Genomic DNA, 113,455 nt, shown 5'->3' with positions numbered 1-113,455 from the left:
GGGGTACTTGCCGCTGCCGTCACTGCCCTTGTAGCCGTCCCACTCGCCGCAGTAGCTGCGGCCGTCCGCGAGCGACAGGATGAGCTTCTGGTTGTACTTCTCCGCTGCGGCGACCACCTTCTGGATACGCGCCAGCCCCGACGGCTGGAAGCCCCACGTGCGCACCAGGCTGTTGGGGCGCAGGCCCGCGAAGAAGGCGTCCAGTTGCGCGTCGGTGGGCGCGGCGCCACAGCCCGTCAGCGTGAACGCATCCACGCCGACCATCTGGTACGGCGCGCCGTTCAGGTAGAGCTGCGCCCCCTGGCGGTAGAGGAAGTTGGCGGGGACCGCCAGCTCGGAGGTGTTGGTGGTGAGGCCCTCGTCGCCCTCCTCCGGCAACCCGTTGCAGGCGGCCAGGAGGGACAGCGAGAAGAGCCCGAGGAGACGGCGGGCGGAAGAATGCTTTCGCATGGATTGGATTCCTGGAAGCAGGGGGCTTGCTCAGAAGAGCTGCTGGTACTTCGCGGCCGAGTTGGGCATGCGGGTGTTCGGATTGAGGATCCAGCGGCGGTTGTCCCGGTCCACGTTGAAGAGGGACTCGTAGAGGACCTTGCCGGCGCCGGTGCCGCCGTTCGCCTTGAAGAAGTTGAACATCTGCTCGATGAACACGGGCGAGTCGCCGTTGTCCGCGTTGCCGCTCCACTCGGAGATGGCGAGCGGCAGGCCCACGCTCTTCGCGAACTCCAGGTGCTTCGCCAGGCCCTTGGGCGCGCCGTAGCCGTCCGTCTGCTGGATGGCGTTGTTCCAGTCCGTCACCGTCGCGACGTAGGGGTACTGGTTGTAGTAGTCCACGCTCATCACGTCGACGTAGGCGGCGCCGGGGAAGGTCTTGCGCCAGTCGATGCCGGAGCTCACGGACTCGCGGTTGACGCTGAACACCAGCTTCGCGGCGGGGAAGATCTCCTTCTGCAGCGCGCGGTAGCGCTTCCACGCCGAGATGAAGGCCGTGGCGTTGCTGGAGGTGACCTTCCAGGAGTACCAGTTGCCATTCATCTCATGGGCGAAGCGGATGTACACGGTGCCCGGGCGGCTGCCCCACTTCGTCTTCAGGGCGGTGAGGGACTGGCGCCAGCGCGCGTCGTACGCGCCCGTCGCCGCGGAGGCCCAGGACTCGGTGTCGCTGATGGCTCCCACCGCGATGTCGATGCTGCCCTGCCACGTGCCGAACTCGCCGCCCGGGTCCAGCTGCCACAGCCCGACGGAGGCGCTGTTGTTGTCCGACCAGGTGGCCGCGAGCGTCACCGGCGTGCCGCGCCAGGTGCCGAAGGCGCCCGTCGCCACGCCGACGCCGGAGGCGCCCGAAATCCAGGGGCCGGACGTGCCCGTGCCACCACCGCCCGTGCCCACCGTGAACGCCAGCCCCGAGCCGTCACGCCAGACGCTGGAGGCGTCCTCCCACGTCGGGTAGGCCTCCCAGGTGCCCAGCGGATCCGCGGAGGCGATGACTCGCGTCGCGGTGAGCGTCACGCTCTCGCCCGGCTGGAGGGTGCGGTTGGTGATGCGCGGCGTGAGGTCGTAGTACGGACCGCCCGCGTGCGTGCCGCCAGGGGCTCGCGACGTGAGGACGATGTTCTTCGCGGTGACGGCGGTGGTGCCGTTGTTCTTGTAGGTGACGCTGGCGCTCAGCGTCTGGCCTCGCTCCAGCGAGGTGTCCACCACGGAGATGGACGTGGTGATGGTGAGCGCTCCGGAGGTCTCCACCGCGGCGGACGCGGTCTCGAGCGAGGGCGCGGAGTCATCCAGGGGCGTGGCCTCGTCCAGGGGGCCGCCACAGGCGGTGGACAGGGCGAGCAGGGCCGCGGTCACGAGGCCCGTGAGGCCGGCGCGTGAGAAGGAGGTGGAACGACGTGCGATGGGGGACACGAGATGCCTTTCAGGACAGGAGGGGAGACGTGCTGCCGCCGCCGCCCTGAGCAATGGCTGTGCCGGACCTGCTTCCGTGGAAATCCCGGGACTTCCGGACGTGGCAGGCGCGGCCACTCCGGGGCGGCTGACCTCTGGAGAGGACAGGACCTGTCCTCTCGACAGGACAGGTGGGGCGTGTCGCGGTTGCCTGCGTGGCCTGCGTTCCAGCGGTCTCCGGACGACAGGAAGCGTGCGCGCGCCCCACGTGTGCCTTGCAGCGCGGCTGTGGGTGCACTAGCCATCGGGGGACGAGGGCCGACGGCGCCGACCGCTCGGGTCCTCCGAGGATGACTTTATGGCCCAGCGCCGCCCGACCCGACCTTCCGCCTCCCCTGATTCGTCCAAGTCCCGCAGTGCCGCTGGCAAGGCCGCCACGAAGCCCGGGGGCCGTCCCGCCGGGGGCAAGGCTCCTGCCCCGGCGAAGAAGGCCGGGGTCGCGAAGCCGGTGGCGCAGGCGCTGAAGACCGCGGCCTCGAAGCTGAAGCAGGCCGCGAAGGCGGTGAAGAACGCCGCGGCGAAGGCTCCGGCCCCCAAGGCAAAGCCTGGCGCGAAGCCCGCCGCAAAGGCATCCACCGCGAAGGCCGCGCCGGCACCGAAGGCTCCCGCGGCGAAGTCCGCCGCGCAGGCTCCGAAGTCCTCCACCGCGAAGTCCGGTGCACCGGCTCCGAAGGCTCCCTCTGCGAAGTCCGGTGCATCGGCTCCGACGGGTTCCGCCGCGCAAGCGCTGAAGGCCCCTGCAGCCAAGGCCGCTGGCAAGGCTCCGACGTCTTCCGCCACGAAGTCGGGTGCACCTTCTCCGAAGGCTCCTGCCGCGAAGTCCACCGACAAGGCCTCAAAGGTGGCTGCCGCGCAGGCGCCGAAGGCTCCTGTGGTGAAGTCGGGCGCACCAGGGTCGAAGGCTCCTGCGGCAAAGGCCGCCGATAAGGCTCCGAAGACGACTGTCACGCAGCCCGCTGCGCAGGCGTCGAAGGCTCCCATTCCGGAGGCTCCGAAGGCTTCCGCCTCAAAGGCATCCAGCTCGAAGTCATCCTCGCAGTCCTCGCTCCCGCTTGAGGCAACGGCAGCGCCGACAGGATCGGCATCGAAGGCTTCCGCGTCGAAGTCCGCTGGACGGGCCCCCAAGACTTCCTCGGTGGAGCCCACGTCGCCGGGTGAGCGTCCCGAGGCTTCCACTGCGGGAGCTGACTCGACCGTAGAGAGTCCCAAGGCATCCGCGTCGAAGGCTTCCGGACGGTCCTCCAAGGCATCAGCGGCGGAGCCCTCCTCGACGGGGGAGAACCCGAATGCATCCGCGCCGAATACCTCTGGACCGTTACCCAAGGGCTCGGCGGCGGAGCCCGCGCCGACGGAGAACCTGAAGGCTTCCGCGTCAAAGACTTCCGGACGGTCCTCCAAGGCTGCGGCGGGAGAGCCCACGTCGACAGAGGTGAACCCGCAGACATCCGAGTCGAAGGCTGCCGGACGGCCTTCCAAGGCTTCGTCAGCGGAGCCCGTGCCGACGGAGGTGAACCCGAACGCCTCCGCGTCGAAGGACGCCGGACGGTCCTCCAAGGCTACGGCGGAGCCCGCGACGACGGACTCCGGACTGTCGTCCGAGGCGGAGGAGAGTTCGAAGGCTTCTGCGTCGAAGTCCTCCGGACGGTCGTCCAAGGCTGCGACCTCGGCAGAGGAGAACCTGAACGCTTCCGAACCAAAGCCCGCTGAGCAAGCCCCTGCGGCGGAGCCCTCTTCGGCTGGGGAGCCGCTGAAGACCTCCTCACCTGAGCCTTCCTCCCAGTCCGCTCAAACCGCGGAGCCGACGGCGGGTGCTGGCGAAGCCCCTTCGAAGCGTGCGGGGAAGACGCCCAAGGGGGCTTCCTCGAAGAAGTCCTCCGCCGATGCAACTCCCGCCCCGGCTTCTTCACCTTCGGAAGGCACCTCTCCCGCGACACAGGCGGAGGCGGGATCCTCCGACGCTGCTGCTTCCAGCGCCGTGGAAGAACCGTCTCCCAAGGCCTCGGGTCGCGGCGCGAAGCGGAAGACCTCCGAAGCCGAAGCGGCTCCGTCGGAAGCCTCGGCCGCGCCGGAAGAGCCGTCCGCCCCTCCGGCCTCCAGCGAGGAGCCTTCCTCGAAGTCGAAGCGCGCGGCCAAGGGCGCGGCTCGCCCCCCCGAGGAGCCCGCCCCCGCTGCGCCCTCCGCACCGGCGAAGCCCGCCCGCACCGTCGAGCCCCAGTACCTCATCCTCACCGGCGGCTCGCCCTTCCTGCGCGCCATTGGCTCCGTACGCCGCCCGGAGGGTGAACCCCTGCCCGGCTTCGGCAACCTCGCCGTCACCAAGATGTCCGCGGCCCCGCTGCCCATCGAACCCGGCCAGTACGAGTTCCGCTTCCAGGCCAGCAACGGCACCGGCGACTTCAAGCTCGCCCAGCGCAGCGAGAACGGCGCCCCTCGCAACGTGCGCGACTTCGAGATGGCGTCCTCGGGCGGCTTCCAGGTCTACCGCTTCAGCATCCCCTGAGCTCAACGCCTCAGGGCAGGAACCGCGACATCAGCGCGAGCCCCGGCGCCTCCAGGGGCACGCGCCCCCGGAGCGCGGCGAACAGCGACCAGCCGTGGTCCGACAGCAGCACCACGGCCGCGTCCGCCGCGACGCTCAGCCCCATGAAGCCCACGTAGCCGCCCATCACCGACGAGCGCCACACCACGTCCTTGCCTCGCACCTGGGACACGTTCCACCCCAGGCCGCGCTGGAAGGGCCCGGCCTTCACCCGGGGCGCCTGCATCCGGAACAGGGCCTTCGTGAAGGACGTCTCGCCCCGCCCCAGACCCGTCTCCAGGAAACGCATCACGTCCCCCACCGTGGAGTGCAGCGCCCCGCCGCCCGGGAGCGCCGGGAAGGTCCAGGGCGACACGGGCTTGCCTCGCGCGGTGTGTCCCTGCAACAAGCGCGGGGCCAGCTCCTCCGTGACCCGCGCTGCGGTGTCCGTCAGCCCCATGGGCTTGCAGAGCGCGTCCCGCATCAGGTGCCCGTAGTTCAACGCCATGCGCCGGGACAGCGCGTGGCCGAGCACCCCCATGCCCAGGAAGGACTCGGAGGACGGGTGCGGCGGCGGCCGCCGGGGGTGGTAGTTGCGCAGGAACTCGCCGAAGAGGGCCGCCGAGTAGTGGCCGAACGGGTCGTCCGGATTCTGCGGGGCCGCGTCCAGGTTCGGCGGCAGGTGCGGCAGCCCGGAGGTGTGCGTCGCCAGTTGCTCCAGCGTGATGCTCCGAGCGACCTCGTCGTTCAGCAGGGACTGGGGAATCAGGTTCCCCAGCGGCTCGTCGAGCCGCACGTCGCCGCGCTCCGCCATCACCGACAGCAGCGCCGCCGTGAAGACCTCCGTGAGCGAGCCCAGCGAGAAGAGGGCGTCCGTGGCCGGAGGCGTCCCTTTGCCTCGCAGGCCTTCGACGTGCAGCGCGCCCCGCCACGTCATCGCCGCGCACACGGAGGCCGTCGGGTAGCCGCGCAGGTAGGGGCGCAGCTCCGCGCGGAGGAGGTCGGAAGGGTTCGACATGGGGTGGCGCTTTATGGGCCCGCCGCCCGCGGAGGCAAGCCTTCCCGCAGCGCTTCTGTCAGGCATCACCGTGCGGGAGCGTCCGCCCCCTGGAAGGCCCTTTCGTCCAGACATGCCGCCCGCGGTCACGCCCATGGGCGCCCGCCGAGGCCGTGTCAGGTCCCGCGTGTGCCCGCGTCAGCGTGGGCCCGCCGTTCCCACAGCGCATCCACGACGAAAGGCCCCCTGCATGCCCATTCCTCCCGCCGCGAAGGCCCTCCTGTTCGGGCGCAACCCCCACCAGCCGGATCCGTTCGACGTGGAGGCCGACGCGGCCGAAGCGCTGGGCGTGGACACGTATCAGGCGGACCTCTCCGCCCTGCTGTCCGGCGACGCGGCGCGGGCGCTCACCGGGGTGCCGGAGCGGGGCCACCTCCGGCTGCTGTACCGGGGCTGGATGCTCACGGAGGAGGAGTACGGCGAGCTGGATGAAGCGGTGCGCGCGCTGGGCCACCGGCTGATGACGACGCCCGAGCAGTACGCCGCCGCGCACTACCTGCCCCGCTGGTACCCCCGGCTGGCCGGCTACACCGCGCGCTCGGTCTGGACGGAGGAGCCGGACGCGGCGGAAGCCTGGCGGGCGGCGCGCAAGCTGGGACCGCCGCCGTGGATTCTGAAGGACCACGTGAAGTCCGCGAAGGAGCGCTGGGCGGAGGCGTGCTTCGTGCCGTCGGACGCCACGCGCGAGGACTTCGAGCGCATCTGCCAGAACCTGCTCGACGAGCGCGGCGACCGCTTCGAGCGGGGCTTCGTGGTGCGCCGCTACCTGCCGCTCAAGGTCTACGGCCGCACGCCCGCGGGGCCCGCGCACCTGGAGTTCCGCCTGTTCTTCGGGCGGGGCCGGCTGATGGCCGCGGAGCCGTACCACGAGTTCGACGTGGAGGTTCCGGACTTCAGCGCCTTCGAGCCGCTGGGCCAGCGCATCCCCTCCCCGTTCTTCACGCTGGACGTGGCGATGCTGGAGGACGGCGGCTGGGCGGTGGTGGAGGTGAACGACGGCGGCGTGTCCGGCCTGCCCCCCGGGTTGGACCCGCGCGACCTCTTCGCCGCGCTGCTCGACCTGCGCTAGCCCGTACGGTGGGGAGACAGGCTCCGGCCGGTGCTAGCGTGCGCGGGCATGAAGGACTCCGCCCGTGCACGCGCAGGGTTTCGCCACCGCCTCGCCGCCCTCCTCCTCGTGGGACTCACCGCGTGCGGCGGCTGCCAGAAGACCGACGCCGAGCGCGCCGCGAAGGAGCGCGCGGAGATAGACCAGCGGCTGCGCGACTCGGTGGCGCTCGTGCCCTACCGCGCGCTCAAGCTCACCCTGCGCGCGGAGGACGACCCTCGGGCTCCGCAGGAGGTGGCGCTGCTCTGGGAGGCCCTGGCCCGGACGCGCGCGCTGCCCGACACGGACGTCAACGACGAGGTGACGCGCGCGACGGCTCGCGCGTACTTGGACCTGGGCATCGCGTTCTACAAGGCGCGCAAGACGCTCCAGACGCGCGACGAGGACGAGTTCCCCCTCCTGTGGACCCGGTGGGCCGCCAACGCGTCCACGCCCCTGCCCTCCTATGACGCGGGCCAGGAGCACGCCTTCCTCGCCGCGGTCCTGCTGGCGCTGGACGCCGCGGAGAAGTCCGACCGCCTCCCCGCCACGGAGCTCGTCTTCTATGAGCTGTCGCGCGCCACGCCCGCCTCCACCTGGCCCGCGCCCCTGCGCGCCGCGGTGCAGGCCAGCCGGGGCGCCGCCTTCTGCCAGGCGGGCTACCACTACGCCGCCGAGGAGGAGCTGACCGGCTTCCTCACCGAGACGGAGCGCCTTCCGCCGGAGGCCTTCCCCGCCATCCAGCAGGGCACGCCCGCGCAGTCACGCGAGGCGGTGCTCGCGGCCGGGCACTTCCTGCGCGCGTGGAACCGCATGGGCCTCAAGCGCGAGCGCGCCGCCGAGGACGACATCGAGCAGGGGCTGCGCTCGCTCGAGACGCTGGGCGTGGAGAACGAGCTGACGTGGTGGGGCTGGGCGTTCATCCACACCCGGCGCGGACGCTACCCGGAGGCCGCGGCGTCGCTCGACAAGCTCGCGGCCAGCCCCTACCTGGAGGACGCGGAGCGGCGCGAGGTGCACGACAGCGCGGAGGCCCTGCGCAAGCACGGCGACAGCCTGCCCCTGTTCCTGCAGACCCGCGCGACGGTGCTCCTGGGGCGCACGCTGCTGGCGCGGGCCGGAGGCCTGGAGCACGTGCTCACCGTGCTGCTGGGCTCCGAGCAGGCGAAGCGCATCTACGCCCCGCTGGTGTGGATGGACCGGGTGCGCCAGCGCACGGCGGCGCTCTCCCCGGAGCAGGTGGCCCAGGGCGCGGGCGAGACGCTCGACCGCGCCCGCGAGGTGGGCAACCGCGGCTGGAAGGCCCTCCAGGAGCGCCTGGACCAGGGCACCGCCCAGGACAGCCCTCCATGACGTCACGGAGACGTCACGGCGCCGCCGCTTCTCCCAGCGCCTTCACCGGGTAGTGCCCCGGCGTGGCGCGGAAGCGGCGCTCCAGCCCGCCGGGCTCGAGGACGCCCTGCTCGAACAGGTTCAGCAGGAAGGCTTCGTACGTCCCTCCGCGTGACGGGCCCGCGCGCTTCAGCTCCGCGTAGAGCACGAAGGCCAGGACGTGGATGCCGTCGTCGTGGTCCCGGAAGAACTCCGCGCCCGTGAGCGGGCTGCCGTCGCGCTTCTGCAGCAGCCCCTCCCGCTCGCTGACGTAGACGTCGATGGCCTCCGCGCAGTCCTCCTCCGTCAGGCCGTGCGCGGTCGTGTAGCCGAACGCCGGGTCATGCTCGCGCACGAGCCGCTGGAAGTAGGGGTCCGCCTCCAGCGCCTTCAGCTTCGCGTCCAGCTCGCCTTCCCGGGCGAAGGGCGGATGCAGCAGCTCATGCACCGCCGTCTTCACCGTGACGTTCACCGGATACGTCGCGTCCGTGAGGAAGTTCCACCCCGTCACCCGGATGCCGTGCGGCTTCGCGAACTTCAGGACGTGCGCGTTCATCGCCGCCACCTGGAGGTCCCGGCCCAACAGCGCCTCATCCCAGCCCACGACGTCATACGGCGACACCTTCTGCGCCAGCCCCGCGATGGCCTGCGCCACCGTGGGCAGGTACTCCGTCCGCCAGATGCGAGGGAACTCCACGCGCTTCAGGTACGCCAGCAGGACGCCCAGGTCCTTCCGCACGGCCTCCACCTGCGCGAAGCCGTCCTCCTTCCCGTAGGACGTGGCCAGGAAGTCCGCGCGCATCCGCCCCCACGCCGCGTCGTCCGCCACCGTCGCCGCCAGGTCCTCCACCGTGGTGGCTCCCGTGACGGAGAAGACCAGCGTCAGGAACGGGCCCACCATCTTCCCGCCCTGCTTCGCCATCCGCTCGGTGAGGTTCGCGAGCGCGGCCTGCTCCGGCGCCTCCAGCAGCGCGGAGAAGCGCTGGAACTCCCCTGGGTAGAAGCGCGTGTAGAACGCGTCCCCGCGCAGCAGGTTGAGCAGGCACAGCGCGTCGTAGGCCTCGGACGGACGCAGCACCCAGTGCGTGCGCCCGGCGTCCACGCGGCGCGTCGCCGACTCCAGGGCCTCCGAAGGCTCCGGTGCATGGGGCACGGGCCGGGAGCCCGCGCAGGCGGTCCACAGCAGCGCCGCGCCCAGGGCCACGGCGCGGCGGAAGCAAGGCGATTCCAGGGTCATGCCCCGGACATAGGGGCGCCCACCCTCCGCCGTCTTGGACGGAACCTACGTCTTGGAACCGGATGCACGTCCCGCCAGCCGCCGGTACTCCGCGGGGGTGAGGTGCAGGTGGCGGCGGAACTCGCGCGTCAGGTGGCTCTGGTCGCAGTAGCCCGCGTCGAGCGCGATGTCGCCCAGCGGCCGCGCCGTCTCCCGCAGCGCCCGGCCCGCCCGCTCCAGCCGGGAGCGGCGCAGGTACTCCGCCGGGCTGCACCGGTACGCCTGACGGAAGGCCCGCCCCAGCCGCAGCGGGCTCACCCCCGCCTCCCGCGCCAGCGCCGCGAGCGTGGGCGGTGGCCCCCGCACCGCGTCCAGCAGCTCCCGGACGCGCACCAGCCACGGAGCAGGCGCGGAGCCCTTCACGGGCGCGGACGCGCGCACCGCCTCCGCCAGCAGCTCCAGCGACAGCCCTTCGATGGCCAGCGCCGCCACGTCATCCGCGCGCCGGAACTCCTGGTACACGCGCGCCCCCAGCGCGGCCACCCGCACCGACGCCAGGTCCACGCGCGGATCCAACCCCGCAGCGAGCGCCCCGCGCGACCGCCACGACGCCTCCGAGAAGTCGATGTTGAAGGTGCGCGTGCGCACGTCCCGCATGTGCTGCGCGTGCTCCAGCCCGGGCGCCTGGAAGGCGACCGACCGTGCGGCGCACTCCCGCGCGCGGCCCTCCACCACGTCCGTGAACCCGCCTTCCAACGTGAGCCGGAAGCCCGCGTGCAGGTGCCGGTGGGACGACAGCAGGACGCCGGGGGCGTACGTGCTTTCCGTGAGGACGAGCCCCGCCACCTCCACGCGATGGAGCGGCGTGCCCAGATAACGGCCGAAGTCGAGGACGGGTGCGGGGGCCACACCCCCTTTTGCATCGTCCCGGGGTCCCATTGCATCCCCGGACGTGGATTGCGCCCCGCTTCCTCCTCTTCCGAGCGCCAGACGGGCAGGCGGCGGCAGCCCGGGAACGTTGGCCATGCGCGTTGCAAGTCCCCAGCTTTGCACAAACGCCTTTCAACGAACCCAGGAGCCCCACCCGATGAAAGCCATCTGCTGGCATGGCCACGGCGACGTCCGTTACGAGTCCGCCCCGGACCCGAAGATTGAAGACCCCCGCGACGCCATCATCCGCGTCACCCGCACGGCCATCTGTGGCTCCGACCTGCACCTCTTGGACGGCTACATGCCGACCATGAAGAGCGGCGACGTGCTGGGCCACGAGTTCATGGGCGAGGTGGTGGAGACCGGCGCCAGCGTCACCAAGCTCAAGAAGGGCGACCGGGTCATCGTCCCCTTCAACATCGCGTGCGGCGAGTGCTTCTTCTGCCAGAAGACCCTCTTCTCCCTGTGTGACCGCTCCAACCGCAACGCGGAGATCGCCGCGAAGGTGATGGGCTACTCGCCCTCCGGCCTCTTCGGCTACTCGCACATGCTGGGCGGCTTCTCCGGTGGCCAGGCCGAGTACGTGCGCGTGCCGTACGCGGACGTCGGTCCCCTCAAGATTCCGGACGGCCTCACCGAGGACCAGGTCCTCTTCCTCACCGACATCTTCCCCACCGGCTACATGGCGGCGGAGAACTGCCAGATGGAGAAGGGCGACACCGTGGCGGTGTGGGGCTGCGGCCCCGTGGGCCAGTTCGCCATCCAGAGCGCGTGGATGTTCGGCGCGGGCCGCGTCATCGCCATCGACCACGTGCCGGAGCGCCTGGCGCTCGCGAAGTCCTGGGGCAAGGCGGAGACCATCGACTTCACGAAGCAGGACGTCTTCGACACCCTCAATGAGATGACGAAGGGCATGGGGCCGGACCGCTGCATCGACGCCGTGGGCGCGGAGGCGCACGGCACCGGCAGCCTGGACGCCGTCATCGACAAGGCGAAGGCCGCGGTGAAGCTGGCCACGGACCGGCCGCACGCGCTGCGCCAGGCCATCCACTGCTGCCGCAAGGGCGGCACCGTGTCCGTGCCCGGCGTCTACGTGGGCTTCCTGGACAAGGTCCCCATGGGAACCTTCGTCAACAAGGGCCTGACCATGAAGACGGGCCAGACGCACACGCACCGCTACACGCGGCCCTTGCTGGAGAAGATTCAAGCCGGCGCCATCGACCCGACGCGGCTCATCACCCACCGCGCCCGGCTGGCGGACGCCCCGACCCTCTACAAGAAGTTCCGCGACAAGGAAGACGGCTGCATCAAGGTCGTGATGACGCCGTAGTCCCCTTTCAGGCCTGGCCCGTCAGCCGGTAGTACGCGTGCGGGCGGCGCCAGCGGATGAAGGCCCGTGCCAGTGGGTTCATCCCCCACTGGATGGGCACCGGATCCACCACGAAGCCCAGCTCGTCCTTGAACTGCTCCAGCTGCGCCACCTCGCGGGCGTGCAGTCCGCCCACCAGCGTGCGGGCGCCCAGCCTGCGGCAGACCTGCGCGAACTCGTAGATGAGACCGGTGGAGATGTTCGTCGGCAGGGCCCACGTCGCGTAGTAGGCGCTGAAGCCATACGCGACGCCGTCCACGATGTAGCCGTCCAGGTAGCCGCCCAGCTTGTCGTCCACCAGCCCCGCCAGCACGCACCAGTGGTCCGACGTGAAGTACTGCCGCAGGCCCTTGAGGTACTCGTCCAGCGTCGGAATCTTCTTGTGCTGCGTGCGCGTCAGGGCATCCCGCACGACGCCATAGCCCTGCTCCAGGAGCAGCGAGGGCCCCGTGAGCTGGACGATGCGCACCGTGCGCTGGCACTTGCGCAGCTTGCTGCGCCGGTTCGAGTTCAGGCGGCTGGTGTCATACGTGTCCAGGTCCCTCAGCCGCACCACGGGGACCTTGCCCGTGGCCGCGCTCGCCGTCTCCGGCGTCAGCGCCGCGCGGTAGCCCCAGGCCAGCGGCGTGGGCGGCGTGGCCTCATCCGGCGTCAGCCGCGCCAGCAGGTGCACCGGCTGGAAGAAGCCGGGTGCCCCCGACTGCTCCCAGTAGTGCCCCCGGTGGGAGATGACGCGAACGCCCTCTTCGCGCCGGCGCTCGGCGAGCTCCCGCTCCGTCAGACACGTGAAGCGGGCGTCCGCGACCTCGCGGAGCTGGGGAAGTGACAGGACCATGGGAACCCCTCCACCAACGGCACGGGAACGTCAGGAACGGGGCGCGCGGTAGGCGGGGAAGAAGCCCCCTTCCGCGTGCCCCTGGGACAGCCGCGCGTACGCCTCTGGATCGCAGATGAGGTCGTGCGTGTAGAACCGGGACGCCGCGTTGGCGAAGCCGCGCTTGGACTGCTCGAGCGCATCCCCCGGCCGGACGCCGCCGCCCAGGTGGACGGACGCCTCCAGCTTCTCCGCCAGCTCCACCATCACCGGGACCTCGTTCTTCTCCGGCGCGTGCGCCAGGTACGCGTCCGCGGTGCCGCCGATGAAGTGATGCAGCAGCCCGTCGCTCAGCACCACCAGCGCGGCGGAGGCCACCGTGCCGTCCGGCGCGCGCGTCGTCACCAGCCACGCGAAGGGACAGGTGAAGACCTCCTCGAACCACGCCTCCGAGGCGCAGTACTCCGCCCCGCCGTGGTCGCGGACCAGGGCCCGCCGGTGGAGCGCCTTGAGCGCTTCGCGCTCCTCCCGCGTGGCGTCCTTCACCGGCACGGCCGCGCTGACGTAGCCGAGCCGCGCGTTGCGGCGGATGTCCTCGCCGTGGTCGCTCCGGAACCTCACCGGCAGCCTCGGGTCGATGAGGCACACCTCCCGGCGCGGCTGTCCTCCCGCGAAGCAGTACGGCCCGCCAATGCGGTCGCGCAGGAAGAGGCTGACCAGCTCCGTGCCCCGCCAGTCGATGGCGTCCACGGGCACCTCGGACAGCCCGTTCAGCTCCGCGCCGGGAAAGCCATACGGCGACACCGCGTCCCGGTAGCCCGTCCCTTCAATGGGCCGCACGACGAGCGGCACCCGCAGGGCCCGCCCCGCCCCGTCCTCCACGATGAGGCTGTGCGTCACCCCTTCGGCGCGCAGGTGCTGCTCGGAGCGGAAATAGTCGGACGACACGGCGCGCTGGCCAGCGTCAGGGACGAGGACGGCTCTCCACGGTGTCACTCGGTTCATGATGTCTCCCCCGGGGGCGGTAGCACGCGGGCGGGCAGCCGCTTGAAACAGCCAGAGGGTATGGGCATGCGCCCCGGGTCCGTCATCGCCCCCGGAGGTGCAGGGCGATGTCCTGATTCCGGCGCTTCACCCCGCCTTGGCCCTCCAGGGCAGGGCATGTGTCACCTCGCCAGCGAGGCCTAACGGCTTCCAGACATTTGGCATTGTCCAGGGCTTACGCTTGCACGGTTTGTCCGGAAGATTCCCCGCCCTATGAAACACGCCCTGCTATTGGCCGCGGTGTTTTGCATGAGCGCATGCGCCTGGGGCCCGGGAATGCAGATGGACGAAGACGCCTTCCGGGAGCGCCATGCCGGAAAGGCAGACGCCGGCGCGGACGGCGCCTATGACATCGTCCCCATCGACGCGGCCCTCATCAGCCGGCAGCAGGAGGCCCGCAGGCAGCTGCGGCCCACGCCGCGGGTGGATCCGCTGGCTCGGGTGGCCACGGACTATGACTACCGGGTGACGGCGCACGACGTGCTGAGCGTCATCGTCTGGGACCACCCGGAGCTCACCATCCCCGCCGGCGAGTTCCGCTCCGCGGAGGCCACCGGCCACCCGGTGGCGGCGGACGGGACCATGTTCTACCCCCACGTGGGGAACATCCCCGTGGCGGGCAAGACGCTGCGGGAGATCCGCGAGCTGCTCACGCAGCGGCTGGCGAGCGTCATCGAGAAGCCCCAACTGGACGTGCGGGTGGTGGGCTTCCGGGGACAGAAGGTCCAGGTGACGGGGGAGGTGGTGGCCCCCAGCACCCTGCCCATCACCGACGTGCCCCTGCGCGTGCAGGACGCCATCGCCCAGGCGAAGGGCTTCTCCACGGAGGCGGACCTGCGCACCGTCACGCTCAGCCGGGGCGGCGCCACCTTCACGCTGGATTTGCAGGCCCTCTACGAACAGGGAGACGTGAGCCAGAACTGGCTCCTCCAGGACGGCGACATCGTCAACGTGGCGGACCGCAGCCGCAACAAGGTCTTCGTGCTGGGAGAGGTCCGCAAGCCGTCCTCCCGCGTGATGGTGAAGGGACGGATGACGCTGGCGGAGGCCATTGGCGACACCGAGGGCTTCGACCCGCTCACGTCCAACCCGGGCCGCGTGTATGTCATTCGCGGCAACTTCGACCACCCCTCCATCTTCAAGCTGGACGCGTCGTCGGCGGACGCGCTGCTGCTCGCGACGCAGTTCCAATTACAACCACATGACGTGGTGTTCGTCTCCGCGCACGACTTGACACGGTGGAACCGGATCATCCAGCAAATCCAGCCAACAGTTCAGCTGCTCTGGCAGGCAGTGGATATCGGAGACAGAACCATCATCATCGACAACCCATGACGAGCACCTCCCAACGCGTGGCGCCCCCCCGCCCCGGCCCTGGCGCGCAGGATGATGAGCTGGGATTGGGCAGATACCTGGCCATCCTGGGAGAGCGTCGCGGCACCATCGCGGCGTCCGTCGCCCTGGCCCTGGCCGTGGGGGGGCTGTACCTGCTCACCACGGCGCCGGTGTACCGGGCCAATGCCCTCCTGCAAATCGAGCAGAAGGGCAGCAGCCTGGGCCAACTGGACGACCTGATTCCAGACGCGCCTGGCATGGCGGCCACGGAGATGGAGGTCCTGGGCTCCCGGGCCCTGCTGGGGCGCGTGGCGGACACGCTGCACCTGGGCGTGAGCGTGGAGCCCCACCACTTCCCGGGGGTGGGCGCGGCGTACGCCCGCGCGCACCCGGGGCCGGAGCTGGCGCCCGTGCCGTGGTGGGGCCGGGCCACGTACGCCTGGGGCGGGGAAGAGCTCCAGGTGGAGCGGCTGAACGTGCCCGAGGAGTGGGAGGACGTGCCGCTCACGCTCGTGGCGGAAGCCGACGGCGCGTACACGCTGTGGGGCCCCGACGGGCGCGCCGTCCTCCACGGCGTCGCGGGCACCGGCGCCCAGACGGAAGGGGACACGGCGCACGAGGTGGAGCTGTACGTCACCCGGCTGCGCGCCCGGCCGGGGACGCACTTCCAGGTGATGCGGCGCTCGAAGCTCGCGGTGGTGGAGGAGCTGCAGCGCGCGCTGCGCATGGGTGAGAAGGGCACCGGCACGGGCATCCTCAACCTGACCCTGGAGGGGCCGGACCCCGTGCAGGCCACCACCACGCTGCGGACCATCGCGGACGCGTACGTGCGCGCCAACGTGGAGCGCCGCAGCGACGACGCGGGCCGCACGCTGTCGTTCCTGGACAGCCAGCTGCCCGGGCTGCGCCAGGGCCTGGAGCAGGCGGAGGCCGCGCTGCGCGACTACCGCGCCAAGAAGGGCGGCGTGGACCTGGCGCTGGAGGTGCAGGCCGTCCTCAACCGCGGCGCGGACCTGGACAAGGACATCTCCTCGCTCTCGCTGGAGCGCTCGGAGCTGCGGCAGCGCTTCACCGAACACCACCCGCTGCTCATGGCCACGGAGCGCAAGCTGGCGCGCCTGCGCACGGAGCGCACCGCGCTGGAGACCCGGCTCAAGGGCATCCCGGACGCGGAGCGGGTGTCCGCCCAGCTCACGCGCGACGTGAAGGTGGCCAACGAGCTGTACCTCCAGCTGAACAACAAGGCCCAGGAGTACCGGGTGCTCAAGTCGAGCACCATCACCAACGCGCGCCTCATCGACGCGCCCGTGGTGACGCGCCTGCCCGTGCGCCCCACGAAGCCGGACGTGTTCGCGGTCAGCCTGGTGCTGGGGCTGACGTTCGGCGTCGCGCTGGCCTTCGCGCGGCGGTCGCTGAACCCGGGCGTCACCGACCCCGCGGCCCTGGAGTCGGCGCTCGCGGTGCCCGTGCTCGCCAGCGTCCCCATGGGCCCCCGCCGCACGGCGTCCCCGCCCGGGCCGTCCCTCATCCTGGCGCGCAGCGTCCCCCGGGACGTCACCATTGAATCCGTGCGAGGCCTGAGGACGCGGCTCCAGTTGGCCATGAAGGGCGCGGGCCGCAACGTCGTCACCCTCACCGGGTCCAGCCCCGGCGCGGGGACGTCCTTCGTCGCGCTCAACCTGGCGTGGGTGCTGGCGGAGACGGGCCAGCGCGTGCTGCTGGTGGACGCGAACCTGCGCGGCGGCTGGCTGCACCGGTGCTTCCGCGACGCGCGCGTCCCCGGCCTGCATGAGGTGCTGCGGGGCACCGCCACGCTGGAGGAGGCGCTGCTGGAGGGGACCGTGCCGCCCGGCCTGTCGTTCCTGGGCGCGGGCAGCCTTCCGCCGGACCCCACGGAGCTGCTGGCGGGCGCGTCATTCGACACGTTCGTGGCGCGCGTGTCGGCCGAGTACGACGCCGTCCTCTTCGACACGCCGTGCATCCTCGCGGTGACGGACGCGGCGCTCGTGGGCCGGCACGCGGGCGTGCGGCTGGCCGTGGTGCGCGCGCAGACCCAGTCCCTGCGCGAGGTGGCCACCGCGCTGCACCAACTGGAGCAGAGCGGCGTCCCGGCGAACGGCGTGGTCCTCAACGGCGTGCCGCGCTCCCGTACGGGCCGCGCGGTGAGCGGCGTCTACCAATACGAATACCCGTCCGCGAGCTGAAGACCCGCCGGGAGAGCGCACCGTGAGCTGGATGTGCTGCACAGGACTGGGCCTCATCGCGGCGCTCTACGTGCTCGCGGGCCGCTGGGGCTTCCACCGGCTGGGGCTCGGGGTCAACGAAGAGGTGGACACGAACCTGGTCCAGGAGCTGCGTCTGTGGATCGTCCTGTGCGGGGTGCTGCTCGCCAGCGTGGGGCTGCTGCACCGCGCCCGGCGCGAGCCCCGGCCCGGGGAAGCCCGCTTCGACCCGCCGCTCATCGCGGCCCTGCTGGGCTTCCTGGGCTACATGGCCGCCAGCATCGCCTGGACGCCCGACCCGCGCTTCTCCCTGACCAAGGTCGCCGACCTCGTGCTGGTGGGGCTGATGTGCGTGGGCTTCGCGCTGGCCGCGCTCCGCCAGCCCGCGCCCCGGGTGCTGGACGCGTTCTGGGCCGCCGTCGTCATGGCCACGGGGCTGCTCGCGCTCACCGCCGTCAAGCAACTGCTGGGGGGCGGCGGGAGCGCGCGGCTGGCGGTGATGGGCGGCGGGCCCAACATCCTCGCGCGGCTCATGGGGCTGCTCGCGATAGGAGCGCTCTACTTCTGGTACTGGAGGGGCCAGGCGTGGCTGTGGATTCCGGTGGCCGCCACCGGCGTCGTGCTCGCGCTGCTCACGGGCTCGCGCGGCGGCTCCGCCGCCATCGTCGCGGGCATCACCACCTGCCTCGTGGTGGGGCGCGTGCCGCTGCGCCGGCTGCTGCTGCTGCTGCTGCTGGCGACCGCCGCCATCACCGTGGTGACCCTGTTCTCCCCGCTGGGGGAGGCCCTCAGCCACTCCGTGCAGGAGCGCTTCCTGCGCCTCACCCTCAACTACGAGACGGGCGCGGGCGGCTCGGTCCACAACGAAGGCAAGGTGTACCTGTCCGGGCGCGAAATCCTCTACGCGAGGGCCCTCCAACTGGGCAAGGACCACCCGGTGGCGGGCGCGGGGCTCGCGGCGTTCCCCGCGCTGCGCCTGGGCGTCTATCCGCACAACCTCTTCCTGGAGGTGTTCTGCGAGGGCGGCATCGTCGGGCTGCTCCTGCTCGCGGGCGTGCTCGTCACCTTCGTGCGCTCGGCGTTCCTGCGGCGCCGGGGGCTGGACGGCGCCACCGTGGGCGCGGCGGTGCTGGTGCTGCTGGGCGCCCAGGCCAGCGGCGACCTCTACGACAGCCGCGCCCTCTTCCTCTTGATGGTGATGGCCTCCGTGACCGCGGCCCCCGGGCGGCGGTCCGCGCAGTCCGGCCCTCCCCTCCCCCACGCCCTTCCCCAGCCTTCATTCACAGGAGCCGTCTGACATGCGCATCGTCTACCTGCACCAGTACTTCAACACCCCCACCATGCACGGGGGCACGCGCTCCTATGAACTGGCGCGGCGCCTGGTCTCCATGGGCCACGAGGTCCACATGGTGACGTCCGACACGCGCACGGACAGCGGCACGGGCAGGGGCTGGCGCGAGTCCAACGAGAGCGGCATCCAGGTGCACTGGCTGCCGGTGCCCTACAGCAACGCCATGAGCTACCCGGACCGCATCCGGGCCTTCAGCCACTTCGCGGTCAACTCCACGCGCCGCGCCGCGCAGCTCCCCGCGGACGTCTTCTTCGCCACCAGCACGCCGCTCACCATCGCGGTGCCGGGCATCGCCGCGTCCAGGTGGAACAAGCGCCCCATGGTCTTCGAGGTGCGCGACCTGTGGCCCGCCATCCCCATCGCGGTGGGCGCGCTCAAGAGCCGCTCCGCCATCATGGCCGCGCAGCTGTTGGAGAAGGCCGCCTACGCGGGCGCGGCGCACATCGTCGCGCTGTCGCCGGGCATGAAGGCGGGCGTGGAGGCGGCGGGCGTGCCGCCGGAGAAGATCACCATCATCCCCAACCTCTGCGACCCGGAGCGCTTCGGGGTGCCGGCGTCCGCGGGCCAGGAGTTCCGCCAGAAGTACGCGTGGCTGGGAGACCGGCCCATGGTGCTGTACGCGGGCACGCTGGGGCTGGTGAACGGCGTGGAGTACCTGGTGCGGGTGGCCGCGGAGATGCGCAGGCTGGACCCCGAGGTCCGCTTCGTCGTCATGGGCCAGGGCCGCGAGGAGGCCATGCTGCACGCGCTGGCGGAGCGGCTGGGCGTGAAGGGCGTGAACCTCTTCTTCCTGCCCAGCGTGCCCAAGGCGCAGGTGCCCGCGGTGCTGAGCGCGGCCACCATCGCCACGTCGCTCTTCACGGACGTGCCGGGCATGCAGGACAACTCCGCCAACAAGTTCTTCGACGCGCTCGCCGCCGGCCGGCCCCTGGCGCTCAACTACGGCGGCTGGCAGGCGGAGCTGCTGGACAAGGAGCCCTTCGGCCTGCGGCTGCCGCCCAAGGACGCCCCCGCCGCGGCGGCCATGCTGGCGAAGCGGCTGCGGGACCCCAGGTGGCTCGCGGAGGCCGGGGCGCTGGCGGGGAAGCTGGGCCGGGAGCGCTACTCCGCGGACATCGCGGCGAAGCGCCTGTCGGAAGTGCTGGAGCGCGCGGCGGCGGCCCGGTCATGAGCGGGCGCTCGGTGGGGGGCAACTTCGTCTGGTCACTCTCCGCCGGGCTCGTCTACGCGCTCGCGCAGTGGGGCGTGCTGGTGGCCTTCGCGCGGCTGGCCACCATGGAGGAGGTGGGCCAGTTCGCGCTCGCGCTGGCCATCACCGCCCCGGTGCTCCTGATGGCGCGCATGCAGCTGCGCACGCTCCAGGCCACCGACGCGAAGGGCGCCTTCGGCTTCCAGCATTACCTGGGACTGATGGTGCTCAACGTCGCCGCGGGCGTGGTGGCGTGCTGCGCCATCGCCACGGTGATGGCGGACACGCTCCACGCGGGCTGGGTCATCGCGCTGGTGGCGCTGGCCAAGGGCTTCGAGGCGGTGAGCGAGGTCTTCTACGGCGCGCTCCAGAAGGCGGAGCGGCTGGGGCTCATCGCCCGGTCCACCATCGCCAAGAGCGTGCTGTCCGCGGTGCTGGTGCCGCTGGCGCTGTGGCTCACGCACAGCCCCATCGCCGGCGCGGCGGCCATGGCGTTCGCGTGGGCCATCGTCCTCTTCGTCTTCGACGCGCGGGCGCTGCGGCGCGAGTTCCCCGGCGTGCGTCCCTGGAGCACCCTCTGGCGCACGCCGTGGCGGACGGAAGCGGGGCAGCTCAAAGCGCTGTTCCTCTTGTGCTGGGTGCTGGGCCTCACCGCGCTTTTGGGCGCGCTGCGGCCCAACATCCCCCGCTACATCCTGGAGGCCCACTCGGGCCAGGCGGAGCTGGGCATGTACGCCGCGCTCGCGTACTTCGCCGCGCTGGGCGGCCGGGTGGTGCACTCGCTGGGGCAGGCGGTGAGCCCCCGGCTGGGGCGCTACCACGCGGCGGGAGACGCGCGCCGCTACGGCCGGGCGCTGGCGGGCTTCACGGCGGCGTCAGCGGGCGTGGGCCTGTGCGCCATCGCCGGTTCGGCGTTGCTGGGCCGGTGGGCGCTGACGCTCTTCTACGGCGCCGCGTACGCGGGGAACCTCAAACTGTTCGTCTGGCTGATGGGGGCCGCGGCGCTGGAGTACGTCTGCCTGAGCCTCGCGGTGGGGCTCACCGCGGCGCGCGAGCTGAAGGGCCAGGTGGTGCTGCTCGTCGTCTCCGTGGCCGTGGTGGCGCTGGGCAGCGCGTTCTGGGTGCCGCGCGTGGGGCCCGTGGGCGCCGCCTGGGCCCTGGGGCTGGGCTGGGTGTCGGAATTGGGATGCAGCGTCTGGCTGACCTGGCGCGTCTGGCGGCGGCTGACGGCGCCGGAGCCCGCGCGGGAGCTGCCCTCCCTACCCCAGGCCCCGGTGGATGCACGGGAACGGACAACGGGCCGGGCCCCCGGGGCCGTAGTGGGGGGCCGCACGCGTCTCTAGCCTTGCCCGCTCAAGGAGCGACGTCCCCATGCAAAGACAGACAGGAACCGGGCTGTTCCTCAAGCGGTGCATCGACGTGATGGCGGCGGGCGCGGGCTTGCTATGCCTTGCCCCGGTGATGGCCGCCACGGGCCTGTTCGTCCGCGCGACGATGGGCAGCCCCGTCCTCTTCCGGCAGCCGCGCCCGGGCAGGAAGGGCCGGCTGTTCACCGTCCTCAAGTTCCGCACGATGCTGGAGGCCACGGACGCCAACGGCCAGGCGCTGCCGGACGAGCAGCGCCTCACCTGGGCCGGGCGGCTTTTGCGCTCCACCAGCCTGGATGAGCTGCCGCAGCTGTGGAACGTGCTCCGGGGCGACATGAGCCTCGTGGGCCCGCGCCCGCTGCTGGTGGAATACCTGCCGCGCTACAGCGAGGAGCAGGCGCGCCGCCACGACGTGCTGCCCGGCGTCACCGGCTGGGCCCAGGTGAACGGCCGCAACGCGCTCAGCTGGGACGAGCGCTTCCGGATGGACGTCTGGTACGTGGACCACTGGAGCCTGGCGCTGGACGCGAAGGTGCTGGCGCTGACGGTGGTGCGCGTGCTCCAGCGCCAGGGCATCTCCTTCGCGAGCGAGGCCACGATGCACAAGTTCATGGGCAACCCGCCGCCGGAGTCCAACGTCGTGCCGCTCCGGCAGCAGGGGGCCGGCACCGTCAGCCCGCCGTCCGCAGCCCCTGGTTCCGGGGAACGGCGCGGACCACCTCCACCACCCGCTCGAGTTCCTGGCGTGTGAGGTTGGAGCCGGACGGCAGGCACAGGCCGTGGTGGAACAGGTCCTCCGCCACGGCGCCGCGCCGCCGCTCGAAGGCCGAGAAGACGGGCTGCAGGTGCATGGGCTTCCACACCGGCCGCGCCTCGATGTTCTCCCGCTCCAGCGCCACCCGCACCGCCTCGCGGTCCGCGCCGAAGGCCTCCGGGTCGATGGTCAGGGTGGTGAGCCAGCGCGTGTGCCGGCCCCACGGCGCCTCGGGCATGAACGCCAGGCCCGGCAGGTCCCGGAAGGCCTCCGCGTAGAAGGCGTGGTTCGCGCGGCGCGCGGCCACCCGGTCCTCCAGCACGTGCAGCTGCCCCCGCCCGATGGCGGCCAGCACGTTGCTGAGCCGGTAGTTGTAGCCAACCTCCGAGTGCTGGTAGTGCGGCGCCATGTCGCGCGCCTGCGTGGCCAGCTTGAGGGCGTGCTGCACCAGCTCGCCGTCCGCGGACACCAGCATCCCGCCGCCGGACGTGGTGAGGATTTTATTGCCGTTGAACGAATAGATGCCCACGCGGCCCACGGTGCCGGGGGCCCGCCCCTTGTACGTGCTGCCCAGGGCCTCCGCGGCGTCCTCCACCACGGGCACGCCGTAGCGGTCGCACGCCGCCATGAGGGGGTCCAGGTCCGCGCTCTGGCCGTACAGGTGCACCACCACCACCGCGCGCGGCAGCCGGCCCACGCGGGCGCGCATGGACAGCTCCTCCTCCAGCAGCGCGGGGTCCATGTTCCAGGACGTGCGCTCGCTGTCGATGAAGACGGGAGACGCGCCCAGGTAGCGGATGGGGTTCACCGACGCGGAGAAGGTGAGCGTGCTCACCAGCACGTCGTCGCCGGGGCCCACGCCCACCAGTTGCAGCGCAAGGTGGAGCGCGGCCGTGCCGGAGCTCAGCGCCAGCGCGTGCCGGGCGCCCACGCACCGGGCGAACTCCTCCTGGAAGGCATCGACGTGGGGCCCCAGCGGGGCAATCCAGTTGCTCTGGAACGCATCGTCGACGTAGCGGCGCTCGAGCGTGCCCATGTGGGGCGAGGACAGGTAGATGCGGGAGGACATGCGAAAGCTCCAGGCAGGACCGGGCATGCAACCCCGGTATTGCCTGGAGCGTTCGCACACTCCCTCCCCCCGCGCGCTCGGGCGGGAGGAGGGGGTGTCTGTCCGTATGTGGAACCCGGCCTACAGCGCCGAGCCCGCGCTCAGCAGCTTCGCGTTGAGCGCGGCGTTGCCGTAGAACTGGGTGTTCTGGCCCACGGAGTGGGTCTCCAGGCGCTGCTGGAGGGTGGCGTTGTAGCGGCCCAGCTTCATCAGGCCGTCGTTGAACCAGCCCGTGCCCGTGCCCGTGCCGTCCACGTACATGCCGTAGCGCTTGGCGGACGGCCAGATGACGTTGTTCAGCGTCACGACGAACTTGCGCATGTCCGCGTCCGTCCACTCCATGCCCGCGTCGTGGGCTTCCACGAGGTAGGCCATCACGCCGTTGCCGTGCGCCACGTCCTGGCCGGGACGCTTCTTGGAGCCCCACTCGGCGGCCCAGAAGTACGCGTTGGCGTTCACCGGGCTGGTCATCAACTGACCGCGCAGCGACGAGGTGTTGTTGGGCATGTCACGGTTGATGTTGTTGAAGACGGTCAGGTACTGCGCCTTCTTCGTGGCGTCCGTCGTCATCTTCGACAGGTCCATGGCGATGTATGCCCAATGCGACGCCATGTGCGTGTTGACGCGGTAGATGTAGCTGTTCGCGCCGCGCTTGAGCCACTTCTCGAACATGTTGCGCTCGGTGAACGCCAGCAGGCGGTCGTACTGCGCCTTGTACGTGGCGTTGCCGTAGAGCGCGGGCGTCTCACGGATGGTGCGCAGCATGCGCGTCACATAACGCCAGCAGTAGCTCTCAAAGAGAGGGACTTCCTGGCCCAGCGTGTCCGAGCGCGCCGACGCCCAGCCCAGGTAGCTGTCCTTGAACTGGCTCCGGGGCAGCGAAGAGGAGACCTTCGCGTGGTTGACCATGTTGTTCACATACAGCAGCGCCCGGTCCATGTACTGCGTCTTGCCGGTGGCGCGATACATCGCGGTGTTGCCGTCGATGCCGTAGGACAGGTCGTAGAACTGCCAGCTGTCCAGCGAGTTGCTCTTGGGGAGGAAGCTGGAGGTGTGCTCCGAGTTCCAGCGGTTCAGGAAGAGCGTCTCCCAGCCAGCGACCGTGCGCAGGCTGACCGCGGCCTGGGCCGTCGTGCCCAGGCCTTCCTCGGTGGAGGCAGGCACTTCCGCGGTCGCGGGGGCGTCCGCTTCCGGAGTGGCCGGGGACTCCTCGGCCTCCGGCTCACCGGGGACCGCGGCGATCTCTTCGGGGGAAGAGGGAGCGAGCGAGTCCGAGTCCGGGCGGGCGACTTCGGTGCTGCCCGGGGTGTTGTCTCCGTTGTCACCGGCCGTGCTGGCGTTGTCCTGCTCGGGGTTGGGGCCACACGCACCACCCACCAGCAGGGCAAGCGACAGCAGGGACGACAGGGCGCGACCAGACGTGTTGCGACGACGAGGTTCCAACATCAGGGGGGTCCTGTGGGGTAGCTCCCGTCGACGGCCCGGTAGGCTACCCTGTTGTGGGAACGCCGGAGTGCGTTCACAGGTCGCCAGAAGCATTTGGCGACCTCTGTAATTCCTTTGTGATTAGACAAATAATAAATCACGACTGCCTGTGAGTGTTCAGTCCAGGTCCCCATGGGCCTGTCCGCCTGAGCCGGTTGGGGGATGGATGACGAGGACAGGGCAGGCGAGCGCCATGCTGGTTCCCGACGCGGGAGCCTCGGCGCTGTCAGAGGAGTACTTCCGCTCCGGGCATCACCTCCGCGCCGAGCAGGTCACCCATACGCTGGTCATCAAGACCGACACAGACAGGACGCTGCGCGTGCCACTCATCGTGCGAGCGATTGAGGGAACGGCGTATCGCGACGCCATTTCTCCGTATGGCTTTCCGGGCGGTGAATTGGACGGATGGAGCGAGGTGCCAGCACCTGCGGTGGATTGGCGGGCCACGGAGCTGGTCAGCATCTTCGTGAGGGAGCGGGTCCAGGGACCGCACTGCTTCTCGCAAGGGACAGCGCGCAACGAGGTCTTCTTCGTGGATCCGCGCCGCCCGCTCACACTGCGGGAGATGCACCGCCGGCACCAGCGGCGGAACGTCCGGCTGGGCTTCGTCAGCACCGTGCGGGCGTGCCGGGACGCACCGCCCGAGGAGCGCGCGGGGTTCCAGGACGTGTACCGGCAGACCATGGTCCGGGACCAGGCGTGCCACCGGTACTTCTTCCCGGACGCGTACTTCGAGGAGCTCTTCGCGTCCCCGGCCGCCTGGCTCGCGACGACGCGTGCGCCGGACGGCGCCGTCGCCTCCGCGGCGCTGGTCGTCCGGAGCGACGGCCTCTTGCACTACTACCTGGGCGGAACGGCGGATGCGCACCTGGCGCGCTCACCCGCGAAGAACGTCTTCGGCGAGATGATCGACCTGAGCGCCCGGCTGGGGCTCCCGCTCCACCTGGGAGGCGGGCTTAAGCCGGGGGACGGGCTGGAGGACTTCAAGCGCGGCTTCGCCAACGACAGCGGGCGCATCCACACGCATGAAGTCATCTGCGACGCGGCCGCGTACGCCGCGCTGGCGGAGGGCCGTCACGCGGGCGGCTTCTTCCCGGCCTACCGCGCGCTGCCCCCGCCATGACGAAGCCCCGGCCTCCCGCACCAGGCACGGGAGACCGGGGCCATGTGACGGACCGTCAGGGTCCGCGTGGGGTCAGGCGCTGACGTTCTGCTCCGCGGTGGCCGCCTTCGCCGCCGGGAAGGCGGGCAGCACCTTCGCCGGGGTGCCCGGCATCTTCGACGGGGTGTACGCGGGGATGAGGTCCTGGAGGGCGCGCTTCACGTCGTGGACGTCGCCGGTCCGGGCCGCGCGGTCCAGCCGCTTGAGCTGGAGCTGGAAGTCCGCGGGAGGCGCCGGGCTGCGGGCCACCTTGATGCGGTTGCGCACCTGCTGGGTGAGCTCCTCCTCCTCGGACATGAGCACCTCCTCCAGCTTCTCCCCCGGACGCAGCCCCGTGTAGACGATGCGGATGTCCTTGTCCGGCACCAGGCCCGTCATGGTGATCATGTTCGCGGCCAGCTCCGCGATGCGGACCGGCTCCCCCATGTCCAGGATGCACAGCTCGCCGTAGCCGCCCAGGCCGGCCAGCACCACCAGGCCCACCGCCTCCGGGATGATCATGAAGTAGCGGGTGCAGTCCGGGTGCGTGACGGTGACGGGGCCGCCCGCCTGGATCTGCTGCTTGAAGAGGGGCACCACGCTGCCAGCGGACCCCAGCACGTTGCCGAAGCGGACGGCGCAGAAGGTGGTGCGCGACGTCGCGGCGATGTCGCGGATGACCATCTCCGCCAGCCGCTTGGAGGCGCCCATCACCGACGAAGGCTTCACGGCCTTGTCGGTGGAGATGAGGATGAAGCGCTCGGCGCCGCAGGCGTCCGCCATGCGCGCCACGTTCTGCGTGCCGAAGACGTTGTTCTTGATGGCCTCTTCCGGCGAGTCCTCCATCAGGGGCACGTGCTTGTGCGCGGCCGCGTGGAAGACGTACTGCGGCGCGAACTCCACGCCAATGCGCATCATGCGGTCCAGGTCCCGGATGTCCGCCACCACGGAGTGCACCGGCACGTTCGGGTAGCGCGACTGCAGCTGGCGCACCAGCAGGTAGAGCTCGTTCTCGTTGATGTCCACCACCACCAGCGACGCGGGCGAGTGCCCCGCCACCTGCCGGACGATTTCACTGCCGATGGAGCCCGCGCCGCCGGTGACGAGGATGCGGCGGCCCGTCACCAGCCGGTGCACCTCCTCGTGGTCGAAGGCGATGGCGTCGCGGGGCAGCAGGTGCTCCGGGGACAGGTCGTGCAGCATGGCCGCGGTGATCTTCTGGTCCAGGTAGGCGAACGAGGCCGGGATGATCTTGAAGCTGACGCTCTGGTGGCGGCACAGGCTCAACAGGTGCCGCGTGCGCTCCGGGGACAGCCGGGGGATGGCGATGAGCACCTGCGTCACCCGGTGCTTCCTCATCAGCTCCGGCAGCGCGTCCAGGACGCCCAGCACCGGCTTGCCGTTGAGGAAGGTGCCCTGCTTGCCCGGGTCGTCATCCACCAGACCGATGACGTGCCACGGGCTCGTCCGGTCCCGCAGCAGGTCGCGCAGCAGCAGGTCCCCGGCGCTGCCCGCGCCCACGATGAGCGTGCGCTGGGAGCCCTGCGCCCGCGCGCGCCGCTGGTCCAGGTACCACTGCCGCGCCATCCGCGGGGCGAAGCGGTGGAAGCCCAGGAGCGTGGTGGTGACGAAGAACTCCAGCGCCACCACCTGCCCCGGCAGCGCCTCCACGAAGAAGACGTTGCGCAACAGCTCGAAGACGATGGTGGCCGCCAGGCTCGCCAGCTCCAGGCGGACCGCCTCGTGGATGCCGGAGCGGTGGAACGACCAGCGGTGCAGCCCCACCCACACCAGCGTCACCAGGCGCACCGCGACCAGCAGCGCCATGGCGCGGGGCAGCACCTCCCGGCACGCCTCGGACAGGCCGTCAGCGAAGTGCAGCTTCGTGGCGAAGAGCAGCGAACAGGCGATGAGGACCGCGTCCACGCCCAGCATCCGCAGCCAGCCGAAGCGGTGAGCCCTCCTCGGAGCCTCCTCCGAAACCTCCAGGGGCTCCACGTCCATGCTCAGCGCGTCCAGCTTCTGACCGTGTTCCATCGATGTCTCCCCCCTTCCGGCCGGGCGTCCACGGAAGATCCGCCGTCCCCCCCAAACGCGTAATCAGGAAGACACGCCCTAACTCGGAATCGCGGACAAGTTGGACGCGTGTGCAGTGAGTAAAAAGTTGTCCAGGAGTGCTGTCAGACCCGCTGGCCAGGGGGGTGCGAGGCATCGAGCAGGAGCCCCTCCCCCAAGGGTGAAAACACAGACATGCGCGGGGACCTCCGGACACCGGATGTTCATGGCCACCGGACCCGCCAGGGCTGTGTTTCACCCACGCGACACGCCCCCTGCTGGAAGGGACGGGCCCCCCGTGGCGCGATGGCCGCGGCACCTGACGGACACTCCACGAGCCTTGCCCCGCTGGAGCCCGCCCGCCACGCTGGCGCCATGACGACCGAATTCATCCTGCTCCGGCACGGGGAGACGGAGTGGAACGCCCTGGGGCGTTTGCAGGGACACCTGAACAGCTCGCTGAGCCGCGAAGGGCTGCGGCAGGCGGACGCGCTCGCGGCGCGCCTCACCACCCTCCCCTTCCAGGCCCTCTACAGCAGCGACCTGGACCGCGCGGTGCAGACGGCGTCCCGCATCGCGGCGAGGACGGGCCACGACGTCCAGCCGGACGCGCGGCTGCGGGAGCGGGGGCTGGGCATCCTCGAAGGGCTGACGCGCGCGGAGGCCGGCGAGCGCCATCCAGCGGTCTTCTCCGCGTACGCGGAGGGCCACGCGGACTACGTCGTGCCCGAAGGGGAGAGCGCGTCGCAGCGCCTGCGGCTGGCGCTGCACTGTCTCCAGGAGCTGGGCACGCGCCATCCGGAGGCCCGCGTCGTCGTGGTGACCCACGGGGGCGTGCTCAGCGCCCTGCTGCGCCACTGCCTGGGCATCCCGACCGAGGCGCCGCGCGCCTTCTCCGTCCTCAACGCGGGCTGGAACCAGTTCGACCTCCACAAGGGGGCCCTGCGGCTGGTGACCTGGGGGGACGTGAGCCACCTGCGCGCGCTCAGCCTGGACGACACCTGAGCCGGGGGGCCATACAATGCGTGCGCCATGCGCACACCATCCGCTCCGGGGCTGGGACCGCCCGCTGTCTTCGTGGGCCGCGCCCAGGAGGTACGGCGGCTGGGAGACGTGCTGAAGCGCGTGCACACGGGGGTCGTCTACGGGCTGCCCGGCGCGGGCAAGTCCGCGCTGGTGGCGGCGGTGGCCGCGAAGCACCGGGGCCCCGTGGTGCACCGGCGCGTGCGTCCCGGGGACACGCTGGACACGGTGGTGGACGACGTGCGCCGGCTGCTGAGTGACGCGCCCGTGGCCCAGGCCCTGTCGGACGCGTCGCGGCTGGAGGCGCTGGCGGGGGAGCTGGAGGCACGCCGCGCCCTGTGCGTGCTGGACGACCTGCACGTGCTCGGGCCGCCGGAGCGCGCGGCGCTGGTGGAGGACCTGGGAGGTCGGCTGCGGCAGGGCACGCTGCTGGCGACCTCGCGCGAGTCCGTGCCCCGGCACGCGGCCAGCCCGGACCGGGTGGAGCTGCGGCTGGAGGGGCTGACGGAGGAGGCCGCGAGGGAGCTGTGGCGGGAGCTGGACGCGCTCTACGGGGAGCGGGACGGCTTCGACGCGGCGTGGGAGCGCTCCCGGGGCCTGCCCTTCCTCCTGCGCCGGGCCCACGCGGGCGACACGGGCGGAGACGAGCCGGTGCGCGCGGCGCTGGCGGCGCTGCCCGGTGACGAGCGGCGGCTGGCCGCGATGCTCGCCCTGAGCCAGCTGCCGCTCACCGCCGGCACGCTGGAGCAGGTGCTGGCGGGCACGCGGGAGCAGGTGTCCACGGGCGAGGCGCTGCGCCAGCTGGGCGCGAAGCTGCTGGTGGAGACGGACTCGCGCGGCCGCTACGGCGTCCACGACCTCGTGCGCGAGGCGATGGTGTCCCTGCTGTCCCCGGACGAAGCGCGTGCCGCGCACGAAGCGCTGCTGGAGGTCCTCCAGCGCGAGCCCCTGCCCGCCGTGGTCCGGGTGCGCGGCGTGTGCCGCCACCTCCAGGCGCTCGGCCAGCACGAGGCGCGCGCGGCCTTCATCGTCGCGCAGGCGGAGCCGCTGGTGCGCCACGGCGCCGCGGACGAGCTGCTGGGGCTCTTGGACTCGCTGCCCGCCGGACTGCGCACGCCCCAGGTGCGGCTGGCCCACGCCCGCGCGCGGGTGCGGCTGCTGGACCTGCGCCGCGCCTACCCGGAGCTCTTGGCCCTGCGCGCCTCGCTGGAGGCCTCCGCCAGCGGGCCGGAGCCGGAGTCCAACGAGGCCCTGCGCGAGGGCGTGGGCGCCGTGCTGGTGCGGGTGGCCCTCTTCGCGCTGGAGCCGGAGGCCTGTGAGCGCACGCTGGAGGCCATGCCCGTGCCGAGCAGCGCGGAGGTCTTCCTCCAGCAACTGCTGGCCTGGACCGCGCTGCGCTTCTTCCAGGGGCGGCTGGACGAGTCCCTGGCCATGCTGGACAACGCCGCCGCAGCGACCGGGGACCGGCGCGTGCTGGGGTGGTGCGCCTACGCCCGCGCGCTGATGCTCTGGATTGAAGGCCGCGACAGCGAGCTGGCGGAGCCCCTGGCCCAGTGCGTGTCCCTGCTGGAGGACGCGCCGCTCGACTCGCGGGGCCCGCTGGTGGCGGCCATGTCCGCGGGCATCCTCAGCCGGCTGGGCCGCTTCACGGAGGCCGACGCCGCGCTCGCGAGCGCCCGGGAGCGGCTGGGCCAGTTGGGCGCGCCCCGCCTGGCGCTGGAGCTGGACTGCATCGAGGCGTGGGTGCGCGGAGAGCGGGGCCAGCGGAGGGCGGCGCTCGCGGCGCTGCGGGAGACGGAAGCGCGCGCGGAGAAGGCGGGCTACCTCTTCGTCCGGCTGCTCTGCCGCGTGGGCGCGGGCCGCATGCTGCTGGAGCTGGGCCGCCGCGCGGAAGGAAGGGCCCAACTGGACGCCGTGGAGGAGGAGGTCCGGGCGCGCGGTGTGGTGGGGCTGATGCGGGCCGCCCGCGTGGCGCGCACGCTGGACGTGCCGGAGCCCGAAACGCCCCCCGTCCCCGTGGAGCCCCGCGAGGTGCGCCCCGGCATCGCCGCCCGCCAGCGCGCCCTGGCCGCCCTGGCCGCCGCCCGGAGCGCGGACGCCGCGCGCGCCACGGCGCTGCTCACCGCGCTGGAGCCCCTGGCGCGCGGCGAGGACTTCGCGCTGGAGCACACGCTGGCCCACCTGACCCGCGCCACGCTCCACCGGCACGAGGGCCGGACCCGCGAGGCGGCGGAAGCCCTGGCGGAGGCCACGCACACGGCCACGCAAGGCGGGTTGGATCCGGACCTCATCGCGGAGCTCACCCGGCCCCTCGCCTCCGCGCCGGAGGCCCCGCGCCCCCAGGAAGCGCCCGCGCCGGAGGGGGTGGTGCTGGACGCCCGCCGCCACGAGCTGCGAGCCCCGGGCAAGACCGTCTCCCTGGAGCGCCGCGCCCTGCCGCGAAGGCTGCTCTACGCCCTGGCCCGCCAGCCGGGACGCACCCTGCCGAAGGAGGACTGCGTGCGCGCCATGTGGAACGTGGCCTACGACCCGCGCCTGCATGACAACGCGCTGCGCGTCCACGTGAGCCACGTGCGCGACATGCTGGAAGGCACCGGCACCCGCGTCGTCTTCGAGGATCCCGGCTACCGGCTGGAGGTGGGCCCGGGCTTCACCTTCATCGCGGAGCAGCCTCCGGAAACCCCATCGCAGTAGTTATCCAGTTACAATAAATCGTCAGCCGGGGTGTTTACATCCAGTTCCGGATTCATCAAGAATCCTCGCGCTTCATACTTTCCATCAAAGGCGAGGTTTGCATGATTTCGGGTCAGAACGTGCGTCGCTGGGCTGCCGCCAGCGTGGTGTCGCTGCTGGTCGTTGGCTGCGGTCCCCAGGCCGCGGAAGAGAAGCAGGCGCAGCCGGAGACCCCGGCGCCGGCCGCCACCTCGCAGGAAATCGTCGGTGGCACGGCCACCACCATCGGGGCGAACCCGTGGCAGGTGTCGCTGCAGAGCAGCGGCGGCAGCCACTTCTGCGGCGGCTCCATCATCAACGAGAACTGGATCCTCACCGCGCAGCACTGCGTGAACTCGGGCGGCAGCATCTCCAAGCCGGGCCGCATCGTGGCGGGCGTCACCAACCGCACCACCACCACCGGCGGGCAGGTCCGCACCGTGGCCCAGGTGTTCGTGTACCCGGGCTACGTGGACGCGAACGTGGGCAAGGACGCGGCGCTGCTCAAGCTGTCCTCGCCGCTGGACCTGAGCGGCGCGAACGTGAAGGCCATCCCGCTGGTCACCGCGGCGGACGCGGCGGCGGGCGTGACCAACCCCGGCGTCGTGGCGCGCGTCACGGGCTGGGGCACGCTGTCCAGCGGCTCCTCCTCGCTGCCGTCCACGCTCCAGACGGTGGACGTGAACCTCATCAGCAACGCCGACGCGCAGGCCGACTACCAGGGCGAGGAGGTCATCAGCGCGGACCAGCTGGGCGCCAAGGCCCCGGGCAAGGACTCCTGCCAGGGTGACAGCGGCGGTCCCCTCACCGTCCTCAAGGGCAGCACCCGCGTGCTCGCGGGCATCGTGAGCTGGGGCTACGGCTGCGCCGACGCGCAGTACGCGGGCATGTACGGCCGCGTGTCGTCCTTCGAGAGCTGGATCACCAACACCATCAACGGCTCGTCGCAGCCGGCGGTGACGCTGCTGGAAAAGAGCGCCCTGTCCGGCGCCTCCGGCTCCTTCACGCACTACGCCATCACCGTCCCCTCGGGCGCCTCGTCCCTGACGGTGGTCCAGTCCGGTGGCACGGGTGACGCGGACCTCTACGTGCGCCAGGGCTCGCAGCCCACCACGACCACGTACACCTGCCGCCCGTACCTCAGCGGCAACGCGGAGACCTGCACCATCTCCGCCCCCGCGGCCGGCACCTGGTACGTCTCCGTGCGCGGCTACTCCGCGTACTCGGGCGTCGCCGTGAAGGCCACGGTGCCGTAGTCGTCGCCGGACACTCGCGTGAGCGCGCGAAGCCCTCTTCCTCCCGGACGGAGGAAGGGGGCTTTCGTGTTTCAACGCCCCAGGGTGAGAGGAGTGCTACACCCGTCGTCATGGCCCGGCCCAGAGCATCCCGCTGTCCCTACTGCAACGCGCCCTTCACGCCCCAGGCCGCGAAGACGCACTACGTCTGCGGTTACTGCGGCCAGGCGTTCGACCTGGAAGGCCCGCCCCCGGCGCGCCCCGTGCCGCCGCGCGCCCCGCCGGGGCCCCCGGCGAACAAGCAGGCCCTCGTGATGGTCATGGGCATCACGGTCATGCTCGTGATGGGTGCCATGGGAGCAGCGTTCTTCCTGGCCACGGGCCCCGCGGATCCGCCCCCGCGCCGCCCCGCCGCCGTCGCCCGCCCCGTGCCCCCTCCGGTCATCCCCGCGCCGCCCGTCGGGCCCGCGCCCCCGCCTCCGCCAGCGCCCGTCGAATGGGCGGAGCAGGGCACGCCCGCGTTCGTGGACATCAACGGCGACGGGACGGAGGACCTTATCGGTCACGCCAGCCGCCACGTCGCGGGCTCCGACTCCAGCCACTTCATCGCCGCGTTCGACGGGCGCACGTTCCAGAAGCTCTGGGAGTCGCTGCCCGCGGAAGGCCCGGAGGCGGGGTACTACACGAAGGTCATCGCCCAGGGGGGCCGGCTGGTGATGACCGAGCAGCGCGGGGTGAAGCTGCTGGAGCTGGAGACGGGCAAGGCGCTGGGACGCGTGCCGCTGACGGACGCGCCGGGCCGGCTCTGCATCCCTCCGGGGGACACGACGTCCGTCTGGGTGGGGGTGGTGGACGGCCAGCACCTGCTCTTCGACACGCGCACGGCCACCTCGAAGTCCGCGCCCCGGGTCCCGAAGGGCTGCGCCACGCAACCCCTGAGCCCCCAGACCTGCGACATGCGCCGGCCCGCCGGGCACCCCACCACCTGCGAGCGCTCCAGCTACCCGCCCTCCGACATCCGCGGCTTCTCCACGAAGTACCTCTACCGCGCGAACGGCTACACCCTGTCCCTGGGCACGCGCTGGCCGGGGACGCAGGTGCCCCTGGTGGGGCTGTACGCGCCGGGCAACCGCAAGCCGCTGTGGCACGGCGTCGTGGCGGACCGCGACCCGCTGGAGCTGCGGGACACGGCGCCGGAGGTGGCGGAGATCACTCCGGATGCCGTGTACATCGTCTATGAGCTGGCGAAGGGCGGCCGGCGCCTCATCCGGCGCGACCTGCGGACCGGCGACGTCGCGTGGGACGTGGCCCTGCCCGACTTCCACTCCATCTCCATGCTGAACGTCCTCTGGGTTCGGGGAGACCGGGTGTACGTGCCGCTGTGGGGCGACTTTCACGTGCTGGACGCCGCGACGGGCAAACGCCTCGGCGGCCTTGGAGCGAAATGAACATGCATCGGCTTCTCCTCGTCATGGGCGTCGTCTGCGCGCTGGGGCTCGCGTCGCGCGCCCAGGCCTTCGACTACGGCGTGAACCTGCATCCGCCGCACGTCAGCACGGTGGACAAGGCGCGGCAGACGGCGCTGGTGCTCAGCCAGCGCAAGGTGCGCACGGTGCGCCTGGACGTGGCGCCCAACGCGAACCTCACCTGGCTCACCCAGGTGGTCACGGCGTTCCGCGACCAGGGCATCGCCGTGGAGGCGATGCTCTACGACCCCAAGGTGAACAACTACACCTGCGGGACGCAGGCCACCGAGCAGGAGGCCTACACCGCCACGTACGCCATCGTGAACGCGATGCGGACCCTCATCACGGACTGGGAGCTCCAGAACGAGCGGCAGCTCAAGGTGGCCCCCGGCTCCTCCGCGATGGACATGACGCCGTACCAGAACGACTGCGGCTACCGCGAGGCGGCCGTGACGCGCGGCATGTCGCGCGCCATCCGCGACGTGCGCACGAACACCGGCGCACCCCTGCGCATCATCCTGGGCTTCGTGGGGCGCGGGTACGGCTTCCTGGACTTCATGCTCGCGCAGGGCGTGCAGTTCGACGTCGTGGGCTACCACATCTATCCGTGGCTCCAGCACCCCAGCCTGGACGCGGACCCGTGGTTCGGCACGGGCGGCCTCTTCGCCAACCTGGTCCGCTTCAACCGCCCGGTGCGCATCAATGAATTCAACTGCGCGGAGGTCTACTCCGGAGACCCGAACACGCCCTACGGCGCCCAGGCGGACTACGAGAACCAGCCGGGCCGCCCCGTCACGGAGGCGTGCTACGCCAGCATCAACAAGCACCTGCGCGTCATCCTGGCGCAGACGAAGGTGCGGGTGGAGGGCGTGACCTTCTATGAGCTCCTGGACCAGCCGGAGCTGCTCCCGCACTCGGAGGCGGAGAGCCGCTTCGGCCTGATGTACGACCTCAACACGCCCAAGGTGCAGCTCATGCTGGTGTCCGCCTTCGCGGGCGGAAGCCTCACGGCGGCGGAGCGCACGCAGGTGACCAGCCGCAACCTGCTGACGGACGCGGAGATCACCGCCAACCAGCTCGCGGCGGGCTCCCTGGCCCGCTCCATGACGCACGCCGATTACGTGGCGTACCTCTACCGCTTCGTCCTGGGGCGCGACGCGGACGCGGGCGGGCAACAGGCCTGGACGCAGCAACTGGTGAGCGGCACCAGCACCCGCGTGGGCGTGCAGAGCGCGTTCCTGGCCTCCAGCGAGTACGCGTACCGGCGCACGAACAACCTCTACACGCCCGCGCCCTCCACGAACGTGCTGTCGAACACCGCGTTCGTCACGCACGCGTACGTGGTGCTGCTGGGCCGGGACCCGGACACGTCCGGGCTGAACAGCTACGTCAGCGCGCTGAACTCCGGCACGACGCGCGCGGCCGTCATCCGGTCCCTGATGACGAGCACCGAGTACCGGACGCGCTACGGTCAGTAGATGGAGATGAGGTGGACCCGCACGCGGGGGTTGCCGAGGTACTCCTCCAACCGCCAGCGGGTCCGCATCCCGTCCTCGCGGATGCCCACGCCACCGTCGGTGGGGGCCTCCGCGCTGGCGAGCGCATCGCGCAGGTGGGACACCGCCCAGGTGTCGAACTTCGGGTCCCCGGAGCCCTCCAGCACCTGGAGGTCGATGAGGCTGCCATCGCGCGCCTGCCGCACCTCCACGATGGCGACGAGCGCGAGCACGGGGGCCGTGACATCCACCATGTACATGTCCGCCGCGCGCCCGGCCTCCACCGCCGCGCGCATCCGGTCGGACGTCTCGGCGCGGAGGTCCCGCTGCTGGGGCGCGAAGGGCGTGCCCGTCCGGCCGAACCGCTCGATGGACTCCAGCTGCTCGCGCTTGAGCCGGCCGAGGACCACCTGCTTGTTGGGTGGGGGCGGGTTCACGAGCCGGTCCGCGAAGCCCTGACGCAGCTTCGCGAAGTACGGAGGCGTCGCCCCGGAGGCCCGCGCGGACGCCGTCGCATCCTTGGCCCAGCCATCCACCCGCTGACGCGCTTCCTCCGCCTCACGGGCCGCCAGCGCCTTGGGGTCCGGCTCCGACCCTGGGACGTTGCGAAGCGTCCGCCCCGTCGACGGAGGCCCCTTCAGCAGCCCACCGCCCAGCAGCCCCGGCGGTTCCAACTGGAGCGGGACATCCCGGACCGGGGGTGACGCACGCTCGGGTGCTTCCGCGAGGGGCGTCGGAGCAGCGTTCCCGGTGGGCGAGGGAGCCTCGGCGGGCGCTTCGTCCTTCGCCCGCGCGCTCGTGGGAGGTTCGCGCTCCGTCGGGCGCGCAGCCGAGCGAGGGGGCTGCGGCTCCGCTTCGGGCTCGGGCAGCGCGGGGCGTGCGTCCCGCGTCACGATCTCCAGCTCGACGACCTCCGCCGGCGCATGACGCCGCACGCTGGCGGGCGGGCTCCGCGACAGCGCCACGAGGAGCGCCGCGTGCAGGAGCCCGGACACCAGGACCAGGAGGAACAGCTGGGAGCGGCGGGACACAAAGGTCAGCTTGCTCCGTCCGGCCACGCGAAAGAAGGGGCCCGGAGCGCGGGTGTCACGCCTCCACGCCCCCCTGCCCTCCCGTCGCTCGCTACGGCGCCGCCGGTGTCCTGAACTCCGGAATGAGCTCGCCCGTGAGTCGGATGCTCTTCAGGACCTTGTCGTGCGCCAGCGCGCCCACCTGGTGGAAGGACATGAGCGCGTCGATGCCCAGCGCCTGGTAGCGCTTGAGCCCCGCGCGCACCTGGTCCTGCGTCCCGACGATGAGCGAGTCCTGCGCGCTCAGGACCTCCCACACCTGCTCGTCCGGCACGGTCTCACCGGACATGATGCGCCCCAGCAGCCGCTGCGCCCGGGACTGCGGCGCGTTGGGGTCCTTCTTGCGCAGGTACTGGCCCGTGAGGCCTCCGCCCGCCGGGTCCTTCGCCAGCGCCTCCAGCTCCGCGGCCGTCTTCACGAAGGCGTCCTTCGCCTCGAAGAAGGTGAACGACCCGCTCGTGTACCAGGCGGCGGCCTTCGCGGCGCCGTTCTCCATGGCCTCGCGCTCGCTGTCCGCGCAGTGCACGAAGGTGAAGAAGGCGACCTGGTTGTTGACGAACTCGCCCACCGGCTCGCAGCGCGTGCGCAGGGCCTCGCGGTAGATGTGGATCATCTCCGCCACCTCCTCCGGAGAGGCCCAGAGCGTCACGCCCAGCGCGCCCACGCCGTTGCGGCCCGCCTGTTCGAACGACGCGGGGCTGGAGCACGCCTGCCACAGCGGCGGGTGCGGCTTGCGGTACGGCTTGGGGATGACGGTGACGTCCTTGAGCTTCAGGTCCGGCCCGTCCCAGGACACCTTGTCCTGCGTCCACAGCTTCGGGACCAGCTCGAAGGCCTGCTGCATCTGCCCGCGCGTGGAGTCCGGCTCGATGTTGAAGGTGCGCCACTCCGGGATGGTGCTGCGCGCCAGCCCCAGCTGGAAGCGGCCCCCGCTCAGGTGGTCGATGAAGGCCGCGCGCTCCGCGATGCGGATGGGATGGTTGAAGCGCGTGGGCGCCAGCACCGACGAGTGTCCGACGTGCAGGTTCTTCGTGCTCCGCGCGATGGCGGTGAGCATGATCTCCGGCGCGGAGCTGTAGCTGAACTCCACCGCGGTGTGGTGCTCCACCTGCCACCAGACGCCGTACCCCATCTCGTCCGCCAGCCGCGCCTGCTCCAGCGTCTCCTGGATGAGCTGGTGCTCGTGGTCCGGACCGCTCCAACGCTCCTTCGGGTGCTGCATCTCCGAAAAAATATCGAGCCGCATGATGTCCCCCTGAAATCAGCCAGAGCTGATTTTACATCGAATGCGGGCTCCAGCGCCGCCCGGAGTGAAACACCCTCCGGACGGCGTGGGTCAGGCGGCTACTCCACCCAGTGGACCTTGCCCAGGCCGGCGGGGATGAGGTCGCAGACGTAGAAGATGTCGTCGTACGGGTAGTTGTCGTAGACGCCGCGCGCGGGGATGCAACGCGCCTGGTTGGGATACGGCGCGTTGAACTCCGCGGCCAGTTGCTGGCAGTAGGCGTTGTCGCCCTCGCCGCCGCACTCCTCGGTGCACTGGTCCGCGGCGATCCACTGCGGATTGTAGAGCGGGTACGAGTCCGACTCCGTCCAGCACAGGCCCGTGGCGCACTGGGTGTCCGCGGAACAGCCCTGGCCCACGGCGTTGAGCCCCTGCTCCTGCTGCGTGGGGGCGGGGGTCTGCTGCTCGGGGGCCGCGCTGGGGCCACAGGCGAGCATCGCGAACGAGAAGAGGGTCACGGGGACGGCGAAGAGGTTCCGCATCGGGGGAGCTCCTTTTCCGGGAGAAAGGGGGAGTCCTGAGAGAACCACTTCAGGCCCGCCGAGCCAAGTGACGTTCTCGCGGTGCGCTACGCTGGTATTTCTTCACGGGAAGGGACACTGCCCATGTGCCGCAGCATCAAGACGCTGTTCAACTTCGAGCCCCCCGCGTCCGACGCGGAGGTGCGGGCGGCGGCCCTGCAGTTCGTGCGGAAGCTGAGCGGCACCAGCGCCCCGTCAAAGGCGAACGAGGAGGCCTTCCACCGCGCCGTCGAGGACGTCACCGAGGTCGCGCGACGGCTGGTGGACTCGCTGGTGACCACCGCCCCGCCGCGCAACCGCGACATGGAGGCCATGAAGGCGAAGCTGCGGTCCGCCAAGCGCTTCGCCCCGCGCTGACGCTCAGGGGATGTTGATGCGCGAGTGCAGGGCCCGCCCGTCGTACGCGGCGGCGCCGCAGCGCGCGTGGGCCCAGTCGCCGTTCACCGCGGAGCAGATGCGGAAGGCCTGGATGTTGGAGAACGGCACGTTGATGCCCGGCGTGTCACAGCGCCCCTGGTAGGTCCAGGACAGGCTCTTGTTCACGGCGCCCACGCCGATGCACGGGCCAATCCACGCGCCGGTGTCGCGCCGCTGCACGTCGATGGAGTACTGCGCCGTCGTCTCCTCCTCGCTCCACTCCAGGTCCACGAAGGGCGTGACGCCGCCGGGCAGCTCCAGGGACACGTCGTCGGAGATGCCGTCATAGGCCTTCTCCACGAAGGGCCCCCAGACGTTGTTGTTGGAATAGAAGATGCGGAACGCGGCGATCTCCCCCTTCGTCACCACGCGGTCGCCCGCGCTGCGGCACACGCCGTCGAACACCGTCTTGTTCGCCTGCCCCAGCAGCGTCACGGACGTGCACGGCCCCACCACCGAGCCATTCTTCAGCACCACGTCCAGCGAGTAGCTGTACCCGGCGAGCCGGTTCCAGCGCACGCTCACCTGGTTGAGCGACGTCATCGCCCCGTCCGGCTTGAACGTGACGCGCTGCCTGTACGTGCTGCGCGACGTGAGGTTGCCCGCGCTGTCGAAGGCGCCCTGGTGGAAGATGTTGAAGTACTCCCCCCGCCGCTCGACGATGACGTTGTGGCCGTGGGACTGCACCAGCCGGCCCGCGGAGTTCTTCAGCGGCAATGACAGCCGCCGCACCGCCCGCGCCCGCGTGAGCTCCGGGACGGTGTCCGCCATCACGTAGTACATGGCGTACTGGCTGTTGTACCAACCGCCGCTGAACACGAGGTAGTAGCGCCCGTCGCGCTTGAACAGCTCCGGCGCCTCGTTGATGCCCTCCTCGTAGGCCGGCGTCGCGAACACCGCCGGGCCCGCGTGGTTGTAGACGGTGCCGGGCGCGGCCAGCTTGAACGAGGAGATGTTGTTGCCGTTCTGGAACCAGACGTAGAAGAGCCAGCGGTCCACGCCGTCGTTGAACGTCGCCGAGTCGATGCGGATGTTCCGGTTGCACCCCTGCGGCAGGCACGCCGTGCCCGTGGTGGTGCGCGGCCAGGTGGTGTTGGCGTTGAGGGGCTGGGGCGCGCCAAAGGCCAGGTTCAAATCCGGCGCCGTGGCGACGAAGGTCGTCACCTCCTGGCCCGAGGGAGGACAGGCCGCGCCGTTGGGCACCCGGTGGCCGGAGAAGTGGAGCTGGTAGACGCTGCCCGTCTTGCTCAGGTCCGGCGCCCAGAGAAAGCAGTAGTCGTAGGTGGGGTCCGCCGCGGACGGGTTGTAGTCCCGCTTGAAGCGGAACGCCGTGAGGTCGTTCGACTCGTACAGCGGCAGCACCACCCCGTTGCCGGTGCCGGTGAGGAAGAACAGGTCGTCGTTCTCCTTGTAGACGTCCGGGTCCGCCAGCCACTGCATCAGCAGCGTGCGCGCGTTGTCCTGCGCATGGGCGGTCCCGGCGAGCGCCGTGGACAGGAGGGACAGCAGCAGCACGGCACGAAGCGGCTTCATGGCACTTCTCCCTGGAAGTCTTGAAATCCAAGCTTCCAGGGAAGGCCCGGTGAGCGCAAGGTCGATGGGTTTTGACCGTCCGGCGGCGATCCGCTATATCCGACTTCGATAATGAATATCAATATCACCTGATATCACCTATCCCTCTGGACGGGCCTTTTCGTGAGCACCACTCCCCGGCGTTTCCCTCTCCTTGTCGCGACCCTCGTCGGGGTCGCGGCCCTTGGCCTGGCGTTCTTCGGCCTGCGCGCCTCGCGCGAGCCCACTGCTGAAGCCGCGGCGCCGGCGGCCCCCGCTGCGGGAGCGGGCCGGACCATCGCGCACGCGCAGGGCAGCACCGTGGTGGTGGAGGACCCGAAGCAGGTCCTGGTGTTCGACCTGGCGACGCTGGACACGCTGGACGCGCTGGGCGTGGAGGTGAAGGGCGTGGCGGGTGAGTACTTCCCCGGCCCGCTGGCGAAGTACGCGGACGCGAAGAAGTACCCGCGCTACGGGACGCTCTTCGAGCCCGACTACGAGGCCGTCCACGCCGCGCGCCCCGACCTCATCATCACCGGCGGCCGGACCAGCGCCCGGTACGCGAAGCTCGCCGCCATGGCGCCCACCATCGACCAGACGACGGACGACGCGCACTATCTGGACACCGTGGTGGGCAACACCGAGCGGCTGGCGGCCGTCTTCGGCAAGGAGGAGCGGGCGCGCGCGCTGATTGGAGAGCTGCGCCAGTCCATCGAGACGCTGAAAGGCACCACCGCCACCCGGGGCAAGGGGCTCATCGTCCTGACGTCCGGCGGCCGGATGAGCGCCTACGGTCCGGGCTCGCGCTTCGGCGTGCTGCACGAGTCCTTCGGCATCCCGCCCGCGGCCCCGTCGCTCAAGGCGTCGCTGCACGGAGAGGCCGTCGGCTCGGAGTTCATCCTGGAGACCAACCCGGACTGGCTCTTCGTCATCGACCGGGACGCGGCCATTGGCGAGGGCGGCGGCGCGCAGCGGCTGTTGGACAACGAGCTGGTGCACCAGACGACGGCGTGGAAGCAGGGCCAGGTCGTGTACCTGGACCCCGCCAACACCTACCTCATCGGCGGCGGCATCCAGTCCATGCGGCGCCTGCTGGAGCAGATCTCCGATGCCTACGCGAAGCCCCGACAGCCCCCTGCTCCCTGAGCCGGCCTTCGCGACGCGCGCGCCCGAGGTCTCCCTGTCCCTGCCCCTGCTCCTGCTCGGTTTCGCCGGGCTCGTGGTGCTGGGACTCGCGGGTGCCAGCCTGCTGATTGGCGTCAGCCAGGTGTCGTGGGAGGCGCTGCTGGCGCCCACGGAGCACCAGCGCGCCGTGCAGGTGCTGGTCATCAGCCGCGTGCCGCGCACACTGGCCCTGGTGCTGGCGGGCATGTCGCTGGCGGTGGCGGGCCTCATCATGCAGATGCTCGCGCGCAACCGCTTCGTGGAGCCCTTCACGGCGGGCACGGCGGAGTCCGCCAGCCTGGGCCTGCTCGTCGTCACGCTGCTCGCCCCGGGCCTGCCCATCCTCGCGAGGACCGCCGTCGCCGCCGGCTTCTCCATGGCGGGCACCGCGCTGTTCCTGCTCATCCTGAAGCGCATCCCGATGCGCTCGGCGCTCATCGTCCCAGTCGTGGGGCTGGTGCTGGGCGCCATCTTCGACGCGGCGACGACGTTCTTCGCCTACCGCTTCTCCCTGCTGCAGTCGCTGATGGCCTGGACCACGGGCGACTTCTCCAGCGTGCTGCGCGGCCGCTACGAGCTGCTCTGGGGCGCTTTCGTCCTGACGGCCGTCGCCTACGTCGTCGCGGACCGCTTCACCGTCGCCGGCATGGGCGAGGCCTTCACCACCAACCTGGGGCTGAGCCACCCGCGCATCGTGGCGCTGGGGCTGGCCATCGTCGCCATGGTGACCGCGGTGGTGGTGGCCACGGTGGGGATGATTCCCTTCATCGGGCTGGTGGTGCCCAACGTCGTCAGCGTCATCGTGGGCGACAACGCGCGCCGCTCCATCCCCTGGGTGGCGGTGATGGGCGCGGGCTTCGTGCTCCTGTGCGACATCGTCGGGCGGGTGGTGCGCCAGCCGTATGAGATTCCCGTGGGCACGGTGGCGGGCGTGGTGGGCAGCCTCGTCTTCCTGCACCTGCTCTTCCGGAGGGACGACCGTGTCGGCTAGCGCGCTCCGCCTGGAGCACCCCGAGCGGCGGCTCTTCCTCCTGGGGGCCCTGGCCGTCCTCTGCGTGGGGGTGTTCATGACCGTGGACGCGGGCGGCCAGTGGGACTTCGTCCTGCCGTTTCGCGCGCGCAAGGTCGCCACGGTGCTGCTGGTGGGCTACGCCATCGCCGTCTCCACGGTGCTGTTCCAGACCGTGACGGAGAACCGCGTGCTGACGCCCGCCATCATGGGCTTCGACACGCTCTACCTCCTGCTCCAGACGGGCCTGCTCTTCTTCCTGGGCACGCGCACCCTGGCGGGCCTGGACGTGCGGCTGCTGTTCGCGGTGGAGGTCGGCCTCATGGTGCTCTTCTCCGCGGTGCTGCACCGCTGGTTGTTCGAGGGCGGGCGCAGCGTCCACCTGCTGCTGCTGACGGGCGTGGTGCTGGGCGTGCTCTTCCGCAGCCTCTCCAGCTTCCTCCAGCGCCTCATCGCGCCGGGCGAGTTCGACTTCCTCCAGGACCGCTTCTTCGCCAGCTTCAACAACCCGGACCCGGACCTGCTGCTCGTCTCCACGGTGATGACGGTGGGCGCGTCCTTCGTGGGCCTGCGCCTGCTGCGCGCCTGCGACGTGCTGAACCTGGGCCGCGACGTGGCCATCAACCTGGGCGTGGACCACCGCCGCACGGTGTCGCGGCTGCTGGCGGTGGTGGCGGTGCTGGTGTCGGTGTCCACGGCGCTGGTGGGGCCCGTCACCTTCTTCGGCCTGCTGGTGGCGAACCTGGCGCACGGGCTGGTGCGCTCGCACCGGCACGTCCACGTGCTGCCCGCCGCCGTGCTCCTCGCGGTGATTGGCCTGCTGGGCGGTCAGCTCGTGCTGGAGCGCGTCTTCTCCTTTGGCGCCAACCTGCGCGTCATCATCGAGTTTTTGGGCGGCCTCATGTTCATCACCCTGCTCATGCGAGGCGCGCTGCGATGATCGAAGCCCGGAACGTCTCCCGCCGCTACGGCGACACCCTGGTGGTGGACGACGTCACGCTCCAGCTCCCGGAGCGGGGCGTGACGTCCATCATCGGGCCCAACGGCGCGGGCAAGTCCACCCTGCTGTCCATGGTGAGCCGCCTGCTGCCCTTGTCCTCCGGCACGGTGCTCGTGGACGGCATGGACGTGGCGAACACGCCCGGCGACGCGCTGGCGCGCAGGCTTGCCATCCTGCGGCAGGACAACGCCGTCACCTCGCGGCTCACCGTGCGGGACCTGGTGACGTTCGGCCGCTACCCGCACTCCAGGGGCCGCCCGACGGTGGAGGACCGCGCCTTCGTGGAGGGGGCCCTCCACCACCTGGGCTTGGAGCCCATCGCCCACCGCTTCCTGGATGAGCTGTCCGGCGGCCAGCGCCAGCGCGCCTTCGTGGCCATGGTGCTGTGCCAGGACACGCACTACGTCCTGCTGGACGAGCCCCTCAACAGCCTGGACATGAAGCACGCCGTCTCCATGATGAAGGAGCTGCGGCGCGCGGCGGACACGCTGGGCAAGTGCGTGGTGCTGGTGCTGCACGACCTCAACTACGCCTCCTGCTACTCCGACCACGTCATCGCCATGCGCGGCGGGAAGGTCGCCTTCCAGGGGACGCCGGAACAGCTCATGCGCCCGGACGTGCTGCGCGACATCTATGACATGGACATCGACATCCATGTGCTGGAGGGCAAGCGCATCGCGGTCCACTACGGCTGACCCGTGGGCCGTGACACATGTGTCGCGGTTGGAGTTGACGGCGGGTGCGTCCCGCGAGTGTTTCCCTCTGTGAAGTCGTGGCACCGGGATTGCTCAGTCCGCGCCCACCATGACCCACCACCGCGAAACCGCTCCCCACTCCCGCCTGCGTCACTGGGCCTCCCGCCTGGCCCTCCTCGTGGCCTGCGCCGGCGTCGTCGCCACGTCGCGGGCCACGTCCGCGGACGTGGCCTCGGAGCCCTACACGGGCAAGCCGGTGTACCTCACGGCCGAAACGCCCAAGGCCACGATTCCGCTGGTCATGGTGGCCACGGCCTCGAAGTCTCCGGACAAGCAGGCGGAGGCGGAGATGAAGGTGCTGGTGACGGCCCGCTGGACGCCCGCGGACGCCGGCCAGACGGTGCGCCCCGTGTTCCGCGCCGTCCTGCGCGAGGGTGGGAATGACTTCTCCGGGCCGGAAGGCTCCAGCCCCCTGGGAGAGACGGACTCGGTGACCCTGGAGGTCCACACGTATCTCTCGCGCGACTGCACGATGGGGCAGCGCTGTGAGTGGACCACGGACCTGGACTTCGAGCTGCAGCCCAACGGCGCGACCGGCACGGTGGAGGTCGTGTGGACGGCGACGGGCTCCGCGCACGTGGTGGACACCTCCAGCACGCCCAAGGGCTTCAAGGTCGTCGTCTCGGAGCCGTGAGCCTCGGCGCACACGGCTGTCTGGGGTTGATCCACGCCCACGGAGGGTGAAAGCCTGCACCCTCCCCCCTTGCCTGAAAGGCAGACAGCTGATGCGCGAGAAGAACCTGGAGTACACGCTGGATTGGATTGCCATCCAGGAGCTGGTGGCCGAGTACGGGCAGGCCATCGACCACGGCAAGGACACGGGCGACTGGACCCGCTGGGAGCGGGTCTTCGCCCCCGAGGTGACGTCGGACTACTCCCGCTTCATGGGGGTGCCGCCCTCCACCGCGCCGCGCGCCGTGCTGGCGCAGTTCGGCAACAAGGCGCTGGAGTGTTTCACCCGGGTGCAGCACTCCACGGCGAACACGGTGCGCACGGAGTTCTCCAGCCCCACGCACGCCACCGTGCACGCCTACGCGGAGGTCTCCCACTTCTTCACCATGGATGGATTCCCCCAGGAGTGGACCCTGGTGGGCCGCTATACCCACGAGGTGGTGAAGACCGCCGCGGAGGGCTGGCGCATCCAGAAGGTCACGCTGGATCCCATCCACCACCGGGGCAACCTGCTGGGCCTGGAGTACGCCCGGGGCAAGCGGCTCGGCACGCCGTGAGCGCCTGACGCGCGGTGGGGAGGGACGTCCTCACCGCGCGCGCTTCTTCCGGGGCCTGGCGGGAGGCTTCGCCAGCGCCTCCGCCTGCTCCGCGATGGTCTGCGCCAGGAAGTCCACCACCGCGCGCACCCGCGCGTTGTGGGCCAGGTCCTCGTGGAATACCAGCCACACGGTCCGCTCCAGCTCCGGCAGCGCGTCGCGCAGCGGGACGAGCTCCGCGTGCAGGTGGCCGAAGTACGCCGGCAGCAGCGCCACGCCCAGGCCCTCGCGCGCGGCCTGGAGCAGGCCCAGGATGGACGTGAGCCGCACCGCGACGGAGGCCTTCGCCGCGTGCACGTCCAGCCACTTCGACTCCGGCCAGCGCCGCGAGTCCTGCGCATACCCCACCACCGCGTGCCCCTGGAGGCCCGCGTCGAAGCGCACCGGCCCCCGGCGGGCGAGGTACGCCTTCGACGCGAAGGGCACGACACCAATGGCAGCCACCTTCCGGGCCCGCAGCGACGCCTCCCGCGGCCGGACCAGGCGGATGGCGACGTCCGCCTCGCGGCGCACGAGCGACAGCGCCTCGTAGCCGGAGAGCAGCTGCAACTCGATTTCAGGGTGCCGCGCCTGGAAGCCCCCGAGCCACGGCATGACGTTGTGGACCAGGAACGAGTCCGTCGCGGTGACGGTCACCGGCCCGGAGGGGCGCAGGTCCTCACCGCTGGCCAGCCGCTCCACCCGCAGCGCCTCCGCCTCCACGGCCTCCGCGGCGGGCAGGATGCGCAGCGCCACCGCCGTGGGCTTCAGGCCCGTGGGGGTCCGGTCGAAGAGGCGCGCGCCCAGCTCCTTCTCCAGCACGGCCAGGCGCCGGCCCACGGTGGTCTGGTCCACCTTCAACCGCCGCGCCGCCGCGGAGAGGTTGCCCTCCCTCGCGATGGCCAGGAAGTGCCGCAGGTCGCTCCATTCGGGCATGGTCTGCATTCTCGCAGAAGCGCTCTGCGCGAATGGGCATTTTCGCAGACCCGGCTCGCGGCCATCCTCCCCGGCGTTTCCTTCCACCCAAGGAGTGCCACCGTGAAGACCCTGCCCAAGCTCGTCGCCGCCGTCGCCGTCGTGTCCGCGTTCACCTTCGCCGCCGCCAAGGGCAAGGAGTCCGCCGCGTTCCAGCAGACCGCCTATGACAAGCTCACCTGGACGGAGATGATGCCCGGCGGCCCGTCCGTGCACGTGCTCTGGGGTGACATGAAGAAGGGCCCGTACGCCCTGCTGATGAAGTTCCCCGCCGGGTTCGACTCCGGGCCGCACACCCACTCCGCCGACTACCACGGCGTGCTGGTGAAGGGCCGCATGACGAACACCAGCCAGGGCGCCGCCGAGGCCGGCGCCGTGGAGGCGGGCAGCACCTGGGACCAGCCGGGCAAGGTGGTGCACCGCAACCAGTGCGCGGCGGGCGCCGAGTGCGTGGTGCTCATCGCGCAGGACAAGCCCTTCGACTTCGCGCCCGCCCCGGCGAAGTGACGCGTCAGCGCGAGTCGCGGCGCTTCTGCTGCCGGGCGAACTCCGCCCGCAGCGCCCCGCCGATGCGCTTGCCCGTCACCTTGGTGGACTTGCGGATCTTCTCGTAGTCCTTCGTCTGCTGGATGTAGCCACCCCGGTGCTTCTTCGAGGTGGTGTCCTTGGGAGGCTGGAACATCGGCAGGGCTCCTATGCGGGTGGAAGGACCACAGCCCCCTGAAGATGCATCACGTCCCGGAGGGTTGCCATCCCTCCAGGCCGGAGCACGGCCGGGCAGGCGGGCGCGTCAGACCTGGATGCCCACCACCAGGCTGGCCGCGTAGCCCTCCGTGGTGTTGCCCGTCACGGTCGCCAGTTGGGTGGATGCGCCGTCGCTGAACACATTGTCGCTGGAGAGGGAAATCTGCCCGAGGTTGCGGACGCTCTGCGAATAGCCGGACGTCGCGTAGACCGCGTCGCAGATGTCCTCCGGCAGGGCCAACTGGGACGTGGCCACCTTGTTGCGCGAGGAGGAGGTCGCCTCCACGGAAGGGTAGACCTCGAAGTGGATGTGCGGCCAGCGTCCGCTGTAGCAGGCGGGGAAGATGCTGGTGAAGGTCACCTTGCCCTCCTCATCCGTCACCTGCACCCCGCGCAGGTAGTTCTCATTGGTGACGCCCGACGAGTACATGGAGTACCGCCCCGCCTGGTCGCAGTGCCACAGGTAGATGGCGTAGCCCCGCAGCGGCGTGCAGCTGTCGTCGCTGGCGACCAGCGTGAGGGTGAGAGTGAGCGGGATGCCCGCCGCGACGCCGCTCGCGCCCGCGATGCTGGAGCGGATGTCGCTCCGGACGATGCCGGAGAGCACCAGGGCGTTGGCGCCGTTGGAGCCGTCACCGGGATAGGGGCCGGCGGTCTCCTCCGGAATCCGCGCACAGCCCGACGTGTCACTGCTGCCGCCGCTGGAGTCAGGTCCGCCGCAGCCGATGATGGGGATGAGGCTGGTGAAGGCCATCCAGCGCAGCAGCTCCCGCCGGTCCGTGCGCTTCGCCAGGACGCGCAGGTCCTGCTGGAGTCCGTCGTGGTGATTGCGTTCGTGGTCGCTCAAGTGCGTGCCCCCTTGGAGTGACCGTGACGGTAGGGCAAAGGTCTTAAGCGAGTCCTAAGGCCCGGGGGCTGACGCGTTTTTGCAATCCAGCGGCGGGCTTCGGGCGTATGTGTCCGCCCATCCAGCAAGGGAGCAGGCACCCATGACGAAGCGCGCGAGTGGCCCTTTCGACGTCAAGCTCACCCCCATGGCGCCGGAGGCGGGAGCGGTGGAGGGGGCTCCGGGCCGGATGGCGCTCGACAAGCGCTTTCACGGCGCGCTGGAGGCGACGAGCCAGGGACAGATGATCGCGGTGCGGACACCGGTGGAGGGGTCCGCGGGGTACGTCGCGATGGAGCGCGTCAACGGGACGCTGGACGGCCGGAGCGGCACCTTCGCGCTCCAGCACTTCGGGGTGATGACGCGAGGTGCGCCCCACCTCGTCATCTCCGTGGTGCCGGACTCCGGAACCGGCGAGCTGACAGGGCTCGCCGGCTCCATGACCATCGACATCGCTCCGGGTGGGAAGCACTCCTACGACTTCCAGTACACGCTCCCGGACAAGGCGTGACTCAGGGGGCGCAGTAGCGGACCGCGCGGAGGGTGTGGGACAGCGGGCTCTCCGTGGACGTCATCACGAGCGCGCCCATCCAGTGGTCCTGAAGCTCCTCCAACATCACCCACTGCGCGTACCGGTGCAGGGGCATGAAGTCGGGCCCGGGTGACAGGTCCGCCGGGATGCCGCCCTGCCCCAGGGCCCAGAACCGGCCCTGCCACTTGAAGAAGATGTCGCTGCCCTGCGAGCTCGGTCCAACGGAGAGCCACGCGACCTCGAGGCCGCGCGCCGTCAGGGCGGTCCCGAACCAGGGAAACTCCCGAGGGGTCGTGACGCCCAGGACCCGCGATGTCATCTCGCCGAAGAGGTTGCCCAGGACCTTCATCACGCGGTTGTTGCCCTGCAGGTCGTGCAGCACGATGACCGGAGACTCCAGTGCACCGCCCGCGGCGGCGCCCAGGTCCACGAGCCGGGCGCCCGGCTCTGCTTCCGCGAAGAACGCCCGCTCATCCCCCACCGGTTGCAGGTCGCTGTCGAAGCGCTGGAGACGCAACTTTCTCGGCTCGATCCCCCCGTCGAACTCCTGAGCCAGGACCAGGAAGCCACCCTCCCGGAGCCCCAGCACGTCCACGCCGGTCAGGCCCGTCTGCTCGGTGAGCGCTCGCATCAGCACCCGGGAAGAGGCCACCACCTGACCATCCAATCCCGTCACCGTGCCCCAAAGCTCGCGACCTCCCACATACCAAGGAGCAGCATCATTCTTCCAGGCCGCGAAGATCCGGGTCCCATCCGCCGACACAGCCGCCGCGGTGGCCCTGTCCCCCACGGCCTGATCAAACAGGAGCGCTCCTTCCTCGGGCTCACCGTCCCGGGGCACGCGATGGCCCTGCTCATCCAGCAGGATGAGGTGGCCTCGCGTGTGGTCGCCATTCGGACCTGCCGACGCGTAGTACAGCGCGGGCCCCTGGGACGTACGCAGCAGCCGGGTGCTCACCGAGTCCAGCGCGAGGAACTCGTCCATCACCTCGACCCGCACCTCCGTGGTACCGAGCGGCGCCAGGGAGGAATCCAACCGGATGACCCGGGCCACCGCCAGCTGGTCGAACACCACCGCGAGGACGCCGTCCGTCACGCGGAGGCTGCTGATCCGGCCCGCATGCGGAGGCAGCCCCAGCGACGCGACCTGTGACCAGGACGGAGGATCCGTCACCCCGTCGCAGTCGTTGTCCAGTCCGTCGCAGCGCGTCTCCGTGGCCTCGTAGTCGGCCCCGTACGAACGCGCGGTGCACACCGGCTCGTAGACCCCGTCCACCATGGCGCGCCGGGCGCCCGCGCAGAGGCCCTGTGTCCGTTCACAGGGAAGGGGCTCACCCAGGGAGCCCGCGTCCGTGCCGGCATCTACCTGCGTGCCCGCGTCATTGCCTTGCGCGCCGCCGTCACCGGAGGTCCCCGCGTCGACGATTCCCGCATCTGCAGGCGGATTCGTGGGCGGATCCGAATCCTCACACCCACCGAGCATCCCGCTGCCCACCGCGAACACCACCGCCCAAAGCCTTACCCCGCGCATCCGCACTTCCATCATCCCCTCTTCGGCGGGCCACTCACGGGCCCCGCCCCCTGCGCGCGAGCCTAATCCATTTCAAATGCTTTCACAGCTCAAGCACCGCCCTTCACCCGGAGCCATGACAAGGCTTGAAGAGCCGCGAACCACGCTCCCGCCCCGAGCGCATGGCGCAGGTGGTTCATCCGCGCCCACCGCATCGCGGTCTCCACGGCCGCCGGGGTGTCCGCGGACTGCATCAGCCGGACCATCGTGGGGATGAAGTACGCGAAGGTCAGGAGCCGGTCCGCGAGCGCCACCAGCGCCGCCCCGAGCCACCACGCGCGCAGCGGTCCCGTGGCCTTGGTCGCGAAGTAGAGGCTCGCCAGGGTGAGCAGCGTCAGCGGTCCCGTGTTCACGAGCCCCCAGAAGCGCCGCCCCACGTCATCCCGCCGCGCCGCCTCCGCGGACCAGTGCGCGCCCGTGGCGTCCAGCCAGCGGGGAAGCGAGATGCGGTGCTCGTAGAGCCCCGCGCCGAACGCGACGCCCAGGTTGAGCACGAAGAGCCACAACAGGATTTCCGCCGCGGATGGCTTCAGGTTCATCATGGGGACAGCATGCGTTCCGGGGGCGCGAGCGTCTTTCGTGCCCTTGTGCTGTTTTTCTCGTTCCTGCGGTGTTCCTCCATGACTCCCCGGCAGTCGCTCCTCGCCCAGATTGGCACCGACATCGTCCGCTTCCAGGAGGCCACCGCGGAGTTCGACGCGACCGTGGGAGCGGTGCTCGCGCTCGGCCGCGCGGAGCTGACGTGCCTGACGCAGCTGCACTTCGCGGGCCCCATGCCCCTGAGCGCGGTCACGCGAGGCGCCGACGTGGAGCGGCTGGAGCTCGCCGGCTACGTCCAGCGGGAAGGCACCGGGAATGGCAGACGGCTCGCGCTCACCGGGCACGCGCGCGAATGGATTGAGACCCTCTGGGGTCCCGTCCAGGCGGAGGGCCTCCAGTTGATGTCCCCCATGACGGACGCGGAGCTGAAGGTCATCGCCCGCTTCCTGGGCCAGGCGCGGGCGTCGCAGGACCGCCATGCCGCCCGCGTGGCGAAGCTGCTCCAGGAGCCAGGGGGCACGCGGGCCGCGCGCCGGCGCGGGGGCCTCTCCGCCGCCGCGCTCCATCGCGTGCGGCTCTTCATCGAAGCGCACCTCGCACGCAGCATTCGCGTGGGAGAGCTGGCCCAGCGCTCCGGCCTGAGCGTGTTCTATTTCACTCGCGCCTTCCGTCAGTCCATGGGCATGACGCCGCATGCCTACGTGCAACAGCGGAGGGTGGAGCGGGCGCGCGGCCTGTTGAGCCATACGAACCGCTCCCTCGGAGACATCGCGCTGGAGGTCGGCTTCAGCTCGCAGAGCCACTTCACCACGGTGTTCCGCCGCGTGACGGGACTCACGCCCGCCGTCGTGCGGCGCGCGGGACGCTGACGCCTGCCACGGGGCTTCAGGCACCGGGTCGGGCCACCGTGCTGATTTTTTTGGGTGGGCGGGAAGATTGGCCCGGTCGGGCGTACCAGGGGAGGACCGGCGCTTTCGCCGCAGGCACTCCCCACCATGGCCCGACCCAAGAGCCCCTTCGTCTGGATCCTCCTCGCGGTCGGAGGCGTCTGCGCGTTCTGCTGCACCGGCACCCTGGGGCTCATGGCCCTGGGGCTCTTCGCCGGAGAGGACAGCGCCACGCCCCGGGCGCGGGCTGGCCGCCCGGGTGAGCCCGGCGGCTTCGCGTTCGACGCGCCCCAGGGCTGGAAGACCCAGGCGGACGGGCGGTTCATCCTCGAGTGGGACCAGCGGGGCGACACGCTGGGGGTGGAGGCGCTCCGGCTGCCGAGCCTGCCCGGGCTGGACGACGCGGAGGGCAAGCTCGCGCGGCTGTGGCAGGAGCGCGTGGGCGCGGACTGGAACGACGTGAAGCCGAACCCGCTGGTGATGCGGCGCTTCGTGGCCAACGGCGCCCGCGCCTTCTTCACCGCGGCGGTGGTGCGCGCGAAGAACAACGACCGGTCCTTCCGCGTGAGCCTCTACCTGGTGGAGGCCGGCGACCGGCTGGAGCCGCTGGTGTTCATCCAGAGCTTCATGACGCCTGGAGGCCTGGGTGAGGCCATGTCCGCCTCGTTCTCCTGGAACACGTCCTACGTCCGGGTGGAGGAGGCGCTGAAGGGCGTGCGCGGGAGCCCCGTGGGCCTGCCGCTGGTGGACGACGCGGAGGTGGTGGGCCACTTCGTCCACGGCAGCAGCACCGCGGCCCAGTGGGTCAACGCCTATACCGGTGGCACCACCATGACGGCCGTCTCCTACAGCAGCGAGTACACCTTCGGCGCGAACCACTCCTTCCAATACAAGTACGCGGGCGCCTCCGGTCAGGTGGGCGCGATGACGTTCGGCTCCGAGAACGACCAGGGCACCTGGAGCGTGAACCACGATGTCCTGACGGTCACCGGCGCGAAGCGGACGCGCCGGTTCCTGCTCATCGGGGCCGCGCGCACGCCGGAGGGAAGGCGCACGCTCTACCTCCTGCGCGACCAGCAAGGCTGGTCGCTGTCGCCGGGCGCCATCGGTCAGGACGGCGAGCTGTACGTGGCGGCGGACTGAATCCTCACCCGCCCGGTGACACCGCCGGGGGACGCCGGTGTTCCATCCGCCGGCCGGAAAAAAATGCGCCGGCCCCTTCCCTCACAGGAGATGGAACATGGCGGTTCTGCACCGTGGACTGCGGGTCGGTATGGCATTGCTCGCGAGCGTCATGACTCCTGCCTGCGGGCCGGAGACCCCGGTGGGAGCCGGGCTGGAGGTGGGCGAGCGGGGGCTGGAGGTGGAGCAGTCGAACCTGCCGCCCCTGAACCGCGAGGCGCTGCGACAGGCCATCGCGAACCTGCCGAACGCGGAGGTGTCTGGCGCCCTGGTGCGGGTGAGCGGCGCGGACGGCCGCTGGCTCGGGACGTCCGGGGTGGCCGACATCCGCACCGGCGCCCCGGTGCCCGTGGACGCGCACTTCCGCATCGGCAGCATGACGAAGACGTTCACCGCCACCGTGGTGTTGCAGCTCGCCGCCGAGGGCCGCGTGGACCTGGACCGGCCCGTCCAGGACTACCTGCCGCGCCTGCTGCCCGTGGGCGTCTACGCGCCCATCACCGTGCGCCAGCTGCTCAATCACACCCACGGCCTGCCCGGCGTGCCCGTGCCGCAGAAGGACCCGGAGTGGTTCTTCGAGAACCGGTACCGCCGCTTCAGCCCCCGCGAGCTCGTCGCGCTGTCGCTGCCACCGGGCCCGCGCTTCGCCCCGGGCACGAAGCAGGAGTACGGCAACATCGGCTACATCGTCGCGGGGCTGCTCATCGAACAGGTGACGGGCCGTCCCTATGGGGACGCGGTGCGCGAGCGCATCCTCCGGCCGCTGCACCTGCGGGACACCTTCGTGCCCGGCCACGACGTGACGATTCCCGGCCGGCATGCGCATGGCTATGAGGAGGTCGCGCTCGAGGACGGCCAGTGCCCCTCGGGCGCCATCCCCTACGGCACGCGGTGCCTGGTGGACGTCACCGAGGCCAGCCAGTCCGTCCCCTGGGCCGCCGGAGACATGATCTCCACCGCCGAGGACCTGGACCGCTTCCTCGTCGCGCTCTTCCAGGGCCGGCTCCTGCCGCGCAAGCAACTGGAGGAGCTGTTCACCGTCCCGGACCTGCCCGGCGCCAGCTACAGCGCGGGCCTCACCCGCTACGAGCTCAACGGCATCATCTTCTGGGGCAAGAGCGGCGACCGGCACGGCTACAACAACGGGATGGGCGCCACGCGGGATTTGCGCCGGCGCCTCGTCTACTCGGTCAACACGCTCCACATGGGAGGGGACCAGCCCGCCATCGCGGCGCGCATCATCGCGGCGGCCCTGCAAAGCGCTCAGCCGAGGTAGCCTTCCTCCGCATTCCACCCCGGGGGCTCCGCATGTCCGCGCTCGACACACCCGTCATCATCGGCCGCTCAAGCTCGCACTTCACCCGCATCGCGCGCATCTTCGCCGCGGAGCTGCGCGCCGAGCACTCCTTCCAGGTGCTGCGCGACCTGCTGTCCACCGACCCTGCGGACTATGGCGGCAACCCCGCGCTCCGGATTCCCGTCCTGAAGACGGCCAGGGGCTCCTGGTTCGGCGCGCTCAATGTCTCCCGGGAACTGTGGCGCCAGTCCCATCCCAGGCCCCGCGTGGTGTGGCCGGAGGACCTGGACGTGCCGCTCCTCGCGAACGTGCAGGAGCTCACCCTGCAAGCCATGGCCACGGAGGTGACGCTGGTCATGGAGAAGATGGCCGGCGGCGGCGAGGGCACGACGCATGCCCTCAAGCTGCGCCAGTCCCTGCTCAACATGATGGCGTGGCTGGAGGAGCACGCGGACGCCGCGCTCGCCGCCCTCCCGCCCGGGCGGGACCTGAGCTACCTGGAGGTCACGCTCTTCTGCCTCGTGACCCACCTGGAGTTCCGCGACGTGTTGCCCACCGCCCCCTATGCGGCGCTGAACCGCTTCTGCCAGCAGTTCGCGCAGCGGCCCTCCGCCCGCGACACCGCCTTCCGCTTCGACACCTGACGCCCTAGCGGTGGCCCCGGACATCCAGCGGGTCCACCTTCGTCTCCTCGCACGTGGCGCCCTGCGCCTGGGCCTTGCGGATCCGGGCGTCGCAGTGCTGCCACGCCCCACCCGGTGACGCGGCATCTCCGCCCAGGTGGATCGCGCACGAAGGCGTGTGTCCCCAGGTGTCGCCTTGCATCCAGTAGATGAACGTCTCCGTCCGGTTCCCCTTCCCGGAACAGGCGATGAAGTGCGACCGGCCATCCGCCTTGAAGAACGCGCTCGTCGTCGCGTTGGGGACCTGCTTCTTGGGGGGAAGGACGGTCTCGAAGCGCGCCTGGAAGTTCCGCACCCGGGTGCCGTCCGCCGCGAGCCGCAGGGGCGGCGTCACCTTCTCGCCCGCGAGCTCGTCGAAGAAGCCATCCACCACCACCGATCCGTCTGGCATCGCCGCCACCAGCCAGAGGAAGCCGGAGGAGTCCGGATCCTTCTTCGCGGCCTCCGCCAGCTTGCGGTAGCGCAGCCCCGCGCCGAGCCCGGCCTGGAACCGCGCATCCACCGTGCCGTCCGCCTTCAAGCGCACCAGCCCCGGAGCGCGCCAGGGGCCCTCCGGCGGATCCACCGCGGGGATGTCGTTCTGGGCCAGGACGACAGCTCCGTCCGGCCCCACTCCCATCTGGGACACGCGCATGAAGCGGCCCTGGGGATATGGCCCCTCCTGGCGGAAGGGATGGAAGGCAGGGTCGAGCCGTCCGTCACGGGTCAGCCGGACGACGTGCGCGCGGGTGTCTCCCTGGCCAAGCTCCCCCACTCCGACCACCGAGCCGTCAGCCCCTGGAGCGATGAGGCTCAATTCGAGCCCGGCCTCGCCCTTCATCAACCAGGAGATGAGGGGCGTGTTGAAGCGGGAGTCGGACTTCCACTGTGCGTTGAGCGCGAGCACGGGAATGTCCGCGCGGCGCTCCTCCGCCTGGAACCGCCCGCTCAGGAAGAGCCCTCCGTCCGCCCGCGCGCGGACCTGGTTCAACACATACCAACCCAGCCGCAGCTCCTTCAGGACCGGGTCAAAGCGCTGGGCGCGGTCGAGGGTGCCGTCGGGGTTGAAGCGCAGCAGCCACAGCGGCGCTTCCTTCAGGTAGTTCTCATCCGGCGTCGAGGCCGCGACGATGAGCCGCGATTTCGCATCCACCTCCGCGGTGATGATGAAGGACGAGGCGCCCACCTTCTGGCGCAGCGTCTGCTGGACCTTCTGGTTGAAGGCCTCGGCCCGGGTGCCCTTCGCCGTGTGGCGGATGAGCACGTGCGCCACGCTCGCGGGCCCGCTCTCCCCCTGGGGCGCGTTGGCGTCGCGGGAGGAATAGGTCGCGATGTAGCCCCCGGAGGGCACGGGGAGCAGCTGCACGAGCTCCTTCATCCGGTCCCGGTCGGACGCGGCTTCGAGCGCCACGGAGACCGGCGACGTGTCCCGCTTGCCCAGGGCGTCGATGACCACGAGGCTGCCCACGGGCTCGCCGTTCAGCCGGTTGCAGGTGTGTCCCACCACGCCCCAGGCGCCCTTCGGCGCGGGCACGAGGGCCACGAGCTCACAGTCTTCATTGGGCGCGTTGAACCGGTCGTAGGGCGACCAGATCTCCTCCTCGGCGAAGGCCGCACCGCTCAGCGCCAGCACGAGCCACGCCGTGCTCGCCATCCTCGAAGCCATCATCGCGCGCTCCCGTCCGGGTCCAGGTCGCGCCATCCTGTCACGCGGCGTGTTCCAGGTTCTACGGCGGCTTCGGCGTCCTCTTCCTTCGCGCGCCCCGCAGGAGCCGCAGGAAGGTGGGGCATTCCATGTGGCTTGGTGCGGGGCAGGCAGCGGCGTGCCGGAGGCCGTCGCGCATCGCGCTCAGCTCGCGGATCGTCTTGTCCAGTTGCTCCGCCTGGGTGAGGAGCAACCGCCGGTCGATGCGCGGCCGTCCATCCGGCGCGAACATGCGCGCGATCTCCTCCAGCGAGAAGCCGGCGGAGCGCCCCATCGCGATCAACGCCAGCCGCTCCAGCACTTCGGGGTCGAACAGGCGGCGCAGCCCCCGCCTGCCGACGGAAGCAATCAACCCCTTCTCTTCATAGAACCGCAGCGTCGAGGCCGGAACGCCGGAGCGCCGCGCCACCTCCGAGATGTCCAGTTCACCCACCCGCTTGACCTCAAGTCGACTTGAACTGGCAGAGTGCGGCCTTCGGTTCTTGAAGGCAAGCAGGTGGAGACGACCATGAATGAGCAGACGGCACTTTGGAATGGGACCGCGGGACACGCCTGGGTGGATACACAGGAGGTGCTCGATGGGATGTTCAAGCCGATGCAAGACCTGCTCGTCGAAGAGGTCCCCGCCAGCTCCGCGACCCAGGTGCTCGACGTCGGCTGCGGCACGGGCAGCACCACGCTTGCCTTCGCGCGGCGGCTTGGCGGGAAGGGCCGCTGCACCGGCGTCGACATCTCGGAGCCGATGCTCGCCGCCGCCCGGGCCCGCGCGGAACGGGAAGGCATTCCGGCGGATTTCATCCAGGCAGACGCTCAGCGCCACGCCTTCGAGCCCGCGAGCTTCGACCTCATCCTGTCGCGCTTCGGCGTGATGTTCTTCGAGGACCCCGTCCAGGCCTTCGCGAACCTGCGGCGAGCCGCGAAAGCGGGCGCCCGGCTCCGGCTCATCGCCTGGCGGAGCCCCGCGGACAATCCCTTCATGACGACAGCCGAGCGCGCCGCGGCACCGTTCCTGAAGCTCCCCGCTCGCCAGCCGGACGCACCGGGACAGTTCGGCTTCGCGGATCCGCGCCGGGTCCACCGCATCCTGGAGGAGAGCGGCTGGGCGGACATCGACCTCCAGCCCGTCGACTTCACGTGCACCCTGCCCGAGAAGGAGCTGGTCCGTTACCTGACCCGGTTCGGTCCCCTGGGCCGGTTCCTTCACGAGGTGGACGCGCATGCCCGCGCCCACGTCATCGAAACGGTCCGCGCCGCCTTCGAGCCCTTCGTGCACGGAGCGGAGGTCCGCTTCACCGCGGGCTGCTGGATGACCAGCGCCCGGGTGTAACCGGAGGCTGTTGCGCGTGGTCACTCGCCAGTGACACGCCCCGTCCCAGTCGCACCCCTTATTCCTCCTGTATCACGGTGTGCCGCTCCGCCTGCTCTGCGGCCAGCGAACGCGCCCCTCAGGGCATGAACCGTTCGATTGCATAGCTTCATGGGCAGTCGTCCAACGGCATACATGAACCCAATCACGCCAGAGGAGGTTGCGACATGGGGAGCATCATCGAGGGAGAGGGCCTGAGGAATCCCAGCTTCTACAATGACAGTCAGGCATCGTCCGAAGGTACAGGTGGGCGGGTCGGTCTGAAGCAGGAAGGCAAGGAACAGGTGAAGCGCATCGGCGGCCTCACGCGCCAGCGCGCCTTCTCCCAGGTCGACTCCCGCAAGGGCGTCCTGGTGGAAAGCCTCAACGGCTTCGCGAAGCAGCTTGAGTCCATCTCGGGCCAGGGAGACGTGCAGCTGCCCCAGCAGCTCATTGGCAGCGCGGTGGGCTTCGTTCGCAAGGCGTCCGACACCCTGGAGCAGAACTCGACCGAGGAGCTGCTGCGGCAGGCGCAGACGCGGATGCGTGAGCGGCCAGGCGTGGCGCTGGCGGGGTGTGCACTGCTCGGCTTCGTCGCCGCGCGATTCCTCAAGGCGTGAGGGGGCGGACCATGGACCCCTATTCCTCACGGACACGCGGCCAGTACATGGGACTGGACGCGGACGAAACCACGACCCGTCCCCAGGCCGAGGGCTTCCGGACGGACGGCGGACTGGGCGAGCAGTCGCTTGGCACCCTGGTCTCCGAGTTCATCGAGCAGGGGCGGCACCTGCTCCGGGCGGAGCTCACCCTGGCGCGCACGGAGATGCGCGCTGAAGCGAAGAAGGCAGCGGCCGGTGGCGGCATGGTCGCCGCGGGAGGCGTGGTGCTCTTCCTGGGCGCCATGGCGCTGGTGGCCTTCCTGGTCATCGCGCTCGCGGAGCTGATGCCCCTGTGGGCCAGCGCGCTGCTGGTGACCGTGCTGCTCATCGCCGCGGGGGCGGGCTTGGCCGCCGTGGGCGCGAAACGACTCAAGACGGTGCATGCACCGCGCAAGACCATCCAGACCCTCAAGGAGGACAGCCAATGGGCGAGCACGACGATGCGCTCCGCGAAATCGCAGATGCACGGGCACGCATGAGCGTGCTGGCGGACGAGCTGGGCCGCCGCGCGAATCCTGAGTTGCTGAAGGCCCGCGCGAAGGAGTTCGCGCTCGAGAAGAAGGAAGAGGTGACGGAGCACGCGAAGCAGCTCGCCGCGGAGAAGCGCGAGGAGCTGAAACAGCAGGCCCGGGACAAGGTGCTCGACTGGAAATCGCAGGCAAAGGAGACGGCGATGCGCAAGACGTATGAATGGACGGACGAAGCCACCCACACCCCACGTGGCCTGGGCCTGCTGGGCGCGCTCCTGGGAGCCGGTGTCGGCTCCATGCTGATGAAGCGGGCCTTCCGCTCGCGCATCGAGGAGCGCGAGTACCGCGAGCGCGACTACCGCGTCCGGGGCTATGAGCGGGTGCCGGTGCGCTACCGCGACGAGCGCATCCCCCTGGTCGAGTCCGAGCGCGAGTACTACGGCGCCTACGGCTCGGGCCGGGACGTCCCCTACCCCGAGTACAACACGCGCGCGGAGTACGGCGCGGACGTGGGTGAGCACGGCAGCGAGGGTTCGCACCTGAAGGAACGCGCCAGCGAAGCGCTGCACACGGCGAAGGAGTCCGTGGGGGCCTCCGCGGAGAACGTGAAGGAACGCGTGAGCGGCGCCGCCGACACCGTGCGCAGCCGGGTCCATGACGCGGCGGACACCGTGCGCGGCCGGGTCCATGACGCGGCGGACACCGTGCGCAGCCAGGCCTCGCACCTGCGCGAGCGCGTGCCGTCGCCCCAGGCGCTGCGGGGCCGCACCTCGCAGTGGTACGACCGGGCCCTGGAGGAGCAGCCCCTGGCGCTCGCGCTGGGCGCGGTGGCGCTGGGCATGCTCACCGCGAGCCTGCTGCCGGTGACCGACAAGGAGCGCCAGTTGCTGGAGCCCGCCAAGCGTCGCGCGCAGGAGGGCCTGACCCAGCTGGGAGACCAGGTGAGCCAGAAGCTCGAGGGCAGTGAGTCGGAGCAGGACTCGGAGACGGCCCTCGCCGGCCCGACGTCGATGGGCGCGAGCGGCGGAATCCCCCCGCTGCCGCCGTTGGATCAGATCGCCCCGAAGGTGCACTGAGCGATGGGAGCGCGGGGCCTTCCCGGGCCCCGCGCGCCGCCAGTCACTCCCGGTAGAGCGTGCGCCGCAGGAAGCCGAGCGCCCGGCCCCAGGCGTCGTTCCAGTCCTCCTCCCGCATGGTGTGGTCCGACTCCGGGTACTCGTAGTGCCCGACGTGCGAGCCCAGCTCGGGGAACTCGCCCCAGAGCCGGTGCGCGAAGTCCCGGGCCTGCTGCGCGGGGACCAGCCGGTCCCTCCCCGCGTTCAGGAGGAGCAGCGGGTTGCGCGCGCAGTCCCACGGGCGGTGGACGGGAGCCTCCTGCATCAACCCGCGCAGCTCGTCCGTGACGTGTCCATCCCTGGGAGCCCAGTCCGGCGAGCCGAGGAGGGACACCGTCGCCTGGACGCGCGAATCGCGGGCCGCCACGGCCAGCGCCGTGAACGCACCGAAGGACACACCCGCGAGCCCGATGGGCCCATGCCCCTCCCCCACCACATGGTCGATGACCCGGGAGACATCGGGGACGGCCTCGCGGATGAAATAGAGGAAACGCGCATGGGAGTCCGTCGGGCTGAGCGACGGCATCCCGTCGAGCCAGCCGTCGCGCCGGGCGCCATGGTGCGGGGCGTCCACGCCCACCGCTGCCATGCCCCAGTGCGCGAGCGCATCCAGCTCCCGGCGCTGGTCGTCGGCATTCGAGAACAGCCCATGCAGCACGATGACGGCGGGGCCGGGACGGGGCTCGTCGTGCACCTTGAGGACGGGGATGCGGCCATCCACGCGGAAGCGGTACTCAGCAGGCATGCGCGGAGTCTGCGCCTTCTCAGTGCTGCCTGGCACGTGCTCCGCGTGAAATCACGGGTCTTCGCGGTAGGGCGTGCTGATACATTGTCGCGTGTTGACAGGTATTTACGCACTCACAAGCTAAGTTCGCCTGACTACAATTTCTTGTTTTATTGGAGTCCCAAGGATGGAAACCCTCTAGAGTCCAGACAGGCCTTTCCGGCGTTCCCGTACCGGGACCGGGGGCCGGGCTGATCCACATCAAGAGGGGCGACGAACATGTTCAAGAAGGCGGCTGTCCTCGTGGTGAGCTGTGGCGCGTTGCTGACGGCCTGCGGTGGCGATGCGCAGAGCGAGAACGACGAGATTGTCTCCAACCTCATCGAGGCGGGCTTCCCCGCCAACGACATCATGGTCGCCGATGGCCAGGTGTACGTGGGGCGCGACGCTCACGTGAGCCTGGAGACCTCCCGGGAGATGCTCCAGACCCCTGGCGAGACGGCGGAGCAGTACCGGACGACCAACCTGGTCGGCACCAGCGTGACGAAGATCTGCATCGTCCCCACCTCGCAGTTCAACAGCTACAGCCGCCTCAGCGCGGGGCTCGACCTGGCCATCGAGAACTACAACAGCCAGGGTCTGCGCATCACCTTCGCGCGCGGCTCCGCGTCCGACTGCACCGCGACCATCTCCGCGAAGACCACCAGCGGCGTGGGCGGCTCGTCCGGCTTCCCCAAGGGCGGCAAGCCCTACGGCACGCTCAACATCGGCGTCGGGCTGCAGGACTACAGCGTGGACGTGAACGAGCACGTCATCACCCACGAGATTGGCCACACCATCGGCTTCCGCCACACGGACTACTACGACCGGTCCATCAGCTGCGGCACTGGCGGTAACGAGGGCGCGTCCAACGTGGGCGCCATCCACATCCCCGGCACGCCGACCACGGCCACGCGGGGCGGCTCGGTGATGAACTCCTGCTTCGGCTCGAACGAGAGCGGCGAGTGGAGCAGCTCCGACCGTACGGCGCTCGACTACCTCTACTGAGCTCCGCCGGGACTTCACCCCGCGCGCGAGTGCATTGCAGCGCCAATCCAGGGATGCTGCCGTCCGTCCTACCTCCGGTGGGACGGACGCCTGGGATGGGTGCCGCGTTGAGTGAAGAGATCGTCTACCGCCACGCCATCGAGGGGCTCTTCCTGCGCTCCGTGGGCAAGCGCCTCACGCCGGAGCTCAAGGACCGGCTGCGAGCCATTGGCCTGGACCTGGACGTGAAGCTGCCGCACCACACGCCCCGCCGCGTCTTCGCCGAAGCCCTGGGCATCACCGCGCGCTACCTCCACCCGGAGGTGGACGCGCAGGAGGGCTACCGGCGGCTCGGGACGGGCATCATCACCGGCCTGGAGCACACGCTGCTGGGCAAGGCGCTCGTGTCCCTGTGGCCCATCTTCGGGCCGGACCGGGTGCTCTCCCGCATGCAGGAGAGCTTCGCCACGGTGAACAACTACCTGAAGACCGAGCTCATCACCCACGGCCGCGCGGACCACACCATCAAGGTGAGCGAGTGCAACGGCAACCCCGGCTACCTGATGGGCATCATCGAAGCGGGGCTGATGAAGGCCGGCGCCAAGAACGTCCGGGTGGAGCCCTTCGACTTCAACGGCCACGCCTGTTCCTACCGCGTGCGCTGGGACCCGTGAGCAGGCATGGCAGACTGCGGCCATGACACGCTCCTCTTCCTTCGCGGTCGTCGCGGTCCTGGGTCTGGCGTTGATGTGCGCGGCGTGCACGCCGCCGCCTGACCACGCCCGGGACGAGCAGGACCTGCGCCAACTGGTGAAGACGCAGACCGAGGCCTGGAACGCGCACGACGCGACGGCCTGGTCGCGGGACTTCGCGGACGACGCCGGCTTCATCAACATCGTCGGCACGGTGTTCCAGGGCCGCGAGGAGATTGAAAAGCGCCACGCCGCCATCTTCGCGGGCATCTTCAAGGCCAGCCACGCGGAGGTCACCGTGCGCGACATCCGCTTCCCCAGCCCGGACATCGCCGTGGTGGACACGGTGCACGAGGTCACCGGCCACACGGGCCTCCCGCCGGGCGTGCAGAACACCGAGGACGGCCTGCTGCGCACGCAGATGCGCTACGTGCTGAAGCGCACCCAGAAGCAGTGGCGCATCGTCGCGGGCCAGAACACCGACGTGAAGCCCGCCCCCAAGCCCGCCGCCCCTTGAAATGACCGTCACCCAATCCCTGCTCGCGTTCGTCGTGGCGGCGTTCATCCTCGCCATCACCCCGGGTATCGACACCGCCATGGTGCTGCGCACCTCCGCGCTGGAAGGCCCCAGGCGCGCGGGCTTCGCGGCCGTGGGCATCTGCCTCGGATGTCTGGTCTGGGGCGGAGCGGTCGCACTCGGGCTGGGCGCGCTGCTGGCGGCCTCTCAGGTCGCCTACACGGTGCTCAGCTGGGCCGGCGCGGCCTACCTGGTGTGGCTTGGAATCGGGCTGCTCTGGAAGCCCCGCTCCCGCTTCGTGGCCGAGGAAGCCGCCCCCCATGCGGAGGTCCACCGGGGGGCGACGGCCTGGCTGCGCCGGGGGCTGCTGACCAACGTCCTCAACCCCAAGGTGGGGGTGTTCTACGTCACCTTCCTGCCGCAGTTCGTGCCGCAGGGCGTTCCGGTCATGGCCTACACGTTCCTGCTCGCGGTCATCCACGCCGTGGCGGGCGCCGTCTGGTTCGCGCTCCTCATCGGAGTGACGGCGCCGCTGGGACGCATCCTCCGTCGGCCGGCCTTCATGAAGACCATGGACCGGCTGACGGGGTGCGTGTTCATCGCGTTCGGCGCGAAGCTCGCGCTGTCACGGCGTTGAGGGAGCCTCCGCCGCTTCCAGGGGCTCCCTGACCTCCGCGGTGCGCGTCTTCGCGATGAGCAGGTAGATGGCCGGCACGAAGTAGAGGGTGAAGAGCGTGCCCAGCGCCATGCCCGTCACCAGCACCAGGCCGATGCTGTTGCGCGCCGCCGCGCCCGGGCCCGACACCAGCACGAGCGGGAAGTGGCCCGCGACCGTGGCCACCGTCGTCATCAGGATGGGCCGGAGCCGTTCGGAGGCCGCTTCCTTCACCGCCTCCAGCTTCGTCCTGCCCTCTTCCTGGAGGCGGTTGGCGAAGTCCACGATGAGGATGCCGTTCTTCGCGATGAGCCCCACCAGCGTCACCAGGCCCACCTGTGAGTAGATGTTGAGCGTGGTGGTGAAGCTGTCCGTGAAGTACGGCATCGTCGGGTTCGGCATCCGCAGGAACGTGGTCACCAGCGCGCCGAAGAGCGCCAGCGGCACCGACCCCGCCAGGATGATGAGCGGATCCCGGAAGCTGTTGAACTGGGCCGCGAGCACCAGGAAGATCAACACCACCGCCAGCCCGAACGCCGGAGCGAACGAGTCACCCTCCGTGCGCAGCTGCCGGGACTCGCCCGTGTAGTCGATGCGGTAGCCCGCCGGCAGGATGCGCGAGGCCTCCGTCTCCAGGTAGGTGAGCGCCTCGTCCAGCGGGCGGATGGCCACGCCGCTGAGCTTCACGGCGTTGAGCTGCTGGAAGCGGTTGAGCGACCGGGGCGCCACCTTCTCCTTGAGGGACGCGATGGCGGACAGGGCCACGAGCTTGCCGTCCGGACCGGTGACGTGGATGTCCTTGAGCTGCTCCGGGTTGAGGCGGGAGGTCCGCAGCACCTGCGGGATGACCTTGTAGCTGCGGCCGGCGATGTTGAAACGGTTGACGTAGTTGCCGCCCACGGCGGACCCCAGGTCCTGGCCCACGGTGCCCAGGTTCAGCCCCAGCTGCGCGACCTTCTCGCGGTCGACCTCCAGCTCCGACTGGGGCTGGTCCAGCTTCACGTCGATGATGGGCGGGAAGGCGAACAACCCGCTCGCCGCCGCCTTCTCCTGGAGCTGCTGCGCGAAGCCCAGCAGCTCATCCGCCTCCGCCGTGGAGGCGATGACGAACTCCACCGGGAAGTTGCCGCCGCCCGGCAGCGCGGGGGGCTGGAGCGCGAACGTCTGGACCGCGGGGATGGTGTTCACCCGCTCCTGCGCCTCCGCCAGCACCTGCGCCGTGGTCCGCTGGCGCTCCTTGTACGGCTTCAGCACCAGGCCCCAGAAGCCGTTGCTCGGCTGGACGATCTGGAAGTTGAAGCTGGACTCCGGCATCGACATCAGCAGCTCGCTCGTCTTCGTCACCGACGGCTTCAACTGATCCAGGGTGGAGTTGGATGGCGTGCTGACGATGCCGATGACGAAGTCCTGGTCCTCCACCGGCGCCAGCTCCCGGGCGGACTGGTTGAACATCACCAGGGCCAGCAGGCTCAGGAAGATCCACGCCGCGTAGACAGGCCCGCGGACCAGCAGCGAGCTGTCCAGGGTGCGGGCGTACGCGGCCCGCAGGCGCTCGAAGCCGCGGTTGATGATGCCCGCGAGCCCCTTGTCCTCGTGGCCCGCCCTCAGGAGCACGGAGGACATCATCGGGGAGAGCGTCAGCGCCACCACGCCGGACAGGGTCACCGCTCCGGCCAGCGTGAGCGCGAACTCGCGGAACAGCGAGCCCGTGAGACCGCCCTGGAAGGCGATGGGCGCGTACACCGCGGCCAGCGTGAGCGTCATCGCGATGATGGGCCCCACCAGCTCGCGCGCGCTCTTGATGGCGGCGTCCACCGGGCGAAGGCCGTCACGCAGGTGGCGCTCCACGTTCTCCACCACGACGATGGCGTCGTCCACGACCAGGCCCACCGACAGCACCACCGCGAGCAGGGTGAGCAGGTTCACCGTGAAGCCGAACACCTGCATCAGGAACACCGTGCCGATGAGCGACACCGGGATGGCCACCACCGGCACCAGGATGGAGCGCACGGAGCCCAGGAACAGGAAGATGACGATGACGACGATGATGAGCGTCTCGATGAGCGTGCTCACCACCTCGTCGATGGCGTTCTGGATGTAGTCCGTGCCGTCGAAGGCGACGCCGCCGTGGATCTGCTCCGGCAGGTCCTTCTTGAGCGACTCCATCTCCACGCGGATGCGCTGCATGACGTCCAGCGAGTTGGCGTTGGGCAGCGCCCAGATGCCGACGAACACGGCCGTCTTCCCGTTGAGCGTCACGTCGGTGTCGTAGTCCTCGGCGCCGAGCACCACGTCCGCGATGTCCGACAGCCGCACCACCGCGCCGCCGTCCTTGCGGACGATGAGCTGCTTGAACTCCTCCACGGAGCGCAGGCCCGTGTTCGCCGTGAGGTTCACCTGGACCAGCGAGCCCTTCGTCTGGCCCACGGCGGCGAGCGCGTTGTTGGTGGCGAGCGCCTGACGCACCTGGATGGGGCTGACGTTGAGCGCGGCCATCCGGTCCGGCTTCATCCACACCCGCATGGCGAACGTGCGCGCCCCGAGGATGTCCGCGCGCTGCACGCCCTCCACCGAGGACAGCCGGGGCTGCACCACGCGCACCAGGTAGTCGGACAGCTCGTTCTGCTCGAGGAACTCGGAGGTGAAGTTGAGGTACGCGACGGCGAACTGGCTGTCCGCGGACTCGATGCCCATCACGGGCACCTGGGACTCGGGCGGCAGGTCGCCGCGCACCTGGTCCACCTTGGCGCTGATTTCGCTCAGGGCGCGGTTGGCGTCGTAGTTGAGCTTGAGCCGGGCGCGGATGATGGAGACGTTCTGCGAGCTCGTGGACTCGACGTACTCGATGCCGTCCGCCGAGGCGATGACGCGCTCCAGCGGCGTGGTGATGAAGCCACGCACGAGCTCCGCGTTGGCGCCGACGTAGACCGTGGTGACGGTGATGTCGGCGTTCTCACTGCGCGGGTACTGCCGCACGTTGAGCGAGCGCAGGGCCTGCAGGCCCGCGATGATGATGATGAGGTTGACCACCAGCGCCACGACCGGACGCCGGATGAACAAATCGGTGAAGTTCATGGGTTCGCCTCTCCGCGTCCCTTACGGGTTCACCGGCTGGGGCGCGGCCTCGACAGGAGGCGCCAGCGCGTTGTTCACGACGACGGCCATGCCGTTCTTCAGCTTGAAGACGCCGCTGCTGACCACGGTCTGCCCGGGCTTGAGGCCGGACGTCACCGCGACGTAGTCCCCCCGGCGCTCTCCCAGCCGCACGAACTGCTGCCGCGCCAGCAGGGCCGCCTTGCCCGCGGCGTCCTTGCCCTCGGCGAGGGTGAACACGGAGTCACCGTACGGAGCGAAGAGCACGGCGGTGGCGGGGATGGCGACCACGGGCTGGCTGGCCTCGGAGAGCACCTGCACGTTGGCGAACATGCCCGGCAAGAGCCGGCCGTCCTCGTTGGGCACCGTGGCGCGCATGCGCACGTTGCGCGAGGACAGCTCCACCTCGGGGTTGATGGTGGTGAGGTCGCCCTCCCAGGACTCGCCCGGGAAGACGTCGACGCTCAGGTGCACCTTCTGGCCCTGCTTCACCGTGGCCAGCGCCTGCTGGGGGAGCTGGAACTCCACGAGCGCGGGGGTGGTGGACTGGATGGAGGCGATGGGGTTGCCCGGGGAGACGAGTTGCCCCAGCTCCACCTGCCGGATGCCGATGCGGCCTTCGAAGGGCGCGCGGAGGGTCTTCTTCGCGATGAGGGACTTCAGGTGCGCGACGGTGGCCGCGGCCTGGGTCGCCCGGGCCCGGACGGCGTCGAGGTCCGACTGGGTGTTGGCGCCCTGGGCGTTGAGCTTCTCCGCGCGCTCCTTGTTCAGCCGGGAGAGCTCCGCGTCCGCCTCGGCGCCGGCCAACTGCGCCTGCTCGCTGGAGGTGTCGAGCTGGACGAGCACCTGGCCCTTCTTCACCGAAGCGCCGTTCTCGAAGCGGATGTCGGTCACGACGCCCGGCAGTTCAGCGCTGAGCGTCACCCCCCGGAGCGCGATGACGGTGCCGACCGCGCTTCGGGTCCCCTGCCATCCGAAGGACTCCGCCTGGGCGGACGTGACGGACTCCGGAGGCGGCACGAAGGTCTCACCGGCCTTGATCATCGCGACGATCTGGCCCGCCTTGACGGCGACGAGCCCCGCGAAGACCAGCAGGAGCACGACCACGCCGATGATCCACCGCTTGGCGCGACTGGGACGACGCGGTGAGGAGGGAGGCACTTCAGGAGCGGAAGGATGCATCGCGGGGCTCTCGAACGGGCTGACGGGCTCAGCCGTGTCAGGGAATTCGCCGCGCTCTATACGAACCACCGTGCGTTTGCGCCCTTGAAAATCTGTTCAGGTTGTGACCTCACCGGTCGGGAACCTGAGGCACGGTTTTCCGTGCGAAACGGTGACGCGCCCGTTACGGGCGCGCATCCCCCGCCCCCCATTGACTTCGGACGCCTGCGGCAGGGAGCTCATGCCGCAGGCGGACAACGTTCCTGCCCGGGGCTCAGCAGTCCAGGTTCTGCTCGGCGTAGATCGACGTCTTGCCCCAGGTGGACCACGAGCCGCAGTAGCAGCCCCGGATCCCGATCAGGTTCGTGTGGGCCGCGTCGCTGTAGTAGTTGGTCGCGTCATGAAGGCCGGAGCAGTCGGGGATCGGCGACTCCTGCGTTGCCAGCTGGGGCTCTTCGTCCTGCTCCACGGGCGCGCCACAGCCCACCATCAGCGCCGTCGCAAACAGACCACAGACAATGCTCGCTCGCATGCGTCCTCCGTCGGGGTGATTCCTCAAACCCTAACAGAGTCTGTCTTGCTTTGGAATGACGCTTCCCAGGGCTGAAACCCCATCCAACAGCATGGATGGAGTTTTCCCGCGGCGCGCTTCATGTATGGGCTTGCAAAATCACGACCCGGAGCCTTTCACGCGATTCCGCCCTCCCCCCCTGAGGTCTCAGTCCGGCCAGTTGCCTTCCATGGGATGGGGGCCGTCGGTGAAGGCGCGCACCAGGTGGGTGCCCCCAACGAAGGCGCCCGCCCACGAGCCTCCCCTGCCGCCGAAGGACTCCTCGCGGTCGCCTCGCGAGCGCAGCGCGTTGATGCCGACCTTGAAGGCGTGGAGCCGCGCGGCGATGCGCTGCGCGAGCTCGGGCTCGTCCGTCGCCACCGAGGCCACGAGCGCGCCGTTGGAGACGTTGGCCTCCCGCACCAGCGCCTCCTCGGAGTCCACCGACACCAGGACGTCGACGGGCCCGAAGGGCTCGCGCAGGTACAGCTCGCTGTCTCGCGGAACACCGAAGAGCAGGACGGGGGGTAGATATGCGCCCCGCTCCTGTCGCGCGGCGAAGGCGTCCTCCGCGAGCTCCCCCTGGTGCAGCACCGCCGTGCCCTGCTCCCGCGCTTCGGCGATGAGGGTGCGCAGCTCCTTGGCCTTGCTGGGAGAGATGAGGGGCCCGTAGTCCACGTGCGCGCCCAGGACCGGATTGCCGACCCGCAACGTTGAAACCGCGTCGACATAGGTCCGGACGAACCGGGGGACGAGCGACTGTTCGATGACCCAGCGGGTGTAGGCGGTGCAGCGCTGCTTGCCGAAGTCGAAGCCCGCGCGAATCTGTGCGCCGAGCGCGTCCCAGTCCGTGAAGTGCGTGATGGCGTAGGCGTTCACGCCCTCCATCTCCAGCGCATAGCGCTTGTCCGTGTCGCGCAGGCGGCGGTGGACCTCGGCACCATTGGCCCGGCCGCCGATGAAGGCGACCCCCGCGATGCACGGATGACCGACGAGCGCTTCGGAGAGGTCCCTGCCACGCCCACCGACGAGCGAGACGGGAAGGCCCGCGCGGCGCAGCAGCGCGAAGGCGAGCGTGAGTGAGACACCGCCGCCCTGGGTCGGAATCTTCGCGATGACCGGGTTGCCCGCGAGCGACTGCACGAGCACGTTGAGCAGCAGCACGGAGAAGGGATAGTTCCAGGAGGCGATGTTCGACACGAGGCCGAGCGGCTTCCGGCCGTCCATCATCGATCCCATCCGCTCCAGGTACCACGCGATGCCCGCGAGACACCGGTCCACGTCGTTGTACGCCGTGGGCAGCGTCTTGCCGATGTCCCACGCCAGGATGCGGACGAGCAGGTCCCGGTGCGCATGAAGCAGCACCACGGCCTCCGCGACGGTCCGCGCGCGGTCCTCGAGCGGACGGGCCGCCCAGGGCGCGAACTCCGCTGCGGCCTGCTCCACGCCCGCGGAGACCTGGCCAGCCCCCAGCAACGGCAGCTCCGCGAGGACGCTGCCGTCGATGGGTGAGACGGCGTTGAACCAGGCAGGGGGATGAGCCCACCTTCCAGCGATGGGCGAGAGCAGCCGGCCTCGAGCGTCGAAGGCCTCCGGGATGGCCCTCCGGGCTTCGGCAAGCAGGCGGCGGCTCTCAAGATGCGGAAGGGGCTCGCCAACGGGTCCGGTGTCCAGCACGGTTGCTCCTCCTCGCGCGTCGGGTTCGCGCCGAATCAGTCCATTCCACGGCTCATGACGAGCCGCGGCATGGGCTGAATATCGTCATGCACGCGCCGTGCGTCTGGGGAGGCAGACAAGGGCCTGGCGGGCGGGAGCCGAACGCTCCCGGCCGCGCCCCGGGGCTCAACAGTCGAGCGAGTACGTCTCGGTGTCATCCCCCGGCGAAGTCACCTTGATGGTGTTGGAGCCGTCGAACGTCGTGGTGAACGTCCCTTCGCTCGTCGTCGACGTCACCGTCCCCGCCGAGGGGCACTGGTTGGCGCAGCGCTGGTAGCCCGTGACGGTCGTGTTCGAGCTGCGGTCCCCCCGCGTGGACTTCGACTGTTCGTCCAGGGTGAAGCACCCGCTGCCCGAGACCCACGTGACCGTGCTCTGCGAGGACCGCGTGTCGAAGCGGTCCGGTGAGTAGCTGTTGGACGTGATGGTCACCTTGCGCTGATCCCCATTGGGAGGGGAGCTGGCGACCTGCATGGAGAGATTGTACGGCGCTCCATTGATGGTGAGGTTGGAGGAGGTGGCATTGACGGAGAGCTGCCCCTGGTTGTCCGCGAGCACCACCTGCACGTTGCCGGAGATCTGCTGGAGCGTGACCTGCGCCGTGCAGTCGTTGAAGGTGTAGTTCACCGTCGCGTCCGTCGCGGTGGCGGTGGCACAGCCAGCGGGTGTGAAGGAGGAGGAGGCGTTCGCCGCGAGCCTGGCGGCCGCCGCGTTCACGTCGACGGGGGCCTGAGGCAGCCCGCTGCCGGTGGACTGAGGCAGCACCCCGCCGATGCTGTAGTACCAATAGCCGTAGACCGGATCGACCCAGTAGTAGCTCCACGCCGCGTCGTACGCCCCGTAATACGGGTCGTAATAGACAGTGTCGTAGTAGTACGGGTCGTAGTAGTCGTCGGAGCAGCCAGTGATTGCGAGCAGCGACAAGCACCCCAGCGCCCATTTCAGCTTCTTCATCTTGCCCCCATCCTGTTTGTCTTCAGACCGCGCGCTCACCGAACGGAACCGGGGCGAAGGTGGAAACCGGTGGCCCGAGGAAGAACTGGCCCGGGGAGCAGCCCGAGTGCGGGCTGAAGGACATGCGAGGTGGGAAAAACTTTCCTTGAAGCCTCCGTGACGGGTCTGGCCGCCTCCGCTTCGACGCGAAGCGCTGACGCCGGATGTCAGACCGCATCTGTAGAAGGTCATCCCGACGATGACCGACAAAAACACCTTTCCTGAAGAAACAGCATTTCAGGAGCTGATCAAAACACCTGGGCGTCTTCGTCAGTCCATGGGTCCCGCGCAAGGAACCGCTCTGCTCTCCGCGGAGCGGCTCTCCTTCGCCTTCGCCCAGGGGACGCCCGTGCTCCGCGACGTCTCCCTTCACTTGAAGGGGGGAAGCTCCGTGGGGCTGCTCGGAGCCAACGGCGCGGGCAAGACGACGCTGCTGGGGGCGCTCACCGGCACCGTGCGGGGAACGACGGGAGGCTCGGTGCGGCTCGACGTGGGCGGGCTGCATGCCCGTCGCGCCATCGGGTTCGCGACGCAGGCCATCGCGCTCTATCCCGTGCTCACGGTGGAGGAGAACGTCGGGCACCTGGCCCGGCTCTTGTTGGGGCGCGGGAACGCGAAGGCCGCCATCGAGCGGACCCTGGAGGAGTTCGCGCTGGGTCCCATTGCCCGCACGCGCGTGCATCACCTGTCGGGTGGGCAGCGGCGGCTCGTGCACCTGGCGGCGAGCTTCGTCCATGCGCCGCCCATCCGGCTGCTGGATGAGCCCACCGTCGCGCTCGACTTCGAGGCCCGCCAGTTGGTGGTGCGCCGCGTGCGCGCGTGGCGCGAGGAGGGCGCCGCGGTGCTGGTCACCGCGCACTACCCCGAGGACATCGAGGAGCTGTCCACGGAGCTGGTGCTGCTGCGCGATGGAAAGACGCGCGACCTGGGGGAGCTGGGAGCGGTCCTGTCGAACCAGACGCGCACGCTGTCGCTGCGGGGCGCGCGTCCCGATGCTTCGTGGGAGCTGACGCTCGCCACGAGCAGCCTGGAGGAGGTCCGCTCGAAGCTGGGCGAGGTCCCCTCCGACGTCCACCTGTCCGAGCTGCGCCTGTCCGGCAACCGGCTCCGCGACATCCTGCTGAGGGACCCGTCCCTGAGCGCCTTCGCTCGGGAGTCGGAAGGACCATGAATCCAGACATCGCTGGCAGTGACGCCTCCGCGCCCCGCGGCGTGGCGGGTTTTGTCAACGTCGTGCGTTGCTACGCGCTGACGGAGTGGCGGGTGCTCGCGCGCGAGCGCACGGCCATGGTGTTCATCTTCATCCTGCCCGCGGTGCTCTCCGCCATCCTGGGGCCCGGTGTATCGGGACTGGACGCGGCGCCGGGCGCCATGGGCCGGGCCACCATCGGCTTCGCGGTGATGTTCAGCTACATGGTGGTGACCTACTCCGGTCACGCGTTCTACCGGGACTTCTGGTACCACACCCACGGCCGGCAGGCGTTGATCCGCCCCTCCCGGCTCGCGTTCGCCATGGGCAAGGTGCTGCCCGCGTGCGCGATGTCGTTCGTGCAACTGCTGCTCTTCACGGGCTTCGCGGCCGTGTTCCTGGGCCTGCCGCTCAACGGCCACGTCCTGCAAATCGCGCTCACTGGCGCGGCGCTGGTGACGAGCGGCTCCGCGCTGGGCTTCCTCCTCTTCGCCATCACGCGCAGCACCGCCACGCTCTCCAACCTCTCCTACCTGGTGCTCGTGACGTTCAGCGCGGTGGGGGGCGCCATCGTCGCCACCGAAGCGCTGCCGGGCTGGTCGCGCACGCTCGGCTACGCCACGCCGCACTACTGGGCGCTGCGCGCGCTCAACGAAGCCACCTTCGGCTCCGGCCGCTGGAGCGTCGTGCTCCAGAGCACCGCCGTCATCCTCACCTTCACCGCAGTCTGTGCGACCGCCGCGAGCCTGGCGTTCGACTTCCGAGACCAAAAACATGACACGACCTGAACACGACACGGCGGGCCGCGCTCCGGCACCCGTCATCCAGAGACTGCTCGGGGACCCGCGCGTGGCGCAGGCCCGGCTGGGCAAGCGCATTGGCCGCCTCCCCTACTTCACGCGGGTGGAGTCGGCCACCGGCCCCATCACCCGCATGGAGGGCCGGGACATCCTCAACTTCGGCTCCAACAACTACCTGGGGCTCGCGAACGACCCGCGCGTCATCGCCGCCGCGCAGGAGGCCTCCGCCCGCTGGGGCGCGGGCGTGACGGGCTCGCGCCTGCTCAACGGCAACCTGGCGCTCCACGAGGAGCTGGAGGACGCCCTGCGGCGCTTCTATGGCCGCACCGGCGCCATGGTGTTCTCCACCGGCTACGGCGCCAACCTGGGCCTGATGAGCTCGCTCTTGGGCCGCAATGACCGCGCCTGGGTGGACGAGGAGATGCACGCGTCCGTCCTGGATGGCGTGTGGCTGGCGCGCGCGAACATGAAGCGCTTCAACCACAACGACCCGGAGCACCTGCTGGCGCAGGCGAAGGACGACACCGCCTCCGGCCTCTGCGTCGTGGAGGGCGTCTACTCCATGCGCGGGGACCGGGCCCCGCTGCGCCGGTTCCTGGAGGTGTGCCGCGAGACGCGCCTGGCGCTCGTCGTGGACGAGGCGCACGGACTGGGCACGGTGGGCACGCGCGGGCTGGGCACCGTGGAGGAGGACGGCGTCGTCCAGGACGCGGACTTCATCACCATCACCTTCTCCAAGAGCCTGGGCTCCTGCGGCGGCGCCATCATCGGGGACAAGGCGCAGATTGAAGCGCTGCGCGTCCTCACGCGGCCCTTCCTCTTCACCGCCGCCAACACGCCGGCCTCCGTGGCCGCGGCCCTGGCCGCCCTGCGCATCCTCCACGAGGACCCGGGGCTGGTGGCGCAGTTGAAGGAGCGCGTGCGCACGCTGCGCGAGGCGCTGATGGCGCGCGGGCTGCGGCCGCTTCCGTCGGACGGGCCCATCGTCAGCGTGGAGGTGGGCGCGGACTTCGACACGCTCCAGGCGTGGAGGCTGCTGTGGAACCGGGGCATCTACGCCAACCCGGTCATCCACCCGGCCGTGCCGGCGGGCCGCGGCCTGCTGCGCCTGAGCGTGATGCGGACGCATGAGGAGCAGATGGTGCGCACCGTCGCGGACGCGTGCGCGGACGTTTTCTCGGACTTGCAGCTGTCCCATGAGGGACGCGGGAAGGTGGCATCATGAAGCGCACGCATCAGCTCTCCAGTGGTCAACCGCTCACCACGCAGACGCTTCGCGCCCACGGCGTGGACGTCGAGCGCATCCTGTCGGAGCTGGTCAGCGACCCCGCCTCGTGCGGTGTGTTGCTGACGGGCTCGCTCGCGGCCGGCAATGGCACGCCCAGCTCGGACGTGGACCTGATGGTGCTGGTGCCGCACCGCACGTCGCTCATCTCCACGAAGGAGGGCGTGCGCTTCAAGAACAGCCGCTTCAGTGAAGCGCTCCAGTACTGCGACGGCATCGAGGTCAACATCGAGCTGGCGGAGCGCGGCCGCGTCGCGGAGATCATGACGTGGATGACGGCCATCGCGCCGGCGCTCTACAAGCCGTCCGAGCTGAAGTTCATCCCCATCATCGACGGCCCGGAGCTGCGCTTCCTGCACCGGCTGCGCACGGGGCTGCCGCTCCTGAACCCGAGCCTGGTGGCGAGCTGGCGGGACGAGTTCCTGGTGGAGCTGCTGCCCACCTACCTCACCGTGCGCCACTTCATGGAGGTCCACGAGTACCTGGAGGACGCCATCAGCCACCGCGCCGTCAGCGAGGAGTCCAGCCGGCACGTGGCGCGCATCGCCGTGGAGGAGGCGCTGGTCTCCATCCTCGCGACGCTGGGGGTGACGAGCGCGGCGCGCAAGTGGCTCCTCATCGAGTCGCGCAAGGCGATGGCCACCGCGGGCGAGGCGGACCGGAGCCTGCTGGCCGAAGGGCTCTCCATCCACGCGGACTGCGCCACGGGGCCGCTGGGTGAGTGCTTCACGCGCATCGAGGCGCTCCACCGGCGCATGGCCCAGCGCATGGCGGCGGAGCCGGAGCTGGCGCGCGCGGTGGAGTTCCTCCAGGGCAGCATCACCTACGTCCTCGAGCACCAGGGATGAGCACGTCCGGGAACACGGCGGCCCCGCTCGCGCTGACGCGGCTGGGGGACGCGCTGGGCCCGCTCTACGGAGCGGAGCGCGCGGAGGCGCTCGTCCGGGAGCTGGCCCTGGCGGCGGAGGGCGTCCGCGCGCGCCTGAAGCCCGGGCGCGCGGCGGTGGACGCGCGGCCCACGGTCATCGCCGTGTATCCGGACCACGTGCTCGACGGGGGGTTGGCTCCGCTCGCGGCGCTGCGACGCTTCCTCGAAGAGGAGGTGGGCGGTGTGGGGCCGGCCCTGCTCCATGTGCTCCCGCCCTATGTGTCGGACGGGGATGACGGCTTCGCGGTGGTGGACCACCGGGCCGTGCATCCCCGCCTGGGGGGATGGGAGGACCTGGAGCGGCTGTCGGAGGTGAGCGGCGGGCTGATGCTCGACCTCGTGATGAACCACGTGTCCACGGCACACCCGGCGTTCCGGGACGTGCTGCGCGGGGAGGGACGGCCCGGCGACTTCCACCTCTTCTCCGAGCCGCGGGCCATCGAGTGGGGCACGCGGGTGCGGACCTCCTCCATCCTCCAGCGCTTCGACACGGGGACCCGCGCCGTTTGGGCGTGGTGCACGTACGGGCGCGCGCAGGTGGACTTGAACCACGGCTCGCCGGACGTCTTCCGGTCCATGGCGGGGACCCTGCTGCGGTTGGTGGAGGCGGGCGCGAGGGTCGTGCGCCTGGATGCCATTCCCCACGTGTGGAAGCGCGTGCCAGGAGGGCCGCACCAGCCGGAGGCGAAGCTGCTGGTGCGGGCGCTGCGCGCCGTGACGGACCTGGTGGCCCCATCGGTGCGCCTGCTCGCGGAGACGGACCACCGCGCCGGAGAGCGGTGCTACCTGGGCGAGGAGCTGGCGCAGCACGACAACCACCTCGCGGTGCCGCTGCTCGTCTTCGCGGCGGCGCTCGCGGGTGAAAGCGGCCCGCTGGTGGACTGGGTGAACGCGTCCGCGTCGGATGCGCATGGCCCTGATGGCTACGCCTTCCTCCAGACGCATGACGGCGTGCACCTGCGTCCCATGGATCCGCCGCTCGATGCCCCCACCCTGCGGCGGGTGCTGGAGCGGATGGAGCGTGCCGGCGTCCGGATGTCCCACGCGGACGTGGGAGGCGAAGCACGGCCGTACGAGCTCAACAGCTCCCTGCATCGCATCTTCTCCACGGAGACAGGGCTCGACGTCGAGCGCTACCTGGCCGCGCACGCGCTGCTCTTCGCGCTCCCTGCCACGCCCTGCCTCTACTTCCCGACGCTGTTCGGACTGCCGGACGCGGTGGGTGTCGAGCCCTCCAACCCGCGCGCCGCGAACCGGCACCGCTACGCGGGTGGCGCCCTGCGCGCGTTGATCCATCAGCCGGTCCACGCGCGCATCCTGAAGTCCCTGCTGAACCTCATCCGCCTGCGCGACCGCACGCCCGCGCTGCGGGAGGACTCCGGCTGCGAAGCATGGCAACCCGCGCCCGGGGTCCTGCACCTGGCGCGGAGCCATGGGCGTCAGCCGCTGCACGTCCTGGTGAACTTCGGCGTGGACCCCGTGTCCGTCCCCGTACCGCTCCGGGAGTGGAAGGACCTCCTCGGCGGGCGGCAGGGACAGGACGACGTCCTGCTCGCGCCTTGCGAAGCGCTGTGGCTCGTGGAGCCCGGCAGTGGAGACCGCACATGAGAAACGCAGCCAGTGTGTCCGACCTCGTGGAGGCCTTCGGCTCGCGGCCGGGGAGCGAGGAGTTCGTCTTCACGTTCTTCGACCCGTACGCCATCGGGCTCGGGCTCGCGGAAGAGGCGCTCGCGTTCCTGGAGCGCGAGGGCTTCCGGGTCATGGACCGGCGCTTCGTCCATTACACGCAGAGCAGCATCGAGGCGGTGTACAGCCCCAACCGGCCCATCGCGCTCGACAAGACGTGGGCCGTGCCCAGCGAGGTGTACCTGCTGGAGTCCTCCTGCGCGCTCATCCTCCGCACCCCGGGCCGGTCCGCCAGCGCGGCATTCAAGTCGCTCAAGGGGTCGGCGGATCCGCGCAAGCGCTCACCGCACCACCTGCGCAGCCTGCTCCAGGCGCCGACACGCGCGCTGAGCATGATGCATTCCTCGGACGACACGCGCGCCACGATTGAAGAGGCCGCCACGGCCTTTGATCCGCGCGAGCTGCGCATGCTCCTGGAGTCGGAAGGGCGCCCCACCCGTCGCGCGGGCTCCACCGTCCAGCAACTGCCCGGAGCCGTCGTGGGACGGGCGTGGCGGCCTTCACCCGTGGAGTTCCTGGTCCACCTCCGCCTGCGCCTCGCGGAGGAGGTGGAGCTCGTCGCGCCCCTGCCGGAGCCGCTGGTTTCACCGTGGCGCGAGGCCGCGGACGAGCTGGCGGGGCTGCGCTCCGACCCTTCGGCGTCCCGCGAGGTGTACCTGCGCGTCGTGGCCCGCGAGGCGGCGCTGGTGGACGACGCGGTGCAGGCAGGGCTCTCACATCCACGCCGGCCCGGGATGTTCGACTACCGCGTGGAGCCGGCGCTCGCCGCCACGGTGCTGGAGTTGCTGCACCACCCGGCGCTGTACCGCGAGACGGACCTCACGCGGCTCATCGGTCCGCTGGGGGCGCTGGTCCGCAACGCCTACGAGCGCGTGCTCCTTCGCAGCGCGCTCCAGGAGTTCGAATGAGCCCGTCACCCCGTCAGCGGCACGCGCTCCAGCACGCGGCTCTTGAGGATGAGGTCGTCGTGCGTGCGCAGGATGGAGAGCTCCGTCACGTCGAGCTCCACGAGGGTCGTCTCCCGGAAGCGCTGGAGCACGCCGAAGAGCTCGTCCGCCTCGTGCACGTCCAGCTCCGAGTTGAAGCGCAGGTGGTCCATCAACTGGAGACAGCCGATGTAGAAGCCCGGGTGGAGCGAGTGGCCCAGGCGCGTCTGGACCTCCGTGAGGTGGTCCACGGGGTTCGGGCCGTCCGTCAGCTCCGGGTACACGGGGAAGTAGATGCGGCCGTTCTTCTTGCCCCAGAACCAGCCGCCCTTCACCTGGATGCGGAAGCGGGGGAAGCCCTCCAGCCGCTGCGTCACGAACGGCACGATGTCCGCGATGGGCATCCGTTCGTGCAGCCCGTTGCAGATGGTGAAGTGGTGTCTGTATTTGCGCCGCTCGACGGTCTCCCAGGAGATCTTCCGCGCCGCGGCGGTCATGGCCACGGCGTTCATGAAGCGGTTGAACTGGGGGCTCTGGGCGAAGGCGCCGAAGTCCACGAAGCCCACCAGCGAGACGCGGGGCGCGCGGTAGGTGCCCAGCCAGTCGTAGCCGGCCTTGAGGTCGAACGGCACGACCTCCGGGTGGTCGGGCCGCACCAGCGGCAACTGCATCAGGCGGTACTCATAGGAGAGGACATGGTCCTCGGACGGGCGGGGCTGAAGCTCATTGCCCGGGCGGCGGTACGCCAGCCGTTCATCCGTGGCGAAGGTTCTCATGTATCGAATCCATCACACGTGGGCAGAGGCCACAATGCGTTGCCGCGCACGCGCCCTGCACCCCGTCCGCTCGTGCGAGGTCTCCCGTGACAGCCCTGGACCGCGAAGCCGCGACGCTTCGCCTCACCCCTCCGGTTGGAATTGTTCCTGATTGCCGCATCCGTGGCGTAGGCCCCGTGCACGACTCCATGTGGATCTGGGCCGAGCGCGTCCTGGACACGCTCGCCCAGACCTATGGCGGCGTGCCGCTGACGCTCGTGTTCAAGGGAACGGTGCTCCCGCGTCCCAGAGCGCTCCGCGTGCGGCTCCAGGCCGCCTCCGCCGTCATCGCGACCTGGCGGGGCGAGTGCCGCTTCATCGTTGGAAGGACCCAGGCGGTGCGGGAGGCGCTGGAGGGAGCGGACCTGGACGTGGCGGCGGACCGGCTGCTCCGGGCCGGAGATGTGGCGCGCTTCGAGCTGGAAGCAACCGAGGCCTCGAGCGAGTTCCTGGCCCCCGTGGGCCGGCTCGTCCTGGGGGACAAGGCGCGCACGCTCGACCTCCTGTCGGAGCTGCACGGGCCGTGGCGCATCTCCCCGCCACACATCGTGCGGGGCGAGGACTGGGCGCGGAACCGGGACGCCGTGCTCCAGCGGGTGCGGGAGCGCTTCGGGGACGAGCGCGTCGTGGTGCGCTCCTCCTGCTCCGCGGAGGACGCGTGGACCGAGTCGAACGCGGGCCGCTTCCTCTCCGTCCTCGACGTGGACGCGGGCGATGCCGTGGCCGTGAGCGGCGCCATCTCGGACGTGTTCGCTTCGTACGGCCCGGGGGCAGAGGAGGAGAAGGTCTTCCTCCAGTCCTATGTCCACCCCGTGAGCGAAAGCGGCGTGCTGATGGCGCGGCACCCGGAGACGCTGGCCTCGTACTGGGTGGTGGCGTCGGACGTCTCCAGCGGACGCACGGATCAGATCACGTCCGGTGCGCTGGAGAAGCCCTCCTCCGCGTACGTGGAGCACGGCGTGCCCCGGGGCCTGTTGCCGGACTCGCTCCGCCGCGTCGTCACGGTGGGCCGTGAGCTGGTGAAGCTCATGGGCGTGGATGCGCTGGACATCGAGTTCGCGCTGGCGGGCGGGGACTTCCACCTCTTCCAGGTGCGCCCCATCGCCAAGGGCTCGTCGCGGCCGGAGGGCAACGAGGTCCGCCGGGCGCTGCTGCTGGCGGATGCCTGCACGGCGCACCAGGCGCTGCTGCGGCCCCAGGCCCCCGTCGTCGGAGAAGGGCCCGTCTACAGCACGATGACGGACTGGAACCCGGCGGAGATGATTGGCCGGCGTCCGCTCCCGCTCGCGAGGACGCTCTACGGCAGGCTCATCACGGACCGGACCTGGGCGGAGCAGCGCGCGGCCTACGGGTACCGCGACCTGCGCGGCACACCGCTGCTGCGCGACTTCGCGGGGCACGCCTACGTGGACGTGCGCGCCTCGCTCAACTCCTTCATCCCGGCCGTCACGCCGGCGCGCGTGGCGGAGGTCCTGGTCTCCCGGCAGCTCGCCCGGCTGGCCAGCGCCCCCGAGCTGCATGACAAGGTGGAGTTCGAGATCGCGGACACGTGCGCGAGCCTCGGCCTGCGCGAGCGGCTTCGGAGGCTCTACGCGTCCGCGCTGGATGCGGGGGAGCTGGACGCCCTGGCCACCGCGCTGCGGGACATCACGCTGCACGGGCTGCGCGACCTCCCCGCGCAGGTGGAGCAGGTGCAGCGGCTGCGGGCCCATCCGTTCGCGCCGGGCTTCGAGGGTGGGCTCGGCCCCGTCCTCGCGCGCCTGCGGGAGCTGGGCACCCTGCCCTTCGCGCACCTGGCGCGGACGGCCTTCGTGGTGACCGCGCTGCTCAAGAGCTTCGTGCGCGAGGGCGTGATGGATTCAAGCGAGCAGCGCGAAGTGCTCCAGCGCATCCGGACGGTGGCGGGGCAACTGCAAGCGGACGCGCTCCGCGTGCGGCGGGGCGAGCTGGGCCTGGAGGCACTGGTCGCGGAGTTCGGACACCTGCGCCCGGGGACCTATGACATCCGGATGCCCCGCTATGACGCGGACCCGGAGCGCTACTTCGGCCCGCTCATCTCCGGAGCGGAGGAGCCGTTCCGCCATGACGCGCCCCTGTCCCGCGGCCTCCACGACCGGCTGAGCGCGGGCCTGCGGAGCGCCGGTCTGTCGATGACCAGCGAGGTGTTCCTCAGTCACCTGGGCGCGGGCATCGCGGGGCGCGAGTATGGCAAGCACGTCTTCACCAAGACGCTGAGTGGCGTGCTCGAACACCTGGCGGCGTGGGGCGAGCCGCTGGGGCTGAGCCGGGATGACCTCGCGCACCTGTCGCTGGAGCAGGTGGAGACCGCGCTGCCGCTTCCGCCGCGCGAGGCCCGGTCCTGGTGCCGCGACGCCGTGGAGGAGGCCCGCGAGCATGCCGCCGCCGTCAACCTCATCGAGCTGCCGGACATCCTCGTGCGCACCTCGCACCTGCTCTTCCACGTGAGCAGCGGAGAGCAGCCGCTGTTCGTCACCAAGGCCTGCGTGCGGGCGCCGGTGCTGGTCGCTGACGGGCTGCCGGACCCGGAGCGCGTGCGCGGCAACATCGTGCTGCTGGAGCGCGCCGACCCGGGCTACGACGGGCTGCTCGCGCTGGGCGTCGCCGGCATCGTCACGGCGTACGGAGGCGCGAACTCGCACATGGCGGTGCGCTGCACCGAGCTGCAGTTGCCCGCCGCCATCGGCGTGGGACGGGAGCAGTTCCGGCGGCTGTCGGGTGGGCGGGTGATGACGCTGGACTGCGGCGGGCGCAGGCTCGTCCATGAGTGAGCGTCGCATGGCCCTCATCACCCAGCGCAGAGACAGCGTTCCGGGGCGTCCGGAGGTACGGGATGCGCTCGAGGACTCCTGGGCCTCGGGCCTGTGGGAGGCCGGTTGGGTGCCCTTCCCCGCGGTGAACGTGGCCGCGGCGGCCGTGGCCCAGTTCGAAGCCCTCCGTCCGGGGCTCGTCATCCTGAGTGGAGGCAACGACGCGCCGGGGACGGGACCGGATGCGGTTCCCGCGCGCGACGAGACGGAGTCGGTCCTGCTGTCGCTCGCCGCACGGACGCGGACGCCGGTGCTGGGCGTGTGCCGGGGCGCGCAGATGCTCGCGCGCTTCGCGGGGATGCGGCTCGTACCGGTCGAAGGCCACGTGCGTGCGCGCCATGCGCTGACAGGTCCACTCGCCAGCGCGTGGCGGGGCCCGGTGCAGGTGGCGAGCTTCCACCACTGGGGCGTGGCGGAGGACTCCCTGCCTGACGGATGGGACGTCCTCGCGCGCTCGGAGGACGGCGCGGTGGAGGCCTTCGCGAGCAGGGAGCGCCGCTCGCTGGGCGTCCTCTGGCACCCCGAGCGCGCGCCCCATCACCTTCCCGCGGTCCTTGAAGTCATGGAGGCATACGAACCATGAAAGCCATCATCCTGGCCGCGGGCCTGGGCACCCGCATGGGGCCGCTCGCGGCGAACCGGCCGAAGTGTCTGGTGGAGCTGGCGGGAGCGCCGCTGCTCGACCATCAGCTCGCCGTCTATGAGCACTTCGGCGTGGACGTCACGGTGATGGCCGGCGCGTATCCCGAGCTGACCCAGGCGGGCCGCAACGTGCGCGTCGTGGTGAACCCCGCGTACACGACCGGCAACATGGTCTCCACGCTGCGCTTCAGCCTGCCGGTGGTGTCGCGCACGGAGCCGGTGCTCGTCTCCTACGGGGACATCGTCTTCTCGTACGAAGTCCTGGCGCGGATGCTCGCCGCGTCCCGGGACGTGGAGGTCGCCATCGACACGCAGTGGCGCCGCCTCTGGGAGCTGCGGATGGAGGACCCCACGACGGACTGCGAGTCCTTGCGCCTGGAAGGCGAGCGCATCGTGGAGATTGGCTCACGGGTGCGCTCGGTGGAGGAGGTGCAGGGGCAGTACATCGGCCTGCTGCGCTTCGGACCCGGCGTCCTGCACACGCTCCTGGAGCGCTTCGACCAGCGCGTGGCGATGGACCCGCGTTACTGGAACATCTCCATGACGGCCTTCCTCCAGGACCTCATCTCCGAGGGAGTGGCGGTCCACGCCGTGCCCATCGCGTCTGGCTGGCTGGAGGCGGACAACGCGGAGGACCTGCGCCGCTACACCGAGGCTCACAACTCGGGAGCACTGGCGGGCTTCTGGTCTCCCACGGCGGCTCGGTAGGGATTGCAGGGAGCCGCGAGGCTCCCTGCGTTGATGACAGGCCTAGAGCGGCTCCCAGCCGTTCTCGGTGCAGTACCCCACGAACTCATCGCTCGTGTATTGGGTGTACGTCCCCACGAGATGGTATTGGACGTAGCTCCAACCGCACTCGGGATAGATGTGCCCGACCACCGTCGTGTGGGAGGCATCGCTGTAGAGCGTCGTCACGTAGGCGGCTTCCCGGTAGCCGGCGCTGGCCGGGCTGGCGCTGAGGAAGACGGACGCAACAGCGAGAGAGGTCAAGATGCGCGTTGCCATTGGTTTCTCCACGGGGGGACTGGATACCTGCGTGTTGGTATGGGAGGGCCTGGGACCCACCGTCACCAGTCGTGAGTAAAGCCGTGCAGGATGCGGATATCCAGGGCGCCTGAGAAATCAGGACTCCGTTTGTCGAGCAGGACCCGGGAGGAGCTGTCCCTGTGTTGCGCTACAGTGCCCGCCGCTTCATGCCGCGTGCAGCTTTCTTCCGGCAGACAAGGAAATCCCGTGTCTTTGTTGCGTTTGACCGCAGTCCTCCCGCTCGTGCTGGCGTTGCTCGCTGGCTGTGACTCCGAGCCCCCCACCAGCGAGTCCGGGTCGGGTGCGATGCACCTGACCGTCTACACCGCCGCGGCCGTGCCCGGGGACATCTCGCGCGTCACCGTCACCGTCTCCGGCGCGGACATGGTCCCGCTCGCCAAGGACCTGGTGCTCACCAGCGGAGCATGGAGCGGAGTCATCAATGACATTCCCGCGGGTCTCCAGCGCACCTTCGTGGCGCAGGCCTTCACCGCGTCCAACACCCTTCGCTTCGAAGGTCGCGTCGAGGACGTCACCGTCACCGCCGGCGCCACGGGGCTGGTGACCCTCACCCTGCAGGACGTCTCCGGTCCACCGCCCTTCACCAACGAGGCGCCCATCCTCGACTCCCTGCTGGCCACGCCCACCACCGTGGCCCCGGGCGGCAGCGTCACCCTGACGGCCACGGCCCATGATCCCAACGCGGGTGACACCGTGAGCTTCTCCTGGGCGGCGCCCTCGGGCAGCTTCTCCGCGCCCACCTCGGCCAATACCACCTGGACGGCGCCCACCCAGCAGGCCCCGGTGACCCTGGTGCTCACGGTGAGCGACTCGCGCGGCGCGACCCTGTCGGTGAACCTGACCCTGAATGTCTCCGCGGGCAGTGGCGCGAGCACCGTGAAGGCGGATTTCAACGTCGCGCCCAGGGTGGTCACCCTGACGTCAACCCAGTCCTATCTGAACGTGGGCGCGCAGACGGTGCTGTCCACCTCGGCCACCGACGCGGACGGTGACCCGCTCAGCTATCAGTGGAGCGCCACCTGCGCGGGCACCTTCACGGGCGCGAGCACCGCCACCGCGACCTTCACGCCCTCGGCCCAGCCCACGGGGGCGTGCAACAACTGCCAGCTGAACGTGGTGGTGAAGGACGGCCGCGGGGGACAGAACACGGGCAGCCTGATGCTGTGCGTGTCCAAGGACGCCGTCGTGCGTGCGCCGCCGACGATTACCCGCGCCGCCCAGTCGAGCCAGACGGCCACGGCCGGCCAGGTGCTCACCTTCGAGGTGAACGCCACGGATCCCGCGGGGCAGGCCCTGAGCTTCACCTGGGCAGCCAACGTGGGCACCCTCGGCACCCAGAGCACGGGGGCCAGCGGCAGCGTCCTCACCTGGACGGCGCCCGCGTGTCTCGACACGGGCGTCACCCCGCTCCTCGTCGCCACGGTGGGCAACCCCCTGGGCCTGAAGGCGACCCAGCGCTTCACGGTGACGGGACTGCCGGCGTGCCCCCTGGCCTTCTGGGTGGCGGCGAACCCCATGTTCAACTCCCGCACCGACCACACGGCGGTCCTGCTGGGCAATGGCAAGGTGCTCGTCTCGGGGGGACGCAACAACATCGTGGGCCACATGGCGAAGTCGGAGCTGTACGACCCGGCCGCGGGCACCTGGAGCTCCGTCAGCCCCATGCCCTTGGATCGCTCCGGACATGCGGCGGTCCTGCTGGACAACGGCAAGGTGCTCGTCTCGGGGGGAACCAGCAGCACGGGCCGTCCGGCGGCGGCGCTGCTGTTCAACCCGGCCACGAGCAATTGGAGCGCCTCTGGCTCCATGGTCTCCCCGCGCTACCAGCACACGGCGACGATGCTCTCCAATGGCAAGGTGCTCGCCGCGGGGGGATGGGACTCCAGTGGCCTTGCGTCGGTGACGGAGCTGTACGACCCGGCCACGGGCACCTGGAGCGCCACCGGCTCCATGGTCGTCCGGCGCGATGTCCATACGGCGACGCTGCTCTCCAATGGCAAGGTGCTCGTCGCGGGGGGGACCAACAACGTCAGCTACCAGGCGGCGGCGGAGCTGTATGACCCGGCCACGGGCACCTGGAGCGCCACCGGCTCCATGACCCTGGCGCGCGGCTATCACGCGGCGACGCTGCTACCCAATGGCAAGGTGCTCGTCACGGGGGGCGCGGGCAGTCGCATCGAGGCGACGGCGGAGCTGTATGACCCGGCCACGGGCACCTGGAGCGCCACCGGCTCCATGGTCCAACAGCGCTACTCCCACACGGCGACGCTGCTCAGCACGGGCAAGGTGCTCGTCACGGGGGGATGCTGCGCCGGTAGTGGCGGCCTGGCGACGTCGGAGCTGTATGACCCGGCCACGGGCACCTGGAGCACCACCGGCTCCATGGTCCAACAGCGCTACGATCACACGGCGACGCTGCTGGCCAATGGCAAGGTGCTCACCCTGGGGGGCTTCTCCGCCTCCGTCACCAGCAGCGAGCTGCAGGCGGCGGACCTGTATACCCCCTGAAGTCCACCGGAGCGGGAGAGGCGGCGGGGCTTTCCCCGCCGCCCATGCGTTGGATTGGGGCCATGCCTTCCCCCGCTCCCACGCCCCGCCGTGTCATCTTCAAGGGTCTCGCGGCCGTGCTTGGATTGCTCACGGTGGCGCTGCTGGCGCACGCCGGCATCCGCTGGCAGGAGGCGGACCCGGCCTCGCACTCGCGTCGAATGGGCCGCTGCGCGGAAGGCGAGACGTGTGTGGAGCGCCGTCTCTTTGCCAGTGATCAGCCAGCGGTGGCAATGGGCCGTCTGTAGCAGTTGCTGGCGATGGAGGACCGGCGGGTGCTTCTCCTGGAACAGGGACGCGTCCGCTCCAGGCGGAAGGCCGCATCGATGTCCTTCGCGGTACGAACGCCAATCCCGACGAGCGCCGGAACGCGCGGGTCTGGTCCAGCCAGCGTTTGACGCCGTGAGCCCCCAGCCAATGTCAGACCCGAAACACCGGGGGTCACTTGTCAGGATGTCCGAGGTCTGGCTAGAAGTCCGCCCCCATGTTCCGAAAGTCTTTGTCCGTCGTGCTCCTCGGCGTGCCCTTCCTCTTCGGCGCGTGCTCCGACGAGCCCGACGAGCCCGTCGTGCCCACCGCGCTCATCATCGACCGGAAGTCGTTCGACTTCGGGGACTGGGAGGTCGGCAAGCCCCCCGCCGAGCAGCTCTTCACGGTGCGCAACGCCTCGCCAGGCAACGTGGAGTCGGTGTCGGTGTCGGTCGAGGGATCCGACTCCTTCACCCTCACCTCCAGCACCTGCGAGAAGTACCTGGCCGCGGGCATGGAGTGCGAAGTGCGCGTGGGGTTCGCGCCCCGCCTGGGGGGCACGCACTCCGCGCGCCTCAAGGTGGGCGGGGCGTCCTCGGTGGAGCAGACGTCGCTCCAGGGCACCGGCTTCGCGTGGGTGGAGGTGAGCTCCCTGCCGTCGGGCACCCGCGTCGTGGCGGGGGACGGCTCCTTCACGTGCACCCAGCCGTGCAGGCAGGCGGTGCGCAAGGCTGAAGTGACCCTCTACGCCGGTCCGGAAGGATTCCCGGCGTGGAGCGCCGCCTGCGCCAGCGCGCCCCGCGGCGGCTGTCTGCTCCGCCTGGACGCATCGAAATCCGCCGCACTGGAGACATGGGTGCCCCTCTATCAGTGGGAGGTTCGGCGAAGCCGCCCCCCCGTGACGGTGGCGCCGCTGGCCAACGGCTCGATCGTCGTCCTGGACGCCCTGAGCGTGACGTCGCTGGACAGCACCGGGCAGGAGCGCTGGTCATTGCCCCTGTCCGCTGATTGGAAGCTGGCCGTCACCAGCGATGGGCACATCTCCCTGCTGCGCTACAACGGTTCGGTGACCCAGTACGACAGCGACGGACGGGTCCGGTGGACGTACAGGCCCCAGGAGTCCTTGTTCTCAAAGCACGTGGTGGCGGACGGCATGGGCAACACCTACGTGCTGACGTCGAAGGTGACCAGTGACACCGCGCAGGTGCTGAAGCTCTTCGCGCTGTCGCGCGATGGCGTCGAGCTGTGGAGCGCCATCGTCAATGAAGCGCACCTCACCTTCTCCTCGGGACTGGGAGTCGTGGGAGACGGGAGCGCCGTCTATGTGAGTGGCAGCGCGTACAATCGGACCGAGCCCCCTCCCGCGAACCCGGTGTTCGTGAAGAACTTCGTCCAGAAGCTCACCCCTGCTGGGGTGGTGCTGTGGACGAAGGAGGTCAACTACGGCGAGGTGTCCTTCGCCCACACGGGTGACATGAGCTCCATCATCAAACTCGTGTCGCCACCAGGAGGCCTGCAGGCCTCGTGGACCGACCCTGATGGGAAGCAACTGTGGAGCGCGCAGACGCCGACGGGTCAGGGGCCGGGCGTGGTCGACACGTTCGCCTTTCCCCCCAATGACACCACCGCCCCCAGGCTGCTCCTCGGCGGGCATGAGCTGCGCCCCGGCACCGACACCTACGGCCGAGGCTGGTTCGCGGATATGGGCGACAGGTCCGGCCTGGTCCGGGGCTCCATCACCTACATCGACTCGCCGTATAACGATGGAGCCTGGGTCAGCAGCCTTGCCTATACGTCCCCCGCCCGTCAGGTGGTGGTGGGCGGAGGCTTCGGCAGCTCCGCGGACTCGGCGACGGGCTTCATCCGCCTGTACGACCCCCGCACGCTCACCCTGGAGCGGTAACGTCCGCGCGCGGAGCGGGGCCGGGTTCCCTGTTGGCGCCGGGCCGAGGCATCCTGGCGAGTCGAACGAAGTCCCATCCGCCCCCTGCCCTGCGCCGCCTCCACGCCGGATGGCGTGATCCGCGGAGGGGACCTTGGCGAGTGGATCACTTCCGCGGACCCTCCGGATGAGCGGCGGCGTTCATTCCACACGAACCGGGCGCACCCAGCGCCTCCCCGGCTTCTCCTCCTCGAAGTCCTCCGGGGCTGCTTCCGTCGGCGGAATGGTCGCGGAGTCCAGCAGGTCCATGATCTTGGCCCTCGTGCCTGCACCAATCCCTCACATCCCACATCCAAGCTCAAATCATCCAGAAACGGGTGGCTGCCATGGCCCTAACGGCGTCTGCCTCCTGAAGAAGCGCCTCAGTGGCATGTGCTAGCGTGAAGACGCGGACGGAACCGCGAAACGGAGGAGGCAGGATGAGCGAACATCCAACCCTGGCCCAACGGCAGCGTGCCCTGGAGGAGACGGGCCGTGTCGACGAGGGCCTCTACCTCGAGTTCAATGCTGCCTACGGCTACAACAGCGCGACCCCCATGTCCTGGCTGCTGGCAAGACTGAAGCATCTCGCCCACAGGCTCGAGATAGGTCAATCATTGTCACTCTACGATCCGGCTTCCGGAGCGCAGCAGACCGTTGACTCGATGGAGCAGTTCCATCGCTGGATGGACAGACACTTCCCTGGCACATGGTGCTGATACAGCCTTTGCGGTCAGGTCACATGGCTCGAACGTGACCACCTCACCTGATTGATGTCACACCCAGTCGTGCACACGTGACATCTCCGGATCTTCGCAGCCCCGGTCGTCCCTACCACCGCGTGTGTCAGAGGTTGTTCACGCCCGTGGCTGGGACGAACATGTAGCAGTAGAACACATCGTCGACGATCAGCTCGTTCGGGTCGCAGGCACCGCCGGTGTTTATGATTGCGATTTTCAATGCCGGCTCTCTTGTTGGCCGAAGCGCCATCGTGGCTTCGGGCGGGGAGCTGGTGTGAGGCGACTCAAGGCGCGTTCCAACGCGCCAACGCCTCATAGGTGGGCCCCGCAGGTGAAGACGTGGCGGATGAAGCCCTGAGGGGCCGCCGCGCTCACCACTTCAGCAGGTAGCGGCCCACCCGGCCGTTCTCGGAGACCTGCACCGGCGCGACGGTGCCCTGCTCCCGGGTGAGCTCGAAGACGAACTGGAACACGCCCTCCCACGCGACGAAGACGAGGCGCGGGGCGGGCTCCACCAGTCGCACCACCAGCTCCCCGGAGCGGGCAGAGGGCGCGGTGTAGCTGTACTCGGTGCCGTGCTCGTACATGCCACCAATGGCGCCGAAGCGGCTGAAGAGGGTGGACGGAGAGGTGCCCATCAGTCCCAGCAGCGTCTCGGCGAACTGGCGCACCATGGGTCCATAGCCATCCCGGGTCACCTCCAGGCTGAACCGGCGGACGGCGTCCTCGCCGCCGTCCATCGCCACCGCCGCGTAGATGTCGTCCAGCACCGAGCGATGCACCCACGACGTGCGCAGGATGAGCTTGTCGAAATAGACGGCCGTCGCGGGGCTCACCCGCTGGCGCATGGTGGCGCGCACGCCCTTCTTGTCGAAGTGCTTCAGGAAGTTGAGGATCGAGGTTCCGCTCACCTCGTGCCGGGCGGCAGGAACCGTGTCCTGGGATGGGGCGCTGCTCGGGTTCATGTGTGCTCCCCCCTCGGCGGTGCCCACGCCGTCCATCGACTGGCGTTCCAGGCATTGCGCCTTGAATGCGAAATCATCTGATTTCACTGAACTCAAGAAGAAGGCACGCGCAGTGAAACAGACTCCCTTCTCGAGTCTAATGGCCTCCCATGTCTTCGCTGCCCCTGTCCGATACACCTCCTGAAAACAACCGGGCCGCCTTCGCGGAGGTGCTGTCCGACGACCTCGAGCGGGCGCGTGCCCTGCTCGCAGGCGTCCCGAGAGCGCCGCGCGTGCCCTCGAAGGAGGCCCGGCGCCTGGTGCTCGCCTTCGCGGGGCCCCAGCGCGTCGTGCTCTCCGTCAGCCTCTTCGCCCTGCTCGCCGGAGGGCTTGTCTGTGCCTTGTTCCAGTCCCCTCGCGCCGTGGGGGACCTGCTGCTGGACCAGCGCTCCTTCGAAGTCCCCGGCGTCGTCGACTCGGTGGAGGTGGGGATGCGCCAGCGCAGGCCCCGTCCGCCCGTGTACTGCGCGCGCTTCCACTCGGAGGACGGCGCGCTGGCGGGGCGCAGTTGCGAGCCGGGCGGTCGCTTTCAGCCGGGCCAGCGCGTGGTCCTCGATGTGCGCGGAGGCCAGGCCCGTATCCGTGGCACCACCCTCAGTCCCATGGGACGCCTGGGAGGGCTGGCGCTGTTGTTCCCGCTCGCGGGCATCGTGGGCCTGATACGCGTCGTGTGGACCAACCACCGTGAGTCACGCGCGGCCCGCGTGGGCATCCCGATTCTCGCGCGGGTGACCTACTTCGGCGACGGCAAGCCGGTGCGCAAGAAGGGGCCGCCGCCCACGGAGCTGCGCTGGAGCTTCATCGCGCGCGGCGAGCGGTATGAGGGCCATCTCTCCCTGGACAGCGCCTCCGAGTTCGACTTCCTCCCCAGCCGCGACGTCATCGTCGTGCTCTACGACCCGGCGGCTCCGGGCATCAACACCGTCTACGTGCCCTAGCGTGTTCCGGACGGCGCCTCGGCCTGGGCTGCTCACCCCGCGTGCCGGGCTCTCCATGCGATGAAGGGTGCGGAGCGCGCCAGGCCGCGCGCGAAGGGCAGACCGTGCGCACGCAGCCACTCGCGTGTCGCGTCGCGCAGCCCGGCCTGCTCGAGCAACTCCCCCACGGTGTGCCGTGACAGGTCCTCCAGGACGGCGTGGAGCTCGGCACTCACCCCCTCGCGCACCTCGGGACGCGCGAAGTTGTGGGCAATCACCTGGGGCATCAGCGAGTCGAGCTGCTCGTGGGGCACCTGGCTCAGCGCCTGCGCGGCCTCGGCCTCCGTCTTCTCCAGGGTGGACAGGAAGACCTTCTGGCGCCGCACACCCAGTGCCCGGGCGGTCTCCTCGCTGGCGAGCCGCTCGGCGATCCGCCGCTGCACCAGGGCCATGGAGCCGTCGATGACCTCGCGCACGCGGTCCTGCAAGCCGCCGCCCAGGCCTCCCAGGATGCCCTTTCCCGCCGAGGCCGCTGCTCGCGCGCCCCAGCTCAGCGCATCCCGCAGCCCACCGCCCCCCACCCCGGGAGCCCCCGCGATGACCTTGCTCACCAGGGACGACAGCGTCTCCTGGAGGGTGGTGCGCACCGTCTCCCGCACCTGCTCGGACGCCACCAGCTCATCGATGGCCTTGCGCGGCAGGCGCACCGGCTGCCCCAGGAGCGTCGTCAGGGACGCGGTGGCCTCGGGGGGGAGCCACGCGCCCAGTTTGATGCCGCTCTTCTCCGCGCGCGCGAGCAGGCGCGTGCGCACGGGGACCCCGAGCCGGGCGTGCCAGCCCGCCACCCGCTCGGGCGTCAGGGCGAGTTCGACCGCGGCGAGAACCCGGTCGGGGTCCACCCAATCCGAGACGCGGGATGCACAGAGCGCATCGAAGGCCAGGTCCAGCAGTTCCAGGAGCGCGGAGTCGTCGAGTTCGGCCATCGGAGCGTTCCTACTACGGACCGGAGCCGGAAGAGCGGGGACGTCACCGCCCATGGTGCCCCGTACACAGATGGAGTCATCCCCGTCCCGCGCCGGGTCATGGGCAGGCCATGAACCAACAGCGCCCCCCTGGACCTCAGGTAACACGACGCCCGAGCCGGGAACCCCTCTTCGTTGCCGGACCTGCGCACGGAAGCGCTGTAGGCGGGCCGTAGCTGTGCGGGCCCGGAGGTCAAGGCACGGGGCGAAACGCAAAACGGGCGATGCACGCGGTCAGCGCGCATCGCCCGTGGAGCTCCGCCTTCTGCGCGCCGGAACACCGCGCAGCTTGAGAAGCGGCGTGTCAGCCCGTGCCCGGCTGCCGCGTCATGCTACGGTCAGGGGTGCCGCTCGCGGGACTGTGATGCGATTTCCGAACCGAGCCTTTGTAGCTTGACTAGCTGATCGTGTCCGCCTTCCCCGAGCGGCGCTCGCTCCTCCAGGAAGGGTGAACCTCCGATGGACATCGCGGGCGCACGTGCCGAGCAGGTCGCCCGTGAGGACCTGGTCATGTTCGTCAACGCGTGCTTCTCGTGCACCGGGCAGCGCGAGTTCTACAACGACGGACGCGGGCAGGCGGTGTCCATCGAGTTCCTGCACGCCTACATCCTCGGCAACTACCGCCGCCTCTACACGCGCACGCTGGCCGCGGGCATCAACCACTTCAACCAGGCGCAGATCATCCTCAACCTGCTGGCGAGCGGAAAGCAGACCCCGCCCGCGGACCGGCGCGAGGAGGGCGCGCTCATCGCGGCGGCGCTCCGGGCCCTGCCGCCCCAGCGGGCCTACCGGGTGCTGGACGTGCTGCGCGAGCGGCGCATCAACAACCGCCGCTCCCGCGCCATCGTGCGCGAGTTCCTGAAGGGGCGCGCGGACCTGCACTTCGACGCGGTGAAGTACCGCTCCAAGCTGCGCGCCGCCGTGGCGCACGGCCACCTCAAGCTGCCCGGAGAGCTCAACCCCTTCCTCTTCCACGGCTGGCGCAAGCGCGTGTTCCAGGCCCCCCTGCTGGAGACGTTCCGCAAGGCCCACTATGACGCCTCCGCCCTCTTCGAGCTGCCCTACACCGTCGCCGAGGGGCTCGCCGCGAAGCACCAGCTTCCCCGGGACGTCTTCCTGCGGAAGATCGAGCCGCGCCTCACCGCCGCCGAGCGGCTGCGCGTGCAGGGCTCGGCCACGCGTGCCCAGGGGGCCATCGCCATCGACCTGGGGCGCACGCCGCTCACCCGTCTGGCGCTCTACGTGCTCTCCCTTCCCCTGGCGGTGCGGCAGGAGCGGCTGGCGGAGCTGCACACGGCGCTGGAGCGGGCGGCGGTGAACAGCCTGCATCGGGCCCCGGTGCCCCTGGGCCGGGTGGCGGCCGTGCTGGACAACAGCTACTCCGCGTCGGGCTCGAGCGAGAAGCGCCGCCGGCCCCTCGGGGTGGCGCTCGCGGCGCACTACCTGCTGGCCGCCACGGCGCGCGAGTACCGCGCTTTCTGGATGCACCCTCCCGAGCATCCCCTCCTCTCGCGCGCCCGGGGACAGACGGACCTCGCCACCCCGCTGCTGGACGCGCTGGACTGGATGCCCGAGCTGGTGGTCGTCGTGTCGGATGGCTACGACAACGACCCGCCCAACGCCGTGGCCGAGGTCACCCGCCTGTTTCGCACGAAGCTGGACCCCGCCCGCCGCACCACCATCATCCACGCCAACCCCGTATTCGCCTCGGAGCTCTACGCGCCCCGGGGCATCGGGACGCACGTGCCCACCGTGGGCGTGCGGGACGCGGAGGACCTGCCCACGGTGCTCGGCTTCGCGCGCTTCGCGGAAGGGGCCTCTCCCCTGGCGGAGCTCGAGGACTACCTGGCGGCGCGCGTGCGGCGGATGCTCGAGCACGCGCCCCGGGGCCACGCCGGGACCGAGCTCGCGGAAGCGCCGCCCGACGAGGAGGTGGCATGAGGGAGGGCGGCAAGAGCGGGGTGCGGCGGCTGCCGCTCACGGGGCTGCGGCTCGCGCCCTCGCAGGTCTGGGGGAGCATCCGCCTGGTGCCCGTGCTGCGCGATGACATCCCCGGAGACCTGCGCATCACCCGCAGGAGCTACGACGAGGACGTGAGCGTCGTGTCGCTCCAGGGTGGGCTGATGGAGCCCGGGCTCCACTACGCGTCCTACGTCCCCCATGGCCTGGTGGTGGACTGGGACGACAAGGGCGCGGCGGTGACGCCCGAGACCCGGCTGCGCAAGCCCGAGGGCAAGGAGGGCAAAAGCCTCAAGCACGGGCCCTTCTCGACGCGGGTGCTGCACCGCATGGTGCACCGCGAGGACAAGAACCGGCTGCGGCTGCTGCCCATGCACCTGACGATGGAGGGCTTCCTCGCGCTGTACTTCGGCGGGCCCCAGGTGGCGTGGAGCGAGTACTCCCAGGAGGCCCTCTCCCAGGGGCTCAACCCCCGCAGCGAGTGGGCCTACTCAGGCTGGGCCAGCACGGCCTTCGCGGAGGCGCTGCGCATCTTCGAGCTGCACGAGCGGCAGGTGGGCATGCTCATCTTCCAGGCGGACGCGCTGCTCTCCTGCGCCATCGTCTCGCACCCCGAGGACTATCGCGCCCTGCACCGGGCCCTGCTCGAGGACTTCTACGGGGATCTGCTCGTGCAGTACGGCTTCCTGGGAGACGTGCCCGTGCTGGGGCTGGGCGTGGAGGATGCACGGGTGAACTCGATGAAGGAACTGCGGGCCGCCATCGAGCGCATGCGCGCGGACTGGGCGGACTTCATGGGCTTCATGGCCGAGGGCGTCATCGGCGCCGAGGTGTTCACCGCCCCCGTCTACGAGGCCGGGCCCTTCCACCTCCAGCGCTTCATCACGGGCCTGTCGCCCTCGGAGGAGAACCACATGGGTGAGGCCATCCTGCGTGGCGACGGCACGGTCGAGTACCTCAAGACCTACCGGCTCTCGGCGGCGCAGACGCGCCGGGCCTACCTGCTCAAGCAGCTCGCGCAGGGAGGCTGGAGCCTGGAGCGCACCGCCGAGCAGCTCAAGACGACCCGGGACGAGCTCATCGTCCGACTGCGCAACGCGGGCTTCGGCTACCTGCTCAAGGAGCACGTCCTCAAGGCGGCCGAGGCCCGGCTCACGCGGCGCTGAGCGCTACGCCCGGGCATCTCCGAGCCCGGACCGTCAACCGGCGCTCACCCTCGGAGGGGAACCTTCTCGGGCCGCACCTGGAGCCGCGCGAAGAGCGTGGCGAAGACCTCACGGGAGACGTCCAGACGGTCGAGCCAGAGGCGGAAGTACCGGTCCAGCACGCTGCGCCGGGGGTGGCTCTCACGGTGGTGCAGCAGGAAGTCCTTGTAGTTCTGCACCTTGTCCGCGCGCAGCATGTCCGCCACGTCCGGCAGCGGCCCGAGCGCGAGGTCATCCGCCGAAGTCACCTCGCGGTGGGACAGGTACGCATTGGCGATGTTGCGGTACTCCATGGCGAGCGCGAGCACCTGGGGCGAGTCGGTGAGCTCGTGGAGGCGGGGGAAGCTCTCCGCGAGGTCGCCGTCGGCCTGCACGAGCGGGTGGAGGCACCACGCCCGCCTCGCTGCGTCGCTGGCGTTGAAGTGCCGCAGCACGCCGAGTCCCTCATCGATGTGGCACATGTAGTCGACGCCGCTCCGTACCGCCCGGCGGGAGCCGTAGTGCCGCTCGATGACGCGGTACTCCCGCGTCGTCGTGAAGCGCCCGGAGACGCTGTAGGGGACACCCCGCTTCGTGAAGAACGCCTCCAGGTGGGAGTGGGGGCCGGTGACGAAGGGGAGGTCGGTCGCCGCGACGTAGCGCGAGAGATGCCCCTGCCCGCGGTGGGAGGCCAGCACATAGACGGACTGGCGCAGTGTCCCCTCGGCGTCGCGGCAGGTCGTGCGCGCGCCCCAGACGGTGCCGCGCTCGTCGGAGAGCGGCGTGACGAGGCCTGTCCAGGCATGGCCGTCCATGAGCGCCTGCACGGCGCGATTTTCAAAGTACCGGAACGCACCTTCGAGGTCGGTGGCGTCCATGTCGAAGCGGGGTGCGTTGGCGTTCATTGACGGTGGCGGGCTTCGGTCCCCCACGGCGGTCAGATGAGGCGGACCCGGGGGTCCCCTGCGTCCTGGAGCAGCGAGAAGCCCGCGCGGTAGCGCTCCTGGATGTCGGGGACGGAGGTCAGCGCGCGGACGGCCGCGTCCCAGTCCGGCCAGGTGAGCGGCTCCGAGCGGACGGCTTCGCGGAAGGGCGTGTCGTCCGTGAGGTGGAAGTGCACCTGCCCCACGTCCTGCCGGGGCCCCGCGTTGACGAGCACCGACGCGGGGGCCCGCTGCCGTGCCGCGGCGATGAGCGCGAAGAGGCCCGCGCGAAGCCCCGCGTGGCGCGGGTGCGCCAGGGCGAAGACGTCCGGCACGCCCCGCAGCGGGACGGCGATGTGGTGGAAGGTGCCGTAGACGGGACGCGGGTGGCGGTAGACGGCGGCGTGCTCCGAGCGGTCCACGGAGGTGAGGGGCAGGAGCCGGTCCGCGTGCGCGAAGCCGAAGCGCACCAGGGAGCCGGAGGCGGGGGTCCGCGCCATCCGGAACGCCAGCTGTTTCAGGGTTGCCATGTACGTCCTTCGCTCGGGTGTCCGTCGCAGGAAGCATGCCCTCGCGGTCTGACAGCCTGCGGCGCCGGTTCTACTCCGGGCGGGATGCCCCCGGGCAGACCCAAAACGTCAGCTCTGTCTGCTATGTCCGCTTAGGCCAGATTTACTGGCACTTACCTGCCATTGCTCCCGTCAGCAGGGCAGCTCCACGACAAGGGAATCTCCATGTTCTCAAGAAAGCTCGTACTTGCGGCAGGGTGCATCGCGATGGGACTCGGGTGTGGCGAGCCCGCGGACGAGACGCAGGAGATCGTTGGCAACCTGGTGCAGGCCGGGTTCCCGTCCAACGACATCATGGTCGTCGAGGGGAAGGTCTTTGTCGGCCGGGACGCCGAGGTGTCCCTGGACGCCTCTCGCGAGCTGCTCGCGGCCGGCGCGACCACCGAGGAGCAGTACCGCACGAACAACGTCGTCAGCCCGTCCCTGACGAAGATCTGTGTCAACGGCTCGGCGTTCACCGGCGTGTTCAGCACGGCGCTGGACCTGGCCATCCAGAATTACGCCGAGATGGGGCTCACCTTCACCATGGCGCGCACGCCGAGCACCGGCTGTGGCTTCACCATCAATGGCATCATCGACCCGAACATGAACGGCGGCGTGGCCGGGTTCCCGGCGAACGGCAACCCGTTCGGGCAGATCACCATCGGCGGCCAGCTCAGCCAGTACGGCGTCGACGTCATCGAGCACGTCATCACGCACGAGCTGGGGCACACCATCGGCTTCCGCCACTCGGACTACTACAACCGCGCCATCAGCTGCGGCTCCGGCGGCAACGAGGGTGACGCGGGTGTCGGCGCCATCCACATCCCGGGCACGCCGACCACGGCGTCCGTCGGCGCGTCCATCATGAACTCCTGCTTCCGCGCGGTCGAGACGGGCGAGTTCACCGACAGCGACCGCACCGCGCTGACCGCGATGTACAGGCCCACGGTGTCCGCCCCCGCCCTGGTCAGCGCCCTGGCCTCGAATCGCTGCCTGGATGTGAAGGACGGCAACGCGGCGCAGGGAACCGTCACCCAGCTCTGGGAGTGCAACGGGACCGCCGCGCAGCAGTGGAGCCTGACCGCGCAGGGCGAGCTGCGGAGCAGCCTGGCGCCGAATCTCTGTCTGGACGTCGCCGGCGGCAATCCAGCCCAGGGCACGGCGGTCCAGATCTACGGCTGCAACGGCACGGCCGCCCAGCGGTGGACGGTGGTGGGCGGCTCGTTGCGGAGCGCCCTCGCGCCCAACCTGTGCCTGGATGTCTTCAACGCCAGCACGGCCCTCGGCACCAAGATCCAGGTCTGGGAGTGCAACGGCACGAACGCCCAGAACTGGTACACGCGCTGAGCGAAGGGTTCGACGCGTCGTGAACGTCGGGGTCGAGCATCGCCCCGACGTTCAGGAGTCACTCCGGGGTGGACGCCTGGGGGTTCGTGAAGCCGATGAGTTGATGTCCCGCGACGACGCGGACGGTGTTGTCCGGCGGCGCCGGGTTCTTCGTCAGCACGGCGCCGTTGCGCATGAACGCGGTGCGAATGCGGGTCATGGGGCTGGAGGCGTGGGCCTGGGCCAGCAGGGCGGACGCCTCCGCGGGGATGTCCACGAAGCCGGGTGCCCCCGGCGCGATGCACGTGAGGACGACCTGCTTCGCCTTCGCCGGAGGCAGCGCGAAGGGGACAAGGCCCGCCGTGGGCCCATCCGTCGTCTGGAGCTGGATGATGGTGAACTCCGCCGAGCCGCACTCGCCTCCCTCTCCCGCGCATCCCAACCGGAAGGCGCGGCCGTCCAGGGGAACCCGGTCGAGCAGCCCCACCGTGGCCGTGTCGGCCGTGAAGGCGCTCCCGAGAGTGGCCACCGTCGTCTCCGGGAAATGGAAGGGCGAGCCGTCCCTGGGAGCGATGCGGACCCGGACCTGGTCGGAGTTCCGGAGCGGATCCCCGGGGGCTTCATCCTCGGGAGTTCCCGGCACCGGCCCCGCGCCAGCAAGCACCTGGTAGGTGCCCACGGCGGGCGCCGGGTCCGCGCCCGGCGCCTTCGCCACCCGCACCTGCGTGGCCCCCGTCACCGAGACGATGGGGAAGCTTCCGCTCCCCGCCGGCACGCCGCGGACGCTCAAGTAGCGCCCCACGTCGTCCGGAACGAACGCCGCGCCCTGGATGGAGACGCGCGCGGTGTTGGGCGGTGCCCCCGTCCCCGCGACCGCGTGCTCCAGCACGAGCTCCCCCTGCCCCGCCGCGGTCGGACAGACGTATCCCGCGCCCTCCTGGAAGACACACGCCGGCCCCAGGCTCGCGCTCGTCCCATCGATGGTCAGCGTGCCCACGTCTCCGGCGGGCTGGGGCGGCGGGTCGGACGCCATGTCGTAGACCCAGACCTTGCAGCCCGTGAGCTGCCCCGGCTCCTCGTCGTAATCAGGAGCCCGCGTCGCGGTGCTCATGTCGACGAGCACTGACAACCCGTGTCCAAGGTGCGGTGCCCCCAGGAGCCTGCGGTCCTGGATGGAAATCGTGCCTGCGTGGGTGGAGGCCACCGTCCCCGAGTCGGGAGGCCCGCTGGGGCCGTCCATGGGACACCCACACAGCGCCAGAAGGACCACGAGCCCGGGGATTCTTGATGCCGACATGGGAGCTCCTTGCCTGCGTTCGAAGTAATCAGCGATTACATCCAAACGGATAGAGCCACGCCCGGGTGCGCGCAACAAAATAAGCACTGATTACATTGGGCCCGCGTTGCGGTGTGGGATGGGGCCCCCTATGCTCGCCGCACCATGTCCGAGCGCCGACGGCCCATCGCCAAGAAGTCCCCGTCCGCGTACCACCACGGTCACCTGCGCGAGGCGCTGATCGCCGCCGCGCTCCGGCTCATTGGAAGCGGGGAGGACGTCAACCTGCGCGAGGCGGCACGGCTCGTGGGCGTGTCACCTGGCGCCCCGTTCCGGCACTTCCGCGACAAGGCAGCGTTGTTGGCCGCCGTGGCCGAGGAGACGATGCGGCGCTTCCGCCGCGAGGTCGGCGGCGCGCTCGACGCGGCGCCAGCCACTCCGGCCGCGCGGATCCACGCGATGGCGATGGCGTATCTGCGGTTCGCGCTGGGAGAGTCCGCATACTTCCGGGCGTTCGCGCGCGCGGGGGAGCTTGGCTTCTTCGACAGCGACTTCTACAAGAAGGAGAACCAGGAGACGCTGGACTCGCTCGACCGGTTGATCCTGGAAGGGCAGCAGCGCGGCGAAGTCGCATCAGGTGACCTGCGCATCGTGCACCTGGCGTCACGGGCCTTCGTCTATGGCCTGGGCCGCATGTACGTGGAGGGGCACTTCGCACGCATGGGGCTCGGAGAGGAGGACCCGCTCGCGGTGGCGCAACAGGCGCTCTCGGTCTTCGAGCAGGGGCTCTTGCGCGCCAGCCCCTCCCGCCCGCGAGGACCGTCCTCCCGCGCGCCCAGGGACACGTCCCCTTGAGACGCCCATGCGGGGGCTACCTTTTCGGTACGTAGCGCATCGCCACGGTCCCCGAGCTCAACTCCAACCCATCAATCCCAGCTCCGCCAGCGCAAGGGCTCCGCGTTCCAATCGACCTGCTTCAGCGTGGCCGATACGACGTACTTCCTGGCAGCGTCCATCGTCCGGGCGAAGGGGTCGCACGGAATAGGGACAGGCAGGTTCACGTTGCCCACCCTTTTCCAAACATGACCCCAGCTCCCTCCGAAGCCCGCCCCGTGGATTCCAGTGAGCGTCTGGCGCTCCTTGACACGTTGCGTGGTTTTGCCCTGTGCGGCGTGTTCATCTCCAACGTGATGGTGTGGTTCAGCGGGAGGATCTTCCTGCCGCGGGAGCAGGTCCTCGCGGCGATGAACAGCGCGTCGCTCGCCGACACCATCGCCTGGCAGGTGTTCTCGACGCTGGTGGGCGGGAAGTTCATCACCCTCTTCTCGTTCCTCTTCGGCCTCGGCTTCGCGGTGCAGATGGGCCGCGCCGAGGCGCGAGGGGCCTCCATCACGCCGCTGTATGTCCGGCGGCTGGGGGTGATGCTGGTGATGGGACTCACCCACATGTTCCTCATCTGGTACGGCGACGTCCTCAGCTCCTACGCGGTGCTGGGCTTCGGCCTGCTGCTGTTCCGGGGGCGCTCCGAGCGAACGCTGCTCATCAGCGCCCTGGTGTTGGCCCTGGGGTGGTCTGTCGTCAGCGTGCTCATCCTCAAGCTCCCGCAGCTGATGGCGGAGACGCCGGAGGCCGGCGCGGCCCTCGTCAAGGCGGCCAATGAGAAGTCCGCGGCCATCCGGGCGCAGACGCTGGCGGCCTTCACGCATGGACGCTGGCTGGACGCGACGAAGGCGACCGGCCGCTTCTTCTTCCGCGACTACTTCCCGCTGCTGCTGGCCATCCTGCTCCCGGTGTTTGGCCGGTTCCTGCTGGGCCTGCTGGCGGGACGCCGCCGCCTCTTCCACGACGTGCCCCAGCACCTGCGGCTGTTCCGCCAGTTCCTTGGGTGGGGGCTCGTGGCCGGGGTGATTGGCAGCGGCAGTGGTCTGGTATTGCAGCAGCTCATGCAGAGGCAGGTCTTCACCCCGGAGACGCTGCCGGGCTGGGTGCCCTTCGCCATGGGGCCGCTGCGGAACCTGGGCGAGCTGGGCTTCGCCGCCGTCTACGTGTCTGGCATCACCCTGCTCTTCCAGCGGGCCCCCTGGCAGCGGGCACTGGGGCTGCTCGCGCCGGTGGGGCGCATGGCGCTGACGAACTACCTGTCTCAATCCCTCATCAGCGTGCTGTTCTTCTACGGCTACGGGCTGGGCTTCATCACGAAGCTGGGCCCCGCGGCGTGCGTGGCGTACTGCCTGTCCGTCTTCTGCGTCCAGGTCGCGTGGAGCCACCTGTGGCTGTCGAAGTTCCGCTTCGGCCCCGCGGAGTGGGTGTGGCGTTCGCTGACGTATGGCAAGGCACAGCCGATGCGCCGTGACGACGCCTCGGGACAGCGCACGGCGGCCTCGGCGTAGCGCGAAGACCGGCGCTCTCCACTCGTCAACAGGCGGCCGCACCCAAGGGCAGCTCAAGCCGCAAAGCAACAAATCCAGGATTTGTATGCAATCCGCCTCGGCGTCCCTCCTCGGGGACGATTCAGGCGCGATACCCCCATGCGTACTGTGTGGCCCAGATGCGATTGGGAGCGGTCGCATCATGGGGGCGGGTGCGCCACCCGCATCACCTGCAACATCCACCATCAATCCCATCCCGGAGCCAAACCCATGCTGAACCTGACCCACATCCTCAACGCGCTGACTGAAGAGCAGATGGACCGCGTCCTCGAGTTCAAGGCCGGCGGCAAGCACAGCCACGGCCACTGCGGCAGCAAGTCCTCCAAGAAGAGCCACTCCAAGAGCTGCTCCAAGAGCAAGAGCAAGAGCAAGAGCTGCTCCTGGAAGTCCGGCCTCATCAAGTAGCGGACTGACGAACCGGCTTTAGCCCCGGCGCACCCCGCCCCCATTCCCGCCATGACCCAACCCTCCCTGTATGTGTTTCCGGAGTACTTCGAGCTCCACCCCCTGAGCGAAGAGGATGTCCCAGGGGTCCTGGATGGCTCGGACGCAGGCACCGGTGAGCGCTTCATGGTCGTGGACACCCGCGCTCACCGGAGCTGCTACCTGGCCAATCCTGTCATCAAGAGCTACCTGGAGCTGTTCCGGCAGCCGCGAGCAGAGGCCGCGGCGCTGGAGGAGCTGGCACGCCAGGCAGCGTGTTCCCCGGAGGCCATCGCCACCACGGTGCGGGCCTTCTTCCTGCGGATGCGGCGCGCCGGACTGCTGCGCTCCGAGGGAGCCGACCTGCGGGAGGAGCCCAACCAGGCGCTCACCCCCGGGCAGGTGCTGGGCGAGTACCGCGTCGGAGAGCTGATTGTCGAAAAGGCAGACGTGGCGCTCCATCACGCGCGGCAACTGGGCACCGGCATGCCCGTGGTGCTCAAGGTCTTCGTGCTGCAAGGGCCCCGGGCGGACCGTGAGCGCGAGCTCTTCGCGCGGGAGTTCTCCCTCATGGCCGGGCTGGCCCCGCATGAGAACATCTGCCGTCTGCTGTCCTTCCACCCGGGGGAGCCCTGCTACGCCGCGCTCGAGTACGCCGGCGGCAAGCCCATCCGCCACGGCACCGCGGAGGCCACGCTGTCCCTGCCGGAGCGCGTGCGCATCGGCGCCGAGGCGCTCACCGCGCTCGCCCACCTGCACCGCCACGGCGTCCTGCATGGCGACGTCCATTCGCGCAACTTCATGCTGACGGATGAGCGCCGCGTGAAGCTCATCGACTTCGGCCTCTCGCGGCGCAGCGGCGACGCGGTGGAGGCGTCCTCCGTCCCTCACGGCGGCCTTCCCGCGTTCATGCCGCCCGAGCGCATCGAGCCCGGCAAGCTCAGCATCAGCAGCCGCCCCGGCGACATGCGCTCGGAGGTGTTCCAGCTGGGGGTCCTGCTCCACGACATCCTCACCGGCCGGGAGCCCTTCGCGGAGAAGGTGCTGTGGAGGCGGCTGGCGCAGGCCATCCGCAGCCAGCCCGCCCCCCGCGCGGTGTGGACGCCCGAGGGGGAGCGCATCCCGGCGGCCCTCGCCGACGTCGTCGAGTGCGCCCTCGCCAAGGCCCCCGAGGAGCGCTTCCCCTCCGCCATGGAGCTGCTGGAGGCCTGGCGTGCGGCCTGGCCTCGCACGGCGCGGCCCGTCCGCGCCAAGGAGCGCGCCTGCCTATGAGCCTCGGGGAATGGCTGCGCCGGACCCGGCTGAAGGTGGACCCCCAGCTGCGGAGCAACGACTGCGGCATCAGCGCGGTCAAGACGCTCTGCGAGCGGCTCGGGGTCTCCATGAACCGCGAGGCCATCGCCGCGGCCCTTCCCCTGGACGCGGAGGGGCTGCGCCTCGACAGCCTCAAGGCGTTCCTCCAGGAGCGCGGCTTCGGGGTGCGCACCCAGCCGCTGGACGTCAACGACCCCGAGGGGCTGGAGCGGAAGCTGGCCGAGCTCGCCCCGTGCCTGGCCACGGTGCGCCTGCAGGGCAGCGGCCTGCTGCACTACGTGGTGATTGACGGGGTGGAGCGCGGGCGGCTGCGCATCCTCAATCCCACGCATGGGCAGGTGGAGCGCTGGCCGGTGGCCGACTTCATCCAGCGCGCGCACACCGTCCAGGTGCCCCTGACAGAGGAGCTGTGGCGCGGCCGCATCCGGAGCCAGGTGGTGGAGGAGCTGGAGCGGTACAGGCTCCCGCTGGACACGCCACCCAGCGAGGCCGAGGTCGCGGCGCTGTACAACAAGCTGCTCTACTTCAGCTATGTGAAGAAGAACTTCGGGCTGAAGGACGAGGCGGCCGAGCGGGCCTTCCTCGCAGACCTGGTCCAGCAGAAGCTCGCGTCCGTTCCCCTGCGCTTCCGCGCGGTGGAGGGCAGTGAAGAGCGGCAGGTGCTGACGGCGCCCGTGGTGCTCTCCGTGCGGCCCCCGGCTTCCAGGGCGGAGCGGCAGGTGTCCGACGAGCCACCGGCCCATCCCTTGCGGCGGCTGTTGAACGAGCTCGGTGCGCTGCGCGGGCTCTGGTACCTCTTCCTGCTGGCCGCGGTGCTCTCGTCCGTGACGACGCACACCGCTGTCTTCGTCAACCAGTTGCTTGTCGACGAGATCATCCCGCAGTTCGACTTCAGCGTGCTGGTCAAGTTCACCCTGGGCCTGGGGCTCTTCCGGCTCTTCGACATCTTCATGGGGGTGTTCACCCGGTACGTGTCGGTGCACCTGGGCCTGGAGCTGGACCGCTACTTCATGCTGCGCTTCGGGGAGCGGATGCTGACAGGGAGCATCCAGTACCTGCGCTCCTTCACGCGCGGAGACCTGCTCGAGCGCATCAGCGACAGCCTCAAGCTCAAGAGCTTCTTCACCAGCTACTTCTCACGCATCGTCGTCAACGCCTGCGTCTCGCTCAACGCCATCATCGTGCTGTTCGTGCTCGACGCGCAGGCCGCCGCGCTCGTGCTGGTGAGCCTGCTGGTGCTGGGCACGCTCCTCGTGACGGTGACGCCCGCGCTGCGGCGCCTGGAGAGCGAGCGCTTCCGGAACAAGGCGGACCTGCTCTCCTGCATGATGGAGGGGCTGGAAGGGGTGCAGCCCATCCGGGCCTTCAACCTGGAGGCGCACTTCAGCGCGCAGCTGGGAGTCCAGACCGGGCGCTACCTGGAGACGCAGCGCAAGGGGAAGCTGCTCGACCTCGCCAGCTCCGCGGCCGTCGCCCTCGTCATCACGGGCTCATCGCTGCTGCTCATCCTGCTGTGCGCCCGGGGGCTGATTGCCCGGCAGGAGGTGACGCTCGGACAGCTCCTGACGTTCATCTCCCTGTCGGCGAAGATCTTCTCCTCCTTCAGCACCCTGCTCGAGGAGAACCTCTCGCTGCAGGAGAACCTGGTCATCCTGAGGCGCTACTTCGACTTCGGCGAGGACGGCACCCGCCGTGCCGCGCGAGCGCCGGAAGAGGACGTGCGGGTGGAGATGCTGGAGGCGCGGGGCATCACCTACCAGTACCCGTCGGGCCTGAACGTCCTGGGCGGAGTGGACCTGGCGCTGCGCCGTGGGGAGAAGGTGCTCCTGATGGGGTCCAACGGGAGCGGCAAGTCCACCCTCGTGCGCGTGCTGGCCGGGCTCCAGCAGCCCACCAGCGGGACGGTGCTGGTCAACGACGTCCCGCGTGAGCTGTTTGGCCAGCGGGCGCTGCGGCGCCGGCTGGTGCTGGTCTCCGCGGAGGACAGCCTCTTCAACGACACGCTGCGCTTCAACATCACCTTCGGCAGAAGTCACAGCACGCGGCGCATCGTGGAGCTGGCGAAGCGCATCGGCTTCTACGACTGCATCGTCCAGCACCCGGACCACCTGGAGCGGCTCATCGACGAAGGCGGGCGCAACCTGTCCACCGGCCAGCGGCGCAAGGTGCTGGTGATGCGCGCCCTGCTCTCGGACGCGGACGTGCTCATCTTCGATGAGATCTTCCGGGGCATCGACCAGGAGTCGAAGGCCGCCATCGCCAGGCTGCTGGGAGAGATTGACGACCGGGCAATGCTCTTCATCTCGCACGAGTCCGTGGAGGAGCTGCCCCTGACCCGCAAGGTGCTGCTGCGCGGCGGGCACATCCAGGCGGCGGACGCAGCCACGGCGAACGTCGCGCCGGACCGGGAGGTGGCATGAGGGGCCTCGGTTATGTCCGGGAGCTGTTTGCCCTGCTCATGGGGGGCTTCGGCCTCATGGCGGTGCTCTTCGCGACGGTGGAGGTGAACGCCGTCGTGAAGGTCCGCGAGGGAGAGGTGCTCTCCTACCGGCCCCGCTCCGTCCACAAGGCGCCGTACGCCGTGCGGGTGGTGGCCCAGTACGTCAAGGAAGGGGACGCGGTCCAGGAGGGCCAGCTCCTCCTGCGCCTGGACAACGAGGAGGTCGACGCCGCCGCGCGAAAGGCGGAGGCGGACTACCTGTCCCTGGAGGAAGAGCTGCGGACGGTGGTGCTGCAGATGGACACGGCGGGCGAGCGCGCCGTGCGACACCGCCGCCAGCTCGCCATCCTGCGTCGGAAGCACGGAGTGGAGGAAGCCCAGGTCCGCGACAGCCTGGGCACGTTCTCCCGCCAGTTGGAGCTGGCCCTGGAGGCGCAATCGCTGGCGGAGGTGAAGTCGGAGCGCAGCCGGGGGCTGTTCGAGCGGGGGCTGCTCTCGAAGGAGGAGCACGAGGCGGACTACCGGGGCGCCCTGGAAGCGAAAGGCGCCGCCACCGAGCTGCAGCGTCTTCGACGGGAGCAGGAGGCGGCGGAGCTGAAGCTGGGGGACACCTACCTGGACGAGGTCACGCGCATCGAGCTGGCGCTCCTCGACGCGGAGGCGGCGCGGCTTTCGCTGCTGGAGCGGACCAACAAGCTGCGCAAGGAGCTGGAGAAGCAGCGCGAGGAGAAGGAGCTGCGCCACCGGCTCGCGGCCCGGCGCGAGGTGCGCGCGGACATCCGGGGCACCATCCGCTTCGTCTACAACACGAAGGCGAGCAGCGACTGGATCGCCGCGGGAGAAATCCTGGTCGAGGTGGCGCCTGTGCTGGAGGAAGGAAGCGCGCTGTACGCGAAGTTCAAGCTGACGCAGACCGAGGTGAAGCGGGTCCAGGCGGGCCAGTCGTCGCACCTCAAGGTGGATGCGTTCCACTTCCACCGGTACGGGGTGCTGAAGGGACGCGTCCGCTACGTGTCCCCTCCGAACGACGCCAATGAGTTCTTCGCCATCGTGGACCTGCCCCCGCCCCACCCGTTCGAGGTCCGCCCGGGCTACCAGGTGCGAGGCGAGATCATCACCGGACACCTGAGGCTCTACGAGTACGTCCTGGCGAAGCTCTTCGACCACGCCGAGGTGTAGCTGTTCGAAGACACGTCTGGCCTACAGCCCTACCTGGAACAGGAGGTTGAACCGCGAGAAGGAATCCGTGTCCTCCCGCAGCGCCGGGTAGTGGTCCCAGCTGAGCGCGGCGCCCAGCGGGCCGAAGTGCAGGTCCGCGAGGAGCCGCAGACCCGGCCTGACGTCGGGGAGCACCTGCACCGGTACGCCCACACCCAATCCAAGGCTCGGGATGATGGCCACCTGGGGCGTCGCATACTGCGTGAGCGGCGTGAGGACGACCTGCTCGCGAAAGTCCGTCTCCACCGAGAGCGAATGCAGGAAGGACTCAGGCGCTGCGAGCTGGTAGCCCAGCCGGGCCATGAAGCGGGAGTCGTCCCCGAGCCGCGCGCCCAGGCCCAACTGCACGCCGCCTGGAGTCCACCCCGGCCTGGGCTTCGTCAGCGTGACGTTGAGCCACTCGGGCGCGCTCTCCGCCGTGAGGGTCCGCTCCGCGATCACCTGCCCGCCCTCGGGCCGAAGCCGCCAGTCCGTGGCCACCGGCAGCGAGCGCGCGGAGGCGTCCGGGCTGCTCCCCACCTCCCACGAGGAAGGGACACGCACCGTGACGTGGAGCGTGGGGTTGCCCGCCCAGGTCCGGATGGGCCCCAGCAGGTAGTCGATGTCCCAGTGCGCGGTCCGCCTCGAGTCAGGGGACAGCAGCGCATGCCGCGCCTTCACCGCGGGCCACACGTACCCCGAGGGCAGGAAGCGCTGCTCCAGTTGCATCAGGCCGCGCACCACCAGGTCCCCCTCCCGCCCGGGCGGAAGCGTGAGGGTGAAGCCAAAGCGCTCCACCGGTGCCGTGGGGCCCACCGGGTCCGCCTCCGCCTGCGCATCCGTCACCGGCAGGGATGCCTCATCGAATCGCACGCGGACCTCGCGCGTACGGACGCCCAGGAAGGCGGCATCGATGACCTCCGCCTTGGAGGTCCCGTTGCGCAGCCGGTAGCGCGCCTCGAAGCGGCAGACGGCCTCCTGCTCCGCCTCCGCGCAATCGAAGTCCAGCGTCTCGCTGAGCACCTCCGAGTGGGTGCGCGCGGTCCCTGACGACAGGGTGAGGCTCGCCGGTGAACGCGTGGAGGCGGCCACGTTGGCGGCGGCGGGCAAGGCAGCGAGGAGACACACGATGGACGCAACGCGGACCGCCATGTCCGTCATTGTCGCTCAAATCCGCTTACGGACCGGCAATCGAACGGAGGGAATGGAGTACACCTCGCGTCCCACCTCTTTCCTTCGGTGCCCCCATGCGTCGTTCCCTGCCCCGCCTCGTGCTCGCGGCCGTCCTGTTCAGCCAGGGAGGTGCGGCCCTCGCGGCGGAGGGGACGAAGAAGCCCGCCACGCAATGGTTGGCCAGCCCCGCGCAGGCGGCCCGCGCGGCGCGCGTGGAGGCGGGCCTGGCCCCGGTCGTCATCGAAGGCGAGAAACCCCAGAGCCTGACGCTCCCGCAGTGGATGGCGCTGTACCGGATCCCCGGGCTGAGCGTCGCCGTCTTCGACAAGCACGCCGTCGTCTGGGCCAGGACCTATGGCGTGAAGGAGGCGGGTGGCTTGGAGCCCGTCACCCTGGAGACGCTGTTCCAGGCGGGCTCCATCAGCAAGCCGGTGACGGCCCTGGCGGCGCTGCACTTCGCCGAGGCCGGCAAGTGGTCGCTCGACGAGAACATCAACGACAGGCTGCGCTCGTGGCAGGTCCCCGAGAACGACTTCACGAAGGAGCAGAAGGTCACGCTGCGCCGGCTGCTCAGCCACAGCGCGGGGACGACCGTGCATGGCTTCCCCGGGTACGCCGTCGACGCGCCCATCCCCACGCTGGTGCAGGTGCTGGACGGCGCGACGCCCGCGAACACCGGCCCGGTGCGCGTCGACCTCGTCCCCGGGACGAAGACGCGCTACAGCGGCGGTGGCACGTCCATCGTCCAGCTGATGATGGTGGATCAGCTCCAGAAGCCGTTCCCGCAGGTCATGCGGGAAACGGTGCTGAAGCCGCTCGGCATGACCCGCAGCTCCTACGAGCAGCCCCTGCCTCCGGCCCTCGCCGTCAAGACGGCGACCGGCACGTACGCCAGCGGGAAGAGCGTCGCGGGCCGCTGGCACGTGTACCCGGAGATGGCCGCGGCCGGACTGTGGACCACGCCGTCCGACCTCGCGAAGGTCGCCCTCGAGGTGTCCAGCGCGAAGGCGGGGAAGTCCCAGCGCGTGCTGTCGCAAGCGATGACGAAGCAGATGCTGACGCGGCAGTCGGAGCGGTTCGGGCTGGGCTTCCAGGTGGAGCCCGGCACCGACCGCTTCTGGCACGGAGGCTCGGACGAAGGCTTCCAGGCCGCGTTCATGGCCTTCAGTGACACGGGCAGCGGCGTGGTCGTCATGGCCAACTCCGACAACGGCTTCCTGCTCTTCGACCGCCTCATCGCCAGCGTGGCCGCCGAATACGCGTGGCCCCAGTTCAAGCCCGAGCCCGTGTCGCCGTCCGCCCAGGTGGATGTGCTCATGCGGCTCAAGGGCGTCGACACCGCGCTCGCCTGGTACACCGCGAAGCATCGCGAGGGCATGAAGGGCCTGGAGTCGGGGGACCTGAACCAGCTCGGCTACCGGCTGCTGGCGGATGGCAAGGGCGCGGAATCGGTGCGGGTGTTCGAAGCGAACGTGAAGTTCTTCCCGACGGATGCGAATGCCTACGACAGCCTGGGCGAGGCACAGCTCCAGTTGGGACAGAAGGAAGCGGCCATCGCGAGCTACAAGAAGTCACTCGCACTGGACGCGGGGAATGCCAACGCGGTGAAGGTCCTCGAGAAGCTCGGCGTGCCCACCGGGAAGTGACACCCTGGCTCAGGGCTTCTGGGGCTTCAGCGCCAGCAATGCCTTGCGTTGCTCCGGCGCCAGCCGCTCAATGGCATAGCGCAGGGTGTCCCGCTGCATCCTGGAGAGGTTGTCCTGGATGAAGCCCACCACCGCCTCCCGGTGGTGGTCCGTCGCCACCTTCAGCAGCCATCCCACGCTCTTCTGCACGTACGGCTCCGGGTCCGATAGCAATTGGCGTGCGTTGCCGAGGATGACCTCGCGGGGCAGCATGTACCGGGATGAGCGAACCTGGCGGCTCACGAACTTCACGAGCGCGACGTTCGCCGCCCTCCGGCACCAGGGGGAGCCGGAGCGGGTCCAGTGCTGGATCCGGGTGATGGCGGGCGTCCGGGCAAGGAAGAACGGGTACATCACCGTCAGACACAGGTCGTCGCACTGGGCCCAGTTCCAGACGGTGTGCTCCAGCCAGGACCGGAAGCGGTCCAGGAGTGATTCGTCGAACGCGCGCCTGACCGCCTTGCGGACCATGGCGAATCCCAGGAGCACTTCTTCATGGTGGGTCGCCTGGGCGAGCAGGTCCTCGGTCACCGCGAGGCAGTCCTCGGGCGACAGCCCCCGCTGCTTGACGAGCGCATCCGCGATTCGCCGGACCTCCGCGTTGCCGACCCCCAGGGCTCGGATGTCCGTGGGGAAGTAGCGGCGTGTCGCCTCGGCGAGGCGCGGGTTGCTCCGCGACTTCAGGGTGCTGCGAAGCTCGTCGATGACGGCAGGGGTCGCGCGCATGGGCCCATCCCGTGAATGGAGGGCCCAGGGTTGTACGGATGCCCGGGGCACAGGTCCAGGGCCCGCCTGAGCAGCGCAAGACAACACCGCAGCGCTCAGGGCCTGGTGGCTTCCGGGTCGGCGGAGGTGGATCCGAGCACCCGCAGGAGGGCGTCACGCTCCGCGACGAGCTTCTTCGAGTTGATGGCCTTGCGGATGATGCGCAGGGCCTCCGGGCGCACCTCGGCGGCGGTCAGCCGTGGGAGCCAGTGCGCACGGAGTTCCTCCAGCTGTTGCCGCTGGGCAAGCTCCGTGGTCGCCAGCCATCGTTCGAGTTCCAGGATGACACCCAACCGGGGAGGCGGGAGCTGCGCGGTATCGATGTCTCCGGGCGTCGGCGTGTAGCGGCGTGAGACCCAGTCGTCTTGGAGAGGGCCAAGCCTCTCCGCGAAGTTGCGCAGGCCCACTTGGACGCCGACGAGAAAGTCCTCGTACCTCGGGGCGGAGGGCGTGCCCTGTTTTTCGTCGTGAACGACGGTTCCCAGCTCGGCCTTTCCCCACACGTCGAAGTGGTGGTTGTGGTTCAGGGCCGCGCTCTCGACGGAGGCGTCGCCGAAGACATAGGTGCCAAGCGGCTCGTCCTGGCCGAACAGCTGCCGGACGCGAAGCTCCCCGAGGACGACGAGGTAGCCCTCCGTGTAGAGCGTCTGCGCCATGAGGTTGCCGCGGACGAAGACAAGGCCTCCTGGGTTCTCCAGCCACCCATCGACGTACAGGTCACCGTCGATGAACGTGGAGCCCTTGTGATTCGCGAGGCTGAGCGAGGGAACGCGGCCACCCGTGAAGAGCCCGGCGCCACTCTTGTTGAAGCCGGACGCGAGGACCGCGGGGTCGACGTCCATGCCCAGGCGGGCACCGCGACGCTTGAAGGCCGTGTACGGACGCAAGTAGGCGGCGGCCTCTTCCGGGGACAACCAGCGCTGCAAGGGGAGCATCGTGTCAGGGTCCCTGGATGGCTGCGAGCAAGGCGCGCAGGATCCGGGAGACTACCGCGAGACGCTGGCAGAGCTTGGGTTTCACAAGACGTCTAGGGGAGGAGGCGAACTCGGACGATTGCCGGCCAATCGATCACGATGCGCTATCCCTGGAACCGGCCTTCGGGCATCACGGGGCAGTCCGATCAGGTAAAATCGAGCCCAACCATGCCCTTGAAGCGTAAGCGTAGAGCCTCCCTACTTGAGAACTTGAAGAACCAAAGAGATTTTTTCTATCGGCTGGAGACGGACGCCGCAGTCGTTGAGTCAATTGTTCTTGTCCTGGAAGGCCGAAATGAATGAGCAGCGCGCACGGGCTCAAGGGGGGCTCCCTTCTTATCAAGGCTACGAGTACCAGATTGAAGTCACCATCTGGGTGGGCCTTCAGCTCATGCTGGAGCATGGTTCGTGTGACAGTATTGAAGTGGAGCCAGCCTCTGAAGAAGACATCCAGGCCATGCTCGACGTCCCTCCAGAGGACGCCCTTTCACGCATTGCGCTTCCTGGACGCCGGGAACTCCAGATCCAGATCAAGCTCCGATCGCGGCCGTTCTTGGCCAACGATTTCAAGAACCTCGTGAGTCCTAGCGCACCACGGCGGACCGGGAAGGGCGGGCCGCCACCGCGACAGCGACCAATAGACTACCTCCGAGAGCATGAAGCGGCGTCCTACGTCCTCATTACTAGCGCCCAGGTCGATGCAACGCTCGCGCAGCATGTGATTCACCACCTGGAAGCAAAACCGACGGCAGACGCCCTTCCCTTCACGCTCCAGAACGACCGGAGGTACTCCCGTGAAGAGCAAGCCGAACTCGCCCAACGACTCGGCATCCTCCATCAGCAAGTACCTGAGGTGGTTCGCGGCAAAATCAGTCGAGCACTTCTCGAGATCGGCTTCGTCCCCTTCGGGCACATTGACGAGTGCCTCCAGAACCTCAAAGCCCATGTACGCGACCGACTATTGGGCAGGGCTTCCCGGACGTGGCCTCTAGCAGAGCTGAAGGACGTCATCCAGCAGCACGGCGGGTTGCCACGGAAGCCTCATGACAAGTTCGTCAAACCGGACAGCTATGGAGCACTGATCCAGCAACTCGAGCAGCACTCCGCGCTCATACTGATTGGCCCACGCGGAGTGGGAAAGTCCACGACTGCGGAGATGCTCGCCCATGAGCATCGCACGAGGAGCGATCCTTTCGAGGTGATTGCTTCCTGCCGTTCTCCGGCGGAACTCCGAGACCTGCTCTCACGCCCAGGTCGATTTCTCTTCCTCTTGGAGGATCCGCTGGGAGCGACCAGCAATACTTCTTTCGAGGCTGACCTCTGGGCCAAGGACCTACCCTATCTGATGGGCCGTGCGAACTCGGACAAGCGACTCCTAATGACATCCCGGGCGTCAATCTTCAAGAAGGCTTATCCGTCGAAAATCCCAAGCACGCTCCAAAGGCTGGCCCAAGAGCTTCAACCGGAAAACTACGGCCTCCATGAGCGATGGGAACTCCTCATGCATATGCTCAGAGGGGACCCCATCGCGGAGGACTTCGCTGCCGCGCACCGGGAAGAGATTCTCGCCACACTGCAGGCTCCTTTTTCCCTGCACATTCTTGGTGCTCAGCTTCGCAACAAACAGTCACTGACCGAGGCCGAACTCAAAACACTCCTCCATGGATCTCTCATGGAGACATTGGGCATGACTGTCGCGGCAGAGGCTCGCGGTTGGGGCGACGAACAGCGAGACGCCTGCTTGCTGATGGGCTTCCTGCTCGACATTCGCAAGACATTCACCGAAGCAGATGTCGAACAGGTGCTCCAAAGCCTCCGGACCGCCAAGCTCGCACAGATTGAATTCAGGACCGCACTCAAGCACCTGGTCCGCGCTGGCTGGGTGGTTCAGCGAGACGGCGGCTACTGGGCACACCCACAAGTCGTGGAGGGACTGACAGGGCTATTCGAAGACGCTCCCGAGCGAGCAGCGGAGATACTCGTCGCCTGGATGAAAGGTCTGGTGGCGGATGGCCGCCACGGCCCCGCTCTGGTCCTTTCTTTCGCGCTTACCAACAGGGACCAGCGGATTCCTCCAGAGCTGCAAGGCGCGCTTGATGCCTTCCTGATTCACTGGGTTCAGGAGGCAGACGACGCGAACTTCCATGACGCCTTTAGGCGTCTTGCCATTCTTGCCCAGGGAAACGCCCCCGAAGCCTTGCTCTCACGGCGACTCGCCAGACTGGATAGGCATTCCTCAGCGAGTGGGTATCCAGAACCTCCTGTGTGGAGTGCTTCGGAGGAGGC

100 protein-coding genes (2 of these 100 running past the window's edge) are annotated in these 113,455 nt (G+C 69.9%); 62 read left to right on the top strand and 38 right to left on the bottom strand.

Annotated elements, in window-relative coordinates; translation table 11 throughout:
* The 3 genes from JYK02_RS37785 to JYK02_RS37775 all read right to left on the bottom strand — a co-directional run.
* Window positions 1-450: the 5' end (the start) of an Ig-like domain-containing protein gene (locus tag JYK02_RS37785; RefSeq protein ID WP_207057813.1), read on the bottom strand. 1,716 nt of this gene lie to the left of the window's left edge; only the first 450 of its 2,166 coding nucleotides appear in the window; its start codon is at window positions 448-450; the stop codon falls past the left edge of the window.
* Between the two features lie 30 nt (window positions 451-480).
* The gene (locus tag JYK02_RS40670; RefSeq protein ID WP_207057812.1) at window positions 481-1,902 is read right to left on the bottom strand and encodes a glycosyl hydrolase; all 1,422 of its coding nucleotides are present in this window, start codon (window positions 1,900-1,902) and stop codon (window positions 481-483) included.
* 276 nt (window positions 1,903-2,178) lie between these two features.
* On the bottom strand, window positions 2,179-3,594 hold the full coding sequence (locus tag JYK02_RS37775; RefSeq protein WP_207057811.1) for a hypothetical protein: 1,416 nt from the start codon (window positions 3,592-3,594) through the stop codon (window positions 2,179-2,181).
* Window positions 3,595-3,916: 322 nt separating this feature from the next.
* On the opposite strand from JYK02_RS37775, the gene JYK02_RS37770 reads away from it, so the two are divergent.
* Window positions 3,917-4,441, top strand: coding sequence for a hypothetical protein (locus tag JYK02_RS37770; RefSeq protein WP_207057810.1), 525 nt, complete (start codon window positions 3,917-3,919; stop codon window positions 4,439-4,441).
* Window positions 4,442-4,451: 10 nt separating this feature from the next.
* On the opposite strand, the gene JYK02_RS37765 is transcribed toward JYK02_RS37770, so the two are convergent.
* Window positions 4,452-5,477, bottom strand: coding sequence for a serine hydrolase domain-containing protein (locus JYK02_RS37765; RefSeq protein ID WP_207057809.1), 1,026 nt, complete (start codon window positions 5,475-5,477; stop codon window positions 4,452-4,454).
* Between the two features lie 229 nt (window positions 5,478-5,706).
* Here JYK02_RS37765 and JYK02_RS37760 point away from each other — a divergent pair, with 229 nt between their 5' ends.
* Window positions 5,707-6,585, top strand: coding sequence for an ATP-grasp domain-containing protein (locus tag JYK02_RS37760; RefSeq protein WP_207057808.1), 879 nt, complete (start codon window positions 5,707-5,709; stop codon window positions 6,583-6,585).
* Window positions 6,586-6,633: 48 nt separating this feature from the next.
* The gene (locus tag JYK02_RS37755) at window positions 6,634-7,956 is read left to right on the top strand and encodes a hypothetical protein (protein WP_207057807.1); all 1,323 of its coding nucleotides are present in this window, start codon (window positions 6,634-6,636) and stop codon (window positions 7,954-7,956) included.
* A 13-nt stretch (window positions 7,957-7,969) separates the two neighbouring features.
* Here JYK02_RS37755 and JYK02_RS37750 read toward each other — a convergent pair whose 3' ends face one another.
* Together JYK02_RS37750 and JYK02_RS37745 are read right to left on the bottom strand one after the other, a co-directional pair.
* On the bottom strand, window positions 7,970-9,211 hold the full coding sequence (locus JYK02_RS37750) for a hypothetical protein (RefSeq protein ID WP_207057806.1): 1,242 nt from the start codon (window positions 9,209-9,211) through the stop codon (window positions 7,970-7,972).
* Between the two features lie 45 nt (window positions 9,212-9,256).
* The gene (locus tag JYK02_RS37745) at window positions 9,257-10,099 is read right to left on the bottom strand and encodes a helix-turn-helix transcriptional regulator (protein ID WP_347402678.1); all 843 of its coding nucleotides are present in this window, start codon (window positions 10,097-10,099) and stop codon (window positions 9,257-9,259) included.
* 178 nt (window positions 10,100-10,277) lie between these two features.
* On the opposite strand from JYK02_RS37745, the gene JYK02_RS37740 reads away from it, so the two are divergent.
* Window positions 10,278-11,450: a zinc-dependent alcohol dehydrogenase gene (locus JYK02_RS37740; RefSeq protein WP_207057804.1), complete on the top strand. Its 1,173-nt coding sequence runs from the start codon at window positions 10,278-10,280 to the stop codon at window positions 11,448-11,450.
* A 7-nt stretch (window positions 11,451-11,457) separates the two neighbouring features.
* Here the strand turns inward: JYK02_RS37740 and JYK02_RS37735 are convergent, their stop codons facing one another.
* Together JYK02_RS37735 and JYK02_RS37730 are read right to left on the bottom strand one after the other, a co-directional pair.
* Window positions 11,458-12,324, bottom strand: coding sequence for a hypothetical protein (locus JYK02_RS37735; RefSeq protein WP_207057803.1), 867 nt, complete (start codon window positions 12,322-12,324; stop codon window positions 11,458-11,460).
* Window positions 12,325-12,354: 30 nt separating this feature from the next.
* The gene (locus JYK02_RS37730; protein ID WP_207057802.1) at window positions 12,355-13,308 is read right to left on the bottom strand and encodes a GNAT family N-acetyltransferase; all 954 of its coding nucleotides are present in this window, start codon (window positions 13,306-13,308) and stop codon (window positions 12,355-12,357) included.
* A 252-nt stretch (window positions 13,309-13,560) separates the two neighbouring features.
* On the opposite strand from JYK02_RS37730, the gene JYK02_RS37725 reads away from it, so the two are divergent.
* From JYK02_RS37725 to JYK02_RS37700, 6 genes are read left to right on the top strand one after another with little or no spacing between them, the layout of a single operon-like run.
* Window positions 13,561-14,682: a polysaccharide export protein gene (locus tag JYK02_RS37725; RefSeq protein WP_207057801.1), complete on the top strand. Its 1,122-nt coding sequence runs from the start codon at window positions 13,561-13,563 to the stop codon at window positions 14,680-14,682.
* Window positions 14,679-16,886, top strand: coding sequence for a polysaccharide biosynthesis tyrosine autokinase (locus tag JYK02_RS37720; protein WP_207057800.1), 2,208 nt, complete (start codon window positions 14,679-14,681; stop codon window positions 16,884-16,886). The genes JYK02_RS37725 and JYK02_RS37720 overlap by 4 nt, the downstream gene beginning before the upstream one ends.
* Before the next feature lie 31 nt (window positions 16,887-16,917).
* The gene (locus JYK02_RS37715) at window positions 16,918-18,201 is read left to right on the top strand and encodes an O-antigen ligase family protein (RefSeq protein ID WP_242589666.1); all 1,284 of its coding nucleotides are present in this window, start codon (window positions 16,918-16,920) and stop codon (window positions 18,199-18,201) included.
* A gap of 1 nt (window position 18,202) precedes the next feature.
* Window positions 18,203-19,426: a glycosyltransferase family 4 protein gene (locus JYK02_RS37710; RefSeq protein WP_207057798.1), complete on the top strand. Its 1,224-nt coding sequence runs from the start codon at window positions 18,203-18,205 to the stop codon at window positions 19,424-19,426.
* Window positions 19,423-20,787: a lipopolysaccharide biosynthesis protein gene (locus JYK02_RS37705; protein WP_207057797.1), complete on the top strand. Its 1,365-nt coding sequence runs from the start codon at window positions 19,423-19,425 to the stop codon at window positions 20,785-20,787. Before JYK02_RS37710 ends, JYK02_RS37705 begins: the two co-directional genes overlap by 4 nt.
* 28 nt (window positions 20,788-20,815) lie before the next feature.
* Window positions 20,816-21,562: a sugar transferase gene (locus JYK02_RS37700; protein WP_207057796.1), complete on the top strand. Its 747-nt coding sequence runs from the start codon at window positions 20,816-20,818 to the stop codon at window positions 21,560-21,562.
* Here JYK02_RS37700 and JYK02_RS37695 read toward each other — a convergent pair.
* Both JYK02_RS37695 and JYK02_RS37690 read right to left on the bottom strand, forming a co-directional pair.
* On the bottom strand, window positions 21,483-22,634 hold the full coding sequence (locus JYK02_RS37695) for an aminotransferase class I/II-fold pyridoxal phosphate-dependent enzyme (RefSeq protein ID WP_207057795.1): 1,152 nt from the start codon (window positions 22,632-22,634) through the stop codon (window positions 21,483-21,485). The two genes, JYK02_RS37700 and JYK02_RS37695, sit on opposite strands and share 80 nt — an antisense overlap.
* A 120-nt stretch (window positions 22,635-22,754) precedes the next feature.
* On the bottom strand, window positions 22,755-24,119 hold the full coding sequence (locus tag JYK02_RS37690) for a hypothetical protein (RefSeq protein ID WP_207057794.1): 1,365 nt from the start codon (window positions 24,117-24,119) through the stop codon (window positions 22,755-22,757).
* A 232-nt stretch (window positions 24,120-24,351) separates the two neighbouring features.
* On the opposite strand from JYK02_RS37690, the gene JYK02_RS37685 reads away from it, so the two are divergent.
* The gene (locus JYK02_RS37685; protein WP_207057793.1) at window positions 24,352-25,281 is read left to right on the top strand and encodes a GNAT family N-acetyltransferase; all 930 of its coding nucleotides are present in this window, start codon (window positions 24,352-24,354) and stop codon (window positions 25,279-25,281) included.
* Between the two features lie 72 nt (window positions 25,282-25,353).
* Here the strand turns inward: JYK02_RS37685 and JYK02_RS37680 are convergent, their stop codons facing one another.
* Window positions 25,354-27,336: a polysaccharide biosynthesis protein gene (locus JYK02_RS37680; RefSeq protein WP_207057792.1), complete on the bottom strand. Its 1,983-nt coding sequence runs from the start codon at window positions 27,334-27,336 to the stop codon at window positions 25,354-25,356.
* Between the two features lie 393 nt (window positions 27,337-27,729).
* Here JYK02_RS37680 and JYK02_RS37675 point away from each other — a divergent pair, with 393 nt between their 5' ends.
* From JYK02_RS37675 to JYK02_RS37655, 5 genes are all read left to right on the top strand, one after another.
* Window positions 27,730-28,359, top strand: a complete 630-nt coding sequence (locus JYK02_RS37675) for a histidine phosphatase family protein (RefSeq protein ID WP_207057791.1) — start codon at window positions 27,730-27,732, stop codon at window positions 28,357-28,359.
* 27 nt (window positions 28,360-28,386) lie between these two features.
* Window positions 28,387-31,071 (top strand): winged helix-turn-helix domain-containing protein, encoded by a 2,685-nt coding sequence (locus tag JYK02_RS40665; protein ID WP_207057790.1) that lies wholly within the window; start codon window positions 28,387-28,389, stop codon window positions 31,069-31,071.
* A gap of 119 nt (window positions 31,072-31,190) precedes the next feature.
* Entirely contained in the window at window positions 31,191-32,345 is a 1,155-nt protein-coding gene (locus JYK02_RS37665; RefSeq protein WP_347402677.1) for a trypsin-like serine protease, read from the top strand.
* Window positions 32,346-32,455: 110 nt separating this feature from the next.
* Entirely contained in the window at window positions 32,456-33,772 is a 1,317-nt protein-coding gene (locus JYK02_RS37660; RefSeq protein WP_207057788.1) for a hypothetical protein, read from the top strand.
* Window positions 33,773-33,774: 2 nt separating this feature from the next.
* Window positions 33,775-35,268, top strand: a complete 1,494-nt coding sequence (locus tag JYK02_RS37655; protein ID WP_207057787.1) for a DUF4214 domain-containing protein — start codon at window positions 33,775-33,777, stop codon at window positions 35,266-35,268.
* On the opposite strand, the gene JYK02_RS37650 is transcribed toward JYK02_RS37655, so the two are convergent.
* From JYK02_RS37650 to JYK02_RS37640, 3 genes are all read right to left on the bottom strand, one after another.
* Window positions 35,262-36,317 (bottom strand): ferrichrome ABC transporter substrate-binding protein, encoded by a 1,056-nt coding sequence (locus tag JYK02_RS37650; RefSeq protein WP_207057786.1) that lies wholly within the window; start codon window positions 36,315-36,317, stop codon window positions 35,262-35,264. The two genes, JYK02_RS37655 and JYK02_RS37650, sit on opposite strands and share 7 nt — an antisense overlap.
* Window positions 36,318-36,408: 91 nt before the next feature.
* Complete coding sequence (locus JYK02_RS37645; protein ID WP_207057785.1) at window positions 36,409-37,602, bottom strand: LLM class flavin-dependent oxidoreductase; 1,194 nt, start codon at window positions 37,600-37,602, stop codon at window positions 36,409-36,411.
* Between the two features lie 98 nt (window positions 37,603-37,700).
* Window positions 37,701-38,123, bottom strand: a complete 423-nt coding sequence (locus JYK02_RS37640) for a hypothetical protein (RefSeq protein ID WP_207057784.1) — start codon at window positions 38,121-38,123, stop codon at window positions 37,701-37,703.
* 123 nt (window positions 38,124-38,246) lie between these two features.
* On the opposite strand from JYK02_RS37640, the gene JYK02_RS37635 reads away from it, so the two are divergent.
* On the top strand, window positions 38,247-38,519 hold the full coding sequence (locus JYK02_RS37635) for a DUF2277 domain-containing protein (RefSeq protein ID WP_171415478.1): 273 nt from the start codon (window positions 38,247-38,249) through the stop codon (window positions 38,517-38,519).
* Window positions 38,520-38,522: 3 nt separating this feature from the next.
* Here the strand turns inward: JYK02_RS37635 and JYK02_RS37630 are convergent, their stop codons facing one another.
* Entirely contained in the window at window positions 38,523-40,112 is a 1,590-nt protein-coding gene (locus JYK02_RS37630) for a family 43 glycosylhydrolase (RefSeq protein WP_207057783.1), read from the bottom strand.
* A gap of 162 nt (window positions 40,113-40,274) precedes the next feature.
* On the opposite strand from JYK02_RS37630, the gene JYK02_RS37625 reads away from it, so the two are divergent.
* The 6 genes from JYK02_RS37625 to JYK02_RS37600 all read left to right on the top strand — a co-directional run bounded on the left by JYK02_RS37625 (window position 40,275) and on the right by JYK02_RS37600 (window position 45,287).
* Window positions 40,275-41,276, top strand: coding sequence for a siderophore ABC transporter substrate-binding protein (locus JYK02_RS37625; protein ID WP_207057782.1), 1,002 nt, complete (start codon window positions 40,275-40,277; stop codon window positions 41,274-41,276).
* The gene (locus JYK02_RS37620; RefSeq protein WP_242589627.1) at window positions 41,239-42,285 is read left to right on the top strand and encodes an ABC transporter permease; all 1,047 of its coding nucleotides are present in this window, start codon (window positions 41,239-41,241) and stop codon (window positions 42,283-42,285) included. Before JYK02_RS37625 ends, JYK02_RS37620 begins: the two co-directional genes overlap by 38 nt.
* The gene (locus JYK02_RS37615; protein WP_207057781.1) at window positions 42,275-43,243 is read left to right on the top strand and encodes an iron chelate uptake ABC transporter family permease subunit; all 969 of its coding nucleotides are present in this window, start codon (window positions 42,275-42,277) and stop codon (window positions 43,241-43,243) included. Before JYK02_RS37620 ends, JYK02_RS37615 begins: the two co-directional genes overlap by 11 nt.
* Complete coding sequence (locus JYK02_RS37610; RefSeq protein ID WP_207057780.1) at window positions 43,240-43,998, top strand: iron ABC transporter ATP-binding protein; 759 nt, start codon at window positions 43,240-43,242, stop codon at window positions 43,996-43,998. Before JYK02_RS37615 ends, JYK02_RS37610 begins: the two co-directional genes overlap by 4 nt.
* A gap of 109 nt (window positions 43,999-44,107) precedes the next feature.
* The gene (locus JYK02_RS37605) at window positions 44,108-44,692 is read left to right on the top strand and encodes a hypothetical protein (protein ID WP_207057779.1); all 585 of its coding nucleotides are present in this window, start codon (window positions 44,108-44,110) and stop codon (window positions 44,690-44,692) included.
* A gap of 91 nt (window positions 44,693-44,783) precedes the next feature.
* Entirely contained in the window at window positions 44,784-45,287 is a 504-nt protein-coding gene (locus JYK02_RS37600) for a nuclear transport factor 2 family protein (protein WP_207057778.1), read from the top strand.
* 30 nt (window positions 45,288-45,317) lie between these two features.
* Here JYK02_RS37600 and JYK02_RS37595 read toward each other — a convergent pair whose 3' ends face one another.
* Window positions 45,318-46,241: a LysR family transcriptional regulator gene (locus JYK02_RS37595; RefSeq protein WP_207057777.1), complete on the bottom strand. Its 924-nt coding sequence runs from the start codon at window positions 46,239-46,241 to the stop codon at window positions 45,318-45,320.
* Between the two features lie 102 nt (window positions 46,242-46,343).
* On the opposite strand from JYK02_RS37595, the gene JYK02_RS37590 reads away from it, so the two are divergent.
* Window positions 46,344-46,787, top strand: coding sequence for a DUF4437 domain-containing protein (locus JYK02_RS37590; RefSeq protein ID WP_207057776.1), 444 nt, complete (start codon window positions 46,344-46,346; stop codon window positions 46,785-46,787).
* Window positions 46,788-46,791: 4 nt separating this feature from the next.
* Here JYK02_RS37590 and JYK02_RS37585 read toward each other — a convergent pair whose 3' ends face one another.
* Together JYK02_RS37585 and JYK02_RS37580 are read right to left on the bottom strand one after the other, a co-directional pair.
* Window positions 46,792-46,962: a hypothetical protein gene (locus JYK02_RS37585; RefSeq protein WP_158616851.1), complete on the bottom strand. Its 171-nt coding sequence runs from the start codon at window positions 46,960-46,962 to the stop codon at window positions 46,792-46,794.
* A 108-nt stretch (window positions 46,963-47,070) separates the two neighbouring features.
* Window positions 47,071-47,871, bottom strand: coding sequence for an intradiol ring-cleavage dioxygenase (locus tag JYK02_RS37580; RefSeq protein ID WP_207057775.1), 801 nt, complete (start codon window positions 47,869-47,871; stop codon window positions 47,071-47,073).
* 142 nt (window positions 47,872-48,013) lie between these two features.
* Here JYK02_RS37580 and JYK02_RS37575 point away from each other — a divergent pair, with 142 nt between their 5' ends.
* Entirely contained in the window at window positions 48,014-48,421 is a 408-nt protein-coding gene (locus tag JYK02_RS37575) for a DUF3224 domain-containing protein (RefSeq protein ID WP_207057774.1), read from the top strand.
* A gap of 1 nt (window position 48,422) precedes the next feature.
* Here the strand turns inward: JYK02_RS37575 and JYK02_RS37570 are convergent, their stop codons facing one another.
* Window positions 48,423-49,988, bottom strand: a complete 1,566-nt coding sequence (locus JYK02_RS37570; RefSeq protein WP_207057773.1) for a putative metal-binding motif-containing protein — start codon at window positions 49,986-49,988, stop codon at window positions 48,423-48,425.
* 74 nt (window positions 49,989-50,062) lie between these two features.
* Window positions 50,063-50,554: a DUF1772 domain-containing protein gene (locus JYK02_RS37565; RefSeq protein ID WP_207057772.1), complete on the bottom strand. Its 492-nt coding sequence runs from the start codon at window positions 50,552-50,554 to the stop codon at window positions 50,063-50,065.
* A gap of 78 nt (window positions 50,555-50,632) precedes the next feature.
* On the opposite strand from JYK02_RS37565, the gene JYK02_RS37560 reads away from it, so the two are divergent.
* The 4 genes from JYK02_RS37560 to JYK02_RS37545 all read left to right on the top strand — a co-directional run bounded on the left by JYK02_RS37560 (window position 50,633) and on the right by JYK02_RS37545 (window position 54,562).
* Window positions 50,633-51,421, top strand: coding sequence for a helix-turn-helix domain-containing protein (locus tag JYK02_RS37560; protein WP_207057771.1), 789 nt, complete (start codon window positions 50,633-50,635; stop codon window positions 51,419-51,421).
* Window positions 51,422-51,547: 126 nt separating this feature from the next.
* Entirely contained in the window at window positions 51,548-52,582 is a 1,035-nt protein-coding gene (locus JYK02_RS37555; protein WP_207057770.1) for a lipocalin family protein, read from the top strand.
* Window positions 52,583-52,679: 97 nt separating this feature from the next.
* Window positions 52,680-53,897, top strand: coding sequence for a serine hydrolase domain-containing protein (locus JYK02_RS37550; protein WP_207057769.1), 1,218 nt, complete (start codon window positions 52,680-52,682; stop codon window positions 53,895-53,897).
* Between the two features lie 32 nt (window positions 53,898-53,929).
* A complete protein-coding gene (locus JYK02_RS37545; RefSeq protein WP_207057768.1) occupies window positions 53,930-54,562 on the top strand; it encodes a glutathione S-transferase N-terminal domain-containing protein in 633 nt (210 codons plus the stop codon).
* Window positions 54,563-54,566: 4 nt separating this feature from the next.
* On the opposite strand, the gene JYK02_RS37540 is transcribed toward JYK02_RS37545, so the two are convergent.
* Together JYK02_RS37540 and JYK02_RS37535 are read right to left on the bottom strand one after the other, a co-directional pair.
* A complete protein-coding gene (locus JYK02_RS37540) occupies window positions 54,567-56,249 on the bottom strand; it encodes a delta-60 repeat domain-containing protein (protein ID WP_207057767.1) in 1,683 nt (560 codons plus the stop codon).
* 58 nt (window positions 56,250-56,307) lie between these two features.
* Window positions 56,308-56,718: a helix-turn-helix domain-containing protein gene (locus JYK02_RS37535; RefSeq protein ID WP_207057766.1), complete on the bottom strand. Its 411-nt coding sequence runs from the start codon at window positions 56,716-56,718 to the stop codon at window positions 56,308-56,310.
* Between the two features lie 75 nt (window positions 56,719-56,793).
* Here JYK02_RS37535 and JYK02_RS37530 point away from each other — a divergent pair, with 75 nt between their 5' ends.
* From JYK02_RS37530 to JYK02_RS37515, 4 genes are all read left to right on the top strand, one after another.
* On the top strand, window positions 56,794-57,612 hold the full coding sequence (locus JYK02_RS37530) for a class I SAM-dependent methyltransferase (protein ID WP_207057765.1): 819 nt from the start codon (window positions 56,794-56,796) through the stop codon (window positions 57,610-57,612).
* A gap of 206 nt (window positions 57,613-57,818) precedes the next feature.
* Complete coding sequence (locus JYK02_RS37525; RefSeq protein ID WP_207057764.1) at window positions 57,819-58,250, top strand: hypothetical protein; 432 nt, start codon at window positions 57,819-57,821, stop codon at window positions 58,248-58,250.
* An 11-nt stretch (window positions 58,251-58,261) separates the two neighbouring features.
* Window positions 58,262-58,771 carry a phage holin family protein gene (locus JYK02_RS37520; protein WP_207057763.1) on the top strand — a complete coding sequence of 170 codons (510 nt, stop codon included), beginning with the start codon at window positions 58,262-58,264 and terminating at the stop codon, window positions 58,769-58,771.
* A complete protein-coding gene (locus JYK02_RS37515) occupies window positions 58,768-59,838 on the top strand; it encodes a hypothetical protein (protein ID WP_207057762.1) in 1,071 nt (356 codons plus the stop codon). The genes JYK02_RS37520 and JYK02_RS37515 overlap by 4 nt, the downstream gene beginning before the upstream one ends.
* Before the next feature lie 43 nt (window positions 59,839-59,881).
* On the opposite strand, the gene JYK02_RS37510 is transcribed toward JYK02_RS37515, so the two are convergent.
* Entirely contained in the window at window positions 59,882-60,622 is a 741-nt protein-coding gene (locus JYK02_RS37510) for a dienelactone hydrolase family protein (RefSeq protein WP_207057761.1), read from the bottom strand.
* Between the two features lie 258 nt (window positions 60,623-60,880).
* Between JYK02_RS37510 and JYK02_RS37505 the strand changes: the two genes are divergently transcribed.
* From JYK02_RS37505 to JYK02_RS37490, 4 genes are all read left to right on the top strand, one after another.
* Window positions 60,881-61,648: a zinc-dependent metalloprotease gene (locus JYK02_RS37505; protein WP_207057760.1), complete on the top strand. Its 768-nt coding sequence runs from the start codon at window positions 60,881-60,883 to the stop codon at window positions 61,646-61,648.
* Window positions 61,649-61,755: 107 nt separating this feature from the next.
* Entirely contained in the window at window positions 61,756-62,301 is a 546-nt protein-coding gene (locus JYK02_RS37500; RefSeq protein ID WP_242589626.1) for a DUF2378 family protein, read from the top strand.
* A 22-nt stretch (window positions 62,302-62,323) separates the two neighbouring features.
* Complete coding sequence (locus JYK02_RS37495; protein WP_207057758.1) at window positions 62,324-62,836, top strand: SgcJ/EcaC family oxidoreductase; 513 nt, start codon at window positions 62,324-62,326, stop codon at window positions 62,834-62,836.
* Between the two features lies 1 nt (window position 62,837).
* Entirely contained in the window at window positions 62,838-63,473 is a 636-nt protein-coding gene (locus JYK02_RS37490) for a LysE family translocator (protein WP_207057757.1), read from the top strand.
* Here the strand turns inward: JYK02_RS37490 and JYK02_RS37485 are convergent.
* From JYK02_RS37485 to JYK02_RS37465, 5 genes are all read right to left on the bottom strand, one after another.
* Window positions 63,462-66,566 (bottom strand): efflux RND transporter permease subunit, encoded by a 3,105-nt coding sequence (locus tag JYK02_RS37485; protein WP_207057756.1) that lies wholly within the window; start codon window positions 66,564-66,566, stop codon window positions 63,462-63,464. The two genes, JYK02_RS37490 and JYK02_RS37485, sit on opposite strands and share 12 nt — an antisense overlap.
* Window positions 66,567-66,587: 21 nt before the next feature.
* Window positions 66,588-67,691 (bottom strand): efflux RND transporter periplasmic adaptor subunit, encoded by a 1,104-nt coding sequence (locus JYK02_RS37480; protein ID WP_347402676.1) that lies wholly within the window; start codon window positions 67,689-67,691, stop codon window positions 66,588-66,590.
* 328 nt (window positions 67,692-68,019) lie between these two features.
* A complete protein-coding gene (locus JYK02_RS37475; protein ID WP_207057754.1) occupies window positions 68,020-68,277 on the bottom strand; it encodes a hypothetical protein in 258 nt (85 codons plus the stop codon).
* Window positions 68,278-68,463: 186 nt separating this feature from the next.
* Complete coding sequence (locus JYK02_RS37470; RefSeq protein ID WP_207057753.1) at window positions 68,464-69,972, bottom strand: aldehyde dehydrogenase family protein; 1,509 nt, start codon at window positions 69,970-69,972, stop codon at window positions 68,464-68,466.
* 165 nt (window positions 69,973-70,137) lie between these two features.
* Window positions 70,138-70,965, bottom strand: a complete 828-nt coding sequence (locus JYK02_RS37465) for a hypothetical protein (RefSeq protein WP_207057752.1) — start codon at window positions 70,963-70,965, stop codon at window positions 70,138-70,140.
* 238 nt (window positions 70,966-71,203) lie between these two features.
* Here JYK02_RS37465 and JYK02_RS37460 point away from each other — a divergent pair, with 238 nt between their 5' ends.
* The 6 genes from JYK02_RS37460 to JYK02_RS37435 are packed head-to-tail and all read left to right on the top strand — an operon-like array spanning window position 71,204 to window position 77,800.
* On the top strand, window positions 71,204-72,175 hold the full coding sequence (locus tag JYK02_RS37460) for an ABC transporter ATP-binding protein (protein ID WP_347402675.1): 972 nt from the start codon (window positions 71,204-71,206) through the stop codon (window positions 72,173-72,175).
* Window positions 72,172-72,981, top strand: a complete 810-nt coding sequence (locus tag JYK02_RS37455) for an ABC transporter permease (RefSeq protein WP_207057750.1) — start codon at window positions 72,172-72,174, stop codon at window positions 72,979-72,981. The genes JYK02_RS37460 and JYK02_RS37455 overlap by 4 nt, the downstream gene beginning before the upstream one ends.
* Window positions 72,968-74,218 (top strand): aminotransferase class I/II-fold pyridoxal phosphate-dependent enzyme, encoded by a 1,251-nt coding sequence (locus tag JYK02_RS37450; protein WP_207057749.1) that lies wholly within the window; start codon window positions 72,968-72,970, stop codon window positions 74,216-74,218. The genes JYK02_RS37455 and JYK02_RS37450 overlap by 14 nt, the downstream gene beginning before the upstream one ends.
* Window positions 74,215-75,126, top strand: a complete 912-nt coding sequence (locus JYK02_RS37445) for a nucleotidyltransferase domain-containing protein (protein WP_207057748.1) — start codon at window positions 74,215-74,217, stop codon at window positions 75,124-75,126. Before JYK02_RS37450 ends, JYK02_RS37445 begins: the two co-directional genes overlap by 4 nt.
* Window positions 75,123-76,814 (top strand): alpha-amylase family glycosyl hydrolase, encoded by a 1,692-nt coding sequence (locus JYK02_RS37440; RefSeq protein ID WP_207057747.1) that lies wholly within the window; start codon window positions 75,123-75,125, stop codon window positions 76,812-76,814. Before JYK02_RS37445 ends, JYK02_RS37440 begins: the two co-directional genes overlap by 4 nt.
* Entirely contained in the window at window positions 76,811-77,800 is a 990-nt protein-coding gene (locus tag JYK02_RS37435) for a nucleoside-diphosphate kinase (protein WP_207057746.1), read from the top strand. The genes JYK02_RS37440 and JYK02_RS37435 overlap by 4 nt, the downstream gene beginning before the upstream one ends.
* Window positions 77,801-77,805: 5 nt before the next feature.
* Here the strand turns inward: JYK02_RS37435 and JYK02_RS37430 are convergent, their stop codons facing one another.
* Window positions 77,806-78,594, bottom strand: a complete 789-nt coding sequence (locus tag JYK02_RS37430) for a hypothetical protein (RefSeq protein ID WP_207057745.1) — start codon at window positions 78,592-78,594, stop codon at window positions 77,806-77,808.
* Window positions 78,595-78,770: 176 nt separating this feature from the next.
* Here JYK02_RS37430 and JYK02_RS37425 point away from each other — a divergent pair, with 176 nt between their 5' ends.
* From JYK02_RS37425 to JYK02_RS37415, 3 genes are read left to right on the top strand one after another with little or no spacing between them, the layout of a single operon-like run.
* A complete protein-coding gene (locus JYK02_RS37425; RefSeq protein ID WP_207057744.1) occupies window positions 78,771-81,422 on the top strand; it encodes a PEP-utilizing enzyme in 2,652 nt (883 codons plus the stop codon).
* On the top strand, window positions 81,415-82,044 hold the full coding sequence (locus JYK02_RS37420; RefSeq protein WP_207057743.1) for a gamma-glutamyl-gamma-aminobutyrate hydrolase family protein: 630 nt from the start codon (window positions 81,415-81,417) through the stop codon (window positions 82,042-82,044). The genes JYK02_RS37425 and JYK02_RS37420 overlap by 8 nt, the downstream gene beginning before the upstream one ends.
* The gene (locus tag JYK02_RS37415; RefSeq protein ID WP_207057742.1) at window positions 82,041-82,811 is read left to right on the top strand and encodes an NTP transferase domain-containing protein; all 771 of its coding nucleotides are present in this window, start codon (window positions 82,041-82,043) and stop codon (window positions 82,809-82,811) included. Before JYK02_RS37420 ends, JYK02_RS37415 begins: the two co-directional genes overlap by 4 nt.
* Before the next feature lie 42 nt (window positions 82,812-82,853).
* Here JYK02_RS37415 and JYK02_RS37410 read toward each other — a convergent pair whose 3' ends face one another.
* The gene (locus tag JYK02_RS37410) at window positions 82,854-83,093 is read right to left on the bottom strand and encodes a hypothetical protein (RefSeq protein WP_207057741.1); all 240 of its coding nucleotides are present in this window, start codon (window positions 83,091-83,093) and stop codon (window positions 82,854-82,856) included.
* Window positions 83,094-83,336: 243 nt separating this feature from the next.
* Between JYK02_RS37410 and JYK02_RS37405 the strand changes: the two genes are divergently transcribed.
* From JYK02_RS37405 to JYK02_RS37390, 4 genes are all read left to right on the top strand, one after another.
* Complete coding sequence (locus tag JYK02_RS37405) at window positions 83,337-85,658, top strand: Kelch repeat-containing protein (RefSeq protein WP_431603525.1); 2,322 nt, start codon at window positions 83,337-83,339, stop codon at window positions 85,656-85,658.
* 62 nt (window positions 85,659-85,720) lie between these two features.
* Window positions 85,721-85,945, top strand: coding sequence for a hypothetical protein (locus tag JYK02_RS37400; protein ID WP_207057740.1), 225 nt, complete (start codon window positions 85,721-85,723; stop codon window positions 85,943-85,945).
* Between the two features lie 236 nt (window positions 85,946-86,181).
* The gene (locus JYK02_RS37395; RefSeq protein ID WP_207057739.1) at window positions 86,182-87,849 is read left to right on the top strand and encodes a choice-of-anchor D domain-containing protein; all 1,668 of its coding nucleotides are present in this window, start codon (window positions 86,182-86,184) and stop codon (window positions 87,847-87,849) included.
* Window positions 87,850-88,307: 458 nt separating this feature from the next.
* Window positions 88,308-88,586, top strand: coding sequence for a hypothetical protein (locus tag JYK02_RS37390; protein WP_207057738.1), 279 nt, complete (start codon window positions 88,308-88,310; stop codon window positions 88,584-88,586).
* A gap of 392 nt (window positions 88,587-88,978) precedes the next feature.
* Here the strand turns inward: JYK02_RS37390 and JYK02_RS37385 are convergent, their stop codons facing one another.
* Window positions 88,979-89,572 (bottom strand): hypothetical protein, encoded by a 594-nt coding sequence (locus JYK02_RS37385; RefSeq protein ID WP_207057737.1) that lies wholly within the window; start codon window positions 89,570-89,572, stop codon window positions 88,979-88,981.
* Window positions 89,573-89,721: 149 nt separating this feature from the next.
* Here JYK02_RS37385 and JYK02_RS37380 point away from each other — a divergent pair, with 149 nt between their 5' ends.
* Entirely contained in the window at window positions 89,722-90,549 is an 828-nt protein-coding gene (locus JYK02_RS37380) for a hypothetical protein (protein WP_207057736.1), read from the top strand.
* 32 nt (window positions 90,550-90,581) lie between these two features.
* Here the strand turns inward: JYK02_RS37380 and JYK02_RS37375 are convergent, their stop codons facing one another.
* A complete protein-coding gene (locus JYK02_RS37375) occupies window positions 90,582-91,511 on the bottom strand; it encodes a hypothetical protein (RefSeq protein WP_207057735.1) in 930 nt (309 codons plus the stop codon).
* A 498-nt stretch (window positions 91,512-92,009) separates the two neighbouring features.
* Here JYK02_RS37375 and JYK02_RS37370 point away from each other — a divergent pair, with 498 nt between their 5' ends.
* Both JYK02_RS37370 and JYK02_RS37365 read left to right on the top strand, forming a co-directional pair.
* Entirely contained in the window at window positions 92,010-93,491 is a 1,482-nt protein-coding gene (locus JYK02_RS37370) for a hypothetical protein (RefSeq protein WP_207057734.1), read from the top strand.
* Window positions 93,488-94,675, top strand: a complete 1,188-nt coding sequence (locus tag JYK02_RS37365) for an ARPP-2 domain-containing protein (RefSeq protein ID WP_207057733.1) — start codon at window positions 93,488-93,490, stop codon at window positions 94,673-94,675. The genes JYK02_RS37370 and JYK02_RS37365 overlap by 4 nt, the downstream gene beginning before the upstream one ends.
* A gap of 44 nt (window positions 94,676-94,719) precedes the next feature.
* On the opposite strand, the gene JYK02_RS37360 is transcribed toward JYK02_RS37365, so the two are convergent.
* Complete coding sequence (locus JYK02_RS37360) at window positions 94,720-95,598, bottom strand: hypothetical protein (RefSeq protein ID WP_207057732.1); 879 nt, start codon at window positions 95,596-95,598, stop codon at window positions 94,720-94,722.
* A gap of 32 nt (window positions 95,599-95,630) precedes the next feature.
* The gene (locus JYK02_RS37355; protein ID WP_207057731.1) at window positions 95,631-96,146 is read right to left on the bottom strand and encodes a hypothetical protein; all 516 of its coding nucleotides are present in this window, start codon (window positions 96,144-96,146) and stop codon (window positions 95,631-95,633) included.
* Between the two features lie 246 nt (window positions 96,147-96,392).
* Here JYK02_RS37355 and JYK02_RS37350 point away from each other — a divergent pair, with 246 nt between their 5' ends.
* Entirely contained in the window at window positions 96,393-97,514 is a 1,122-nt protein-coding gene (locus tag JYK02_RS37350) for a M57 family metalloprotease (protein WP_242589624.1), read from the top strand.
* 58 nt (window positions 97,515-97,572) lie between these two features.
* On the opposite strand, the gene JYK02_RS40660 is transcribed toward JYK02_RS37350, so the two are convergent.
* Window positions 97,573-98,604, bottom strand: a complete 1,032-nt coding sequence (locus tag JYK02_RS40660; RefSeq protein ID WP_207057729.1) for a hypothetical protein — start codon at window positions 98,602-98,604, stop codon at window positions 97,573-97,575.
* Window positions 98,605-98,934: 330 nt separating this feature from the next.
* On the opposite strand from JYK02_RS40660, the gene JYK02_RS37340 reads away from it, so the two are divergent.
* The 6 genes from JYK02_RS37340 to JYK02_RS37315 all read left to right on the top strand — a co-directional run bounded on the left by JYK02_RS37340 (window position 98,935) and on the right by JYK02_RS37315 (window position 106,554).
* The gene (locus JYK02_RS37340; protein WP_207057728.1) at window positions 98,935-99,624 is read left to right on the top strand and encodes a TetR/AcrR family transcriptional regulator; all 690 of its coding nucleotides are present in this window, start codon (window positions 98,935-98,937) and stop codon (window positions 99,622-99,624) included.
* A gap of 227 nt (window positions 99,625-99,851) precedes the next feature.
* Window positions 99,852-101,159 (top strand): DUF418 domain-containing protein, encoded by a 1,308-nt coding sequence (locus JYK02_RS37335; protein ID WP_207057727.1) that lies wholly within the window; start codon window positions 99,852-99,854, stop codon window positions 101,157-101,159.
* A gap of 249 nt (window positions 101,160-101,408) precedes the next feature.
* The gene (locus JYK02_RS37330; protein ID WP_207057726.1) at window positions 101,409-101,603 is read left to right on the top strand and encodes a hypothetical protein; all 195 of its coding nucleotides are present in this window, start codon (window positions 101,409-101,411) and stop codon (window positions 101,601-101,603) included.
* 51 nt (window positions 101,604-101,654) lie between these two features.
* Window positions 101,655-102,893 (top strand): serine/threonine-protein kinase, encoded by a 1,239-nt coding sequence (locus JYK02_RS37325; protein WP_207057725.1) that lies wholly within the window; start codon window positions 101,655-101,657, stop codon window positions 102,891-102,893.
* Entirely contained in the window at window positions 102,890-105,355 is a 2,466-nt protein-coding gene (locus tag JYK02_RS37320; RefSeq protein WP_207057724.1) for an ATP-binding cassette domain-containing protein, read from the top strand. Before JYK02_RS37325 ends, JYK02_RS37320 begins: the two co-directional genes overlap by 4 nt.
* On the top strand, window positions 105,352-106,554 hold the full coding sequence (locus tag JYK02_RS37315) for an HlyD family efflux transporter periplasmic adaptor subunit (RefSeq protein ID WP_207057723.1): 1,203 nt from the start codon (window positions 105,352-105,354) through the stop codon (window positions 106,552-106,554). The genes JYK02_RS37320 and JYK02_RS37315 overlap by 4 nt, the downstream gene beginning before the upstream one ends.
* A 21-nt stretch (window positions 106,555-106,575) precedes the next feature.
* On the opposite strand, the gene JYK02_RS37310 is transcribed toward JYK02_RS37315, so the two are convergent.
* On the bottom strand, window positions 106,576-107,724 hold the full coding sequence (locus JYK02_RS37310) for a hypothetical protein (protein ID WP_242589623.1): 1,149 nt from the start codon (window positions 107,722-107,724) through the stop codon (window positions 106,576-106,578).
* Window positions 107,725-107,819: 95 nt separating this feature from the next.
* Here JYK02_RS37310 and JYK02_RS37305 point away from each other — a divergent pair, with 95 nt between their 5' ends.
* On the top strand, window positions 107,820-109,391 hold the full coding sequence (locus tag JYK02_RS37305; RefSeq protein WP_207057722.1) for a serine hydrolase: 1,572 nt from the start codon (window positions 107,820-107,822) through the stop codon (window positions 109,389-109,391).
* A 9-nt stretch (window positions 109,392-109,400) separates the two neighbouring features.
* Here JYK02_RS37305 and JYK02_RS37300 read toward each other — a convergent pair whose 3' ends face one another.
* Window positions 109,401-110,156 carry a DNA alkylation repair protein gene (locus JYK02_RS37300; protein WP_207057721.1) on the bottom strand — a complete coding sequence of 252 codons (756 nt, stop codon included), beginning with the start codon at window positions 110,154-110,156 and terminating at the stop codon, window positions 109,401-109,403.
* Window positions 110,157-110,251: 95 nt separating this feature from the next.
* Window positions 110,252-111,121 carry a hypothetical protein gene (locus JYK02_RS37295; protein WP_207057720.1) on the bottom strand — a complete coding sequence of 290 codons (870 nt, stop codon included), beginning with the start codon at window positions 111,119-111,121 and terminating at the stop codon, window positions 110,252-110,254.
* Window positions 111,122-111,464: 343 nt separating this feature from the next.
* Here JYK02_RS37295 and JYK02_RS37290 point away from each other — a divergent pair, with 343 nt between their 5' ends.
* A protein-coding gene (locus JYK02_RS37290) for a hypothetical protein (RefSeq protein WP_207057719.1) crosses the window boundary here: on the top strand, window positions 111,465-113,455 show its start. 2,275 nt of this gene lie beyond the right edge of the window; the window shows 1,991 of its 4,266 coding nt (coding positions 1-1,991); the start codon lies at window positions 111,465-111,467; the stop codon falls past the right edge of the window.

Origin of the sequence: Corallococcus macrosporus, assembly GCF_017302985.1 — a bacterium.
GTDB lineage: Bacteria > Myxococcota > Myxococcia > Myxococcales > Myxococcaceae > Corallococcus > Corallococcus macrosporus_A.
The sequence above is the reverse complement of the archived record's forward strand: the minus strand, read 5'-3'. Positions and strand labels throughout refer to the sequence as shown.

Coding starts and splice junctions, on each gene's coding strand:
- JYK02_RS37740 (WP_207057804.1), top strand. CDS start 10,278: ATGAAAGCCATCTGCTGGCATGGCCACGGCGACGTCCGTTACGAGTCC.
- JYK02_RS37620 (WP_242589627.1), top strand. CDS start 41,239: ATGCCTACGCGAAGCCCCGACAGCCCCCTGCTCCCTGAGCCGGCCTTC.
- JYK02_RS37595 (WP_207057777.1), bottom strand. CDS start 46,241: ATGCCCGAATGGAGCGACCTGCGGCACTTCCTGGCCATCGCGAGGGAG.
- JYK02_RS37610 (WP_207057780.1), top strand. CDS start 43,240: ATGATCGAAGCCCGGAACGTCTCCCGCCGCTACGGCGACACCCTGGTG.
- JYK02_RS37640 (WP_207057784.1), bottom strand. CDS start 38,123: ATGCGGAACCTCTTCGCCGTCCCCGTGACCCTCTTCTCGTTCGCGATG.
- JYK02_RS37415 (WP_207057742.1), top strand. CDS start 82,041: ATGAAAGCCATCATCCTGGCCGCGGGCCTGGGCACCCGCATGGGGCCG.
- JYK02_RS37400 (WP_207057740.1), top strand. CDS start 85,721: ATGCCTTCCCCCGCTCCCACGCCCCGCCGTGTCATCTTCAAGGGTCTC.
- JYK02_RS37380 (WP_207057736.1), top strand. CDS start 89,722: ATGTCTTCGCTGCCCCTGTCCGATACACCTCCTGAAAACAACCGGGCC.
- JYK02_RS37375 (WP_207057735.1), bottom strand. CDS start 91,511: ATGGCCGAACTCGACGACTCCGCGCTCCTGGAACTGCTGGACCTGGCC.
- JYK02_RS37635 (WP_171415478.1), top strand. CDS start 38,247: ATGTGCCGCAGCATCAAGACGCTGTTCAACTTCGAGCCCCCCGCGTCC.
- JYK02_RS37505 (WP_207057760.1), top strand. CDS start 60,881: ATGTTCAAGAAGGCGGCTGTCCTCGTGGTGAGCTGTGGCGCGTTGCTG.
- JYK02_RS37675 (WP_207057791.1), top strand. CDS start 27,730: ATGACGACCGAATTCATCCTGCTCCGGCACGGGGAGACGGAGTGGAAC.
- JYK02_RS37725 (WP_207057801.1), top strand. CDS start 13,561: ATGAAACACGCCCTGCTATTGGCCGCGGTGTTTTGCATGAGCGCATGC.
- JYK02_RS37525 (WP_207057764.1), top strand. CDS start 57,819: ATGGGGAGCATCATCGAGGGAGAGGGCCTGAGGAATCCCAGCTTCTAC.
- JYK02_RS40665 (WP_207057790.1), top strand. CDS start 28,387: ATGCGCACACCATCCGCTCCGGGGCTGGGACCGCCCGCTGTCTTCGTG.
- JYK02_RS37385 (WP_207057737.1), bottom strand. CDS start 89,572: ATGAACCCGAGCAGCGCCCCATCCCAGGACACGGTTCCTGCCGCCCGG.
- JYK02_RS37565 (WP_207057772.1), bottom strand. CDS start 50,554: ATGATGAACCTGAAGCCATCCGCGGCGGAAATCCTGTTGTGGCTCTTC.
- JYK02_RS37490 (WP_207057757.1), top strand. CDS start 62,838: ATGACCGTCACCCAATCCCTGCTCGCGTTCGTCGTGGCGGCGTTCATC.
- JYK02_RS37680 (WP_207057792.1), bottom strand. CDS start 27,336: ATGGAACACGGTCAGAAGCTGGACGCGCTGAGCATGGACGTGGAGCCC.
- JYK02_RS37350 (WP_242589624.1), top strand. CDS start 96,393: ATGGGACTCGGGTGTGGCGAGCCCGCGGACGAGACGCAGGAGATCGTT.
- JYK02_RS37335 (WP_207057727.1), top strand. CDS start 99,852: ATGACCCCAGCTCCCTCCGAAGCCCGCCCCGTGGATTCCAGTGAGCGT.
- JYK02_RS37695 (WP_207057795.1), bottom strand. CDS start 22,634: ATGTCCTCCCGCATCTACCTGTCCTCGCCCCACATGGGCACGCTCGAG.
- JYK02_RS37455 (WP_207057750.1), top strand. CDS start 72,172: ATGAATCCAGACATCGCTGGCAGTGACGCCTCCGCGCCCCGCGGCGTG.
- JYK02_RS37705 (WP_207057797.1), top strand. CDS start 19,423: ATGAGCGGGCGCTCGGTGGGGGGCAACTTCGTCTGGTCACTCTCCGCC.
- JYK02_RS37700 (WP_207057796.1), top strand. CDS start 20,816: ATGCAAAGACAGACAGGAACCGGGCTGTTCCTCAAGCGGTGCATCGAC.
- JYK02_RS37585 (WP_158616851.1), bottom strand. CDS start 46,962: ATGTTCCAGCCTCCCAAGGACACCACCTCGAAGAAGCACCGGGGTGGC.
- JYK02_RS37495 (WP_207057758.1), top strand. CDS start 62,324: ATGACACGCTCCTCTTCCTTCGCGGTCGTCGCGGTCCTGGGTCTGGCG.
- JYK02_RS37370 (WP_207057734.1), top strand. CDS start 92,010: ATGGACATCGCGGGCGCACGTGCCGAGCAGGTCGCCCGTGAGGACCTG.
- JYK02_RS37420 (WP_207057743.1), top strand. CDS start 81,415: ATGAGTGAGCGTCGCATGGCCCTCATCACCCAGCGCAGAGACAGCGTT.
- JYK02_RS37560 (WP_207057771.1), top strand. CDS start 50,633: ATGACTCCCCGGCAGTCGCTCCTCGCCCAGATTGGCACCGACATCGTC.
- JYK02_RS37655 (WP_207057787.1), top strand. CDS start 33,775: ATGCATCGGCTTCTCCTCGTCATGGGCGTCGTCTGCGCGCTGGGGCTC.
- JYK02_RS37660 (WP_207057788.1), top strand. CDS start 32,456: ATGGCCCGGCCCAGAGCATCCCGCTGTCCCTACTGCAACGCGCCCTTC.
- JYK02_RS37570 (WP_207057773.1), bottom strand. CDS start 49,988: ATGATGGAAGTGCGGATGCGCGGGGTAAGGCTTTGGGCGGTGGTGTTC.
- JYK02_RS37575 (WP_207057774.1), top strand. CDS start 48,014: ATGACGAAGCGCGCGAGTGGCCCTTTCGACGTCAAGCTCACCCCCATG.
- JYK02_RS37395 (WP_207057739.1), top strand. CDS start 86,182: ATGTTCCGAAAGTCTTTGTCCGTCGTGCTCCTCGGCGTGCCCTTCCTC.
- JYK02_RS37310 (WP_242589623.1), bottom strand. CDS start 107,724: ATGGCGGTCCGCGTTGCGTCCATCGTGTGTCTCCTCGCTGCCTTGCCC.
- JYK02_RS37510 (WP_207057761.1), bottom strand. CDS start 60,622: ATGCCTGCTGAGTACCGCTTCCGCGTGGATGGCCGCATCCCCGTCCTC.
- JYK02_RS37645 (WP_207057785.1), bottom strand. CDS start 37,602: ATGCGGCTCGATATTTTTTCGGAGATGCAGCACCCGAAGGAGCGTTGG.
- JYK02_RS37765 (WP_207057809.1), bottom strand. CDS start 5,477: ATGTCGAACCCTTCCGACCTCCTCCGCGCGGAGCTGCGCCCCTACCTG.
- JYK02_RS37630 (WP_207057783.1), bottom strand. CDS start 40,112: ATGAAGCCGCTTCGTGCCGTGCTGCTGCTGTCCCTCCTGTCCACGGCG.
- JYK02_RS37435 (WP_207057746.1), top strand. CDS start 76,811: ATGAGAAACGCAGCCAGTGTGTCCGACCTCGTGGAGGCCTTCGGCTCG.
- JYK02_RS37315 (WP_207057723.1), top strand. CDS start 105,352: ATGAGGGGCCTCGGTTATGTCCGGGAGCTGTTTGCCCTGCTCATGGGG.
- JYK02_RS37325 (WP_207057725.1), top strand. CDS start 101,655: ATGACCCAACCCTCCCTGTATGTGTTTCCGGAGTACTTCGAGCTCCAC.
- JYK02_RS37450 (WP_207057749.1), top strand. CDS start 72,968: ATGACACGACCTGAACACGACACGGCGGGCCGCGCTCCGGCACCCGTC.
- JYK02_RS37300 (WP_207057721.1), bottom strand. CDS start 110,156: ATGCGCGCGACCCCTGCCGTCATCGACGAGCTTCGCAGCACCCTGAAG.
- JYK02_RS37440 (WP_207057747.1), top strand. CDS start 75,123: ATGAGCACGTCCGGGAACACGGCGGCCCCGCTCGCGCTGACGCGGCTG.
- JYK02_RS37305 (WP_207057722.1), top strand. CDS start 107,820: ATGCGTCGTTCCCTGCCCCGCCTCGTGCTCGCGGCCGTCCTGTTCAGC.
- JYK02_RS37360 (WP_207057732.1), bottom strand. CDS start 95,598: ATGAACGCCAACGCACCCCGCTTCGACATGGACGCCACCGACCTCGAA.
- JYK02_RS37530 (WP_207057765.1), top strand. CDS start 56,794: ATGAATGAGCAGACGGCACTTTGGAATGGGACCGCGGGACACGCCTGG.
- JYK02_RS37365 (WP_207057733.1), top strand. CDS start 93,488: ATGAGGGAGGGCGGCAAGAGCGGGGTGCGGCGGCTGCCGCTCACGGGG.
- JYK02_RS37445 (WP_207057748.1), top strand. CDS start 74,215: ATGAAGCGCACGCATCAGCTCTCCAGTGGTCAACCGCTCACCACGCAG.
- JYK02_RS37720 (WP_207057800.1), top strand. CDS start 14,679: ATGACGAGCACCTCCCAACGCGTGGCGCCCCCCCGCCCCGGCCCTGGC.
- JYK02_RS37465 (WP_207057752.1), bottom strand. CDS start 70,965: ATGAAGAAGCTGAAATGGGCGCTGGGGTGCTTGTCGCTGCTCGCAATC.
- JYK02_RS37430 (WP_207057745.1), bottom strand. CDS start 78,594: ATGAGAACCTTCGCCACGGATGAACGGCTGGCGTACCGCCGCCCGGGC.
- JYK02_RS37340 (WP_207057728.1), top strand. CDS start 98,935: ATGTCCGAGCGCCGACGGCCCATCGCCAAGAAGTCCCCGTCCGCGTAC.
- JYK02_RS37545 (WP_207057768.1), top strand. CDS start 53,930: ATGTCCGCGCTCGACACACCCGTCATCATCGGCCGCTCAAGCTCGCAC.
- JYK02_RS37750 (WP_207057806.1), bottom strand. CDS start 9,211: ATGACCCTGGAATCGCCTTGCTTCCGCCGCGCCGTGGCCCTGGGCGCG.
- JYK02_RS37605 (WP_207057779.1), top strand. CDS start 44,108: ATGACCCACCACCGCGAAACCGCTCCCCACTCCCGCCTGCGTCACTGG.
- JYK02_RS37320 (WP_207057724.1), top strand. CDS start 102,890: ATGAGCCTCGGGGAATGGCTGCGCCGGACCCGGCTGAAGGTGGACCCC.
- JYK02_RS37755 (WP_207057807.1), top strand. CDS start 6,634: ATGAAGGACTCCGCCCGTGCACGCGCAGGGTTTCGCCACCGCCTCGCC.
- JYK02_RS37460 (WP_347402675.1), top strand. CDS start 71,204: ATGACCGACAAAAACACCTTTCCTGAAGAAACAGCATTTCAGGAGCTG.
- JYK02_RS37475 (WP_207057754.1), bottom strand. CDS start 68,277: ATGCGAGCGAGCATTGTCTGTGGTCTGTTTGCGACGGCGCTGATGGTG.
- JYK02_RS37690 (WP_207057794.1), bottom strand. CDS start 24,119: ATGTTGGAACCTCGTCGTCGCAACACGTCTGGTCGCGCCCTGTCGTCC.
- JYK02_RS37555 (WP_207057770.1), top strand. CDS start 51,548: ATGGCCCGACCCAAGAGCCCCTTCGTCTGGATCCTCCTCGCGGTCGGA.
- JYK02_RS37715 (WP_242589666.1), top strand. CDS start 16,918: ATGTGCTGCACAGGACTGGGCCTCATCGCGGCGCTCTACGTGCTCGCG.
- JYK02_RS37600 (WP_207057778.1), top strand. CDS start 44,784: ATGCGCGAGAAGAACCTGGAGTACACGCTGGATTGGATTGCCATCCAG.
- JYK02_RS37730 (WP_207057802.1), bottom strand. CDS start 13,308: ATGAACCGAGTGACACCGTGGAGAGCCGTCCTCGTCCCTGACGCTGGC.
- JYK02_RS37520 (WP_207057763.1), top strand. CDS start 58,262: ATGGACCCCTATTCCTCACGGACACGCGGCCAGTACATGGGACTGGAC.
- JYK02_RS37330 (WP_207057726.1), top strand. CDS start 101,409: ATGCTGAACCTGACCCACATCCTCAACGCGCTGACTGAAGAGCAGATG.
- JYK02_RS37685 (WP_207057793.1), top strand. CDS start 24,352: ATGCTGGTTCCCGACGCGGGAGCCTCGGCGCTGTCAGAGGAGTACTTC.
- JYK02_RS40660 (WP_207057729.1), bottom strand. CDS start 98,604: ATGAGCACCGCGACGCGGGCTCCTGATTACGACGAGGAGCCGGGGCAG.
- JYK02_RS37550 (WP_207057769.1), top strand. CDS start 52,680: ATGGCGGTTCTGCACCGTGGACTGCGGGTCGGTATGGCATTGCTCGCG.
- JYK02_RS37390 (WP_207057738.1), top strand. CDS start 88,308: ATGAGCGAACATCCAACCCTGGCCCAACGGCAGCGTGCCCTGGAGGAG.
- JYK02_RS37540 (WP_207057767.1), bottom strand. CDS start 56,249: ATGATGGCTTCGAGGATGGCGAGCACGGCGTGGCTCGTGCTGGCGCTG.
- JYK02_RS37485 (WP_207057756.1), bottom strand. CDS start 66,566: ATGAACTTCACCGATTTGTTCATCCGGCGTCCGGTCGTGGCGCTGGTG.
- JYK02_RS37355 (WP_207057731.1), bottom strand. CDS start 96,146: ATGGCAACCCTGAAACAGCTGGCGTTCCGGATGGCGCGGACCCCCGCC.
- JYK02_RS37710 (WP_207057798.1), top strand. CDS start 18,203: ATGCGCATCGTCTACCTGCACCAGTACTTCAACACCCCCACCATGCAC.
- JYK02_RS37760 (WP_207057808.1), top strand. CDS start 5,707: ATGCCCATTCCTCCCGCCGCGAAGGCCCTCCTGTTCGGGCGCAACCCC.
- JYK02_RS37735 (WP_207057803.1), bottom strand. CDS start 12,324: ATGGTCCTGTCACTTCCCCAGCTCCGCGAGGTCGCGGACGCCCGCTTC.
- JYK02_RS37515 (WP_207057762.1), top strand. CDS start 58,768: ATGAGCGTGCTGGCGGACGAGCTGGGCCGCCGCGCGAATCCTGAGTTG.